At 56.9% G+C, this 114,406-nt stretch carries 104 protein-coding genes, 1 tRNA gene and 4 pseudogenes (2 of these 109 running past the window's edge); 64 read left to right on the top strand and 45 right to left on the bottom strand.

Translation table 11 applies throughout. The features are described 5' to 3' along the window. Window positions 1–1,360, bottom strand: partial view of a molybdopterin guanine dinucleotide-containing S/N-oxide reductase gene (locus BN3796_RS02085; RefSeq protein WP_073885044.1) — the 5' portion only. 962 nt of this gene lie to the left of the window's left edge; only the first 1,360 of its 2,322 coding nucleotides appear in the window; it begins with the start codon at window positions 1,358–1,360; its stop codon lies off the left edge, out of view. Between the two features lie 165 nt (window positions 1,361–1,525). Here BN3796_RS02085 and BN3796_RS02080 point away from each other — a divergent pair, with 165 nt between their 5' ends. From BN3796_RS02080 to ghrB, 6 genes are all read left to right on the top strand, one after another. Next, window positions 1,526–2,188, top strand: coding sequence for an OmpA family lipoprotein (locus BN3796_RS02080; protein WP_061706786.1), 663 nt, complete (start codon window positions 1,526–1,528; stop codon window positions 2,186–2,188). 141 nt (window positions 2,189–2,329) lie between these two features. Further along, window positions 2,330–3,346 (top strand): LacI family DNA-binding transcriptional regulator, encoded by a 1,017-nt coding sequence (locus tag BN3796_RS02075; RefSeq protein ID WP_061706785.1) that lies wholly within the window; start codon window positions 2,330–2,332, stop codon window positions 3,344–3,346. A 99-nt stretch (window positions 3,347–3,445) separates the two neighbouring features. Beyond that, window positions 3,446–4,195 (top strand): sugar phosphate isomerase/epimerase family protein, encoded by a 750-nt coding sequence (locus BN3796_RS02070; protein WP_061706784.1) that lies wholly within the window; start codon window positions 3,446–3,448, stop codon window positions 4,193–4,195. Between the two features lie 3 nt (window positions 4,196–4,198). Beyond that, window positions 4,199–5,137 carry a sugar kinase gene (locus tag BN3796_RS02065; protein WP_061706783.1) on the top strand — a complete coding sequence of 313 codons (939 nt, stop codon included), beginning with the start codon at window positions 4,199–4,201 and terminating at the stop codon, window positions 5,135–5,137. An 83-nt stretch (window positions 5,138–5,220) separates the two neighbouring features. Further along, the gene (locus tag BN3796_RS02060; RefSeq protein WP_061706782.1) at window positions 5,221–6,501 is read left to right on the top strand and encodes an MFS transporter; all 1,281 of its coding nucleotides are present in this window, start codon (window positions 5,221–5,223) and stop codon (window positions 6,499–6,501) included. Between the two features lie 26 nt (window positions 6,502–6,527). Beyond that, window positions 6,528–7,502, top strand: a complete 975-nt coding sequence (gene ghrB, locus BN3796_RS02055) for a glyoxylate/hydroxypyruvate reductase GhrB (protein WP_061706781.1) — start codon at window positions 6,528–6,530, stop codon at window positions 7,500–7,502. A 58-nt stretch (window positions 7,503–7,560) separates the two neighbouring features. Here ghrB and cspE read toward each other — a convergent pair whose 3' ends face one another. Continuing rightward, window positions 7,561–7,773 (bottom strand): transcription antiterminator/RNA stability regulator CspE, encoded by a 213-nt coding sequence (gene cspE, locus BN3796_RS02050; RefSeq protein WP_032615822.1) that lies wholly within the window; start codon window positions 7,771–7,773, stop codon window positions 7,561–7,563. 246 nt (window positions 7,774–8,019) lie between these two features. Beyond that, the gene (locus BN3796_RS02045) at window positions 8,020–8,730 is read right to left on the bottom strand and encodes a DUF3053 domain-containing protein (protein WP_061706780.1); all 711 of its coding nucleotides are present in this window, start codon (window positions 8,728–8,730) and stop codon (window positions 8,020–8,022) included. 329 nt (window positions 8,731–9,059) lie between these two features. On the opposite strand from BN3796_RS02045, the gene BN3796_RS02040 reads away from it, so the two are divergent. After that, window positions 9,060–9,350 (top strand): HTH-type transcriptional regulator, encoded by a 291-nt coding sequence (locus BN3796_RS02040; RefSeq protein ID WP_061706779.1) that lies wholly within the window; start codon window positions 9,060–9,062, stop codon window positions 9,348–9,350. A gap of 118 nt (window positions 9,351–9,468) precedes the next feature. Here the strand turns inward: BN3796_RS02040 and glyS are convergent, their stop codons facing one another. From glyS to BN3796_RS02025, 3 genes are all read right to left on the bottom strand, one after another. Beyond that, a complete protein-coding gene (gene glyS / locus BN3796_RS02035) occupies window positions 9,469–11,538 on the bottom strand; it encodes a glycine--tRNA ligase subunit beta (protein ID WP_061706778.1) in 2,070 nt (689 codons plus the stop codon). A 9-nt stretch (window positions 11,539–11,547) separates the two neighbouring features. Beyond that, window positions 11,548–12,459, bottom strand: a complete 912-nt coding sequence (gene glyQ, locus BN3796_RS02030; RefSeq protein ID WP_061706777.1) for a glycine--tRNA ligase subunit alpha — start codon at window positions 12,457–12,459, stop codon at window positions 11,548–11,550. Between the two features lie 138 nt (window positions 12,460–12,597). Further along, on the bottom strand, window positions 12,598–12,900 hold the full coding sequence (locus BN3796_RS02025; protein ID WP_061706776.1) for a YsaB family lipoprotein: 303 nt from the start codon (window positions 12,898–12,900) through the stop codon (window positions 12,598–12,600). 182 nt (window positions 12,901–13,082) lie between these two features. Between BN3796_RS02025 and BN3796_RS02020 the strand changes: the two genes are divergently transcribed. Next, window positions 13,083–14,078, top strand: coding sequence for an acyltransferase (locus BN3796_RS02020; RefSeq protein ID WP_061706775.1), 996 nt, complete (start codon window positions 13,083–13,085; stop codon window positions 14,076–14,078). A gap of 99 nt (window positions 14,079–14,177) precedes the next feature. On the opposite strand, the gene xylB is transcribed toward BN3796_RS02020, so the two are convergent. Further along, window positions 14,178–15,632: a xylulokinase gene (xylB, locus tag BN3796_RS02015; RefSeq protein WP_061706774.1), complete on the bottom strand. Its 1,455-nt coding sequence runs from the start codon at window positions 15,630–15,632 to the stop codon at window positions 14,178–14,180. 59 nt (window positions 15,633–15,691) lie between these two features. Then, window positions 15,692–17,014, bottom strand: a complete 1,323-nt coding sequence (gene xylA / locus BN3796_RS02010) for a xylose isomerase (RefSeq protein ID WP_148381739.1) — start codon at window positions 17,012–17,014, stop codon at window positions 15,692–15,694. Window positions 17,015–17,386: 372 nt separating this feature from the next. Between xylA and xylF the strand changes: the two genes are divergently transcribed. The 4 genes from xylF to xylR are packed head-to-tail and all read left to right on the top strand — an operon-like array spanning window position 17,387 to window position 22,350. Continuing rightward, on the top strand, window positions 17,387–18,379 hold the full coding sequence (xylF, locus tag BN3796_RS02005; RefSeq protein WP_061706772.1) for a D-xylose ABC transporter substrate-binding protein: 993 nt from the start codon (window positions 17,387–17,389) through the stop codon (window positions 18,377–18,379). Between the two features lie 56 nt (window positions 18,380–18,435). Continuing rightward, window positions 18,436–19,977 carry a xylose ABC transporter ATP-binding protein gene (locus BN3796_RS02000; RefSeq protein WP_061706771.1) on the top strand — a complete coding sequence of 514 codons (1,542 nt, stop codon included), beginning with the start codon at window positions 18,436–18,438 and terminating at the stop codon, window positions 19,975–19,977. After that, window positions 19,955–21,136, top strand: a complete 1,182-nt coding sequence (xylH, locus tag BN3796_RS01995; protein WP_061706770.1) for a xylose ABC transporter permease XylH — start codon at window positions 19,955–19,957, stop codon at window positions 21,134–21,136. Before BN3796_RS02000 ends, xylH begins: the two co-directional genes overlap by 23 nt. A gap of 35 nt (window positions 21,137–21,171) precedes the next feature. Then, the gene (xylR, locus tag BN3796_RS01990; RefSeq protein ID WP_061706769.1) at window positions 21,172–22,350 is read left to right on the top strand and encodes a D-xylose utilization transcriptional activator XylR; all 1,179 of its coding nucleotides are present in this window, start codon (window positions 21,172–21,174) and stop codon (window positions 22,348–22,350) included. 31 nt (window positions 22,351–22,381) lie between these two features. On the opposite strand, the gene BN3796_RS01985 is transcribed toward xylR, so the two are convergent. Further along, window positions 22,382–23,209, bottom strand: a complete 828-nt coding sequence (locus tag BN3796_RS01985) for a protein bax (RefSeq protein ID WP_061706768.1) — start codon at window positions 23,207–23,209, stop codon at window positions 22,382–22,384. 314 nt (window positions 23,210–23,523) lie between these two features. Here BN3796_RS01985 and BN3796_RS01980 point away from each other — a divergent pair, with 314 nt between their 5' ends. From BN3796_RS01980 to avtA, 3 genes are all read left to right on the top strand, one after another. Further along, complete coding sequence (locus BN3796_RS01980; protein ID WP_061706767.1) at window positions 23,524–25,554, top strand: alpha-amylase; 2,031 nt, start codon at window positions 23,524–23,526, stop codon at window positions 25,552–25,554. Window positions 25,555–25,671: 117 nt separating this feature from the next. Further along, complete coding sequence (locus BN3796_RS01975; protein ID WP_061706824.1) at window positions 25,672–26,814, top strand: IS481 family transposase; 1,143 nt, start codon at window positions 25,672–25,674, stop codon at window positions 26,812–26,814. A gap of 428 nt (window positions 26,815–27,242) precedes the next feature. Next, the gene (gene avtA, locus BN3796_RS01970) at window positions 27,243–28,496 is read left to right on the top strand and encodes a valine--pyruvate transaminase (protein ID WP_061706766.1); all 1,254 of its coding nucleotides are present in this window, start codon (window positions 27,243–27,245) and stop codon (window positions 28,494–28,496) included. A 6-nt stretch (window positions 28,497–28,502) separates the two neighbouring features. On the opposite strand, the gene BN3796_RS01965 is transcribed toward avtA, so the two are convergent. Together BN3796_RS01965 and BN3796_RS20925 are read right to left on the bottom strand one after the other, a co-directional pair. Next, window positions 28,503–28,973: a 4Fe-4S binding protein gene (locus BN3796_RS01965; protein ID WP_061706765.1), complete on the bottom strand. Its 471-nt coding sequence runs from the start codon at window positions 28,971–28,973 to the stop codon at window positions 28,503–28,505. A gap of 121 nt (window positions 28,974–29,094) precedes the next feature. Continuing rightward, a pseudogene (locus tag BN3796_RS20925) lies at window positions 29,095–29,238 on the bottom strand (IclR family transcriptional regulator domain-containing protein); the annotation flags it as partial. A 111-nt stretch (window positions 29,239–29,349) separates the two neighbouring features. On the opposite strand from BN3796_RS20925, the gene BN3796_RS01960 reads away from it, so the two are divergent. Further along, entirely contained in the window at window positions 29,350–30,246 is an 897-nt protein-coding gene (locus BN3796_RS01960) for an ROK family protein (protein ID WP_061706764.1), read from the top strand. Here the strand turns inward: BN3796_RS01960 and selB are convergent. The 3 genes from selB to BN3796_RS01945 all read right to left on the bottom strand — a co-directional run bounded on the left by selB (window position 30,243) and on the right by BN3796_RS01945 (window position 34,195). After that, the gene (gene selB / locus BN3796_RS01955; RefSeq protein ID WP_061706763.1) at window positions 30,243–32,099 is read right to left on the bottom strand and encodes a selenocysteine-specific translation elongation factor; all 1,857 of its coding nucleotides are present in this window, start codon (window positions 32,097–32,099) and stop codon (window positions 30,243–30,245) included. The two genes, BN3796_RS01960 and selB, sit on opposite strands and share 4 nt — an antisense overlap. Further along, window positions 32,096–33,481 (bottom strand): L-seryl-tRNA(Sec) selenium transferase, encoded by a 1,386-nt coding sequence (gene selA, locus BN3796_RS01950; RefSeq protein ID WP_061706762.1) that lies wholly within the window; start codon window positions 33,479–33,481, stop codon window positions 32,096–32,098. The genes selB and selA overlap by 4 nt, the downstream gene beginning before the upstream one ends. 105 nt (window positions 33,482–33,586) lie before the next feature. After that, window positions 33,587–34,195 carry a glutathione S-transferase gene (locus BN3796_RS01945; protein WP_061706761.1) on the bottom strand — a complete coding sequence of 203 codons (609 nt, stop codon included), beginning with the start codon at window positions 34,193–34,195 and terminating at the stop codon, window positions 33,587–33,589. A gap of 465 nt (window positions 34,196–34,660) precedes the next feature. Here BN3796_RS01945 and BN3796_RS01940 point away from each other — a divergent pair, with 465 nt between their 5' ends. The 6 genes from BN3796_RS01940 to nudI all read left to right on the top strand — a co-directional run bounded on the left by BN3796_RS01940 (window position 34,661) and on the right by nudI (window position 39,833). After that, window positions 34,661–36,565: a PTS mannitol transporter subunit IICBA gene (locus BN3796_RS01940; protein ID WP_061706760.1), complete on the top strand. Its 1,905-nt coding sequence runs from the start codon at window positions 34,661–34,663 to the stop codon at window positions 36,563–36,565. 108 nt (window positions 36,566–36,673) lie between these two features. After that, window positions 36,674–37,822: a mannitol-1-phosphate 5-dehydrogenase gene (gene mtlD / locus BN3796_RS01935; protein ID WP_061706759.1), complete on the top strand. Its 1,149-nt coding sequence runs from the start codon at window positions 36,674–36,676 to the stop codon at window positions 37,820–37,822. Continuing rightward, window positions 37,819–38,409 carry a mannitol operon repressor MtlR gene (gene mtlR / locus BN3796_RS01930; protein WP_061706758.1) on the top strand — a complete coding sequence of 197 codons (591 nt, stop codon included), beginning with the start codon at window positions 37,819–37,821 and terminating at the stop codon, window positions 38,407–38,409. The genes mtlD and mtlR overlap by 4 nt, the downstream gene beginning before the upstream one ends. A 58-nt stretch (window positions 38,410–38,467) precedes the next feature. Further along, window positions 38,468–38,830, top strand: coding sequence for a YibL family ribosome-associated protein (locus tag BN3796_RS01925; RefSeq protein ID WP_061706757.1), 363 nt, complete (start codon window positions 38,468–38,470; stop codon window positions 38,828–38,830). Window positions 38,831–38,968: 138 nt separating this feature from the next. Further along, window positions 38,969–39,406, top strand: a complete 438-nt coding sequence (locus BN3796_RS01920) for a deoxynucleoside kinase (RefSeq protein ID WP_321572438.1) — start codon at window positions 38,969–38,971, stop codon at window positions 39,404–39,406. A gap of 1 nt (window position 39,407) precedes the next feature. Further along, a complete protein-coding gene (nudI, locus tag BN3796_RS01915) occupies window positions 39,408–39,833 on the top strand; it encodes a nucleoside triphosphatase NudI (RefSeq protein ID WP_061706755.1) in 426 nt (141 codons plus the stop codon). A 38-nt stretch (window positions 39,834–39,871) separates the two neighbouring features. On the opposite strand, the gene BN3796_RS01910 is transcribed toward nudI, so the two are convergent. The 4 genes from BN3796_RS01910 to BN3796_RS01895 are packed head-to-tail and all read right to left on the bottom strand — an operon-like array spanning window position 39,872 to window position 44,758. After that, window positions 39,872–40,966 carry a fimbrial protein gene (locus BN3796_RS01910; protein WP_061706754.1) on the bottom strand — a complete coding sequence of 365 codons (1,095 nt, stop codon included), beginning with the start codon at window positions 40,964–40,966 and terminating at the stop codon, window positions 39,872–39,874. Window positions 40,967–40,975: 9 nt separating this feature from the next. Then, a complete protein-coding gene (locus BN3796_RS01905) occupies window positions 40,976–43,453 on the bottom strand; it encodes a fimbria/pilus outer membrane usher protein (RefSeq protein WP_238379211.1) in 2,478 nt (825 codons plus the stop codon). A 20-nt stretch (window positions 43,454–43,473) separates the two neighbouring features. Next, window positions 43,474–44,145 carry a fimbrial biogenesis chaperone gene (locus BN3796_RS01900; RefSeq protein WP_061706753.1) on the bottom strand — a complete coding sequence of 224 codons (672 nt, stop codon included), beginning with the start codon at window positions 44,143–44,145 and terminating at the stop codon, window positions 43,474–43,476. 31 nt (window positions 44,146–44,176) lie between these two features. After that, window positions 44,177–44,758 (bottom strand): fimbrial protein, encoded by a 582-nt coding sequence (locus BN3796_RS01895; RefSeq protein ID WP_061706752.1) that lies wholly within the window; start codon window positions 44,756–44,758, stop codon window positions 44,177–44,179. A 1,094-nt stretch (window positions 44,759–45,852) separates the two neighbouring features. Here BN3796_RS01895 and lldP point away from each other — a divergent pair. The 4 genes from lldP (at window position 45,853) to trmL (ending at window position 50,410) form a co-directional block, all read left to right on the top strand. Further along, window positions 45,853–47,508 carry an L-lactate permease gene (gene lldP / locus BN3796_RS01890; RefSeq protein WP_061706751.1) on the top strand — a complete coding sequence of 552 codons (1,656 nt, stop codon included), beginning with the start codon at window positions 45,853–45,855 and terminating at the stop codon, window positions 47,506–47,508. Beyond that, on the top strand, window positions 47,505–48,278 hold the full coding sequence (gene lldR / locus BN3796_RS01885; RefSeq protein WP_061706750.1) for a transcriptional regulator LldR: 774 nt from the start codon (window positions 47,505–47,507) through the stop codon (window positions 48,276–48,278). The genes lldP and lldR overlap by 4 nt, the downstream gene beginning before the upstream one ends. Then, complete coding sequence (lldD, locus tag BN3796_RS01880) at window positions 48,275–49,462, top strand: FMN-dependent L-lactate dehydrogenase LldD (protein WP_061706749.1); 1,188 nt, start codon at window positions 48,275–48,277, stop codon at window positions 49,460–49,462. The genes lldR and lldD overlap by 4 nt, the downstream gene beginning before the upstream one ends. A 474-nt stretch (window positions 49,463–49,936) precedes the next feature. Continuing rightward, the gene (gene trmL, locus BN3796_RS01875; protein ID WP_061706748.1) at window positions 49,937–50,410 is read left to right on the top strand and encodes a tRNA (uridine(34)/cytosine(34)/5-carboxymethylaminomethyluridine(34)-2'-O)-methyltransferase TrmL; all 474 of its coding nucleotides are present in this window, start codon (window positions 49,937–49,939) and stop codon (window positions 50,408–50,410) included. A 43-nt stretch (window positions 50,411–50,453) separates the two neighbouring features. Here the strand turns inward: trmL and cysE are convergent, their stop codons facing one another. The 5 genes from cysE to BN3796_RS01850 all read right to left on the bottom strand — a co-directional run bounded on the left by cysE (window position 50,454) and on the right by BN3796_RS01850 (window position 53,564). Next, a complete protein-coding gene (cysE, locus tag BN3796_RS01870; RefSeq protein ID WP_061706747.1) occupies window positions 50,454–51,275 on the bottom strand; it encodes a serine O-acetyltransferase in 822 nt (273 codons plus the stop codon). 73 nt (window positions 51,276–51,348) lie between these two features. Then, the gene (gene gpsA, locus BN3796_RS01865; protein ID WP_061706746.1) at window positions 51,349–52,368 is read right to left on the bottom strand and encodes an NAD(P)H-dependent glycerol-3-phosphate dehydrogenase; all 1,020 of its coding nucleotides are present in this window, start codon (window positions 52,366–52,368) and stop codon (window positions 51,349–51,351) included. Beyond that, entirely contained in the window at window positions 52,368–52,835 is a 468-nt protein-coding gene (secB, locus tag BN3796_RS01860) for a protein-export chaperone SecB (protein WP_061706745.1), read from the bottom strand. Before secB ends, gpsA begins: the two co-directional genes overlap by 1 nt. 32 nt (window positions 52,836–52,867) lie before the next feature. Continuing rightward, window positions 52,868–53,119, bottom strand: coding sequence for a glutaredoxin 3 (gene grxC, locus BN3796_RS01855; RefSeq protein WP_061706744.1), 252 nt, complete (start codon window positions 53,117–53,119; stop codon window positions 52,868–52,870). Window positions 53,120–53,132: 13 nt separating this feature from the next. Beyond that, on the bottom strand, window positions 53,133–53,564 hold the full coding sequence (locus BN3796_RS01850; RefSeq protein ID WP_061706743.1) for a rhodanese-like domain-containing protein: 432 nt from the start codon (window positions 53,562–53,564) through the stop codon (window positions 53,133–53,135). Between the two features lie 247 nt (window positions 53,565–53,811). On the opposite strand from BN3796_RS01850, the gene gpmM reads away from it, so the two are divergent. From gpmM to BN3796_RS01825, 5 genes are read left to right on the top strand one after another with little or no spacing between them, the layout of a single operon-like run. Beyond that, window positions 53,812–55,356: a 2,3-bisphosphoglycerate-independent phosphoglycerate mutase gene (gene gpmM, locus BN3796_RS01845; protein WP_061706742.1), complete on the top strand. Its 1,545-nt coding sequence runs from the start codon at window positions 53,812–53,814 to the stop codon at window positions 55,354–55,356. A 33-nt stretch (window positions 55,357–55,389) separates the two neighbouring features. Next, window positions 55,390–56,649: a murein hydrolase activator EnvC gene (envC, locus tag BN3796_RS01840; protein ID WP_238379214.1), complete on the top strand. Its 1,260-nt coding sequence runs from the start codon at window positions 55,390–55,392 to the stop codon at window positions 56,647–56,649. A gap of 3 nt (window positions 56,650–56,652) precedes the next feature. After that, window positions 56,653–57,585: a divergent polysaccharide deacetylase family protein gene (locus tag BN3796_RS01835; RefSeq protein ID WP_061706740.1), complete on the top strand. Its 933-nt coding sequence runs from the start codon at window positions 56,653–56,655 to the stop codon at window positions 57,583–57,585. 46 nt (window positions 57,586–57,631) lie between these two features. After that, complete coding sequence (locus BN3796_RS01830; protein ID WP_061706739.1) at window positions 57,632–58,840, top strand: glycosyltransferase; 1,209 nt, start codon at window positions 57,632–57,634, stop codon at window positions 58,838–58,840. A gap of 13 nt (window positions 58,841–58,853) precedes the next feature. Continuing rightward, entirely contained in the window at window positions 58,854–59,771 is a 918-nt protein-coding gene (locus BN3796_RS01825) for a hypothetical protein (RefSeq protein ID WP_061706738.1), read from the top strand. A 26-nt stretch (window positions 59,772–59,797) separates the two neighbouring features. Here the strand turns inward: BN3796_RS01825 and tdh are convergent, their stop codons facing one another. Both tdh and kbl read right to left on the bottom strand, forming a co-directional pair. Beyond that, on the bottom strand, window positions 59,798–60,826 hold the full coding sequence (gene tdh, locus BN3796_RS01820; RefSeq protein WP_061706737.1) for an L-threonine 3-dehydrogenase: 1,029 nt from the start codon (window positions 60,824–60,826) through the stop codon (window positions 59,798–59,800). Between the two features lie 9 nt (window positions 60,827–60,835). Continuing rightward, window positions 60,836–62,032, bottom strand: a complete 1,197-nt coding sequence (gene kbl, locus BN3796_RS01815; protein ID WP_061706736.1) for a glycine C-acetyltransferase — start codon at window positions 62,030–62,032, stop codon at window positions 60,836–60,838. Between the two features lie 329 nt (window positions 62,033–62,361). Here kbl and rfaD point away from each other — a divergent pair, with 329 nt between their 5' ends. Genes rfaD through BN3796_RS01785 form a run of 6 tightly spaced genes read left to right on the top strand, consistent with a single transcriptional unit; the run spans window position 62,362 to window position 68,495 of the window. After that, on the top strand, window positions 62,362–63,294 hold the full coding sequence (rfaD, locus tag BN3796_RS01810; RefSeq protein WP_061706735.1) for an ADP-glyceromanno-heptose 6-epimerase: 933 nt from the start codon (window positions 62,362–62,364) through the stop codon (window positions 63,292–63,294). Between the two features lie 12 nt (window positions 63,295–63,306). Next, window positions 63,307–64,353 carry an ADP-heptose--LPS heptosyltransferase RfaF gene (gene rfaF / locus BN3796_RS01805; RefSeq protein WP_061706734.1) on the top strand — a complete coding sequence of 349 codons (1,047 nt, stop codon included), beginning with the start codon at window positions 63,307–63,309 and terminating at the stop codon, window positions 64,351–64,353. A gap of 3 nt (window positions 64,354–64,356) precedes the next feature. Beyond that, window positions 64,357–65,340 carry a lipopolysaccharide heptosyltransferase RfaC gene (gene rfaC / locus BN3796_RS01800; protein ID WP_061706733.1) on the top strand — a complete coding sequence of 328 codons (984 nt, stop codon included), beginning with the start codon at window positions 64,357–64,359 and terminating at the stop codon, window positions 65,338–65,340. Between the two features lie 3 nt (window positions 65,341–65,343). Next, window positions 65,344–66,438 carry a glycosyltransferase family 9 protein gene (locus BN3796_RS01795; protein ID WP_061706732.1) on the top strand — a complete coding sequence of 365 codons (1,095 nt, stop codon included), beginning with the start codon at window positions 65,344–65,346 and terminating at the stop codon, window positions 66,436–66,438. A 1-nt stretch (window position 66,439) separates the two neighbouring features. Beyond that, complete coding sequence (locus BN3796_RS01790; RefSeq protein WP_061706731.1) at window positions 66,440–67,345, top strand: hypothetical protein; 906 nt, start codon at window positions 66,440–66,442, stop codon at window positions 67,343–67,345. Further along, window positions 67,332–68,495 carry an O-antigen ligase family protein gene (locus tag BN3796_RS01785; protein ID WP_061706730.1) on the top strand — a complete coding sequence of 388 codons (1,164 nt, stop codon included), beginning with the start codon at window positions 67,332–67,334 and terminating at the stop codon, window positions 68,493–68,495. Before BN3796_RS01790 ends, BN3796_RS01785 begins: the two co-directional genes overlap by 14 nt. Window positions 68,496–68,509: 14 nt before the next feature. Here the strand turns inward: BN3796_RS01785 and BN3796_RS01780 are convergent, their stop codons facing one another. Further along, on the bottom strand, window positions 68,510–69,472 hold the full coding sequence (locus BN3796_RS01780; protein WP_061706729.1) for a polysaccharide deacetylase family protein: 963 nt from the start codon (window positions 69,470–69,472) through the stop codon (window positions 68,510–68,512). Between the two features lie 150 nt (window positions 69,473–69,622). Between BN3796_RS01780 and rfaQ the strand changes: the two genes are divergently transcribed. From rfaQ to coaD, 7 genes are all read left to right on the top strand, one after another. Next, window positions 69,623–70,690: a putative lipopolysaccharide heptosyltransferase III gene (gene rfaQ / locus BN3796_RS01775; protein ID WP_073885043.1), complete on the top strand. Its 1,068-nt coding sequence runs from the start codon at window positions 69,623–69,625 to the stop codon at window positions 70,688–70,690. Further along, on the top strand, window positions 70,687–71,817 hold the full coding sequence (locus BN3796_RS01770; RefSeq protein WP_061706728.1) for a glycosyltransferase family 4 protein: 1,131 nt from the start codon (window positions 70,687–70,689) through the stop codon (window positions 71,815–71,817). Before rfaQ ends, BN3796_RS01770 begins: the two co-directional genes overlap by 4 nt. Window positions 71,818–71,819: 2 nt before the next feature. Beyond that, window positions 71,820–72,920 (top strand): glycosyltransferase, encoded by a 1,101-nt coding sequence (locus BN3796_RS01765; RefSeq protein WP_061706727.1) that lies wholly within the window; start codon window positions 71,820–71,822, stop codon window positions 72,918–72,920. Between the two features lie 11 nt (window positions 72,921–72,931). After that, on the top strand, window positions 72,932–73,930 hold the full coding sequence (locus BN3796_RS01760) for a glycosyltransferase (RefSeq protein WP_061706726.1): 999 nt from the start codon (window positions 72,932–72,934) through the stop codon (window positions 73,928–73,930). Window positions 73,931–73,996: 66 nt separating this feature from the next. Beyond that, complete coding sequence (gene waaA / locus BN3796_RS01755) at window positions 73,997–75,271, top strand: lipid IV(A) 3-deoxy-D-manno-octulosonic acid transferase (protein WP_061706725.1); 1,275 nt, start codon at window positions 73,997–73,999, stop codon at window positions 75,269–75,271. Beyond that, window positions 75,271–76,041, top strand: a complete 771-nt coding sequence (locus BN3796_RS01750; RefSeq protein ID WP_061706724.1) for a glycosyltransferase family 2 protein — start codon at window positions 75,271–75,273, stop codon at window positions 76,039–76,041. The genes waaA and BN3796_RS01750 overlap by 1 nt, the downstream gene beginning before the upstream one ends. A gap of 3 nt (window positions 76,042–76,044) precedes the next feature. After that, the gene (gene coaD, locus BN3796_RS01745; RefSeq protein ID WP_061706723.1) at window positions 76,045–76,524 is read left to right on the top strand and encodes a pantetheine-phosphate adenylyltransferase; all 480 of its coding nucleotides are present in this window, start codon (window positions 76,045–76,047) and stop codon (window positions 76,522–76,524) included. A 1-nt stretch (window position 76,525) separates the two neighbouring features. Here the strand turns inward: coaD and mutM are convergent, their stop codons facing one another. The 4 genes from mutM to radC form a co-directional block, all read right to left on the bottom strand. Then, a complete protein-coding gene (mutM, locus tag BN3796_RS01740) occupies window positions 76,526–77,335 on the bottom strand; it encodes a bifunctional DNA-formamidopyrimidine glycosylase/DNA-(apurinic or apyrimidinic site) lyase (protein WP_061706722.1) in 810 nt (269 codons plus the stop codon). Window positions 77,336–77,404: 69 nt separating this feature from the next. Then, window positions 77,405–77,572 (bottom strand): 50S ribosomal protein L33, encoded by a 168-nt coding sequence (rpmG, locus tag BN3796_RS01735; RefSeq protein ID WP_003024094.1) that lies wholly within the window; start codon window positions 77,570–77,572, stop codon window positions 77,405–77,407. Between the two features lie 22 nt (window positions 77,573–77,594). Then, window positions 77,595–77,831, bottom strand: a complete 237-nt coding sequence (gene rpmB, locus BN3796_RS01730; protein ID WP_002436699.1) for a 50S ribosomal protein L28 — start codon at window positions 77,829–77,831, stop codon at window positions 77,595–77,597. Window positions 77,832–78,097: 266 nt separating this feature from the next. Continuing rightward, window positions 78,098–78,763, bottom strand: coding sequence for a RadC family protein (gene radC, locus BN3796_RS01725; protein ID WP_061706721.1), 666 nt, complete (start codon window positions 78,761–78,763; stop codon window positions 78,098–78,100). A gap of 170 nt (window positions 78,764–78,933) precedes the next feature. Here radC and coaBC point away from each other — a divergent pair, with 170 nt between their 5' ends. The 3 genes from coaBC to slmA all read left to right on the top strand — a co-directional run bounded on the left by coaBC (window position 78,934) and on the right by slmA (window position 81,296). After that, window positions 78,934–80,145, top strand: a complete 1,212-nt coding sequence (coaBC, locus tag BN3796_RS01720) for a bifunctional phosphopantothenoylcysteine decarboxylase/phosphopantothenate--cysteine ligase CoaBC (protein WP_148381745.1) — start codon at window positions 78,934–78,936, stop codon at window positions 80,143–80,145. Then, window positions 80,123–80,581: a dUTP diphosphatase gene (dut, locus tag BN3796_RS01715; RefSeq protein ID WP_061706719.1), complete on the top strand. Its 459-nt coding sequence runs from the start codon at window positions 80,123–80,125 to the stop codon at window positions 80,579–80,581. The genes coaBC and dut overlap by 23 nt, the downstream gene beginning before the upstream one ends. A gap of 118 nt (window positions 80,582–80,699) precedes the next feature. After that, window positions 80,700–81,296, top strand: coding sequence for a nucleoid occlusion factor SlmA (gene slmA, locus BN3796_RS01710; RefSeq protein WP_061706718.1), 597 nt, complete (start codon window positions 80,700–80,702; stop codon window positions 81,294–81,296). Window positions 81,297–81,378: 82 nt separating this feature from the next. Here slmA and pyrE read toward each other — a convergent pair whose 3' ends face one another. Further along, window positions 81,379–82,020, bottom strand: a complete 642-nt coding sequence (gene pyrE, locus BN3796_RS01705; protein WP_061706717.1) for an orotate phosphoribosyltransferase — start codon at window positions 82,018–82,020, stop codon at window positions 81,379–81,381. 65 nt (window positions 82,021–82,085) lie between these two features. After that, the gene (gene rph, locus BN3796_RS01700; RefSeq protein ID WP_061706716.1) at window positions 82,086–82,802 is read right to left on the bottom strand and encodes a ribonuclease PH; all 717 of its coding nucleotides are present in this window, start codon (window positions 82,800–82,802) and stop codon (window positions 82,086–82,088) included. 124 nt (window positions 82,803–82,926) lie between these two features. Here rph and BN3796_RS01695 point away from each other — a divergent pair, with 124 nt between their 5' ends. After that, window positions 82,927–83,790: a YicC/YloC family endoribonuclease gene (locus tag BN3796_RS01695; RefSeq protein WP_061706715.1), complete on the top strand. Its 864-nt coding sequence runs from the start codon at window positions 82,927–82,929 to the stop codon at window positions 83,788–83,790. Window positions 83,791–83,998: 208 nt separating this feature from the next. Then, entirely contained in the window at window positions 83,999–84,616 is a 618-nt protein-coding gene (locus tag BN3796_RS01690; RefSeq protein WP_061706714.1) for a trimeric intracellular cation channel family protein, read from the top strand. Between the two features lie 2 nt (window positions 84,617–84,618). Here the strand turns inward: BN3796_RS01690 and ligB are convergent, their stop codons facing one another. Then, window positions 84,619–86,289 carry an NAD-dependent DNA ligase LigB gene (gene ligB / locus BN3796_RS01685; protein WP_061706821.1) on the bottom strand — a complete coding sequence of 557 codons (1,671 nt, stop codon included), beginning with the start codon at window positions 86,287–86,289 and terminating at the stop codon, window positions 84,619–84,621. 250 nt (window positions 86,290–86,539) lie between these two features. On the opposite strand from ligB, the gene gmk reads away from it, so the two are divergent. The 5 genes from gmk (at window position 86,540) to recG (ending at window position 92,495) form a co-directional block, all read left to right on the top strand. Continuing rightward, window positions 86,540–87,163 carry a guanylate kinase gene (gene gmk, locus BN3796_RS01680; RefSeq protein WP_061706713.1) on the top strand — a complete coding sequence of 208 codons (624 nt, stop codon included), beginning with the start codon at window positions 86,540–86,542 and terminating at the stop codon, window positions 87,161–87,163. A 53-nt stretch (window positions 87,164–87,216) separates the two neighbouring features. Then, complete coding sequence (rpoZ, locus tag BN3796_RS01675; RefSeq protein WP_000135058.1) at window positions 87,217–87,492, top strand: DNA-directed RNA polymerase subunit omega; 276 nt, start codon at window positions 87,217–87,219, stop codon at window positions 87,490–87,492. Between the two features lie 18 nt (window positions 87,493–87,510). Beyond that, window positions 87,511–89,619, top strand: a complete 2,109-nt coding sequence (gene spoT, locus BN3796_RS01670; protein ID WP_061706712.1) for a bifunctional GTP diphosphokinase/guanosine-3',5'-bis pyrophosphate 3'-pyrophosphohydrolase — start codon at window positions 87,511–87,513, stop codon at window positions 89,617–89,619. Window positions 89,620–89,720: 101 nt separating this feature from the next. Continuing rightward, complete coding sequence (gene trmH, locus BN3796_RS01665; protein ID WP_061706711.1) at window positions 89,721–90,410, top strand: tRNA (guanosine(18)-2'-O)-methyltransferase TrmH; 690 nt, start codon at window positions 89,721–89,723, stop codon at window positions 90,408–90,410. A gap of 3 nt (window positions 90,411–90,413) precedes the next feature. Then, on the top strand, window positions 90,414–92,495 hold the full coding sequence (gene recG / locus BN3796_RS01660) for an ATP-dependent DNA helicase RecG (RefSeq protein ID WP_061706710.1): 2,082 nt from the start codon (window positions 90,414–90,416) through the stop codon (window positions 92,493–92,495). Window positions 92,496–92,498: 3 nt separating this feature from the next. Here the strand turns inward: recG and gltS are convergent, their stop codons facing one another. Further along, the gene (gene gltS, locus BN3796_RS01655) at window positions 92,499–93,701 is read right to left on the bottom strand and encodes a sodium/glutamate symporter (protein WP_061706709.1); all 1,203 of its coding nucleotides are present in this window, start codon (window positions 93,699–93,701) and stop codon (window positions 92,499–92,501) included. Between the two features lie 222 nt (window positions 93,702–93,923). Between gltS and BN3796_RS01650 the strand changes: the two genes are divergently transcribed. After that, a complete protein-coding gene (locus BN3796_RS01650; RefSeq protein ID WP_061706708.1) occupies window positions 93,924–95,315 on the top strand; it encodes a nucleobase:cation symporter-2 family protein in 1,392 nt (463 codons plus the stop codon). Between the two features lie 119 nt (window positions 95,316–95,434). After that, window positions 95,435–97,126, top strand: a complete 1,692-nt coding sequence (locus BN3796_RS01645) for an AsmA family protein (protein ID WP_061706707.1) — start codon at window positions 95,435–95,437, stop codon at window positions 97,124–97,126. Between the two features lie 637 nt (window positions 97,127–97,763). On the opposite strand, the gene yicI is transcribed toward BN3796_RS01645, so the two are convergent. After that, complete coding sequence (gene yicI / locus BN3796_RS01640; RefSeq protein ID WP_061706706.1) at window positions 97,764–100,082, bottom strand: alpha-xylosidase; 2,319 nt, start codon at window positions 100,080–100,082, stop codon at window positions 97,764–97,766. Between the two features lie 12 nt (window positions 100,083–100,094). After that, window positions 100,095–101,486, bottom strand: a complete 1,392-nt coding sequence (locus tag BN3796_RS01635; RefSeq protein ID WP_061706705.1) for a glycoside-pentoside-hexuronide family transporter — start codon at window positions 101,484–101,486, stop codon at window positions 100,095–100,097. A gap of 288 nt (window positions 101,487–101,774) precedes the next feature. Between BN3796_RS01635 and BN3796_RS01630 the strand changes: the two genes are divergently transcribed. Together BN3796_RS01630 and BN3796_RS19825 are read left to right on the top strand one after the other, a co-directional pair. Beyond that, window positions 101,775–101,869, top strand: a tRNA-Sec gene (locus BN3796_RS01630). Between the two features lie 79 nt (window positions 101,870–101,948). Next, window positions 101,949–103,685 (top strand): DUF262 domain-containing protein, encoded by a 1,737-nt coding sequence (locus tag BN3796_RS19825; protein WP_073885042.1) that lies wholly within the window; start codon window positions 101,949–101,951, stop codon window positions 103,683–103,685. A 42-nt stretch (window positions 103,686–103,727) separates the two neighbouring features. Here the strand turns inward: BN3796_RS19825 and BN3796_RS19820 are convergent, their stop codons facing one another. Next, complete coding sequence (locus tag BN3796_RS19820; RefSeq protein WP_073885041.1) at window positions 103,728–103,889, bottom strand: YlcI/YnfO family protein; 162 nt, start codon at window positions 103,887–103,889, stop codon at window positions 103,728–103,730. A 128-nt stretch (window positions 103,890–104,017) separates the two neighbouring features. On the opposite strand from BN3796_RS19820, the gene BN3796_RS01625 reads away from it, so the two are divergent. Together BN3796_RS01625 and BN3796_RS01620 are read left to right on the top strand one after the other, a co-directional pair. Continuing rightward, window positions 104,018–104,359 carry a SymE family type I addiction module toxin gene (locus BN3796_RS01625; protein WP_061706704.1) on the top strand — a complete coding sequence of 114 codons (342 nt, stop codon included), beginning with the start codon at window positions 104,018–104,020 and terminating at the stop codon, window positions 104,357–104,359. A gap of 57 nt (window positions 104,360–104,416) precedes the next feature. Beyond that, window positions 104,417–104,593 (top strand): annotated as a pseudogene (locus tag BN3796_RS01620) (transcriptional regulator); the annotation flags it as partial. 62 nt (window positions 104,594–104,655) lie between these two features. On the opposite strand, the gene BN3796_RS21105 reads toward BN3796_RS01620, so the two are convergent. The 3 genes and pseudogenes from BN3796_RS21105 to BN3796_RS01610 form a co-directional block, all read right to left on the bottom strand. Further along, entirely contained in the window at window positions 104,656–105,021 is a 366-nt protein-coding gene (locus BN3796_RS21105) for a DUF1932 domain-containing protein (RefSeq protein ID WP_321572437.1), read from the bottom strand. Window positions 105,022–105,240: 219 nt separating this feature from the next. Continuing rightward, window positions 105,241–105,693 (bottom strand): annotated as a pseudogene (locus tag BN3796_RS19815) (MFS transporter); the annotation flags it as partial. Window positions 105,694–105,912: 219 nt separating this feature from the next. Beyond that, the gene (locus BN3796_RS01610; protein WP_061706703.1) at window positions 105,913–106,440 is read right to left on the bottom strand and encodes a lipocalin family protein; all 528 of its coding nucleotides are present in this window, start codon (window positions 106,438–106,440) and stop codon (window positions 105,913–105,915) included. 114 nt (window positions 106,441–106,554) lie between these two features. On the opposite strand from BN3796_RS01610, the gene BN3796_RS01605 reads away from it, so the two are divergent. The 3 genes from BN3796_RS01605 (at window position 106,555) to BN3796_RS01595 (ending at window position 108,826) form a co-directional block, all read left to right on the top strand. Further along, a complete protein-coding gene (locus tag BN3796_RS01605) occupies window positions 106,555–107,283 on the top strand; it encodes a MerR family transcriptional regulator (protein WP_061706702.1) in 729 nt (242 codons plus the stop codon). 91 nt (window positions 107,284–107,374) lie between these two features. Then, the gene (gene uraH / locus BN3796_RS01600) at window positions 107,375–107,785 is read left to right on the top strand and encodes a hydroxyisourate hydrolase (protein WP_061706701.1); all 411 of its coding nucleotides are present in this window, start codon (window positions 107,375–107,377) and stop codon (window positions 107,783–107,785) included. Between the two features lie 81 nt (window positions 107,786–107,866). Then, window positions 107,867–108,826: a YbgA family protein gene (locus tag BN3796_RS01595; RefSeq protein ID WP_061706700.1), complete on the top strand. Its 960-nt coding sequence runs from the start codon at window positions 107,867–107,869 to the stop codon at window positions 108,824–108,826. An 80-nt stretch (window positions 108,827–108,906) separates the two neighbouring features. Here the strand turns inward: BN3796_RS01595 and BN3796_RS01590 are convergent, their stop codons facing one another. The 3 genes from BN3796_RS01590 to BN3796_RS01580 all read right to left on the bottom strand — a co-directional run bounded on the left by BN3796_RS01590 (window position 108,907) and on the right by BN3796_RS01580 (window position 111,649). After that, entirely contained in the window at window positions 108,907–109,860 is a 954-nt protein-coding gene (locus tag BN3796_RS01590) for a GlxA family transcriptional regulator (RefSeq protein ID WP_061706699.1), read from the bottom strand. Between the two features lie 23 nt (window positions 109,861–109,883). Continuing rightward, a complete protein-coding gene (locus tag BN3796_RS01585) occupies window positions 109,884–110,663 on the bottom strand; it encodes an MBL fold metallo-hydrolase (protein ID WP_061706698.1) in 780 nt (259 codons plus the stop codon). Window positions 110,664–110,764: 101 nt separating this feature from the next. Beyond that, complete coding sequence (locus tag BN3796_RS01580) at window positions 110,765–111,649, bottom strand: LysR family transcriptional regulator (RefSeq protein ID WP_061706697.1); 885 nt, start codon at window positions 111,647–111,649, stop codon at window positions 110,765–110,767. A 225-nt stretch (window positions 111,650–111,874) separates the two neighbouring features. Here BN3796_RS01580 and BN3796_RS01575 point away from each other — a divergent pair. Beyond that, a pseudogene (locus tag BN3796_RS01575) lies at window positions 111,875–112,924 on the top strand (NAD(P)-dependent alcohol dehydrogenase). Window positions 112,925–112,959: 35 nt separating this feature from the next. Here BN3796_RS01575 and nlpA read toward each other — a convergent pair. Further along, entirely contained in the window at window positions 112,960–113,760 is an 801-nt protein-coding gene (gene nlpA, locus BN3796_RS01570; protein ID WP_061706696.1) for a lipoprotein NlpA, read from the bottom strand. A gap of 72 nt (window positions 113,761–113,832) precedes the next feature. Then, window positions 113,833–114,406, bottom strand: partial view of a bifunctional transcriptional activator/DNA repair enzyme AdaA gene (locus tag BN3796_RS01565; RefSeq protein ID WP_061706695.1) — the 3' portion only. The gene runs 500 nt beyond the window's last position; 574 of the gene's 1,074 nt are visible here — the last part of the coding sequence; the start codon falls outside the window, past its right edge — the gene reads right to left on this strand; its stop codon occupies window positions 113,833–113,835.

Here is a 114,406-nt window from a genome sequence, read left to right as displayed (position 1 = left end):
ATTCGGAGATCACCACCAGCTCCGGCTTTTGCCAGGCGCGAATCAGGCGGTTGGTATCCTGATGGTGGGTAAAATTAGCCCCGCCCGCCCACCAGACAAAGCGGATATCGGGGAAGTGGCGATCCATCCCGTTATGCTGATAAAAGCCGCCCGGGTTCTCCAGCGCCTCCACGATGCGGGCGACCGGGATCTTGTCCACCGCGTCGTGGCCCCCTTTGACCGTCCCCTGCATCGAGGCGAGCACCGCCGCGCGGCGCGTGGGGTTACCGCCGTTGGCGAAATGGTAGGAGAGACCAAATCCGCCGCCCGGCGTGCCAATCTGCCCCAGCATGGCGGCCAGCGTCACCAGCATCCAGTGTTTTTGCTCGCCATACTGCTGGCGCTGCATCCCCCAGCCCGACATCAGCATGGTGGTATGTTGATGAAACAGCTGCGCCAGCTCGCGGATAGTCGTTGCGCTGACGCCGCAGATCGCCTCCGCCCACTCCGCCGTTTTTGCCACGCCGTCGCTTTCGCCGGTGAGATAGCGCGCAAACTGGTCATAACCGGTAGTGCAGCGCGCCAGAAACGCCTCATCCTGCCAGCCGTTTTCCACCAGCGTATGGGCGATGCCGAGCATCATCGCCACGTCGGTGCCCATATGCGGGGCAATCCACTCCATTTTGTCGCCGAAGAAATCCACCGTTTCCGAGCGCATCGGATCGATGCAGATCAGGCGCTTGCCGCTCTTACGCAGCGCCTCGAAATAGGACATCCCCTGCTCATCGGAGGCGTTCCAGGCGATTTTCAGCGTATTCAGCGGGTTGGCGCTCCAGAGCACAACCACCTCCGTATGCTCCAGCACCAGCGGCCAGCTGGTCTGCTGCTGGTAGACCTCGTTGCCGCCCACCACGTAGGGCATGATCGCCTGCGCCGCGCCGGTCGAGTAGTCGCCAAGATGGCCGGTATAGCCTCCCGCCAGGCTCATATAGCGCTGGAGTAGCGTCGCCGCCTTGTGCAGTACGCCGTTGGATCGCCAGCCGTAGGAGCCGGCAAAAATGGAGGCGGGTCCGTAGTTTTCCCGAATACGCTTGTGCTGCGCGTGGATCAGATCCAGCGCCTCCTCCCAGCTCACGCGAACAAACTCATCCTGCCCGCGCACTCCCTGCGGCTTCTCCGGCGAGGCAAGAAAACCTTTTCGCACCATCGGCCAGCGCACCCGCGCTTTGCTGTGCACCTGATCGCGCACCGCGGTTTGTAGCGAATTGGGGTGAGCCGTGGGCAGTGCTCCGCGCGATGAGAGGACGTTATCGCCGTCGGTCTCAACCAGCATGGGGCCCCAGTGGGCGGCGGTCAGAATGGTTTTTGTAGCAGTGGTCACGCGTGCGCTCCTGAAATGCCTGTTGCAGGTACAGCCCTCTTCGGGGCCATTTATGGTTTGACACAAAATTTCAGAGTTATCCCCGAAATTTTCACCCTGTCGGGGCGTCATAATCAACCGCCACGCGCGTCGTGGCAAAGAATAAAAAAGGATTAAGGAAATAAGATGAAAAAACGCGTATTCGTTATTGCCGCTATTGTCAGTGGCGCACTGGCTGTTTCAGGCTGCACAACCAACCCCTATACCGGCGAGCGCGAAGCGGGTAAATCAGGTATCGGAGCGGGCATCGGCTCGCTGGTCGGCGCGGGCGTAGGCGTGCTCTCCTCCTCCAAAAAAGATCGCGGCAAAGGCGCCCTGATTGGCGCCGCGGCAGGCGCAGCGCTGGGCGGCGGCCTCGGCTACTATATGGACGTGCAGGAAGCCAAACTGCGTGAAAAAATGCAGGGCACCGGCGTCAGCGTCACCCGCAGCGGCGACAACATCATCCTTAACATGCCCAATAACGTCACCTTCGACAGCAGCAGCGCGACGCTGAAACCTGCCGGGGCCAATACCCTTACCGGCGTGGCGATGGTGCTGAAGGAGTATCCGAAAACCGCCGTGAACGTGATTGGCTACACCGACAGTACCGGCAGCCAGTCGCTCAATATGCGTCTCTCTCAGGAGCGCGCCGACGCGGTCGCCAGCTCGCTCATTACCCAGGGCGTGGCCGCTGGCCGCATCCGCACCAGCGGCATGGGCCCGGCCAACCCTATCGCCAGCAACAGCACGGCGGAAGGCAAAGCGCAGAACCGCCGCGTCGAGATCACCCTCAGCCCACTGCAGTAACCGTTGTGCCGGGCGGCGCTGCGCTTACCCGGCCTATACTCCAAACGCAGGCCGGGTAAGGCGAAGCCGCCACCCGGCAAATTGCTTGATTCGTCAGATTTTCCCGCTAAGGTATTCTCACTAAATTCAGGGAAATCAGCGATGCGCAAATCCACACGGCCCACTATCAGCGACGTAGCGAAAGCCGCCAGAACCGGCAAAACAAGCATTTCACGCTATCTCAACGGTGAAAAACATCTGCTGTCCGACGCGCTGCTGGCCCGTATTGAGCAGGCGATCGCCGATCTCGATTATCGCCCGAGCCTGATGGCCCGCGGCCTGAAGCGTGGCCGCACCCGGCTCATTGGCCTGATCATCGCCGATATCACCAATCCCTACTCTGTGAACGTGCTCAGCGGCATCGAGGCCGCCTGCCGGGAAAAAGGTTTTACGCCGCTGGTCTGTAACACCAATAACGAAGTGGATAAAGAGCTACACTATCTCGATCTCCTGCGCAGCTACCAGGTGGAGGGCATCGTGGTGAATGCGGTGGGAATGCGGGAAGAGGGGCTAAACCGCCTGCAGCAGTCATCGCTGCCGATGGTGCTTATCGACCGTAAAATCCCCGATTTCGCCTGCGACGTGGTGGGGCTGGATAACGCCCAGGCCGCGACCACCGCCACGGAACATCTGGTTGAACAAGGATTCGAAGCGATCCTCTTTCTCAGCGAGCCGCTGGGTACGGTCAACACCCGCCGCGAACGGCTAAACGCCTTTCGCGCCACGCTGGCACGCTACCCGGGAACCCTTGCCGGGCAGGCGGAGACGCCGCTTCACGAGTCGGATCGGCTCGATAATATCCTGCGTCAGTTTCACACCCAGCACCGCGGCCTGCGCAAAGCTGTTATCTCCGCCAACGGGGCGCTCACACTGCAGGTCGCCCGCTCGCTCAAGCGCATCGGCCTGCACTGGGGGAGCGACATCGGGCTGCTGGGCTTTGACGAGCTGGAGTGGGCAGAGCTGGCAGGCGTCGGCATTACCACGCTTAAACAACCTACCTGGCAGATTGGCTATGCCGCCGTTGAGCAGGTGGTGCGGCGTATCAACGGTGCCGATGAAGCGGTGCGCGAGCAGCACTTTTCCGGTGAACTGATCGTGCGCGGCTCTACCACACGTTAACCTTCCTTCGTGATGACGATCAAAAATTCAACATCCTGACCTTTCCTTTGGAACCGGTTCCACCTAGCGTAATAGTATTCATGACGCTGGAGTCAGGCTATGAGCAGAAAAATTATGGTGGTTACGGCCGCGTATGGCGCGGATCAGGTTCGTCAGGCGGGCGGGCAGCGGGCGATACTCCCTGTCATCGCCGCCGCAGGCGCCGACGGGGTGGAAATCCGCCGGGAATTGTTCAGTGATGCAGAACTAAAGTCACTGCCAACGCTTGCCCAGTCCATTGAGCTGCTGGGACTGCTGGCCTGCTATTCGGCCCCCGCCCCGCTGTTTATGCCCGACGGCGCGCTCAACCCCGATCTGCCCCGCTATCTGGCGGAGGCCAGCACCCTTAACGCCCTGTGGCTGAAGATGTCGCTCGGCCATTTCCAGAGCAAAACACCGCTGGACGACCTGCGCGGACAGCTGAATGAAAGCGGCATGGCGCTGGTGGTGGAAAACGATCAGACCCGCTGCGGACAGCTGGCACCGATGCGGCGCTTCCAGGCCGCCTGCCGGGTGATGGCGCTGCCCGTTACGCTCACTTTTGATACCGGCAACTGGCTGTGGGTGGGAGAGTCGCCGGAAGAGGCGGCGCGCCACCTCGCCCCGTCGGTGAGCTATATCCACGTCAAAGCGGCGGTAGAACACAAGGCGCAGTTTCGCGCTATCGCGCCGGATAACGGCGATATGCGCTGGCTTGAGCTGCTGGCGCAACTGCCGCCTGACGCGCCGCGCGGCATTGAGTTTCCACTGGAGGGGCCGGACCTTACCGCCGTCACCCGCCATTATGTCAATCTGCTACGGGAGGCGTAAGGCATGTCTGAATCCTCAGATGTCATCACCATCGGCGAAGCGATGGCCATGTTTGTCGCGACAGAGCCCGGCGAACTCAGCCGCGTGGAGAGTTTTATCAGACGCATTGCAGGCGCAGAGCTGAATGTGGCGACTGGTCTGGCGCGTCTCGGCCTTGCGGTCAGCTGGGTGAGTCGCGTGGGCAACGATAGTCTCGGCGAGTTCGTGCTCGCCTCGCTGAAAAAAGAGGGAATCAACGCCTCTGGCGTCACGGTTGACGGGCGTTTCCCCACCGGCTTTCAGCTGAAATCAAAGGTCCTAGATGGAACCGATCCCATCGTGGAGTATTTCCGTAAAGGCTCTGCGGCAAGCCATCTTTCAACTGACGATTATCACGCTGCGCTGTTCGCTTCGGCGCGCCACCTGCATCTGAGCGGCGTGGCGGCGGCGCTGTCGGCCAGCTCTTATGCGCTGCTCGATCATGCGGCGGCAAAAATGAAAGCCGCAGGTAAAACGATCTCTTTCGATCCCAACCTGCGCCCGGTGCTCTGGCAGAGCGAAGCGGAGATGGTGGAAAAGCTCAATCACCTCGCGTTTCAGGCTGACTGGGTGCTGCCCGGCGTGAAGGAAGGGATGATCCTCACCGGCGAAAAAACGCCGGAAGGCATCGCCGACTTCTATCTGGAGAGAGGCGTGAAGGCGGTGATCCTGAAGACCGGCGCGGACGGCGCCTGGTTCAAAACCGCCGAAGGCGAAAAAGGGGCGGTCGCGGCGATCAGGGTTGAGAACGTCGTGGATACCGTCGGTGCCGGGGACGGCTTCGCCGTGGGCGTGATTAGCGCCCTGCTCGAAGGCAAGACGCTGCCTCAGGCGGTGATGCGCGGCAATAAAATCGGCTCGCTGGCCATCCAGGTACAGGGCGACAGCGAAGGACTGCCGACCAGAGCGCAGCTGGGCGAATAGCTCTCTTACAGTAATAACGACATTCAGCCACCGTGTACCCTACAGACACCGGCGGCACACACCTCAACCACAGAGGCAAGCCTATGAACAGTTCAACGAATGCAGTCAAACGCTGGTGGTACATTATGCCTGTCGTTTTTATCACGTACAGCCTGGCGTACCTGGACCGCGCTAACTTCAGTTTCGCCTCCGCGGCGGGAATCAATGAAGATCTGGGGATCACGAAGGGGGTCTCCTCCCTGCTGGGCGCCCTCTTCTTTCTGGGCTACTTCTTTTTCCAGATCCCCGGCGCCGTCTACGCGGAACGCCGCAGCGTGCGAAAGCTGATTTTTGTCTGCCTGATCCTCTGGGGCGGTTGCGCCTCGCTGACGGGTGTTGTGAATAACATTCCGGCGCTGGCCGCCATCCGCTTTATCCTCGGCGTGGTGGAAGCGGCGGTGATGCCCGCCATGCTGATCTATATCAGCAACTGGTTCACTAAATCGGAACGTTCACGCGCCAATACTTTCCTGATCCTCGGTAACCCGGTGACGGTATTGTGGATGTCCGTGGTCTCCGGCTATCTGATCCAATCCTTCGGCTGGCGGGAAATGTTTATTATTGAGGGGGTGCCGGCGGTGATCTGGGCCTTCTGCTGGTGGGTGCTGGTCAAGGATAAGCCCGCGCAGGCGAGCTGGCTCTCCACAGAGGAAAAAGCGGCTTTGCAGGCGCAGCTGGATAAAGAACAGCAGGGGCTGAAGGTGGTACGCAACTACGGGGAAGCCTTCCGTTCGCGCAACGTGATCCTGCTCTGCATGCAATATTTCGCCTGGAGTATCGGCGTCTATGGCTTTGTGCTGTGGCTGCCGTCAATCATCCACAGCGGTGGAGATAATCTGGGCATGGTGGAGGTGGGCTGGCTCTCTTCCGTCCCCTACCTGGCGGCAACCATTGCGATGATTATCGCTTCCTGGGCCTCGGATAAACTGCAAAACCGTAAGCTGTTCGTCTGGCCGCTGCTGCTGATTGCCGCCTTTGCCTTTATCGGCTCCTGGGCGGTGGGGGCCAACCATTTCTGGATCTCCTATACCCTGCTGGTTATTGCCGGTGCGGCGATGTACGCCCCGTATGGCCCGTTCTTCGCCATCATCCCGGAGATGCTGCCGCGCAACGTGGCGGGCGGCGCGATGGCGCTGATCAACAGCATGGGGGCGCTGGGCTCGTTCTGTGGCTCGTGGTTTGTGGGCTATCTCAATGGCGCAACCGGCAGCCCCTCCGCCTCATATATTTTTATGGGAGTAGCGCTTTTCGCCTCGGTATGGCTAACTCTTATCGTTAAGCCTGCTAATAATCAACAAATCCCGGCTGGCGCACGCCACGCCTAAATCTTTTATCTTTCACGGAGATTAGCATGAAGCCGTCCGTCATTTTATATAAGGCACTGCCTGAGACTCTGCAAAAACGCCTTGAGGAGCACTTCACCGTCACGCAGGTGAGAAATCTCCATCCTGATACCGTCGCGCAGCATGCGGATGCGTTTGCCCGCGCCGAAGGGTTGTTAGGCTCAAGCGAAAAAGTGGATGCCGCGCTGCTGGATAAAATGCCGAAGCTGCGTGCAACCTCCACCGTCTCCGTGGGATATGACAACTTCGACGTGGAGGCGCTAAACGATCGTAAGATCCTGCTGATGCATACTCCGCACGCGCTGACCGAAACGGTGGCCGATACGCTGATGGCGCTGGTGCTGACCACCGCCCGCCGCGTGGTGGAGGTGGCGGAACGCGTCAAAGCAGGTGAATGGACCAAAAGCATTGGCCCCGACTGGTTTGGCGTAGACGTTCACGGCAAAACGATGGGCATTGTCGGCATGGGACGCATCGGTCTTGCACTGGCCCGGCGCGCCCATTTCGGCTTCAGCATGCCGATTCTTTATAACGCGCGTCGCCATCACAGCGAAGCGGAAGAGCAGTTCAATGCCCGCTACTGCGATCTGGATACGCTGCTGCGGGAGGCGGATTATGTCTGCCTGATCCTGCCGCTGACCGATGAAACGCGCCATCTGATGGGTAAAGCGGAGTTTGAGAAGATGAAAAAATCGGCGATTTTCATCAACGCAGGGCGCGGCCCGGTGGTGGATGAAAAGGCGCTGATTGCGGCGCTGCAAAACGGCGAGATCCACGCGGCGGGGCTGGATGTATTTGAACAGGAGCCGCTGCCGGTTGACTCGCCGCTGCTGGCGATGCCCAACGTGGTCGCCCTGCCCCATATTGGCTCCGCGACGCATGAGACGCGTTATAACATGGCGGCGACGGCGGTGGATAACCTGATTGCGGCGCTCAGCGGCAGGGTTGAGCAAAACTGCGTGAATCCGCAGGTGCAACGCTAAAACGAAAAAACCCGCCAGAAGGCGGGTTTTTAAATTCTTGTGCTGCTGGGTTGGAAGCTTACAGGCTTACAACGTTACCAGCTGCCGGGCCTTTAGCGCCGCTTTCGATGGTGAAGGAAACTTTCTGACCTTCATCCAGAGATTTGTAGCCATCGTTCTGGATAGCAGAGAAGTGTACGAACACATCTTTAGAGCCATCGTCAGGAGTGATGAAGCCGAAACCTTTATCAGCGTTGAACCATTTTACCAGACCAGTCATTTTACCAGACATAGAATTACCTTATTTAAATATACGTTGTGCCTTCCGGCGCGATGGGTTGCGTTACAGATTTTTAAGCGATGAAGGAAGGGTCACAACGAAGGGTATCTTTGGATAACTCATCTGGACTGCTTAACTAAACTGCTTTAGGTCTGTGTAACAAACCGACGAGGTGTATTAACACATATTTGGTATGCGAAAGACAAGCACTATTTTCAACATTCATAAAAAACCCCGCCTGCCGCGGGGTTTTTAAGATTACTCTGTAGCGGCGACCGCGGCGCTCCAGGCCTGTGAAAAAGCCTGATGCTGCGAGGCCAGCGGCCCAACGAGCGTATTATACTGGCTGGCCTGCTGGGAGGTCGGGAACTGGATGCCGTTCGCGACAAAGCTCACCTGCGTCCCCTGCTGCGCGATATAGTCGCCCACCTGCACCAGCTGCTGGGTCAGCATCTGCGCGGCCGGGATCAGCGGCTGCAGCGCCTGCGCAGGTTTAGTAACTACCTTCTCATAAGCCTGATCGAAGACCGGCTTCAGATCGTCAGCCTGCTTCAGCGCAGAACGTGTGGCATCCGCCTGCATTTTCGCATTTTCCAGCTGCTGGCTCAGTACGCCAAGCGCACCGTTAGACTGGCGCAGCGGTTCGCGCTGGGTCATATAATCCTGCGGTACGCGAATCGCGTTCACGCTGTCCACCATCGGGCGTAAACCCGAGTCCATCGCCTGGTTTACCTGCTGTGAATAGCCATAAATAATGGCGTAATCGGAAACAAACGGGCCAAACTGCTTCTTCTGATCTGCGGTCAGCGTCGGCAAATGTTCGCCGCTACGCATTACCGTGTTCTGCAGAAAGTCGATAAACGCTTTGCGCTGATCGCCCTCTTTATCGAAACACCCACTCAGGCTAACAACCAACAATAACGCCGCAACAGGCGCAAACCAGCGAGAGCAGGACTTTCCTGTCGCCATTTTCTTACTCCTTTCACCCAAAAAAGCGCACACCGGCACGAGCGTGCCTGACGCACACAAGAATAGTCCAGGTCACGCGCGCAATAAACTCTTTTCATGCAAAACGGCTTTTGCAGTTTCGTCCTTTCCATTTACAAAAAAATACGCGCACATACTGGAACATGATTAATCAGTTAATTAGCAATATGCTCCAGTTAGCTGAAACGTCAAAGCAACATTTATCGCACAAATAGTTACATACGTGACGATCCAGCCCCTTTTTTACCGACTATTCTTAATGTGCTCTCTGATGTTCACGATCCCGCAGTGTGATTTAAGAGGAGTTCTCAATGGAATATAAAGATCCGATGTCGGAGCTGCTGAGCAGCCTTGAACAAATTGTTTTTAAAGATGTTACTCAGACAATGAGTAAGTCACAGAAGTCTAATCCCTTTACCGAATTTGAGCGTTTGCGTAAAGGGACCGGCCTTAAAACCGATGATTTTGCCCGAGCTATGGGTGTCAGCGTAGCGATGGTGCATGAATGGGAATCCAAGCGAGTAAAACCCTCCATGACCGAGCTAAAGCTGATGAGCCTGATTCAGGCTAACCCTGCACTCAGCAAGCAGTTAATAGATTAAGATTTGAGAGCACCCCCGCATCTGCGGGGGTTTGTGTTTTAAGGCCTGAGAAAACCTCCTCGTACTGCCCGAAACAAAAAACCCGCCGAAGCGGGTTTTTTTGGCTGGCTTACGGCAGTTATTGCAGCAGAGAAATATCCGCCACCTGCAGGAACAGCTCGCGAAGCTTAGAGAGCAGCGTCAGACGGTTGATACGCACCTCTTTATCCTCGTCGTTTACCATCACGTTCTCAAAGAACTCGTCCACCGGCTCGCGCAGGGCCGCCAGCTCGATCAGCGCCTCCTGGTAACGGCCTTGTGCAAAGTAAGGCTGTAACTTGTCGCGCAGCACCACCAGGTTACCGGCAAGCTTAATCTCCGCCGCCTCTTTCAGCACCGAAGCGTGAACGATATCGTTCAGCGGTTCAGTCGCTTTCGCGAGGATATTGGAGACGCGCTTGTTCGCCGCCGCCAGCGCGGAGGCCGCTTCCAGGGTGCGGAAATGGGACACCGCCTTCATGCGCGCATCAAAATCCGCCGGGCGGGTCGGACGACGCGCCAGTACAGCCTGAATGGTGTCGACGCTGTAGCCTTCGTCCTGATACCAGGCGCGGAAACGGCCCAGCATAAAGTCGATCACCTCATCGACCACGTTGGCATTAGTCAGCTTGTCGCCATACAGACGCACCGCCTCTTCGGTCAGGGTCTGCAGATCGAGGTTCAGGTTCTTCTCAACGATAATGCGCAGCACGCCGAGCGCGGCGCGACGCAGCGCAAACGGATCTTTATCACCTTTCGGATGCTGGCCAATGCCGAAGATCCCCGCCAGGGTATCCATCTTGTCGGCAATCGCCACCGCGCAGGAGACCAGGCTGGAGGGGAGCTCGTCGCCGGCAAAACGCGGCTGGTACTGCTCGTTCAGCGCTACGGCCACATCTTCAGCTTCGCCGTCGTGACGCGCGTAGTGCATCCCCATCACGCCCTGGGTGTCGGTAAATTCAAACACCATGTTGGTCATCAGGTCGCACTTGGAGAGCAGGCCTGCGCGGGTCGCGTGGTTCACATCCGCGCCGATTTCACGGGCGATCCAGCCGGAAAGCGCCTCGATACGGTCGGTTTTGTCGCGCAGCGTACCCAGCTGCTGCTGGAACAGTACGGTTTGCAGACGCGGCAGATTATCTTCCAGACGTTTTTTACGGTCGGTATTAAAGAAGAACTCGGCATCCGCCAGGCGCGGGCGCACCACCTTCTCGTTACCGGCGATAATCTGCGCCGGATCTTTGGACTCAATGTTCGCCACAAAGATAAAGTTCGGCAGCAGCTTGCCGTCGTTGGCGTAGACCGGGAAGTATTTCTGGTCACCCTTCATGGTGTACACCAGCGCTTCAGCCGGAACCGCCAGGAATTTCTCTTCGAACTTCGCGGTCAGCACAACTGGCCATTCGACCAGAGAAGTCACCTCTTCCAGCAGGCTGTCGCTCAGATCGGCGTTACCGCCAATCTTGCGCGCCGCCTCTTCTGCGTCCGCTTTAATTTTGGCTTTACGCTGTTCGTAATCGGCATTGACCTTACCGCGCTCCAGCAGGATTTGCGGATACTGATCGGCGTTGTCGATGGTGAACTCCGGCTCACCCATAAAGCGGTGGCCGCGGATCACGCGATCGGACTGAACGCCCAGAATGGTCGCCGGGATTACTTTATCGCCCAGCAGCAAAATCACGGTATGTACCGGACGCACGAAGTGTACGTCGCTTGCGCCCCAGCGCATCAGTTTCGGGATCGGCAGTTTAGCCAGCGAAGTGGCAATCATATTCGGCAGCAGCGCTTCAGCGCTCTCGCCTTTAACATGGGCGCGATAGAGCAGCCATTCGCCTTTATCGGTGGTCAGACGCTCGGCCTGATCGACGGTGATCCCGCAGCCGCGCGCCCAGCCTTCGGCCGCTTTGCTCGGTTTGCCTTCGGCGTCAAACGCCTGGGCAATCGCCGGGCCGCGTTTTTCCACTTCGCGATCCGGCTGGGATGCAGCAAGGTTTTCCACTTTTAGCGCCAGGCGGCGCGGCGCGGCAAACCATTCGATTTTGCCGTGGGCGAGGCCGGCATTATCCAGCTCCGCGGTCACGTTCGCAGCGAAGGACTCCGCCAGGCTGCGCAGGGCTTTTGGTGGCAACTCTTCGGTGCCGATTTCTACCAGGAAAGTATTCTCAGACATGACCGCCTCTTATTTATTTCGGTTGCACATCGGGAAGCCAAGGGCTTCACGGGACGCATAGTAAGCCTCTGCAACGGCTTTGGTCAGCGTGCGAATACGCAGAATATAGCGCTGACGTTCAGTCACGGAGATGGCTTTGCGGGCGTCCAGCAGGTTGAAGCTGTGGGCGGCCTTCAGAATACGCTCGTAGGCAGGCAGCGGCAGCGGGTTTTCCAGCGCCAGCAGCTGCTGGGCCTCTTTCTCATACTGCTCGAAGCAGGTGAAGAGGAAATCCACATCCGCATATTCGAAGTTATAGGTGGATTGCTCCACTTCGTTCTGATGGAAGACGTCGCCGTAGGTGGTTTTCCCCAGCGGGCCGTCGCTCCAGACCAGGTCATAGACGCTGTCTACGCCCTGAATATACATCGCCAGACGTTCCAGACCGTAGGTGATCTCGCCGGTAATCGGCTTACACTCCAGGCCGCCTACCTGCTGGAAGTAAGTAAACTGAGTCACTTCCATGCCGTTCAGCCACACTTCCCAGCCCAGGCCCCATGCGCCCAGCGTCGGGTTTTCCCAGTTATCTTCCACAAAACGAATATCATGGATAGTCGGGTCCATACCCAGCTCTTTCAGCGACCCGAGATACAGCTCCTGAATATTCTCCGGGGAGGGCTTAATCACCACCTGGAACTGATAATAGTGCTGTAAACGGTTCGGGTTTTCGCCATAGCGGCCATCGGTCGGGCGGCGGGAAGGCTGGACGTAGGCGGTCGCCATCGGCTCAGGCCCCAGCGCGCGCAGGCTGGTCATCGGGTGTGAAGTGCCGGCGCCGACTTCCATGTCCAGAGGTTGGACGATGGTGCAGCCCTGACGAGCCCAGTAATCCTGTAACGTCAGGATCAGGCCCTGGAAGGTCTTGGTATCAAACTTTTGCATAGTATTTCGTGCTGGATACGTGTGGTTTTAAATGGAAGGGATCAGTATACCCGCTGCCTGCAAGATATACAGTACGAAACGGGGATGTTTAGGGAAAATTGGGAAATAAGCATCTCAGCCGGGGCACAGCAGGGGCCGTCAGCGCATGGAGAGGTGCAAAAAATGGCCTTCCGGGTCAAAACTGCAGACAAAGCTCTCATTCAGAGCAGTATAGCCCCGTACCTCATAGCTTCCCTGAAACTGTTCAAAGCCGGTAACGTCGATCTTTTGCGTGCCGGTATTGTACCGATGGGCCGCCCTGTCCTTGCAAAGCTGCTCCATATCCAGCGAGCGCTCCGGGCTGACTTTGGTTTTTTGCGCCTTCTGCGCAGGGGCTTCTGGCGTTGCGCTGCATCCTGCGAGGATCGTCAGCAGAATGAGCGACGCGGCACGCTTCATCATTTTTTTCACCGCCTTTTTGCCGGGCTGTTATTTTTAATATCAATGCTTTTATAGATTATGCAGAGCCATTCTGCGAATCTCTCCGGCGCCTCACAAGTCCCGTTAAAAACTATCAGAATTTTCCAGGGAGAGAGGAGACGTAATGAAAGTCAGACTGTTTTTACAAAAATACTGAGGAACTGATGCCGTCAAAAATTAGCTGGATTGATAATTTGCGAGGGATTGCCTGCTTAATGGTCGTGATGATTCATACCACCACCTGGTATATCACCAATGCGCAGAGCGTCACCCTTCTGAACTGGGATATGGCGAATATCCTTAACTCCGCGTCCCGCGTCAGCGTTCCGCTGTTCTTTATGATTTCGGGCTATCTCTTTTTTGGCGAGCGCAGCGCCCGGCCGCGCCATTTTCTGCGGATCGCCCTGTGCCTGCTCTTTTACAGCACCGTTGCGCTGCTCTATATCGTGCTTTTTACCTCTATCAATGGCGAACTGGCGTTAAAGAACCTCCTGCAAAAGCCGGTCTTTTACCACCTGTGGTTCTTCTTCGCCATTATCGTTATCTATCTGGTTTCGCCGCTGATTCAGGTTAAACAGGTCAGCGGTAAAATGCTGCTGGCGCTAATGATCGTGGCTGGTTTAATCGCCAACCCCAACACCGTGACGCTGAAAACAGGGGGCATGGAGTGGCTGCCCGTTAACCTCTATATCAATGGCGATACCTTTTATTATCTTCTCTACGGTATGCTCGGGCGCGCTATCGGCATGATGGATACGCAAAAGCGGTGGCTGACGGGGCTGTGCGCGGCACTGTTTATCGCCGCTGTGTTCATCATTTCCCGCGGGACGCTGCACGAGCTGCGCTGGCGCGGCAATTTCGCCGATACCTGGTATCTCTACTGCGGCCCGATGGTCTTTATTTGCGCCGTCTCGTTGCTGACGCTGGTCAAAAACACGCTCAATACCCGCCCGCTGCCGGTGCTGGGGCTGATCTCCCGCCATTCGCTCGGCATCTATGGCTTTCACGCGCTGGTGATCCACGCCCTGCGCACGCATGGCGTGGAGATTAAACGCTGGCCGCTGCTGGATATTGTCTGGATCTTTACCGCCACGCTGGTGGTCAGCCTGCTGCTGTCGATGCTGTTGCAAAAAATCGATACCCGCAGATTTGTCAGTTAGCCGGTGGGTTTTGCACAGCAGTTCTCGTAGGCCGGGTAAGCGTCAGCCCTACCCGGCAGTTCCGTAGGCCGGGTAAGCGCAGCGCCACCCGGCGAATTTTCACGACATCAGAGGCAAAAGCTGCTGATAAATCTTGCGGAACACTTGGCGTCGTTCGGCATAACGGGCATGTTTATCTGCGTCAGGAAGATGTTGCTGCTCCAGCGAAAGCTGTGGCAGAAGCTCTTTCAGCGGCCTGTCAGGGTTCACTGCAATCTGCGCCAGCCGCGCCGCGCCAAGCGCAGGCCCGACATCTCCCCCCGTGCGGTAATCCAGCGTGAGCCCGCTGATATCCGCCAGCATTTGCCGCCAGTAACTGCTGCGCGCGCCGCCGCCAATGAGCGTGACGCTTGCGGGCGCAAGCCCGCACTCATGCACCGCATCCATCCCATCCGCCAGCGCATATCCCACCCCTTCCAGCACCGCGCGGGCCAGTTCCGCCGGGCCATGTTGATGAGTTAAGCCAAAAAACACCCCTTTCGCTTCCGGGTTGTTATGCGGCGTACGCTCGCCGGAAAGATAGGGTAAAAACCAGATCGCACCGGCGTTTTCATCCGCCTGCTGCGCCGCGGCGATAAGGGCTGGAACATCATTCATTCCGGTGAGCTTCGCCGCCCAGTCGAGACAAGAGGCTGCGCTCAGCATCACCGACATCAGATGCCATTTGCCCGGCAGCGCGTGGCAAAAGCTATGCACGGCGTTTTCAGGATTGCTGCGATAGCCGTCGCTGACCGCAAAATAGACGCCTGAGGTCCCGAGGGAGAGCATCGCCTGGCCAGCCTCGATCATTCCTACCCCGACGGCGCCAGCGGCGTTATCCCCGCCTCCGGCCACCACCGGCACGGCGGGCATTTTCCAGCGTTCAGCCACCTCTGGCAGCAGCGCGCCGGTGATTTCGCTCCCCTCAAACAGCGCGGGCATATGCTTCCGGGTAAGCTGGCAGGCGTCGAGCATCGTCTCACTCCAGTCGCGTTTCGCCACGTCGAGCCACATCGTGCCCGCCGCATCCGACATGTCGCTGGCAAATTCGCCGGTCATGCGAAAGCGCAGATAATCTTTTGGCAGCAGCACCTTCGCCACCTGGCGAAAAATCGCCGGCTCATGGCGCTGCACCCAGAGTAGCTTCGGCGCGGTAAAGCCGGGCATCATCAGATTACCGGTGATCTCCCGGGATGTGGGCACACGCTCTTCAAGAAGCGCGCACTCTTCTGCACAGCGGCCGTCGTTCCAGAGAATAGCCGGGCGCAGAACGCGATGCTGACTATCCAGCAACGTTGCACCATGCATCTGGCCGGCAATACCCAGCGCTTTCACGTCGCGCAGGCTGTGCTGCTCGCCTAAGGCTGTAATCGCGCGGTCCGTCGCCTGCCACCAATGATCCGGATCTTGTTCCGACCATAGCGGATGCGGGCGTGAAACCTGCAGCTTTTCAGTCTGCGTGGCTAAGACGTCGCCCTGCTCGCTTAACAGGATGGCTTTCACACCCGACGTGCCAAGATCGATCCCGATATACATTGTGGTGGCTCCTTTGAAAGAAATGCCCGGTGGCGCTTCCGCTTACCGGGCCTACGTTTTTACTTGTCGAACAAATAGTGATTGACCAGATTTTCCAGCAGCTCCTGATGACCGCTCTGGTGCTGCGGCGCCAGCTGGTGTTGCTCAGCGTACTTCGCGATATCCGCAAGCGATAACTGGCCTTTCAAAATTTGCTGGCCCAGCTCACTGTTCCAGCCGCTGTAACGCTTCGCCACGCGTTTATCCAGCTCGCCATCTTCAATCATGCGCGCCGCTACCTTCAGCGCCAGCGCCATGGTATCCATCGCGCCGATATGGCCGTAGAAGAGATCGTATTTGTCAGTGCTCTGACGGCGCACCTTGGCGTCAAAGTTCAGGCCGCCGGTGGTGAACCCGCCCGCCTTAATGATTTCATACATGACCAGCGCATTCTCTTCCACGCTGATTGGGAACTGGTCGGTATCCCAGCCAAGCTGTGCGTCGCCGCGGTTGGCGTCAACGGAGCCGAAGATGCCCAGCGCGATGGCGGAGGCGATTTCATGATGGAAAGAGTGGCCTGCCAGCGTGGCGTGGTTCGCCTCAATATTGACCTTAATCTCTTTCTCCAGGCCAAACTGCTTGAGGAAGCCGTAGACGGTCGCCACGTCGTAATCATACTGGTGCTTGGTGGGCTCCTGCGGTTTTGGCTCGATTAACAGAGTGCCGCGGAAGCCGATTTTATGCTTGTGATCCACCACCATCTGCATGAAACGGCCAATTTGCTCGCGCTCCTGGCGCAGATCGGTATTGAGCAGCGTTTCGTAACCTTCCCGTCCGCCCCACAGCACGTAGTTTTCGCCGCCCAGCTTATGGGTCGCGTTCATTGCCGTCACGACCTGGGTTGCCGCCCAGCTGAACACTTCCGGGTCCGGGTTGGTGGCAGCGCCTGCGCCGTAGCGCGGGTTAGTGAAGCAGTTAGCCGTTCCCCACAGCAGCTTCACGCCGCTTTGCTGCTGTTTTTCCGCCAGCACGTCGACCATCTGCGCAAAATTGTTCAGATACTCCTTCAGGGAGGCCCCTTCTGGCGAAACGTCCACATCGTGGAAGCAGTAGTAAGGCACGTTCAGCTTGTGAAAAAACTCAAACGCGACATCCGCTTTACGCTTTGCCAGCTCCAGCGCTTCACCCGGCTGCTGCCAGGGCCTGTCGAATGCGCCCACGCCAAACATATCTGAGCCGTTCCAGCAGAAGGTATGCCAGTAGCAGGCGGCAAAACGCAGGTGATCCTCCATGCGCTTACCCAGCACCAGCTCGTCTGGATTGTAGTGGCGAAAGGCTAATGGGTTGGTCGTTTTCGGGCCTTCGTAGCGGACGCGATCGAGTTGGTCGAAATAAGCTTGCATATTGAGCTCCATAATCAAGAGGTGCGGCGATAACCGATACTGGAGTAATAGTGAATATACATTCCGGCTTGCTCAATTACGTTATTTCACACTGCTATTGAGAGAATGCGCAAACGTGCGCTGGCTCGCAAAACAGGTCATCAAAAAAGATTTGATGGCATACATTCCAGGGTTCTCATGTAATTAATACTTACCCTTTCATAAAATCCGATCGCGGTCATAAATTCACAAATAAACCAAATATCATAACGCCAGGATAAAAATCTGTAATTGCGGGGACGCCATTCCCCGTTAAGAATTTGCTGCGTCTTTAGCAGTAAATGTTTCTTTTATCTCAGCATGACAATCCTACAAAAAAAAGGTAATACAATTATGAAGATAAAGAACCTGTGCCTTACTTTCTGCGCCTCGCTTTTACTCGCAAGCGTTGCCGGGCATGCAAAAGAGGTCAAAATCGGAATGGCTATTGACGATCTTCGCCTGGAGCGCTGGCAAAAAGATCGCGATATTTTTGTGAAAAAAGCGGAATCTCTTGGCGCGCAAGTCTTCGTTCAGTCGGCCAACGGCAACGAAGAGACGCAAATGTCGCAAATTGAGAATATGATTAACCGCGGCGTAGATGTACTGGTTATTATTCCCTATAACGGTCAGGTATTAAGTAACGTCGTAAAAGAAGCAAAACAGGAAGGCATTAAAGTATTAGCTTACGATCGCATGATTAATAATGCCGATATCGATTTTTATATCTCCTTCGACAATGAAAAAGTTGGCGAACTGCAGGCAAAAAGCCTGGTTGAGAAGGTGCCACAAGGGAACTATTTCCTGATGGGCGGTTCGCCGGTGGATAACAACGCCAAGCTGTTCCGTGAAGGGCAGATGAAAGTGCTGAAGCCATATATTGATGAGGGCAAAATTAAAGTAGTAGGCGATCAGTGGGTTGACGGCTGGCTGCCCGAAAACGCGCTGAAAATTATGGAAAACGCCCTTACTGCCAATAATAACAAAGTTGACGCGGTGGTCGCCTCTAACGACGCTACGGCAGGTGGCGCGATCCAGGCGCTGAGCGCGCAGGGTCTGGCGGGCAAAGTGGCGATTTCCGGACAGGATGCGGACCTCGCCGGTGTGAAGCGTATTATCGCCGGTACGCAGACCATGACCGTGTATAAACCCATTACAGAACTTGCTAACACCGCAGCGGAAATCGCCGTTGAGCTGGGCAATGGCCAGCAGCCGAAGGCGGACTCCTCGTTAAATAATGGCCTGAAGGATGTCCCTGCACGCCTGCTGACGCCAATCGAAGTCAATAAAGAGAACATCGACGCCACTGTCATCAAAGATGGCTTCCATAAAAAGAGCGAACTGTAATCCAACGCGCCCCGGCTGACGGGGCGCCTCCCCTATTACTTTCGGGACATGCGGTTATGCCTTATTTACTGGAAATGAAAAACATCACCAAAGCGTTTGGTGCGGTGAAAGCGGTTGATAACGTCAGCCTGCGGCTCAACGCCGGGGAAGTACTCTCGCTGTGCGGGGAGAATGGCTCAGGTAAATCGACGTTAATGAAAGTGCTGTGCGGTATCTACCCGTACGGCAGCTATGAGGGTGACATTCTCTTTGGGGGCGAAACCATCCAGGCGACGCACATCCGTGATACGGAGCGCAAAGGCATTGCCATCATTCACCAGGAGCTGGCGCTGGTGAAGCACCTGACGGTGCTGGAAAATATCTTTCTGGGCGCGGAAATCGTGCGTCACGGCGTGCTCGACTATGACACCATGACCCTGCGCTGTGAAAAGCTGCTGGCGCAGGTGAGCCTTGCGATTTCGCCCGACACGCGGGTGGGCGATCTGGGTCTTGGCCAGCAGCAGCTGGTGGAGATCGCCAAAGCGCTTAACAAGCAGGTGCGGCTGTTGATCCTTGATGAACCCACGGCCTCGCTGACCGAGCAGGAGACCGCCATCCTGTTGAATATTATCCGCGATCTCCAGCACCACGGTATCGCCTGTATTTATATCTCGCACAAGCTCAACGAGGTCAAAGCCATATCTGACACCATCTGCGTGATCCGCGATGGTCAGCACATCGGCACGCGGGACGCCGCAGGCATGAGCGAAGATGACATTATCACCATGATGGTGGGCCGCGAACTGACGGCGCTCTATCCCAACGAACCGCATACGGCAGGGGAGGAGATTCTCCGCGTCGAGAATCTCACCGCCTGGCATCCGGTTAACCGCCACATCAGGCGCGTTAACAACGTCTCCTTTTCCCTTAAGCGCGGCGAGATCCTCGGTATCGCCGGGCTGGTCGGCGCAGGCAGAACCGAAGCCGTACAGTGTCTGTTTGGCGTCTGGCCAGGGCGCTGGGAGGGGAAAATTTTTATCGACGGCCAGCCTGTGCAGATCAACTCCTGTCAGCAGGCGATTGCCCACGGCATCGCTATGGTGCCGGAAGATCGTAAAAAAGATGGCATCGTGCCGGTCATGGCGGTGGGTAAAAACATCACCCTAGCAGCGCTCGATCGCTTTGCCGGCACGCTAAGCAGCCTTGACGATGCCGCCGAGCAGCAGTGCATTCTTCAGTCTCTGGCGCGCCTGAAGGTCAAAACCTCGTCGCCGGAGCTGGCCATTGGCCGTCTGAGCGGCGGCAATCAGCAGAAGGCGATTCTGGCGCGCTGTCTGCTGCTCAATCCGCGCATCCTGATCCTTGATGAACCGACACGCGGCATCGACATCGGCGCGAAGTATGAGATCTACAAGCTGATTAACCAGCTGGTGCAACAGGGGATCGCCGTCATTGTGATCTCGTCTGAGCTACCGGAGGTGCTCGGTCTGAGCGACCGTGTACTGGTCATGCATGAAGGCAAACTGAAAGCCAACCTGATTAACCAGAACCTGACTCAGGAGCAGGTAATGGAAGCCGCATTGAGGAGCGAACGTCATGTCGAAAAGCAATCCGTCTGAACTTAACGTCACCGTACCTGCGCCGGGGCCGTTCTCTGGACTTAAGGCCCTAAATCTGCAGGTTTTCGTCATGATCGCGGCGATAATTGTCATTATGCTCTTTTTCACCTGGATGACCGATGGCTCCTATCTGAGCGCCCGCAACGTCTCTAACCTGCTTCGTCAGACCGCGATCACCGGCATTCTGGCGGTGGGCATGGTATTTGTGATTATCTCCGCGGAGATCGACCTCTCGGTCGGCTCAATGATGGGGCTGCTCGGCGGCGTCGCGGCGATTTTTGACGTCTGGCTGGGCTGGCCGCTCCCCCTGACGGTAGCGGTAACCCTGCTGCTCGGCCTGGTGCTTGGCGCCTGGAACGGCTGGTGGGTGGCCTATCGTAAAGTCCCCTCTTTTATCGTCACGCTGGCGGGCATGCTCGCCTTTCGCGGCATCTTAATCGGCATCACCAACGGCACCACCGTCTCGCCGACCAGCGCATCCATGTCGCAGATTGGTCAGAGCTACCTCTCTGACGGCATCGGTTTTACCCTCGGCGCCATCGGGCTGATGGCCTTTATCGCCTGGCAGTGGCGGGGACGCATGCGCCGTCAGGCACTGGGACTCGCCACCGCGCCGTCAACCGGCGTGGTCGGGCGGCAGGCGCTGACGGCTATTATCGTGCTCGGGGCAATCTGGCTGCTGAACGACTATCGCGGCGTGCCGACGCCGGTGCTGATCCTGACGCTCCTGCTGCTGGCCGGCATGTTTATGGCGACACGTACCGCCTTTGGCCGACGCATCTACGCGATTGGCGGCAACCTTGAAGCCGCGCGCTTGTCGGGCATTAACGTCGAGCGCACCAAGCTGGCGGTCTTTGCCATTAACGGCCTGATGGTAGCGATTGCCGGGCTGATCCTGAGCTCGCGCCTGGGAGCGGGTTCCCCCTCTGCCGGGAACATTGCCGAGCTGGATGCGATCGCGGCCTGCGTCATCGGCGGCACCAGTCTCGCGGGCGGCATCGGCAGCGTGGCGGGCGCGGTGATGGGGGCATTTATTATGGCTTCGCTGGATAATGGAATGAGTATGATGGACGTGCCAACGTTCTGGCAGTATATCGTTAAGGGCGCCATCCTGTTGCTTGCGGTCTGGATGGACTCCGCAACCAAGCGACGGGCCTGAGAGGAGCGTCGATACTCACGAGGACAAAGTAAGCCATGTTTGAAAAGCGTCACCGCATTACGTTGTTATTCAATGCCAACAAAGCCTACGACCGGCAGGTGGTCGAGGGGGTGGGTGAATATTTGCAGGCGTCGCAATCGGAGTGGGATATCTTCATTGAGGAAGATTTTCGCGCCCGTATTGAAAACATCAAAGACTGGCTGGGAGATGGCGTGATCGCCGATTTTGACGACCCGGTGATCGAGCGCATGCTCGCCGACGTCGACGTCCCGATTGTGGGCGTCGGCGGCTCCTACCACATCCCCGAAAATTACCCGCCGGTACACTACATCGCCACCGATAACCACGCGCTGGTGGAGAGCGCTTTTTTGCATCTGAAGGAGAAAGGGGTCCACCGCTTTGCCTTTTACGGCCTGCCCGCCTCCAGCGGCAAACGCTGGGCGACAGAGCGTGAATACGCCTTTTGCCAGCTGGTGGCGCAAGAGAAATATCGCGGAGTGGTCTATCAGGGGCTGGAGACCGCGCCGGAAAACTGGCAGCACGCTCAGAACCGCCTGGCGGACTGGCTGCAAACCCTGCCGCCACAAACCGGCATAATTGCCGTCACCGACGCCCGCGCGCGCCATGTGCTGCAGGTATGTGAGCATCTGCATATTCCGGTGCCCGAAAAGCTCTGCGTGATCGGTATTGATAACGAAGAGCTGACGCGCTATCTGTCGCGCGTGGCGCTCTCATCCGTGGCGCAGGGTACCCGGCAGATGGGCTACCAGGCGGCAAAACTGCTTCACCGCCTGCTCGACAATGAAACGCTGCCGCTTCAGCGCCTGCTGGTGCCGCCGGTGCGTGTGGTGGAGCGCCGCTCAACGGACTACCGTTCGTTAAACGATCCCGCGGTGATTCAGGCGATGCATTACATTCGCAATCACGCCTGCAAAGGCATCAAAGTCGATCAGGTGCTGGATGCGGTGGGTATTTCACGCTCTAACCTTGAGAAGCGCTTTAAGGAAGAGGTGGGGGAGACAATTCATGCGGTGATCCATGCGGAAAAGCTGGAGAAAGCTCGCAGCCTTCTGGTCTCCACGTCGCTCTCCATCAACGAAATCTCACAGATGTGCGGCTACCCGTCCCTGCAATATTTCTATTCGGTCTTTAAAAAAGAGTATGACACCACGCCAAAAGAGTACCGGGAGCGCCACAGCGAAGTAATGATATGAAAACGCCTTCCGGAGGAAGGCGTTTCAGGTATTACATATGGGCGGCGATCAGACGCTGGTTATCCTGATACATGGCGAACAGATAGTTGTTATAACTCTGTCCCTTGGTGGAATAACCTTTCAGCTTATGGATCATGGCGGTCGCCGTCACCTCCTGATCCGCTTTACGCAGCTGCGCGCGGGATTTACGGAAAGATTTGTAAGCCGGATGGGTATTGAGATTCACCACATAGGCATTCACAGAATCTTTCACCGATTCGAATTGCGAATAGCCTTTTACCTTGCCGGGCGCGTTGGTGCAGCGGCCTTTGCCGCACTTCATGCCGAAGAGGTTATTATTGCTGCGGGCCAGCTTAGAGGTACCCCAGCCGCTTTCAGCTGCCGCCATGGTAGCAACCATGCTGCCTGGAATGATATCCACACGTTCCAGCAGCGTGTTCCACGGCACACGTCGGGTGTTACCGTTCCAGCGCACCTTGTAGCGTTTGGCGATATCCTTCAGGCGCGAGCGCTCGCTCGGCGACCACCGGCTATCGTACTGCTTAGAGATCAACCAGTTACGCTCAGCAATAATCGCAGCGTTTTGACTTTTAATATAAGGCATTACCGTCCGGAGAAACGCTTTCTTTCGTGGTGTTCCGGAAGGGTATTTTCGCAAATCAGGTAGTGAACTGCTCATAACACTATTGCGAGAATACTCTTGTTTACTGCTTACCTTACTTTTACTCGTCGTCTTTATAACGTGGGCTTTATGACTCTGTGTATCCGTGTGCGTCTTCGCAAGCACCTCACCTGAAAACGCTACGGTGAGCAACATGAGTATCGTAGCCCCAAATCGTCGAATGGGAGTCGATATCATTAGGTCTCCTGGTCGGATATGAACATTCCAACACCTTATTTTTTTCAAAAAGTTGAGAGCGGAATCTCAAATTGTATCAAAAATATTCTTCCAGAGCAGCAAAAGGAATAGTCCATTTCCTAAAAGCTGTCACTAAGAATCTGCTTATAAAAGCATCATTCCTGCAAAACTGTGTGCGATCTCGCAGATAACTCCCTAATTTTGCGCGAGATCACTCATCCTTTCGCATCCTCCTGCGAGAAAGCGCGGGGGGAGGAGTCCCTTAAGCGCACCTGATGCCACACTGATTAAAAACGATGCAACAGGAAAATGGAATGAAACGCTCTGCTTTAGCCCTTCTGCTGCTCCCTGCCATGGCCTGCGCCGACTGGTCATCGCCCGGTTTTCCCGCCTTCCATGAGCAGGCTACCGGCGTGTTTACCAGCGAGGCGCAGCTTAAAAAAGGTACGCGTCCATTGACGCTACGTTTTGACCAGGCGTGCTGGCAGCCCTCAGGCGCGATAAAACTCAATGAGATGCTCTCGCTTAAACCGTGTGAAGGGGAGCCTGCACAGTGGCGTCTGTTCCGGGAAGGGAACTATCAGATGCGTATTGATACGCGCTCCGGCACACCCACGCTGATGCTCTCGGTACAACGCGAAGCGGAGAAGCCAGTTGCAAACGTTTTGCGCCAGTGTCCGAAATGGGACGGCAAGCCGCTCACGCTCGACGTTAGCGCCCTCTTCCCGGAAGGCTCCGTGGTGCGCGACTTCTACGGCAAACAGACCGCCACGGTGCAGCAGGGAAAAATTACCCTGCAACCCGCCGCCGGTAGTGGCGGTCTGCTGCTCCTTGAGCGTGCGGAGACGGACAAGGCCGCGCCGTTCAGCTGGCAGAACGCCACCGTCTATTTTGTCCTGACGGATCGCTATGTGAATGGCGATCCCACCAATGACAGCAGCTACGGTCGTCATAAAGATGGCATGGAGGAGATCGGTACGTTTCACGGCGGCGATCTGAAGGGACTCGCCAGTAAGCTGGATTATCTGCAAAAGCTGGGGGTGAATGCGCTGTGGATTAGCTCGCCGCTGGAGCAGATCCACGGCTGGGTAGGCGGCGGCACCAAAGGTGATTTTCCCCACTACGCCTACCACGGTTATTACACCCAGGACTGGACGAAACTGGACGCCAACATGGGCGGGGAGGACGATCTCCGCCATCTGGTCGACGAGGCCCATAAGCGCGGCATTCGCATTCTCTTTGACGTGGTGATGAACCACGTTGGTTACGCGACGCTGGCGGATATGCAGGAATATCAGTTCGGCGCGCTCTATTTAAAGGGAGACGAGCTGAAAAAAACGCTCGGTGAACGCTGGACCGACTGGAAGCCCGCCGCCGGGCAAAGCTGGCACAGTTTTAACGACTACATCAACTTCAGCGATAAAGCCGCCTGGGAGAAGTGGTGGGGCAAGGCGTGGATCCGAACCGACATTGGCGATTATGACAACCCCGGCTTTGACGATCTCACTATGTCGCTGGCCTTTTTACCCGACCTGAAAACGGAGTCCACCACCGCGTCGGGGCTGCCGCTCTTTTATCAGCACAAGCCTGATACTCATGCCAAAGCGATCGCCGGTTATACGCCCCGTGACTATCTGACCCACTGGTTAAGCCAGTGGGTGCGCGACTATGGCATCGATGGTTTTCGCGTCGACACGGCGAAACATGTCGAGCTGGCCGCCTGGCAACAGTTAAAAACGCAGGCAACCGAGGCGCTAAAAGCATGGAAAGAGGCCAACCCGGATAAAAAACCTGACGATGCCCCCTTCTGGATGACCGGTGAGTCCTGGGGACACGGGGTGATGCAGAGCGATTACTATCGTCACGGCTTTGATGCGATGATCAACTTTGACTACCAGGAGCAGGCGGCAAAGGCGGTCGATTGCCTGGCCAGTATCGATCTCACTTGGCAGCAGATGGCTGAAAAAATGCAGGGCTTTAACGTCCTGAGCTACCTCTCGTCGCACGATACGCGTCTTTTCCGCGAAGGCGGCCCGCGCGCGGCCGAGCTTCTGCTGCTCGCCCCCGGCACGGTGCAAATTTTTTACGGCGACGAATCGGAGCGCCCGTTCGGCCCGACCGGATCTGACCCGCTACAGGGCACGCGTTCGGATATGAACTGGCAGGATGTCACCGGTAAAGAGGCGCAAACGGTCGCCCATTGGCAAACGCTGGGACAGTTCCGCGCCCGCCACCCGGCCATTGGCGAAGGGAGGCAAAAAACGCTGTCGCTGCCGCAAGGGTATGGCTTTATACGTGAGCATCAGGGCGATAAGGTGATGGTAGTGTGGGCGGGTAACCGGTAACGCCTCCCCTCACCCCTCCCTCTCCCCATGTACAGTCCGGGGACATAGTGAACACTTGTTCGGAGACATGGTAGACACTTACAACTGAGGCATAAGAACCCGTTTATGGAGCCGCTTATGCCCTGGGATGCGAGAGATACCATGTCATTACGTACTGAGTTTGTTTTGTTCGCCTCGCAGGACGGGGCGAACATCCGTTCACTCTGCCGCCACTACGGCATTTCACCGGCCACCGGCTACAAGTGGCTTCGCCGCTGGGCTGAAGACGGCGCAGCCGGGCTTCAGGACCGGCCGCGCACGCCGCATCACTCCCCGAACCGTTCACCGGACGGCATCACTGACCTGCTGCGTATGGCCCATGCCCGCCATGAACGCTGGGGCGCGCGCAAGATTAAGCGCTGGCTGGAGGACCGCGGGCATCCCATGCCCGCCTTCAGCACCGTTCACAGCCTGATGGCCCGTCACGGCCTGCTGCCCGGTATGCCTCCCGGCATACCGGCTACCGGCCGCTTCGAACACTCCGCCCCGAACCGGCTCTGGCAGATGGATTTCAAGGGCCATTTTCCCTTTGGCGGCGGCCGCTGCCATCCGCTCACCCTGCTGGACGACCACTCCCGGTTCTCCCTGTGTCTGGCGCACTGCGGGGATGAACGGCGTGAGACCGTACAGCGGCAGCTCGTCAGGGTCTTTGAACACTACGGTCTGCCGGACCGGATGACCATGGACAACGGCGCGCCGTGGGGCGACACCACCGGCAGCTGGACGGGGCCGGAGCTGTGGCTGATGCGTCTGGGTATCCGTGTCGGTCACTCCCGGCCTTATCATCCACAGACCCAGGGCAAGCTGGAGCGTTTTCACCGCAGCCTGAAGGCGGAACTCCTGCAGGGAAGATGGTTCGCCGACAGCAGCGGGCTGCAGCGGGCGTTCGACCAGTGGCGGGCTGTCTATAACCTTGAGCGTCCGCACGAGGCGCTGGGTATGGCGGTGCCGGCCTCGCGCTATCAGCCGTCCGCCCGTCAGTACAGCGCCACCGTCATGCCGCCGGAATATGACGAAGGGGTGATGGTGAGGAAGGTGGATATCAGCGGGAAGCTGAGCATAAAGGGTCTCAGTCTGAACGCAGGCAAGGCCTTCAGGGGAGAGCGTGTGGGGCTGAAGGAAACGCAGGAGGACGGCTGTTATGAAGTCTGGTGGTACAGCACGAAAGTGGGGGTGATCGACCTGAAGAAAAAGTCGATCACCATGGGTAAGGGATGTTAAAAAGTGTTCACCATGTCCCCGAACATCTGTCTACCATGTCCCCGGACTGTACACCCAGAGGGGAGAGGGTGAAAAGCAAGCCCCACGCCGGGCAACTCCCTCTCCCCTCCGGGGAGGGTGAAAAGCGAACCCCACGCCGGGCACCCCCCTCTCCCCTTTGGAGAGGGTGAGAAGCGAACCCCACGCCGGACAACTCCCTCTCCCCTCCGGGGAGAGGGTTGGGGTGAGGGGCAACACCACGCCGGACAACTCCCTCTCCCCTCCGGGAGAGGGCTGGGGTGAGGGGCAACACCACCAGCATAATCCTCTGCATATTCCCTTCCCCACAATACAAAGAAACAAACCCGACCACACTCCCTGATTTGCACCTGCACGAAGCCAGGGTTATGGTTATCCCCTTTAACCATAAGCTCGACAGAACACCTGCTATGACCTTTTCACTTTTCGGCGACAAATTCACCCGCCATTCAGGCATCACCCGCCTGATGGAGGATCTCAACGACGGGCTGCGTACCCCGGGCGCCATCATGCTTGGCGGCGGTAACCCGGCGCAAATCCCGGCCATGAACGATTACTTTAACGCCCTGCTGGCCGATATGCTGCAAAGCGGCAAAGCGGCGGAGGCGCTCTGTAATTACGATGGTCCGCAGGGTAAAACCGAGCTACTTTCTCTGCTCGCCGACATGTTACGTAACGAACTGGGCTGGGATATTGAACCGCAGAATATTGCACTAACAAACGGCAGCCAGAGCGCCTTTTTCTACTTGTTCAATCTCTTCGCCGGCCGCCGCGCCGACGGTTCCAGCAAAAAAGTTCTCTTCCCGCTGGCGCCGGAGTATATCGGCTATGCCGACGCGGGGCTGGAAGAGGAGATGTTCGTCTCCGCGCGCCCGAATATCGAGCTGCTGCCGGAAGGTCAGTTTAAATATCATGTGGATTTCGAGCACCTGCATATCGGCGAAGAGACCGGGATGATCTGCGTCTCGCGTCCCACCAACCCGACCGGCAACGTCATCACCGACGAAGAGCTGATCAAGCTGGACGCTCTCGCCCACCAGCACAATATCCCGCTGGTGATTGATAACGCCTACGGCGTGCCGTTCCCGGGCATTATCTTCAGCGAGGCGCGTCCCCTGTGGAACCCCAACATTGTGCTGTGCATGAGCCTCTCCAAGCTCGGCCTGCCAGGGAGCCGCTGCGGCATTATTATCGCCAGTGAAAAGATCATCAGCGCCATCACCAATATGAACGGCATTATCAGCCTTTCACCCGGCGGCATGGGACCGGCGATGATGTGCGAGATGATCAAGCGCAACGACCTGCTGCGCCTGTCAAATGAGGTGATCAAGCCGTTCTACTACCAGCGCGTCCAGGAGACGATCGCCATCCTTCGCCGCTACCTGCCGGCAGAGCGTTGCCTGATCCATAAGCCGGAAGGGGCTATTTTCCTCTGGCTGTGGTTTAAGGATTTACCTGTCTCCACCGAGCTGCTTTATCAGCGCCTGAAAAAACGCGGCGTGCTGATGGTGCCGGGCGATTATTTCTTCCCGGGACTGGATAAACCCTGGCCCCACACCCACCAGTGCATGCGGATGAACTACGTGCCGGAGCCAGAGAAAATCGAGGCGGGAGTGAAGATCCTCGCCGAAGAGATCGAACGCGCCTGGAGCGAGGAAAGTTAAGTTCGCTCAGGCCAGCCAGCGCAGCCGTTCGGCGCGCAGGCTGGCCGGTTCAACGCAGCGTAACGCCCCGGTCGGGCAAGCCTGCACGCAGGCGGGCCCTTCCTCGCGATGGCGACAGAGATCGCACTTCAGGGCCTGAGCCTGTCCCTCCACACGTATCACCTCTATCGCGCCAAACGGGCAGGACACCATACAGCTTTTACAGCCGATGCAGCGGGACTGCTCCACCCACCAGACGCCCGTCTGCTCGCGAATGGCCTGGGTCGGGCAGACGTTAGCGCACGGCGCATCTTCGCACTGGTGGCAGGCGACCGCCGTTGAAAAGGTATCCCCCTTCACCACCCGCACGCGCGCGGCGAACGCCGCGCCGGAGAGCGCCGTGCAGTCCTGATTCTCCTGATGAGAGACCACGCAGGCCACCTCACAGGTGCGACACCCGATGCACTTCGCCGCATCGGCCATGATAAAACGCTTCATCCTGCCCCCCAGGCAGACGCGGAAAAGGCCAGCTTGCCAGAGAGCGACGGAAAAGCGCTTTGATCCAACACAGAATTGCGGCCAGATTTGTGGGATCTGCCATGCGTTATGGCTGTTTGCCCTACGCCTGCTCGCGCACGTTAAAGCCCAGCTCGCGGGAGATCGCCTCTGCGGTCTCGCGCAATGGCTTCAGCAGATTCTTCTCACCGACCTGCTTCATCCGCGAGGTGGAGAGCGATATTGAGATGGCGTAAGGCACGCGTCCGGGGCCTATTACGGGCAGTAAAAGCGACAGGCGTAACGGATTACCATACTTTACGTTTCCTTTCCGCCGCTGAGCCATACTCAGACAAATGGTATGTCGAGGAGTAGCGCAATGCAGCTTTTTATCGGATTTGATGTCGGCGGAACGCATATTAAACACGGGGTCATTGACGAGAACGGCAATGAGCTGGCATCGGGGGAGTACGACACGCCTGAAGATGAACAGAGCTTCAAGCAGCAATGGCAGGCGGTGGTGAAGGAGCATCAGCAGAAGCATGATATCGCCGCCATTGGGGTGAGTTTTCCGGGCCATATTAATCCTCACACCGGCCAGGCAGCGAAAGCGGGGTCGCTGGCATACCTTGATAACGTGAACCTTCACGATCTTTTCGGGGAGCTTACCGACCTGCCTGTCACTGCGGAAAACGACGCCAACTGCGCTGCGCTGGGTGAGCGCTGGCGAGGCGCCGGGCAGGACTACGACAGCTTTGTCTGCATCACCATCGGTACCGCCATCGGCGGCGGGATCGTCGTGGAAGGCGATCTCTATCGCGGCTCACACTACCGGGCGGGTGAGTTTGGCGTCATCCCTGTCGGCCCTGAAGGTGAAGGTATGCACGAGGTGGCCTCGACCAGCGCGCTAATGAAGGCGTGCCGCCGGGCACTGGCGCTGCCGGAAGAGGAGATGCCCGACGGAGAGGCCTTGTTCGAACGAATGGAGAGCGATGTGCACCTTCGCGAAGCTATCGAAAAGTGGGCGCACATGCTTTCGCGTGGCGTTTACAGCGTGATATCGATGTTCGATCCGCAGGCGGTGCTGATCGGCGGCGGTATCAGCGAGCAAAAGAAGATTTACACGCTGATGGATAAATATCTGCAACGCTTCGAGGAGTGGGAAGCGCTGAAGGTGCCTATTTTACCCTGCAAGCTGGGCAACCAGGCGGGCAGGCTCGGCGCGGTATGGCTGGCGAAGCAAGCGCTTAAGCATGGCCACCGCGCCCCCTGTTAACTCTCTCGCCTATCTTGCGGAAAGAGCTGCGCGTCGCGCAGGAGATGATCGTTGCCGCGACGGCGGGTAAAGCCGATGCGGTTAAAATACTCCAGGATCTGGATAGCCAGCTTGCGCCCCACGTTTAGCCGGTCGCGGAAATCGGCGGCGCAGGTTGATCCGCGCTCATCATCCAGCTCGCGGATCAGGCTGGCGAAGGTGACAATGCGATCGTTACGGTAGTAGCGATCTTTTACGATCGCGGTAATCAGCCCCTGCTGTGCCGCATGACGCAGCACCTGCCGCATCACCTGTTCCTCGGTGCCGGTTTCCCGCGCCAGATCGCGCACCCACCAGGGATCGTCGCTAAAGAGCGCCGCCGCTTTCTGCCAGATCGCCTCCTGGTCAGCGGTAAAGCCCGCCTTATGGTCCGGCAGATGTAGCCAGCCGTGGTGGCTGTGAATCTCGCCGCTTTCGCGCATCCGCTCCATCAGAAGCAGCACCAGCGCCTCATCCTGCATCGGCAGCGCCATGCGCCGCAGTCTTTCCCGTCCCGGCCCCGGCTCGTCCTGATGCTGCTGGTGATAGGTCGCCAGCGTATCGAGCACCTTACGCTGCCAGCGGGCGGCCACGGGCGCGTTCAGCACATTCTCGCCCGCCTGGATAAAACCGGGCTGGGAAGCGAGCTGACGCAGCCCCTGAGGGCTAAGCTGGCGCGCCCAGCCAAAGTCGCGAAGATTAACCGCCCCACGATCCAGATGCAGATCGAGCGCGGTGCGATCCTCCTGCGCGCGCGCCAGCGCGGTCAGCCACTGGAGATACTCCGGCTTACGTTTGCCGCGACGCGGCGGATTAAGCGTCACCACCCGCGCCCCGGCGAGCGTTACGCGGGCGGAGATATCGCGCAGAACCAGCCGATCGTTATCGGCCAGCCACAGCGGGGTATCCAGCACCAGTTCGGCGAGATCGTTCTCCAGCAACGAGACGCGCCCGGTAACGTGGCTGGCGGCATGATGAATATGCAGCGGCTGCCACTGGGCCAGCGCCGTATGGGTGTGAAGGGCGACAATCACCCGCTGGAAAGGGGCCGGCGGCGCCTCTGCCAGCAGCCAGTCGCCGCGGCTAATCTGCTCTTTCCCGGCATCCCCGACGATATTCAGAGCGATACGCTCCCCGGCGTGGGCCGCTTCTGTCGGCTGGTTTTGAGCATGCAGGCCGCGCACGCGCATCGGCCTGTTCGCCCCGGTCAGCCAGAGGCTATCCCCTACTTTCACGTCGCCACTCAGCGCCGTACCGGTCACCACCAGCCCCGCCCCCTTGACGGTAAAGGCGCGGTCGATGGCCAGACGAAAACGACTCTCCGCCGGACGTTTACGCGTGGTGAGCTGCTGTAAGTGGTGGCGTAAATCGTCGATCCCGTGCCCTTCTGTCGCCACCGTGACAAAAATTGATGCTGTAGAGAAACCGTAATCGCGCAGTACCGCCTGCACCTCTTCGCGAACCGCGTCAACGCGGCTCTCGTCCACGCGATCCGCCTTGGTCAGCGCCACGGTGAGCTGCGGGTTGCCGGTGAGTTGCAGGATCGCCAGGTGCTCGCGGGTCTGCGCCATCACACCATCGTCGCACGCCACCACCAGCAGGGCGTGATCGAGACCGCCCATCCCCGCCAGCATGTTGGAGAGAAATTTTTCGTGCCCGGGCACGTCGATAAAGCCCAGCACGCGGCCATCGGGCTGCGGCCAGTAGGCGTAGCCGAGGTCGATCGTCATGCCGCGCTGTTTTTCTTCCGGCAGGCGGTCGGCATTGACGCCGGTGATCGCCTGCAGCAGCGTCGTTTTGCCATGGTCGACATGACCGGCGGTAGCAATAATCATTTCAGCAACATCTCCAGAAACCGCTTTTCATCTTCGAGGCAGCGCAGATCCAGCCAGAGGCGCCCGTCATAGCTCCGCCCGATAACCGGCACCGGGAGCGCGCGCCAGCGTGTCGAGAGCGCCTCCAGTCGGCTGCCGCGTCCGTCGCGCGGGGTAAAGGTCAGCGCTGCGCCGGGCAGCCTGTCCACCGGCAGCGAACCGCTGCCGATTTGCGACTGGCATGGCTCCACGCGCAGTTCAAATTCAGGATAGTGGGGCGCTATCTGTGTCAGCAGTCTTTCGCCCTGGGCCTGGACAGAGGCGGCGTCCCGCGTCAGCAGGCGCAGCGTCGGCAGCCGTTCCGCCAGTTTTTCCGGGTGCAGATAGAGCCGAAGCGTCGCCTCCAGCGCCGCCAGCGTCATTTTATCGGCACGTAGCGCGCGTTTCAGCGGATGCTGCTGCAGTTTTGCGATCAGCGCCCGTTTGCCGACAATGATCCCCGCCTGCGGGCCGCCCAGCAGCTTGTCGCCGGAAAAGCTGACCAGGCTGACGCCCGCGGCGATCATCTCCTGCACCATCGGCTCTTTCGGCAGGCCATACTGACTGAGATCCACCAGCGAACCGCTGCCCAGATCGGCCACCACCGGCACGTCCAGTTCACGACCCATCTCGGCCAGCTCCGCCTCCTCCACCGCTTTGGTGAAGCCCTCGATGTGGTAGTTGCTGGTGTGCACCTTCATCAACAGGGCAGTCTGTTCATTCACCGCCGCGCGATAATCTCTGGCGTGGGTACGGTTGGTGGTGCCCACCTCATGGAGCGTACAGCCTGCCTGGCGCATCACGTCGGGAATACGAAACGCGCCGCCAATCTCTACCAGCTCCCCGCGAGAGACCACCACTTCCCGTCCCGCCGCCGTCGCCGCCAGCATCAGCAGTACCGCCGCCGCGTTGTTATTGACGATGCAGGCATCTTCCGCGCCGGTAATCTGACAGAGAATAGTCGCCAGGGCGCGATCGCGATGGCCGCGCCCCGCGCCGTCCAGGTCATACTCCAGGGTGACGGGAGAGCGCATCGCCTGCGCTACCGCCTCTATCGCCTCTTCCGCCTGCTGCGCGCGCCCCAGATTGGTGTGCAGCACCGTCCCGGTCAGGTTAAAAACCGGGCGCAGGGCGCTCTGCGTCTGCTGGCAAAGCCGGCTCGTCGCTTCGTTTGCCCAGTCAGCGCACCATGGCGGCAGCGCGTCGTGCGCCTGGATATGCTGGCGCGCCTCATCCTGCATCAAACGCAGCATCTCCACCGTACGGGTATGGCCGAACTGGCTCAACACGTGGGTAAAGAGCGGATCGCGAAGCAGACGGTCGGTCGCGGGAATGTGGCTATATAGAGAACGAAGAGTCGTCATGAAAAAGGCCTGCCGGTTGGGTATTTTCCCCCCTCCCGCCGGGAGAGGGAGTCAATGTGAGGTGGGATTGTACAGCGTCCGACAGGGGAAGTGTTATAACCCGCATCAAGCCTTTGGCGGTTCGGTGCGGGCAAAGCTTTCGCGCGAAAAGTGCGCTTCGGCCAGTTTGACCAGCAGCGGCCGCTCCACGCACCAGCCCGGCGCCACGCGGCGAAAATTAAGGTAGCCAATCGCGCAGGCGATGGCGATTGTGCCGAGGTCAAACGCATCGGGTGCGATTTTACCGTCGCGAATCAGCGCCTCACAGTAGTCCAGACTACGGTTGATTTTCTCCCGCTGGCGCAGCAGTTCGCTTTCAGACTGTTGCGCCGCCGGGCGCGCCTGCTCGCGTACCGAGGTGAGCGCCGCGTCCATAATCCCGTCCGCCAGCGCTTCGATCTGTTTGACCGCCAGCGCCGCTTCAGGCTCGCGCGGGATCATGGCGGGGGCAATCCCGAGCTGTTCGATATATTCGGCAAGAATGGGAGAGTCGAACCAGCAGTCGCCATCGTCAGTGACCAGCGCCGGCACTTTCCCGAGCGGATTGTACTGCGCCGCGCTGCTCTCTGCGCTGTAGGGCTGGTCGTTAACGAACTCAAAGGTGATCCCCTTCTCCAGCAGGAGAATGGAAATTTTACGCACAAATGGACTGGTATAACTGCCGATAAGTTTCATAGCCTGCTCCTGAATGCCCCGTAAAAGAGAAGTATGGCTCAGCGCGGTAAAAAAATGAGCCAGCATATAAACATAACGGGGTTAAAAAAGGCAGAACCAGAAGGTGCGGAAGATCACATCTGGAGAAATCCGCATCGAAATTTATTGTGAAACAGATCACGAATACTCAACAAAAACGCAAAGAAAAAATGTGATATTTATCACATAAACACCCTGTTTCTGATTATTTTATCGCCATCACGATGAAAGAGAGGGTTAATTATGTGATCGAAATCACGACAATAAACCGCCCACCCCCTGCCTTTAAGTGACTTAGATCACACAATTTTTCGCTGTCTGGACAGTTGAACGATTCAGTGCCAAATTTCACAACATCTGAACAGGGCCCGGCTACCTCTATCGCCGTACATTAACAAAAAACCTCGGGCCACAAGCCTAAGCGTAAACAAAAAGAAGGGGTGTTTTATGTCATCCGATATCAAGATCAAAGTGCAAAGCTTTGGTCGATTCCTCAGCAATATGGTGATGCCCAATATCGGCGCGTTTATCGCGTGGGGGATTATCACCGCCTTATTTATTCCGACAGGGTGGTTGCCGAACGAAACGCTGGCGAAGCTTGTTGGCCCGATGATTACTTACCTGCTGCCGCTGCTTATCGGTTATACCGGTGGCCGTCTGGTGGGCGGGGATCGCGGCGGCGTGGTGGGCGCGATTACTACCATGGGTGTTATCGTCGGTGCGGATATGCCGATGTTCCTCGGCGCGATGATTGCCGGTCCGCTGGGCGGCTGGGCGATCAAGCGATTCGACGTCTGGGTGGATGGCAAAATCAAATCCGGCTTCGAAATGCTGGTAAACAACTTCTCCGCGGGCATCATCGGGATGATCCTCGCGATTCTGGCCTTCCTTGGCATTGGCCCGGCGGTGGAAGTGCTCTCCAAACTGCTGGCGGCTGGCGTGAACTTTATGGTGGCGCATGAGATGCTGCCGCTGGCCTCTATCTTTGTTGAACCGGCGAAAATCCTGTTCCTTAACAACGCCATTAACCACGGCATCTTCTCGCCGCTGGGTATTCAGCAGTCCCACGATCTCGGCAAGTCTATCTTCTTCCTGATTGAAGCGAACCCGGGTCCGGGTATGGGCGTGCTGCTGGCGTATATGTTCTTCGGTCGCGGCAGCGCGAAGCAGTCTGCGGGCGGTGCGGCAATTATCCACTTCCTCGGCGGTATCCACGAAATCTATTTCCCGTACGTGCTGATGAACCCGCGCCTGATTCTGGCGGTTATCCTCGGCGGTATGACCGGCGTCTTTACCCTGAACGTGCTGAACGGCGGCCTGGTCTCTCCGGCTTCTCCGGGCTCTATCCTGGCGGTGCTGGCGATGACCCCGAAAGGCGCCTACTTTGCTAACATCGCGGCGATTCTGGCAGCGCTTGTCGTCTCCTTCGTGGTCTCCGCTATCCTGCTGAAAACCAGCAAAGTAAAAGAAGATGACGATATCGAAGCGGCTACCCGCCGTATGCAGGACATGAAGGCGGAGTCTAAAGGCTCTCCACTGGCAGCAGGCGATGTCTCTAACGACCTGAGCCACGTGCGTAAAATCATCGTTGCCTGCGACGCCGGTATGGGTTCCAGCGCCATGGGCGCAGGGGTGCTGCGTAAAAAGGTGCAGGATGCGGGTCTCTCCCACATCTCCGTGACCAACAGCGCTATCAACAGCCTGCCGCCGGATGTGGACCTTGTGATCACCCACCGCGATCTGACCGAACGCGCCATGCGCCAGGTTCCGCAGGCGCAGCATATTTCGCTGACCAACTTCCTTGACAGCGGCCTCTATACCAGCCTGACGGAACGTCTGGTGGCGGCGCAGCGTCATAACGAGAACGAAGTGAAGGTACGCACCAGCCTGCAGGACAGCTTTGACGAGAGCAACAGCCACCTCTTTAAGCTGGGCGCGGAGAATATCTTCCTGGGCCGTACCGCAACCACCAAAGAAGAGGCGATCCGTTTCGCCGGGGAGCAGCTGGTGGCGGGCGGTTACGTTCAGCCAGAATATGTTGACGCCATGCTGGAGCGCGAAAAACTGACGCCGACCTACCTGGGCGAATCGATCGCGGTGCCGCACGGCACGGTGGAAGCGAAAGACCGGGTGCTGAAAACGGGCGTGGTCTTCTGCCAGTATCCTGACGGCGTGCGCTTCGGCGAAGAAGAGGATGATATCGCCCGTCTGGTTATCGGCATCGCTGCCCGTAACAACGAGCACATCCAGGTGATCACCAGCCTGACCAACGCGCTGGATGATGAGACGGTAATCGAACGTCTGGCCAATACCAACAGCGTTGAAGAAGTACTGGCGCTGCTGAACAAGTAACGGCTTTTCCTCCCTCTCCCCACCGGGGAGAGGGCTAGGGTGAGGGGAAATTCACGCGGTTCCTCACCCCAGCCCTCTCGGGTAAAAACATTGATAAAGGTTGAATCTATGAAAGCATTACATTTTGGCGCAGGTAATATCGGTCGTGGCTTTATCGGCAAACTGCTGGCAGACGCGGGGATCACGCTGACATTCGCCGATGTGAATCAGGTGGTGCTTGACGCCCTGAATGCCCGTCATAGCTATCAGGTTCACGTAGTGGGCGAAAAAGAGCAGGTGGATACCGTCTCCGGGGTTAACGCCGTCAGCAGCATTGGTGACGAGGTCATCGACCTCATCGCCCAGGTTGACCTGATTACCACCGCCGTCGGCCCGGTAGTGCTGGAGCGTATCGCCCCGGCCATCGCCAAAGGGCTGGCGAAGCGTAAAGCGCAGGGCGTGGAGACGCCGCTGAACATCATCGCCTGCGAGAATATGGTGCGCGGCACCACCCAGCTGAAAGGCCACGTGCTGGCCGCCGTGGCGGATGCGGATAAAGCCTGGGTGGAAGAACATGTCGGGTTTGTCGACTCCGCCGTGGACCGCATCGTGCCGCCGTCTGAGTCCGCCGCCAGCGATCCGCTGGAGGTAACCGTGGAGACCTTCAGCGAGTGGATCGTCGATAAAACCCAGTTTAAAGGCGCGCTGCCGACCATTCCCGGCATGGAGCTGACCGATAACCTGATGGCGTTTGTTGAACGTAAACTCTTCACGCTGAACACCGGTCATGCTATAACCGCCTACCTCGGACAGCAGGCTGGTCATCAGACAATCCGTGATGCGATTCTCGATGAATCCATTCGCGCCGTGGTAAAAGGGGCGATGGAAGAGAGCGGCGCGGTGCTGATCAAACGCTACGGTTTTGATGCCGATAAACATGCGGCATATATTCAGAAAATCCTCGGACGTTTTGAAAACCCGTATCTGAAAGATGACGTTGAGCGCGTGGGCCGTCAGCCGCTGCGTAAGCTGAGCGCGGGCGATCGCCTGATCAAGCCGCTGCTTGGCACGCTGGAGTATGGCCTGCCGCACGCTAACCTGGTGAAAGGGATCGCCGCCGCTATGCACTATCGCAGCGAGCAGGATTCGCAGGCGCAGGAGCTGGCGCAGCTGATTAACGAGAAAGGCCCGCAGGCCGCGCTGGCGCAGGTTTCCGGTCTTGATATGAACAGCGACGTGGTGGCGGAGGCGGTCAACGCATACCTCGCGGCCAAATGATGCAGGATATGGCGCAGGTTATCCTGCGCCCGAACAACAGATTGTCAGATATGCAGGCAATAATGGAACAAACCCAGGCCTTTGAAAATCGTGTGCTTGAGCGTCTGAATGCTGGCAAAACCGTAAGAAGCTTTCTTATTGCCGCCGTCGAGTTGCTGACCGAGGCGGTCAATATTCTGGTGCTTCAGGTGTTTCGCAAAGACGACTACGCGGTGAAATATGCGGTTGAGCCGTTGCTGGACGGTGACGGACCGCTGGGCGATCTCTCGGTGCGCCTGAAGCTCATTTACGGGCTCGGCGTGCTGAACCGGCCTGAGTATGAGGATGCGGAGCTGCTGATGGCCCTCCGGGAGGAGCTTAATCACGACGGTGACGACTATACCTTCACCGATGATGAGATCCTGGGCCCTTTTGGCGAGCTGCACTGCGTAAACGCCCTGCCGCCACCGCCGACCTTTGACACCAGCGATCCTGAACTTTATGCGATGCAGAAGCTTCGCTATCAGCAGGCCGTTCGCTCAACCATGGTCCTCTCCCTGACTGAGCTGATTTCCCGGATCAGCTTAAAAAAAGCGTTTCAGAAGTAACCCCGCGCGCATTGGTGTATCCTTTCCCTAATTTCCCCCTGTTTTAGAGTTATCTGTTATGAAAGAAGTCGAAAAGAACGAAATTAAACGCCTCAGCGACCGTCTGGATGCGATTCGTCATCAGCAAGCCGATCTCTCCCTGGTCGACGCCGCCGAGAAGTATGCCGAGCTGGAAAAAGAGAAAGCGAAGCTGGAAGCGGAAATCGAGCGGTTGCGCGAAGTGCACAGCCAGAAGCTGAGCAAAGAGGCGCAGAAGCTGATGAAAATGCCGTTTCGCCGCGCCATAACCAAAAAAGAGCAGGCGGATATGGGCAAGCTGAAGAAAAGCGTGCGCGGCCTGGTGGTCGTCCACCCGATGACCGCGCTGGGTCGCGAGATGGATCTGAAAGAGATGACAGGTTTTAGTAAGACGGCGTTCTAAGAAGTTCAAAGTATATCTTTAACGCCCCAATGCATTCATATAAAGAATGCATTGGGTTTTCATACTCTACAAATTCCCTTCCGCCCTCAATTAGAGATGATGCCTAATATCCATGTCTTTCCATAAAAAAGTGCAGTTATTCCAGGCATCACAACCCTGGTTCACAAGGGTTGTAATTTAATAATGGAGCGCTCTCACCTTGAAGATTATATCTTCATAAATTTCATGTTCAAGGCTGGGTACATTAACAAGACTCAGTATGACTCTTACATTCTTCTCTGGAAAGAAATTAGTAACTTATTAGAAGAGCCCGACATTATTGCTTTCATTGATTATCCCGTTGAACATTCGCTTGCGCATCTTAAAAATGATGAAATGCACGGGATACGGCCAGAAGAATTTCCAAATGAAGAGATGAAATATAAATGGATAACAGGCTGGCATGCAGAATACAAGAATTATAGAGATAACCTTCCAGAACATCTTCGCCAGCGAGTGCTGGTTTGTAATCATCCTGATGATATCGAGACCTTTTCTGATATGATAATTCAGAAAGCTATCTTTATAAGGAGATAAAATGCGCCAGAGAATAATTGTTTGCCCTGTTATCCAAAATAATGGTGAGTTTCTACTTTGTAAAATGGCATCGGACCGTGGTGTTTTTCCTGGGCAGTGGGCTTTGCCTGGCGGTGGTATGGAGCCGGGTGAGACGATAGAAACTGCGCTAAAACGAGAAATCATGGAGGAGTTAGGTGAAGAGCTTAATATCACTGACATTCGACCGTGGGCATTTCGTGACGATACCCGAACTAAAACCTATCAGGATGGAACTACCGAAGAAATTTACATGATTTATCTTATCTTTGATTGCGTGAGTACTAACCGGAATATTACCTTTAATGAAGAATTTCAGGAAATTATCTGGGTACCCCCTGAAAAGCTTAAAAAGATGGACTTAAACGAGGCTACCCGCATCACTTTTTCCCAAAAAGGATTCCTTTAACGGTGTAAGCCGCCTCCCTGCCCACAGGCAGGGAGCGCTTAGTTATAAATGAGGTTAAAGGTCGCCATTGCATCCGCTTTCCCCGCCGCGATCTTTTCCTCCGTCTGGATATAGCTCGCTTCGAAGGAGTAGGTCTGGCTCTGCCCGCCCTCGCTTTGTCCCAGCTCCGGCACCTGCTGCGTATTAAACTCTATTACCTGCCCCTGCACCGCATGGGTATTGTCGCCATAGCGAAGCTGGATACCGACGCCGCTGGCGCTCTCCGGCTGATGCGTCAGCGCCAGCACATGGTTGTCCGTCCCCGCCGTATCGCCAAAGAAGCCGATCTTCACGGAGGTGTTTTGTGCGCAGGTCACCGGGATCGCGAACCGGGCGTTACCGGCGGTCGAACCGACGCCGCTAAACGCGTTTTTGTTTACCGTTCCCATATTGACGTTAATGCTGCGGGTTCCCACCAGGCAGCTGGTGCGCCGCACGCTGAAGCTCGCCAGACGTAGTTGTACCGGGCTGACCGCACTGGTGGCGCTGCTCTGGCTGTCGCCGGTCTGTAGCACCAGGCTACCCGCGTTCTGCTCCTGGGTATTGGCGTTATCCCCCTGCATCGGATTGGTGGCGGGTATTTTGTAGAACACCACGTAAAACTGCAGCGTATAGCCGGGCGCGCTGGCCACGGCGCTGTTTTGCGCCGAGTCGCAGATGCGGCGGGAATCTTTACCGCTGAAGGTGGCGGAGCCGTCGATGTAGCGCACGCCCCCATCCGCGCAGTACTGCGGCTCACGCATCCCTATCGCATAGCCAATTCCGTCGATTTGCGTTTTATAGACGTAGCGCTTTGATCCATCTTCGCCCGTCACCGTACCGACAGCGCTGTCCGCCCCGATAAACCCCAGGCTACGATAGCCATCCGGCCCGCCGCTACAGCTAAAAAATTCGGCGCCGGTAGAGGGGATCGGCGCAGAGAGCGGGCTCCAGTCAGCCACACCGGGGGCGTAGCCAATGGTGAAAGGCACCTGAACGACCCACTGGTCGCGGGTGGTGCGGCAGGTAGAGCTGGCGGCGTGAGCGTGAAAGCTCAGGGCGCCAAATAACGCCAGCAGGCCGAAATAGATGGCCAATTTCAAAAACGTGCGCATGACAAACCTCTATTGGCAGTTAAGTGAAAGCGTGGCAATACCGGGCGCTTTATGGACGGCGGCGAGGGTAAAGGGGGCGCGGCAGACGACCTCTTTCCCCTCTTTATTCCAGCGCACCCGCAGCGTGCCCTGTTCCGGTACCCCGCTCAGGTAAGCCAGGCCACGGTCGGCGACCATCCCCTGACTCCCCTCTTGATCCAGCACCTCGACCGCGGCGCCGAAGGGCAGCGGCACGCCACGGTGGCGCAGCGAGAAAAGAACGCGATAGCCGATGTGAGTCTGGTAGTCCGCCAGCACCACCGCGCCGCTGGTGGGGATGACAATCTTTCCGCTCTGCCCGACATCCACGTTTTCGCCCAGGGTTTCGGTATTGAGGTTGAGCGTATTTTTGCGATAAGGCGAAACAGACGGGATAACGGCGTAGCCGCGGCTGTCGGTGTGGATCGTGCTATACCCTTCCGGCGCCACGTTTTCCGCCCCCGGCGCGCGGATCAGGGCCAGGGTATCGCTGAGCGGCTGGCTGAGGGTTACGCCATACCGGGTCGCCACAATACCGCCGGAGAGTCCCAGACTCAGGTTGCGGCTGTCGCCGCTCTGGTCATAGCCCACGCTGGCGTTTCCGTAGCCGCCGCTGTACTGCATGCCCAGGCTGGTGCTCTGCGACTGCCCGCCGCTGACATAGCTCTGCTGCAGGTTGTAGTTCAGGTTGCGGTTCTCCAGCGCCGTGCCGCTGAGCGAAACCTGCTGCGTGGCCACCCCCTGACTGTTATGGCTGGTAAAGTAGTTGACCGAGCTTCCCGGCAACCATTTATTCAGCGGCACGCTGATGTTGAAGGAGAGGATCCGGTCCGGATTTCTCTCCTGTGCGGAGTCGGTATAGTCATAGCTCAGCCCGGCATTCACCCCGTTCCAGCTGGTGTACCAGCCAAGATGGATGGTCTTGTCCTGCCCGTGGGTATGCCAGTAATCCTGCTGCCAGGCGGAGAGGCTAAGGCTGCCCAGCTTGCCCATGGACTGCGTGACGGTCAGCTGCGAGCGGCTGCGCCGGTTATTGAGCCAGAGCTGATGAGTGTCCGACTGGTTAAGCTGGCTAAACTCATAAAAATTCCCCGTGGCGTAGCGGTAGCTCGCGAGACTAAAGGCGGTGCCGGTGGAGATGAAATCTTTTTGATACTGAATGCGCCAGGATTGCCCTGACGCCCGCTCGCCATCGGGCAGCTCGCTTCTGGCGACGATATTATCCACACTTAACGATCCCAGCTCGCCGAATCCGTGTCCTACCCCCAGCGCAAACGCCTGATAGTTTTCCGCCATGCGGAGCCCGCCGTAGAGCGTCGTCGCGGCAGGCAGCCCGTAAAAAAAGGTCGATTCGACAAAATCGGGACGACGTTCATCAGGATCGCCGCTATGAAAACGGCCGACGTTAACGCTGTATTTAAACCGCCCCTGGCGCAGCATAAAGGGAGTGGCGGACCAGGGCTGGGTAAAGGTTCGTCTGGAGCCGTCGCTCTCGGTGATGGTCACCAGCAGATCGCCGCTCTGGGCGCCGGGAAAGAGGTCGTTTATCACAAACGGCCCGGCGGCCACCCAGGTTTCGTAAATCACGTAACCATGCTGAGAGATGGAAACGTTCGCGAAGCTGTGCGCCACGCCGCGGACCGTAGGCGCATAGCCCCGCTCGCTGTCGGGCAGCATATTATCGTCAGAGGCTACCTGCAGGCCGCGAAACGACACGCTGTCGAAGATCTCGCCGGATGTCCAGGCGTCGCCGACGCGCAGCTGGCTCTTTAGCGCGCGCAGATCCCGGGACAGCCAGCTGCTTTGCGACTGCCAGCGATCGCCCCCGCTGTCGCTGTGACTCCAGGAGGCGATGTTACGCAGCCGCCACGCGCCCAGGTTAAACCCGCTGCGCAAGTTAAGATAGCTGGAGCGGGAGTTCCCCTCCGTTCTGTGGCTGGAAGCGCTGTTCAGGCTATAGTCGACAAATCCTGCCGTTATGCCGTCATCCCACTGCGAAGGTGGCACATAGCCGCGGCTGCGGGTTTTCATCGCCGCCTGAGGAATACTCAGCGACAGGCGCTGCTGAGAGAAATCATATCTGGCGCTGGCGGCAGGGATAAAATCACCGATCCGGGTAAAGGTTTCACCTTCATGCAGCCGGGAAAAGGCCGGAACAGCCCCGACATTTACCCCGAGCTTCGCCAGAAAATCGACCGATAATACCGGCTGTAGTTCGCCCTCTTCCACAATGAAAGTGACGGTTTCCCGCTGCGCATCGTGATTGTTTAGCGCCACCATCACCGGCCAGGTGCCCGGCATCTGGCCCCCCTGACGCGAAAAATAGCTCAGGTCGGCCCGCTCCTGCTCCGATGAAGAGAGTTCAAGCGCGGCGGGATCGAAATAATCTTCCGTGAGCCCTGCCTGGCTATGGCACAGGATCAGCAGTATGCCGAGCGGGACTTTGCGAGCGAATCGAAAAGCCATCATGCGAGCCCGGGCAAAAGGCGTTAGAAGTGTTGCGAGGCGGGAGGCGTAATGGCGCCAAAGTCATTAATCGCCGTCCAGACCGCTTCCCCCGTGGTCGGGCCGGGCAGCTGGCGTTGTTCTCCTGGCCCAATCATCCCCGGCTCAGGGATCTCTTTTCCTGCCACGCGTAGACTGCTTAAAGAGATAAAGTACGGCGTGGGGTTAATCATGGTGACGCCGGTGGCGGTGCGGGAAAAGGTAATTTTCTTCCAGGCCGTCTCCGCGCCGCTGGTCAGATTTGCGGGGCGAAAGAAAATTTTGAATTTCGATTTAATATTTATCTGTAATTGGTTATTGCTCCCTTTTGGCTTCGGCGAAATGGTCTTTACGTTCAGCCAGAAAACGGATTCACGATCTTCCGGCAGCGGCGCGCCGGTATATTGTATACGCAGAGAGTTAGTCTGTTCCGGGTCGAGTCTGAACAGCGGCGGCGTAGCAATAAACGGCGGTTCGGATGAATTATTCCGATCGCTGTTTTCTACCCATGACTGAATAAGATAGGGAGTATCACTCTCCTTATTTGTCACCGAAAAAGCCACCTCCTTACTTTCCTGCGGATAAACAACGCGGGTCCCGCCCATAACTACGCCGGCGAGCGCCGCAGGAGAGGCGATCAGCAAAAATGAGAGCATCAGACTCGTTAAGCGTTTCATTGAATTAGTCCTGAAGGTGGCAGATAAAAAATCAGTTATAAACCATCAAGAAATTAGAGACGGCGTTCGCAGCGCCTGCTTCAACAGCTTGCCCGTCGGTAGCGTAATTCGCGTAGAACACCAGTTCGGCGGTCCCATCGGCTTTTGGCTCTACCGCCTTCGAAACCGTACCGGGTTTAATTTGGGTGGTACCATCCTCTTGCATCAGCTTTACGCCTACGCCAGTTGCTGAATCCGCGCCGGGCGTCACCTGGAAAAGCGTGCTATTGTTCGCATCCTTCGGGCCATCAAACAGGACGGCGACGCTTGTTACAGAATCCGGACACTCCTCGACGTTAATCTTAAATTCGCGGCGGGTTGTCTCATCATGTTCATTGAAATAGCTTTTTGCCCAGGCACCCAGTTCAACCTGTTTGTTCTTCGAGTCGGGAGTAACATCACAGGACATTTCGGTAATTTTGCCGGTAAAGTTCACCACCCCACCTGCACCCTGAGTGCCCTGATCGTTATTCAGCGCCGTATCAACACCCGACCCTGCGGCATTCGCAGCCAAAGGTGCTGCAAGCAGTATGCCCGCTGTAAATAATACCTGGGTCAGCTTATTTGCTTTCATTCAAAATTCTCCCTCTGTCGAGATATAACAGAAAACGCATCCTGTAACGCCATACAGAAATAACCATAAAGTAGCGAAACACAGCCAGAAGAAGATATTCAGGGCAGGAGACGCAACCTCATTAAATAAAAAATGGGTTCCATCCCAATAATGGCAATCCCTGGTCCTTGCAGTTAAGCAAGAGAAAAACAGAGATAACGCGTTGCAGCTTTGACAGATAAAATTCACTGCTACAAATTCTTCTACAACTTATTTATGGCTCCCTCAAATCCGTCAATAAATAAATGGTAGATCAATTTAAAATTGAGATCTATGTCTGCCAGGGGGCATAACAGGCGGGGAAATTAACAACGAGTATACAAAATTAACATTTTTTGCTTAACAAAGCTGATAATGACGCAGCTCGCAATTTCCTTCCTGAACTAAAAGGAGTCAAACTGATCAATGTTTGATCAACTTTTTTTCTCAATGCAAAAGAATAAATCATTGTTAATCACGATTGGACTTGAATTTTATGCTACCAAACATAAGTATTGCAGAAGAAATACTTATTGATCAGCAATTGATCGTTTGTGATATTCTGTTAAAAGCCGTGGGCAATATTTAACTTAATCTAAATTTAATGCTAAACAGTCGATTCCGCACAATTCAGCAAAAAAATTTTTTTAATATGAAAAACGCAGGATTCCCACCCTTTTTAATAACCTGAAATATACACTTAAAAAACATAAAATAAACATAACGTCAAATTTTATGCTGTGTATAAAACTATCTCCTAAAACTACTCACCCTTCATTTCTGATACAGCAACGCTTCCTGCGGTACATTTTTTGTGCGATTCGCGACGCGCTTCGCTTAACCAGCGCTTATCGTTTTCCGGGAACTTTGGTCCTACCAATGCTGAGCAAAATCTGCCTCCTGTTCACAGTTTGATCGTTATACCTCACAAAGCCATTGCCTTAATGCAACATTTGCTTAACCATTCATTGTCATTAACCCTACATATTGGCAGGACCACCTTTACGATACTGGCCTTGTGAAGCGGAGCAGAGACTCGGCACGAAACGGTAGAGGTGATCCTCAGGAGACCTGCAATGAGCCTCTGGCAACAAAACTATGACCCGGCTGGCAATATCTGGCTGTCGAGTCTTATCGCATCGCTACCCATTCTCTTTTTCTTCTTTGCGCTGATTAAGCTCAAGCTGAAGGGCTATCTCGCTGCGACCTATACCGTTGTCATCGCGCTGCTGGTGGCGCTCTTCTTCTACAAAATGCCGGTCGACCGCGCGCTGTCGTCGGTGGTGTATGGCTTCTTCTACGGTCTGTGGCCCATCGCCTGGATTATCATCGCCGCCGTCTTTGTCTATAAGATCTCGGTCAAAACCGGCCAGTTCGACATCATCCGCTCGTCGATTCTCTCCATTACGCCGGACCAGCGCCTACAGATGCTGATTGTCGGTTTCTCCTTCGGGGCATTCCTGGAAGGGGCGGCGGGCTTTGGCGCACCGGTGGCGATTACCGCCGCGCTGCTGGTGGGGCTGGGCTTTAACCCGCTCTATGCCGCTGGCCTGTGCCTGATCGTCAATACGGCCCCGGTCGCCTTTGGCGCGATGGGTATTCCCATCCTGGTGGCCGGACAGGTGACCGGGCTGGACAGCTTCCAGATTGGCCAGATGGTGGGTCGTCAGCTGCCTTTCCTGACTATCATCGTGCTCTTCTGGATCATGGCGATTATGGATGGCTGGCGCGGCATTAAGGAGACCTGGCCCGCGGTAATGGTGGCAGGCGGCTCTTTTGCCATCGCGCAGTATCTCAGCTCAAACTTTATCGGCCCGGAGCTGCCGGACATCATCTCGTCGCTGGTGTCGCTGGTCTGCCTGACGCTGTTCCTCAAGCGCTGGCAGCCGGTGCGCATCTTCCGTTTCGGCGATATGGGCGCCTCCCAGGTTGATCAGACGCTGGCCCGCACCCGCTATACCCCGGGCCAGGTGATCCGCGCCTGGTCGCCCTTCCTGTTCCTCACCGCGACCGTGACCCTGTGGAGCGTGCCGCCGTTTAAAGCGCTCTTCGCCCCCGGCGGCGCGCTGTATGACATGGTGATCAATATTGCCGTGCCGTTCCTGGATAAAACCGTCGCCCGTATGCCGCCGGTGGTTCACGACGCCACCCCTTATGCAGCGGTCTTTAAGTTTGACTGGCTTTCTGCGACCGGTACGGCAATCTTCGTGGCGGCGCTGCTCTCCATCATCTGGCTGCGCATGAAGCCTGCCGCCGCGGTGCAAACTTTCGCCAGCACGCTCCGGGAGCTGGCGCTGCCGATCTACTCCATCGGTATGGTGCTGGCCTTTGCGTTTATCTCCAATTACTCCGGCCTCTCCTCCACGCTGGCTCTGGCGCTGGCGCATACCGGCCATGCGTTTACCTTCTTCTCGCCGTTCCTCGGCTGGCTGGGGGTCTTCCTTACCGGTTCGGATACCTCGTCTAACGCGCTGTTTGCCGCGCTGCAGGCCACCGCCGCGCAGCAGATTGGCGTCTCGGACGTGCTGCTGGTGGCGGCCAACACCACCGGCGGCGTGACCGGCAAGATGATCTCGCCGCAGTCTATCGCCATTGCCTGTGCCGCGGTGGGTCTGGTGGGTAAAGAGTCGGATCTGTTCCGTTTCACCGTCAAACACAGCCTGATTTTCACCTGCATGGTGGGCGTCATCACCACGCTGCAGGCCTACGTCTTAACCTGGATGATTCCATGATAGTGATGCCCAGACGCCTGTCCGACGAGATTGCCGCTCGCGTACGGGCGCTGATTGAAGAACAACAGCTGGAGGCGGGCATGAAATTGCCCGCTGAACGACAGCTTGCGGCGCAGCTTGGCGTCTCGCGCAATTCACTGCGCGAAGCGCTGGCGACGCTCATCAGCGACGGGGTGCTGCTCAGTCGTCGCGGCGGCGGCACCTTTGTGCGCTGGCAGCATGACGACTGGTCGGAGCAAAACATCGTCCAGCCGCTCAAGACGCTGATGGAAAACGACCCGGACTACAGCTTCGACATCCTCGAAGCGCGGCATGCCATCGAGGCCAGCACCGCCTGGCATGCGGCGATGCGCGCCACGGCGGGAGATAAAGAGAAGCTAAAGGCCTGCTTTGAAGCGACCCAGAGCAGCGACCCGGATATCGCCTCGCAGGCGGATGTACGCTTTCATCTGGCCATTGCCGAAGCATCACACAACATTGTGCTGCTGCAGACCATGCGCGGCTTCTTCGACCTGTTGCAATCCTCCGTGAAGCAGAGCCGTCAGCGTATGTATTTAGTGCCCCCGGTCTTTGCACAGCTTACCGAACAGCACGAAGCGGTGCTTAACGCCATCCTCGCGGGGGATGCCGACGCCGCCCGCAAGGCGATGATGGCGCATCTCGGCTTCGTCCATACCACCATTAAACGATTCGATGAAGATCAGGCCCGGCAGGCGCGTATTACCCGTCTGCCCGATGACCACGACCTTCCCAGGGAGAACAAAGCATGATTATTTCCGCAGCCAGTGACTACCGCGCCGCGGCGCAGCGCATCCTGCCGCCGTTTCTGTTCCACTATATTGATGGCGGCGCGTATGCCGAATATACCCTGCGCCGCAACGTGGAAGATCTCTCTGAGGTGGCCCTGCGTCAGCGCGTACTGAAGAATATGTCCGATCTGAGCCTCGAGACGAAGCTATTTAACGAAACGCTCTCCATGCCGGTGGCGCTCGCCCCGGTGGGCCTGTGCGGTATGTATGCCCGTCGCGGAGAGGTGCAGGCGGCAGCGGCGGCGGATGCCAAAGGCATCCCCTTTACGCTCTCTACCGTCTCCGTCTGCCCTATTGAGGAGGTGGCGCCGACCATCAAGCGCCCGATGTGGTTTCAGCTCTATGTGCTACGCGATCGCGGCTTTATGCGCAACGCGCTGGAGCGTGCCAAAGCGGCGGGCTGCTCGACGCTGGTCTTTACCGTCGATATGCCGACGCCGGGCGCCCGCTACCGTGACGCTCACTCCGGCATGAGCGGTCCGAACGCGGCGATGCGCCGCTACTGGCAGGCGGTGACCCATCCGCAGTGGGCCTGGGACGTGGGGCTGAACGGTCGTCCGCACGACCTGGGAAATATCTCCACCTATCTCGGTAAACCGACCGGCCTGGAGGATTATATCGGCTGGCTGGCGAATAACTTTGATCCCTCTATCTCATGGAAAGATCTGGAGTGGATCCGGGAGTTCTGGGACGGCCCGATGGTGATCAAGGGGATTCTTGATCCTGAGGACGCGCGCGACGCGGTGCGCTTTGGCGCCGACGGGATTGTGGTCTCTAACCACGGCGGCCGCCAGCTTGACGGGGTGCTCTCCTCCGCCCGCGCGCTGCCCGCCATCGCCGACGCGGTGAAAGGCGATATCGCTATTCTGGCCGACAGCGGCATTCGCAACGGGCTGGATGTGGTGCGTATGATCGCGCTGGGCGCCGACAGCGTACTGCTGGGCCGCGCCTGGCTGTATGCGCTGGCGACCCACGGCCAGGCCGGGGTGGCGAATCTGCTGAATTTGATCGAGAAAGAGATGAAGGTGGCGATGACCCTGACCGGGGCGAAATCTATTAGCGAAATCAGCAAGGAGTCGCTGGTGCAGGAGCTGAGCAAGCTACCCGCCGCGCTGGCGCCGCTGTCGCAGGAGAGTGCGGCGTAGGCCCCTCACCCTAACCCTCTCCCCATAGGGGAGAGGGAACCGTTCAGTGCAGTTTTCTGCCCCTCACCCTAACCCTCTCCCCATAGGGGAGAGGGAACCGTTCAGTGTCGTTTTCTGTCCCTCACCCTGGCCCTCTCTCCATAGGGGAGAAGAAACCGTTCAGTGCAGTTTTCTGCCCCTCACCCTGACCCTCTCCCCATAGGGGAGAGGGAACTGTCTGGCACCGTTTTCTGCCCCTCACCCTGGCCCTCTCCCCATAGAGGAGAGGGAACCGTTTAGTGTCGCTTTCTGTCCCTCGCTCTGGCCCTCTCCCCGTTGGAGAGGGCAACGTCTGGCGCAAGGTTTAGAGACGCGCTCGATCCGCTTTTCCCCCTCTCCCCTATGGGGAGAGGGCCGGGGTGAGGGGAACCGCTCCGCACGATCTGGCATCCTTTCCCCGTTATGCTATTCTGCCCGCGCAATTAAGGGGGCAGAATGCTTAACATCGTTTTATTCGAACCAGAAATCCCGCCTAACACCGGCAATATCATTCGGCTTTGCGCGAATACCGGTTTTCGCCTGCATATCATTGAGCCGATGGGCTTCACCTGGGACGACAAGCGCCTGCGCCGCGCAGGGCTGGATTACCATGAATTTACCGCCGTCATTCGCCATCACGATTACGCCGCTTTCGCACAAGCCGAAAACCCGCAGCGCCTCTTCGCCCTGACCACCAAAGGTACCCCTGCCCACAGCGCGGTGAGCTACCAGGAGGGCGACTATCTGATGTTTGGCCCGGAGACGCGCGGCCTGCCGGCTTCCATTCTCGATGCTCTGCCCGCTGAGCAGAAAATCCGTATTCCGATGATGCCGGACAGCCGCAGCATGAATCTCTCTAACGCGGTGTCGGTAGTGGTCTATGAGGCGTGGCGGCAGCTGGGCTACCCGGGAGCGGTGTTGCGCTCGTGATAGAACGCCATGCCCGGTAAACGCAGCGCCACCGGGCGGGTTATCAGATGCCGTCGCCGTACTCGAACGTATGGTGGATCCCGTTAAAATGCTGATCCATGTCCATCGACGGCTTATCGCTGTCCGGCTTGCCGACAATGCGCGCCGGCACGCCCGCGGCGGTGGTATGCGGCGGAACGGGCTGTAACACCACGGAGCCTGCGCCAATCTTCGCGCCGCGCCCCACTTCGATATTGCCGAGGATCTTGGCGCCTGCACCAATCATCACCCCTTCGCGGATCTTCGGATGGCGGTCACCGCTGGTTTTACCCGTCCCGCCGAGAGTGACCGATTGCAGAATCGAGACGTCATCCTCAATCACCGCCGTTTCACCCACCACAATGCCGGTGGCATGGTCGAGCATAATGCCGCGCCCTATCGCCGCCGCCGGGTGAATATCCACCTGGAAGGTCACGGAGACTTGATTTTGCAGGAAAATAGCGAGTGCGCGACGCCCCTCTTTCCATAGCCAGTGGCCGATGCGGTAGGCCTGTAACGCATGAAACCCTTTCAGGTAGAGGAGCGGCGTGGAGTATTTATCCACCGCCGGATCGCGGGTGCGCACCGCCTGGATATCACAGGCGGCGGAGGCGATCATCTCCGGGTCGGCGGCGTAGGCCTCTTCCACCACCTCACGAATGGCGATAGCGGGCATAATGGGCGAGGCAAGTTTATTGGCAAGAATGTAGCTTAGCGCGCTACCGAGATTTTCATGTTTTAGCAGCGTCGCATGATAGAAACTGGCAAGCATGGGCTCACAGTCGGCCAACGCCCGGCCTTCTGCTTTGATATTTTTCCAGACGATTTCCAGCTCTTCACACGGCATTGCTTACTCCAGACGTAACAGAACGATCGGCCAGTCTCTGCTGGCCGTATCGTGGGATGGCTAACCTTCCCGATTAATGACTGCTGCGCTCGTCCTTGCGCGCGCGACCTAATAAGGTTAATGCTGCCTCGCGCGCGTTTTTTCCGCAATACAATACCTGATAAATTTCCTCGGTTATTGGCATTTCGACGCCAAAACGGTGCGCCAGTTCGCGAACCTCTTTGGTGTTACGATAGCCTTCCACCACCTGGCCAATCTTCTCCTGCGCGCTGTTAACATCCATGCCCTGGCCGAGCATCATGCCAAAGCGGCGGTTACGCGACTGGTTATCGGTACAGGTCAACACCAGATCGCCTAAGCCCGCCATGCCCATAAAGGTGGACGGATCGGCACCCAGCGCCGCGCCAAGACGCGACATCTCGGTCAGGCCGCGGGTGATGAGCGCGGTACGGGCGTTGGCGCCAAAGCCAATACCGTCCGACATGCCCGCGCCGATGGCGATGACGTTTTTGACCGCGCCGCCCAGCTGGACGCCAATAAAATCGGGATTGCTGTAGACGCGAAAGCTTTTCCCGCAGTGCAGCAGCTGCTGCAGATCCTCGGCGAACGCCTGGTCGGTTGAGGCGAGCGAGATGGCGGTCGGCAGCCCTGCGGCCAGCTCTTTCGCAAAGGTGGGACCGGAGATCACCGCCAGCGGAATTTCATCCCCCAGCGCTTCGCGGGCCACATCCTGCAGCAGGCGGCCCGTCTCGGCCTCCAGCCCTTTCGTCGCCCAGACCACGCGCGCATCTTTGCGCATCAGCGGCTTAATCTGGCGCAGCACCTCGCCAAAGACGTGGCTTGGCACCACCACCAGAATATTGCGGCTGGCGGCCAGCGCGGTGGCGAGATCGCTTTCAAGGTGCAGTGAGTCGGGGAACGGAACGTCAGGAAGAAACGCCACATTGCAGCGGTCGGCTTGCAGCGTCGCGATATGTTTAGGATCGTGGCCCCATAGCACCACGTCGTGACCATTTCTCGCCAGGGTGATGGCGAGAGCGGTGCCGTAAGAGCCGGCACCGATCACTGTCATAGAGGCATTAACAGTACTCATCAGGCATCCTGATGTTGTTGAGCACCTTCGCCAGCTTGCTGCTGCAGATAGTTCATGAACAGCGCATCAAAGTTAACCGGCGCAAGGTTCAGTTGCGGGAATGTACCGCGGGAGACCAGGCTGGTGATGCATTCGCGGGCATACGGGAACAGGATGTTCGGGCAGTATGCGCCCAGGCAATGCGCCATCTGGTTGCCATCGATGCCGCCGATGGAGAAGATGCCGCCCTGCTGTACTTCGCACAGGAATGCGGTCTCTTCTCCCAGGGAGGCGGTAACGGTCACGCGCAGTACGACTTCATACACATCTTCTGCCAGCTGGGTAGAAGCGGTATCCAGATCAAGTTTAACCTCTGGCTGCCAGTCTTTCTGAAAAACATGCGGCGCATTCGGCGCTTCGAAAGAGACATCTTTGGTATAGATGCGCTGGATCTGGAAAGTCATCTCGGTGCTATTTTGTTCTGACATGAAAATACCCTTTTTAATTGTCCTAATGTCTCTTAGCGCAGCAGCGGATCGAGCCCGCCGCGCGCGTCGAGCGCATACAAGTCGTCACAGCCGCCAATGTGCTGCGCATCGATAAAAATCTGTGGAACCGTGGTACGGCCGCTACGCTTGATCATCTCTTCACGTTTTGCCGCATCGCCATCAATCGGCAGCTCCTGGAAGCTGACGCCTTTGCTGCTCAACAGCGCTTTAGCGCGATGGCAAAATGGGCAGGTCGCTTTGGTATAGATTTCAATATTGGCCATAACTACATTCCTCTTATTTGCCGCGAACTAAAGGCAGGTTCTCGCCGCTCCAGCCGGAGATGCCCTCTTTCAGTACAAAGACGTTGGCAAAGCCCGCTTTGTTAAGCGCAGCTGCCGGCTCTTGCGCCTGCATGCCGGTACCGTCCACGACGATGATCGGCTTGTCTTTGTGCTTCTCCAGTTCGCCAACGTTGTTAGCTTTGATTTCGGTCGGCAGCAGGTTAATCGAACCCGCAATGTGACCTTTACGGAAGTCATCACGCTGACGCAGATCCACGACCACCGCGTCCTCTTTGTTGATAAGACGCGTCGCTTCACCGCGGGTGATTACCTTAACTTTAGACGTCAGGCTCTTAAATGTGGTGAAAAGCACGGCTGCCAGTAGACCAATCCACGCGATACTCAATACCGGATGGCGACTAACAAATTGCATAATTTCTTGCATGGGGGGTAACAACTCCCGACTGAGTAATTAAAAAACCAGGACAGGAGTATACCTGCGCGTTGTGGCAAATACAGCCAGCGACATGAAGCTAATCTATTTTCTGCGGCATGCCACGAAAAAAAAGCGTAAAAATCACCTCGCGCTCCGCCAGCCGCAGCGCTTTCTTTGATCTTCTGCGGCTATTTGATCGATTCAGCTGTAGTAAAATTACGCAAATTTTTTGACTCTTGAGCATGAGGTTGTCGCAATGTCGGTTTCTAAAAAACCTATGGTACTGGTGATTCTGGATGGCTATGGCTACCGGGAAGAACATCAGGATAACGCTATTTACAGTGCTAAAACCCCGGTCATGGATGCGCTGTGGGCTAAACGTCCGCACACCCTGATCGATGCTTCCGGTCTGGAAGTGGGCCTGCCGGATCGCCAGATGGGCAACTCCGAAGTAGGACATGTGAACCTCGGCGCAGGCCGCATCGTTTATCAGGACCTCACTCGCCTGGACGTAGAGATCAAAGAACGTACTTTCTTCGCCAATCCGGTCCTGACCGGCGCCGTGGATAACGCGGTCGCGGCGGGCAAAGCGGTGCATATCATGGGCCTGCTCTCTGCGGGCGGCGTACACAGCCACGAAGATCACATCATGGCGATGGTCGAACTGGCGGCGGAACGCGGCGCAGAAAAAATCTACCTGCACGCTTTCCTCGACGGTCGCGATACCCCGCCGCGCAGCGCGAAATCCTCCCTGCAGACCTTTGAAGATAAGTTTGCCGCGCTGGGTAAAGGCCGCGTTGCCTCTATCATTGGCCGTTACTATGCCATGGACCGCGACAACCGCTGGGATCGCGTTGAACAGGCCTATGACCTGATGACCCTGGCCAAAGGCGATTTCCAGTTCGCGACGGCGGTGGAAGGTCTGGAAGCCGCCTATGCGCGCGATGAGAACGACGAGTTCGTTAAAGCGACCGTAATTCGTGCGGAAGGTCAGGCCGATGCGGCGATGGAAGATGGCGATGCGCTGATCTTCATGAACTTCCGTGCCGACCGCGCCCGCGAAATCACCCGCGCGTTTGTTAACGCCGACTTCGGCGGCTTTGCCCGTAAGAAAAGCGTGAAGCTCAATTTCGTGATGCTGACCGAATATGCCGCAGACATTAAAGTCGCATGCGCCTACCCGCCGGCTTCCCTGGCGAACACCTTTGGCGAGTGGATGGCGAAGCATGACAAAACCCAGTTGCGCATCTCCGAGACTGAAAAATATGCGCACGTTACCTTCTTCTTCAACGGCGGTGTAGAAGAGCCGTTTAAAGGCGAAGATCGCATTCTGATCAACTCCCCGAAAGTGGCGACCTACGATCTGCAGCCGGAGATGAGCTCCGCCGAGCTGACCGAAAAACTGGTTGCCGCTATCGAAAGCGGCAAGTACGACACCATCATCTGTAACTACCCGAACGGTGACATGGTCGGCCATACCGGGGTGATGGAAGCGGCAGTGAAAGCGGTTGAAGCGCTTGACCATTGCGTGGAGCAGGTGGCGAAAGCCGTTGAATCCGTTGGTGGCCAGCTGCTGATCACCGCTGACCACGGCAACGCCGAGCAGATGCGCGATCCCTCCACCGGCCAGGCGCACACGGCGCACACCAACCTGCCGGTGCCGCTGATCTACGTGGGCGATAAAACGCTGAAAGCGGTGGAAGGCGGTAAGCTTTCCGACATCGCGCCGACCATGCTCTCGCTGATGGGCATGGAAATCCCGCAAGAGATGACTGGCAAGCCGCTGTTCATCGTGGAATAATCCCTCCCCATGAGGGGAAAGGCGATTTTTTCAATCACATGGGTCGTGAAGCCGCTACGGTTTTCAGTCAGGCCTCTGTTGTACGCCAGCGCGCTCAGCGCTGGCGTATTGCTGTGCGCGCCATTCGCCCACGCGGACGACCGCGATCAGCTTAAATCTATTCAGGCCGATATCGCCGCCAAAGAGCGCGCGGTACGCCAGCAGCAGCAACAACGTTCCGCGCTCCTGGCCCAGCTCAGGAAGCAGGAAGAGGCGATTTCCGCCGCCACGCGTAAGCTGCGGGAAACGCAAAACACCCTCACCCAGCTCAACAAGCAGATCGACGAGATGAACGCCTCGATCGCGAAGCTGGAGCGTCAGAAAGCGATTCAGGAACGTAATCTCGCCGCCCAGCTCGACGCCGCCTTTCGCCAGGGTGAACATACCGGTATCCAGCTCATCCTGAGCGGCGAGGAGAGCCAGCGCGGCCAGCGTCTGCAGGCCTATTTCGGCTATCTCAACCAGGCCCGTCAGGAGACCATCGCTCAGCTTAAGCAGACGCGTGACGAGGTGGACAGCCAAAAAGCCGAGCTGGAGACAAAGCAGAGCCAGCAGCAGACGCTGCTCTACGAACAGCAGGCGCAGCAGGCCAAACTTGAGCAGGCGCGTAACGAGCGTAAGAAAACCCTCGCCGGGCTGGAGTCCTCCATCCAGGCGGGCCAGGCGCAGCTAAGCGAACTGCGCGCTAACGAATCCCGCCTGCGCAACAGCATTGCCCGGGCGGAAGCCGCCGCCAGAGCACGCGCCGAAAAAGAGGCGCGCGAGGCGCAGGTGGTGCGTAATAAGCAGCAGGAAGCCTCCCGCAAAGGCACTACCTACAAACCAACCGAAAGCGAACGCTCCCTGATGTCGCGTACCGGTGGCCTCGGCTCGCCGCGCGGCCAGGCCTACTGGCCGGTTCGCGGTACTCTGCTGCATCGCTATGGCGAACAGCTGCAGGGTGAGCTACGTTGGAAGGGGATTGTCATCGCCGCGTCAGAAGGCAGCGAGGTCAGAGCCATTGCCGATGGCCGCGTGATCCTCGCCGACTGGCTACAGGGCTATGGCCTGGTGGTGGTGGTTGAACACGGTAAAGGCGACATGAGTCTTTACGGTTACAACCAGAGCGCGCTGGTCAGCGTCGGCACCCAGGTTCGCGCCGGACAACCTATCGCCCTTGTGGGCAGCAGTGGCGGTCAGGGCCGCCCGTCACTTTATTTCGAAATTCGTCGCCAGGGTCAGGCGGTCAATCCACAGCCGTGGTTGGGAAGATAAGTTTTGCTTCAATTTCGTCACATCGTTTTTTCCGTCGTCAGCGCGCTGGCGCTGGCTGCCCCGGTTTACGCCGGTAAACTGGCGATCGTTATCGACGACTTTGGCTATCGGCCACATAACGAAAACCAGATCCTGGCGATGCCGCAGGCCATCTCCGTCGCCGTCCTGCCCAACGCGCCGCACGCGCGCGAAATGGCCACCAAAGCCCATAACAGTGGGCATGAGGTTTTAATCCATCTGCCGATGGCACCCATCAGCAAGCAGCCGCTGGAAAAAGATACCCTGCGCCCGCAGATGAGCAGCGATGAGATTGAGCGTATCATTCGCGAGGCCTACCAGAAGGTTCCCTACGCGGTCGGGCTGAATAACCATATGGGTAGCGCCATGACCTCCAGCCTGTTCGGGATGCAGAAGGTGATGCAGGCGCTGGAGCGGTATAATCTCTACTTTCTTGACAGCATGACCATCGGTAACAGCCAGGCGATGCGCGCCGCCCAGGGAACCGGGGTGAAGGTGATTAAGCGTAAAGTGTTCCTGGATGATACGCAGAACGAGGCGGATATCCGCGCCCAGTTCAACCGCGCGGTGCAGCTGGCACGCCGTAACGGGTCTGCCATTGCGATCGGGCATCCACACCCCTCCACGGTTCGCGTGCTGCAGCAGATGCTCCCCACGCTGCCGTCCGATATCACTCTGGTGCGGCCCAGCAGCCTGCTGAATGAGCCGCAAGTGGATACCTCCCGTCCGGTCAGCGAGCCGTCGCCGCAAACGACGCCGCGCAACCCCTTTAGCGGCGTGAAGCTCTGCGCGCCGAAGCAGAAGCCGGAGCCGGTCTATGCGACGCGTTTCTTCACCGTGCTGGGGGAAAGCATCCGTCAGAGCACGCTGGTGCACTATATTCAGCTGCAGTGGCAGGGATGGGGTAAAAAGGCGTAGATTCGCCGTGTAAGCGTCAGTATGTGACGCGCTAAAAGGTACAGAGATGCCGCAACAACAAAAAATTCTTCTGCTGGATACCGGAAACGAGTGGGGCGGAGGCACCAACAGCATGCTCGAGCTTCTCAAGCGCATCGATCGCGAGAAGTTTGCGGTGACCTGCTGTTTTTATCGCGACTATAGCCGCGCAGAGGGGCAGACCATCGGCCAGGTGCTGAACGCCATCGGTATTCCGTTGCTGGTGATCCCCCAGCGTAAACAGCCCGTCTGGGCGAAAATGATAAAAGAGCTGGGCCGCAGCCTGCTCTTCTTCTCGCGTGACGCCCGCAAAGCCTTTACCCGCCGCATCGATCGTCTCTGGCGCATTCAGCCGAACGTCAACGCGCTGGAAAAAATCCTGCGGGACGGCGGTTTTGATACGCTCTATATGAATAATCAGCCTGGCTCCAACGAAGAGGGTTACCTCGCTGCGGCGCGTGTGCCCGTTCGCGTGATCCAGCACTGCCGCATCGAGCCGGTGCTCACCCCCTCGCTCGTGAAGCTGGTGAACGCGCGCGCTGATAAGGTGATTGCCGTCTCCCACGGGGTGGAGCGTGTACTGCGCGAGCACGGCGTACAGGCGGGGCTCTGCGTTACGGTGAATAACGCGATAGATATCCACCAGCCGCTGCCGGATCGCGCGGCGATGCGCCAGCAGTTAGGGCTGGACGATGAGACCTTTGTATTTGGCAGCATCGGCTCGCTTATCCCACGAAAAGCGAATCATCACACCCTCAGCGCACTCGCCCGCTTTGCGAAGCGTCATCCGCAGGCGAAGTGGAAGATGATCCTGGTGGGTGCCGGACCGGAGCACGATGCGCTGGTCAGCCAGGCGGCCGGGCTGGGGATAGCGGAGCGGGTGCTGTTTACCGGTTTCCAGAATACCCCCTTTAATTATCTTTCTACCTTTGACGCCTTTATTCTGGCATCCAGTAGCGAAGGGCTGCCCAGGGTGGTGCTGGAAGCGATGCTGCTGAAGATCCCGGTGATTGGTTCCGCGGTGACCGGTACTGCCGAGCTGGTGGAACATGACGCGACGGGGCTGCTCTTCCCGTGGAGCGATACCGAACAGCTCTCCTCACATCTGGAGCAGGTGTGGGCAGACGACGCGCTGCGCGCGCGGCTGGTGAACGGCGCCCGGGAAAAGGTGTGCCGACACTATGCTATTGAAAATTATGTGGCTGGCGTTGAAGCCGTGCTAGACAATCCTTCCTGAAAACGAGACCGTTATGTTTAAATTTCTTAACGCCAGATACCGCCATATTACCGGTCGCCACAATATTCCTTACGCCTCGCTGCCGGCAGCGGATAAACGTATCGCCGTCGATTCGGTAGTGATCCCCTGCACCGGCGCAGACTTCGTGGAAGAAGCGCTCTTATCCGCCACCTTTGCGGAGCGTTATGCCACCGACGTGAGCGAAATCGTCATCGTGACCGATCAGCCGGAGTCGGCCTTTGGCGAGCTGCCCGCCAAAACGCGCGTGGTCACACTGGATCTGCCGCAGCGCGAAGCGAGCTATCGCTACAAGCAGATCTACCTCAGCCGCCTGGTGAAGCTGAACGCCCCGCTTCAGGCGCGTGGCGAAGGGGTGCTGATGATCGACTCCGACCTGAATCTGCTGCAAATGCCTGAAATTAAAATGACGGAGATGCATATCTATTCGAGCTTCCGTCAGGGCAAAATGATCGCCAAGCTCGACGGCGCGGCGCCTGAAAAAGTCCCCGCCTACTACAAAGAGACGGTACGCCCTTATCTGGTGGATCATGTGAACGGCGCCTTTCTGGCTGCGACGAAGAAAACCTGGCGGCGCATCTGCCCGCTGTGGCTGACGCTGTTCCAGGATACCTGGGAGCTGATGGATGATACCCAGCCGCCGACCGATCAGCTGCCGCTGGCGGCCCTGCTTGATATGCTCGATTTAAAAACCGTGAACCTCGGCGACTGGATGAACTGGCCGGTGTCGAAAAAAATCGGCGGCCAGGAGGCGGTGGTACCGAAAGAGGTGATCGGCGCACACGGCGGCTTCCCGCTTTCCGAGTGGCGAAAATACCTTGAATCAGCGGATAACAAGCTGCTGTTTAAAGGTCAGGACTACACCCGCAAGGTGCGCTATCTGACCGACGAAGAGAAGAAGAATCAGCAATGATTAAGGGGCCAGCGGCCCCTTTTTTCTTACTTATCCCAGCTCAAAATAACCTTCCCGGACTGGCCCGAACGCATGGCGTCGAAACCCTTCTGGAAATCGTCAATGCCGAAGCGGTGGGTAATGATCGGGGAGAGATCCAGGCCGGACTGGATCAGTGCCGCCATCTTGTACCAGGTTTCGAACATTTCGCGGCCATAGATGCCCTTGATGAACAGCCCCTTGAAGATCACCTTGTTCCAGTCGATGGACATATCCGACGGCGGAATACCCAGCATCGCGATACGCCCGCCGTGGTTCATGGTGTCGAGCATGGTGCGGAACGCCGGCGGCGCGCCGGACATCTCCAGACCGACATCAAAACCTTCGGTCATACCCAGCTCAGCCATCACGTCGGTGAGACTCTCTTTAGAAACGTCTACGGCGCGGGTGACGCCCATTTTGCGCGCCAGCTCCAGACGGTACTCGTTAACGTCGGTGATCACCACGTTACGCGCGCCGACATGTTTCGCCACTGCCGCCGCCATAATGCCAATTGGGCCTGCACCGGAGACCAGCACATCTTCTCCAACCAGATCGAACGACAGCGCGGTATGCACCGCATTGCCGAACGGATCGAAGATGGAAGCGAGTTCGTCGGGGATATTGTCCGGGATTTTGAAGGCGTTGAAGGCCGGGATCACCAGATACTCCGCAAAGCTGCCCGGGCGGTTTACGCCCACGCCGACGGTGTTGCGGCACAGGTGGGTGCGCCCGCCGCGGCAGTTACGGCAGTAGCCGCAGGTGATATGGCCTTCGCCGGAGACGCGATCGCCAATCTTAAAGCCTTTCACCTCCTGACCGATGCCCACCACTTCGCCCACATACTCGTGACCTACTACCATCGGCACCGGAATGGTTTTTTGCGACCACTGGTCCCAGTTGTAGATGTGCACATCCGTTCCGCAGATGGCGGTTTTACGGATTTTAATCAGCAGATCGTTATGACCGACTTCCGGCTCCGGCACGTCGGTCATCCAAATCCCTTCTTCCGCTTTCAGTTTGGATAACGCTTTCATTACACGTCCTCAGGCGATGACGCCCAGCTGTTTACCGATGCGGGTGAAAGCTTCCACCGCACGTTCAATTTGTTCAGGCGAGTGCGCCGCGGACATCTGGGTGCGGATACGCGCCTGACCTTTCGGCACCACCGGATAGAAGAACCCGGTGACGTAAATCCCCTCTTTTTGCAGTTCGCGGGCAAACTCCTGCGCAACGACCGCGTCGCCCAGCATTACCGGGATAATGGCGTGATCGGCGCCCGCCAGGGTAAAGCCGGCGGCAGTCATCTTCTCGCGGAACAGACGGGCGTTGGCCCACAGGCGATCGCGCAGATCGCTGCCTTTCTCAACCATCTCCAGCACTTTGATGGAAGCCGCGACAATCGCCGGGGCCAGGGAGTTGGAGAAGAGATAGGGGCGGGAGCGCTGGCGCAGCCACTCCACCACCTCTTTGCGCGCCGCGGTGTAGCCGCCGGAGGCGCCGCCGAGCGCTTTACCCAGCGTGCCGGTGATGATGTCCACGCGGCCCATTACGTCGCAGTATTCGTGGGAGCCCCGGCCGTTTTCGCCGACAAAGCCCACCGCGTGGGAGTCATCGACCATCACCAGCGCGTCATATTTATCTGCAAGATCGCAGACGCCCTTCAGGTTGGCGATCACGCCATCCATAGAGAAGACACCGTCGGTGGCGATCAGTACATGGCGGGCGCCCGCCTCGCGCGCCTCTTTCAGCCGTTCTTCCAGTTCCGCCATATCGTTGTTGGCGTAGCGGAAGCGCTTCGCTTTGCACAGGCGCACGCCGTCGATGATAGAGGCGTGGTTCAGGGCATCGGAAATAATCGCATCTTCCGGGCCGAGCAGGGTCTCAAACAGGCCGCCGTTAGCGTCAAAACAGGAGGAGTAGAGAATGGCATCTTCCATGCCGAGGAAGTCGGCCAGTTTCTTCTCAAGCAGCTTATGGCTGTCCTGGGTGCCGCAGATAAAGCGCACCGAAGCCATCCCGAAACCGTGGCTATCCATACCCTGCTTAGCAGCGGCGATCAGATCCGGATGGTTCGCCAGCCCCAGATAGTTGTTGGCGCAAAAGTTGATCACATGGCTGCCGTCCGCGACGGTGATATCCGCCTGCTGCGCGGATGTGATAATACGTTCTTCTTTGAACAACCCTTCCGCCCGGGCGGTTTCAAGGTCGCTGTTTAACTGTTTGTAAAAATCACCACGCATTGCAATTCTCCAGACTCGGCAAATTTCGGCACATATTACCCAAAGCTATACATTGATACGAGATGACGCATCATCTGTTCTCGTTTTTGCAGCATAAATCACGTGTAACATTTATTACACATACATAAAACGATTCTGAATACCTCAAAGCGGCAAACGAAGCGATCCCCGGGCGCACAGATAACCCAGTGGCTGGCAGCCAACGCCGAGGTAGCCTGAAGGATAAAGTGTATGTCGGTGAATGGCTGAAGGGCCGCCAGAGTAATGATATGATATGGCTATTAGCGTTCGGGATTCTCCCTGGGCTTTCTACTTCAAAGGTTACAGTTATGATCATCGTTACCGGCGGCGCGGGCTTTATCGGCAGCAATATTATTAAAGCCCTCAATGACAAAGGCATCACCGATATCCTGGTAGTGGACAACCTGAAAGATGGCACCAAGTTTGTTAACCTGGTGGATCTGAACATTGCCGACTACATGGATAAAGAAGATTTCTTAATCCAGATTATGGCGGGCGAAGAGTTCGGCGATGTCGAGGCCATCTTCCATGAAGGCGCCTGCTCCTCCACCACCGAGTGGGACGGTAAGTACATGATGGATAATAACTATCAGTACTCCAAGGAGCTGCTGCACTACTGCCTGGAACGTGAAATCCCGTTCCTGTACGCCTCCTCTGCCGCCACCTACGGCGGGCGCACCTCCGACTTTATCGAATCCCGCGAGTATGAGCAGCCGCTGAACGTTTACGGCTACTCAAAGTTCCTGTTCGATGAGTATGTGCGCAAAATTCTGCCGGAAGCGAACTCCCAGATTGTGGGCTTCCGCTACTTTAACGTCTACGGACCGCGTGAAGGTCATAAAGGCAGCATGGCAAGCGTGGCGTTCCACCTGAATACCCAGTTGAACAACGGCGAAAGCCCGAAACTGTTCGAAGGCAGCGACGGCTTTAAGCGCGATTTCGTCTACGTAGGCGACGTGGCCGCCGTAAACCTGTGGTTCCTGGAAAACGGCGTGTCCGGCATCTTTAACCTGGGAACCGGTCGCGCGGAATCTTTCCAGGCGGTGGCCGACGCGACGCTGGCCTACCACAAAAAAGGCAGTATCGAATACATCCCGTTCCCGGATAAGCTGAAAGGCCGTTACCAGGCGTTCACCCAGGCCGATCTGACCAGGCTGCGCGCGGCTGGCTACGACAAGCCGTTCAAGACCGTTGCCGAAGGGGTGACGGAATATATGGCCTGGCTGAACCGCAACGCGTAAGGCAGATAACCGATGAGAATACTGGTGGTGGGTCCGTCATGGGTGGGCGACATGATGATGTCGCAAAGTCTCTATCGCACGCTCAAGGCGCGCTATCCCCAGGCGATTATCGACGTGATGGCACCCGCGTGGTGCCGTCCGCTGTTATCGCGCATGCCGGAAGTCAACGAGGCGATCCCGATGCCGCTCGGCCACGGGGCGCTGGAGATAGGCGAGCGGCGTCGGCTCGGCCACAGCCTGCGTGAGAAACGTTACGATCGCGCTTATGTGCTGCCGAACTCGTTTAAGTCGGCGCTGGTCCCCTTCTTTGCCGGTATTCCTCACCGCACCGGCTGGCGCGGCGAGATGCGCTACGGGCTGCTTAACGATGCGCGGGTGCTGGATAAAACGGCATGGCCGCTGATGGTCGAACGCTACGTCGCCCTCGCCTACGATAAAGGGGTGATGCAAAGCGCCAAAGATCTGCCGCAGCCGCTGCTCTGGCCGCAGCTGCAGGTTAACGACGGCGAAAAATCGCAAACCTGCAACGCGTTCGGGCTCTCCTCTGAGCGCCCTATGATCGGCTTCTGCCCCGGGGCGGAGTTTGGTCCGGCGAAACGGTGGCCGCACTATCACTATGCGGAACTGGCGAAACAGCTGATTGACGAAGGTTACCAGGTGGTACTGTTCGGCTCGGCGAAAGATCACCAGGCGGGCAATGAAATCCTCGCCGCGCTCAGCATCGAGCAGCAGGCCTGGTGCCGTAACCTGGCGGGAGAGACCCAGCTCGAGCAGGCGGTGATCCTGATTGCCGCCTGTAAAGCGGTGGTGACCAACGACTCAGGGCTGATGCATGTCGCGGCCGCCCTGAACCGCCCGCTGGTGGCGCTCTATGGCCCCAGCAGCCCGGACTTTACCCCACCGCTCTCGGATAAAGCGCGCGTGATCCGCCTGATCACCGGTTATCACAAAGTACGTAAAGGCGACGCGGCGGAAGGCTACCACCAGAGCCTGATCGATATCACGCCGCAGCGCGTGCTCACTGAGCTGAATGAACTGCTGTTACAGGATGAAGGGTAACGGATGCGAGTCCTGATCGTTAAAACCTCGTCCATGGGCGATGTACTCCATACTCTCCCGGCGTTAACCGACGCGGCACGCGCCATTCCCGGCATTCGTTTTGACTGGGTTGTGGAAGAGGGCTTCGCCCAAATTCCGACCTGGCATAAGGCGGTAGATCGCGCGATTCCTGTGGCTATCCGTCGCTGGCGCAAGGCCTGGTTTTCCGCGCCGGTGCGAGCGGAGCGCAAGGCGTTTCGTGAAGCGGTTCGCGCGCAGCGCTACGACGCCATCATCGACGCGCAGGGGCTGATTAAAAGCGCCGCGCTGGTGACCCGTCAGGCTCGCGGCGTAAAGCATGGTCTGGACTGGCACTCCGTCCGCGAGCCGCTGGCGAGCCTGTTCTATAACCGTCGTCATCATATCGCTAAAGAGCAGCATGCCGTCGAGCGAATCCGCGAGCTGTTCGCAAAAAGCCTTGGCTATCAAAAACCCGATGCGGCGGGCGATTACGCTATCGCACAACATTTCCTGCACGATGCGGCCTCTCCTGTAGAGCCTTATCTGGTGTTCCTGCATGCGACGACCCGCGACGAGAAGCACTGGCCGGAATCAGACTGGCGTAAATTGATTGAACTAATGCAGCCAACCGGTATCCATATTAAACTCCCCTGGGGTGCGCAGCATGAGCACCAGCGTGCCGTACGCCTGGCGGCGGGCTTTTCCCACGTCGAGGTCTTGCCAAAACTGACGCTGGCAGAGGTGGCGGCGCAGCTGGCGGGCGCACAGGCGGTTGTCTCCGTCGATACCGGATTGAGTCACCTGACTGCGGCGCTGGATCGCCCCAACATCACCCTTTTTGGCCCGACCGATCCCGGACTGATTGGCGGCTACGGTAAAAACCAGCATCAGATGGTGAGTCCTACAAAGCGGATGGGAGACATTACCGCGGATGAGATTTTTACATTTTTGCAGGACAACCAGCTGCTCTCCAACAGGGATATTTAACCCATGAGTTATGTATTTCTGCTGATTTTACTATTGCCGGTAAAGCTTATCGGCAAGCTGTTCCGAAAAGATACCGGTAAAAATCTGGTGATTCAGACGGCAAAAATTGGCGACTTTATCAATGCCACACCGCTTCTCGCTTATCTGCAAAAAAGCGATGTGCTGATTAGCCGCAGCGTGAGCGCGCTGGCAAAGCATGACGACACCATCGAAACCGCTTTTTTTATCGAACAGCATAAGCGCGGGTGGTGGCGTAAGCTGCGTTTCGCCTGCCGCATTATGAACCGCTACGATAATGTCTATTTGCTGCAACCCAACAGCGTTAATCTCTTTTTCGCCGCGGTCTGTAACGCCAAAAATAAGCAATTTTTAAGCACTTACACCCGCAGGTGGTATCACGCTATTTTCTATGCCACGGCGGATGGCACCGTTAATCACGGCAAGCGAACGCTGTCGGTGACGAACTATCTCCAGCTGGCAAACCGCAATCTGAGCTGGCAGGACTCACCAAAACATGCCACCAGACCGCTGTTTAAGCCTGCCGTCTATCCGGAGATTCTGGATAAGCCCGATGTTATCCGCATCGGCATCAGTATCTCCGCAGGTAACAAAGCCAAAACCGTGCCGCCGGCGATCTGGAAGCGTATCGTTGACCATCTGGCCGATTTGCCATGCCAGTTTTATGTCTTCGGCGCGCCAAACGAACAGCCGTGGCTGGATGACATTACCCGCGCCTATGGAGAAATTCCCAATTTTATCAATATGATTGGCAAGATTTCCCTGGAGGAGCTGCCGTGGGCAATATCGAAAATGGACTGCTATATCGCCTCTGACTCGGGAAATATCTACATCGCCGACGCGGTGGGCGTGCCGGTGGTGTTACTGTTTGGGCCATGCTGCCATTATGAACAGCGGCCTCTAGGCAACGTGCTTTTAATTGGCGATGACAAGAATATTAACTCCTACGTTTTTGAAACCCGCTATTACTTCAGCCAGCCTAAGGAAGAGCTGTTTGAGGTAAACGATCGGGACCTGAACAGGATCAGCGACCTGCTAAAAGCAGTTGTAGAGAATAAAAACGAATCCGCTAAGGCTTAAGATGGGAACGCTTACCAAGCAGCTGTATCGTTACACTCATAAAAGAAATATGCGCCACAATGAAAATCTTTGGCCTTTTGTTAAGATTAAGCGCAATGAACAGGGAGAAATCACGGCGCTCAGCTATAAAGGTCAGCCGGTAGCGCTCACCTCCCTCTCCTCGCTGAAAGAGAAATATAGCGGAGAGATACTGCTCGCCGCGACCGGCCCCTCGATCAAAAAAATCGATTTTAGCGCGCTGCCCCCCTCCGTCACGCGGGCAGGGGTGAACGGGGCATGGCATCTGCACGGCGTGCTCAATTTTAGCCTCTATTTCGTGGTCGATATGACCTTCATCGACCGGCAAACGGCCCTGCTTAAGCGGATTATCAGCAATAAAAAGCTTATTTTTTTCACGACCGTGATGGGTGTAGTGAAGCTGATAAACCGTTTTTCGTATGAAAATATCCGCTGCCGGCTCGTGATTATTGAAGATATCTGCTACGAAACGTATAAACCTTCTCTGCAGCGCCACGAGCTTCGCCAGGTTTTTAAAGACAATCCGCAGATTGTTTTTTCAAAAACCGATCCAAATACCGCCTTTAGCCTGGACGTACGCCGCGGCGTGGTGGATGCAGGTACGGTGGTGTACTGGGCGTTGCAGGTATTATATTTTTTGGGGTTTTCGAAAATTTATATCGCCGGTTTAGATATGACCCATTTTTCTCAGCCGCGATTTTATGAGAACAGCGCAACGATGCTGCCTTCGTTTCTTGAAGATAAAGTACAGGATATCGTGCTGCCTGCCCTGACTCTGGCAAGCGAGCTTTTCTCTTCTGCACAAATCGAGGTAGTGAATCTCTCCACCGAGAGTGCGATACCATCTACTGTGTTTACCAGAAAGGATTTTACGGATGTATTCAAGTAAATTACAGCGTGCCACTTTTTACCCGTTTGCGGCTTTCATGTTTTTGAGCATGGTATTTTGCGGCGTTTCCCGGGTTAATCTCTTTTTTCACCTTGCGCTGATACTGTTTCTTATCACCATGGCGGTTGCAAAAGATGTCCGGGAGCGTTTTCTTAACGATAAGGAATTTTTACCCGCACTGGGGTTACTGGTCGCCTTTTTACTCTACTTTTCTCTCTCTAATCTTTGGGCCGAAACGTCACATTTAAGCTCAGCACTCAGCCACTCTTTTTACATTTTCATTTTTTTCTGCTTATACCGGCAGTGCGAGCTGGAAAATAAAAAGCGATATATTATCGGTGCCGCTTATTTCGGTATTATTGCGCTTACGCTTCTGACTTTAATTTATATCGATAAAACTCGCTTGCTTTTTAACCGCTTAAACGGAGCATTCCCTTATGCCCCTGATAATGTTATCGACCTTGGCGGCTATATGGCGTTGGGCATCATACTAAGCGCAATTCTGGTGCGTGAAACACGTAACTTCTGGTTTTATCTGCCGGCACCGTTGTTGCTGGTCGGTTTACTGTTAACGCAGAGTCGTGGTCCGCTTTTAGCGTTACTGGTATCAGTTGGTTTAGTATGCTGTGTTAAACCGAAATGGAACAGTAAATTGGCCTTTATGTCACTGGCACTAGTGCTGATTATTGGGATCGGCCTGTACTATAGCGGCTTTTTTGAAATGATATTAAGACGAGCCGAAGATTCTACGCGAGCAGGCTCCGTACGCTTGGGTATCTGGCAGCACGCCTTTGAAGTTGCTAAAGAGCGACTCTTTTTCGGCTGGGGCTTTAATAAAGAGCTTTCGTTTGTTAACGGCTTTAAACAGCATGTCACCACCACCCACAGCCTCTATTTTGGTGTGTTCCTGAAGGGTGGATTGATTGGGCTGGCGCTCTTTTTAGCAATGATCGTTTATGCCTTCAGGCAGTGCCTGCGCCACCTCGCGGCAGATCATAAGGCCGAAGTTGCGGTACTGGTTTTCGCGCTGGTCTTTTACTCGACGCAGGGGATGTTCGTTATCAGCAATCCGCGGGAATACTGGGTACTCTTCTGGATCCCGCTGGCGATTGTCTTCAGCACGCCGGTAAAAAACGTGCTGCAAAAATAGCTGACAGGCGCCGGTTATGCGGCGCCTTTTTTATACTGGTAGAACTCCGCCAGCGTCATTCCCTGCGTTTTATCGGCCAGCCAGCTAAAGAGTTGTTCCAGATCCTGATATAACCCGTCGATAGCCGCCTCATCTTTAAAGGTCGGGCTGCCGCCGGGCATAAATTCCGAGGAGTGCAGCATAAACTCCACATAATCGTTGCCCCGGGCCAGGCATTGCTGCGCCACACCGATCATCTGCTGCGCGTTGCCGCCGGACGGGCGCAGCCAGTTAACGGAGGGAGAACGGTATTTACCGCGCAGGCGATCGTATCCCTGCTTCACCGCATTCAGCCATGCGGGATGTTTATACTGAATGCTCATCGGCACTTCCAGCAGCGGGCTGTTGCCCGGCTTCGAAATCTCATCCACATCCATAAAATAGGCACGGTCAGGGAAATGCTGATAGTCAGTACCGCCGTTGCCCTGCGGGGCCCCCTTCGCATTGCGCCAGTTCACGCGCGGCGTGACGGAACAATCCACCTGATAACCCAGCTCAATCAGCAGTCTGGCGTAACGGCTGTCGAACGCCCAGCGTCCGGCGCGATGGCTCACCATTTTGGTCTGGAACGTCTCTTCCAGCAGGCGCGTCATATAGAACACCTTTTCGCGCATCACCTCGTCTGAATACTCAATCAGATAGGGCTGCCAGCGCCAGTCATCGCCGGTCAGATCGTGCTCCGGCGGGCTGTTCCAGGCGTGCAGGTGCATGCCCACCTCCCCCTGCCTGCGGGCAATCACGTCCTTCGCAAATTCAATAAATACCGGCTCGGTCGCCATTTCATAGTTAGTCAGCCAGACGGGTTTGAAACCAAATCGCTCGCACAGGGACTGGAAACGGCTGAGGTAGCGCGCATTTTCCGTTTTGATTTCACGATGGTTTTGCCAGAGATTATCGCCTTCTGTATCAATCGTGATGATAAACGCCGGTTTGGTCATAGTTTACCCGCCAGACATAAAAGTTAGCGCTATGTTACGCACTCTCCTGACGGGGAGTAAACCCTTACAGATAAATTCCAAACATTATGGAGAAAGAGTGCAAGTCGCTGGCAGGTCTATTAGAATCATCAATAGATTGCAGCCGATAAGATGATGATGAATAACCACCTTAATACGCCACATTTACGCATTTTACTTATCAAACTTCGTCATCATGGCGACATGTTGCTGACTACGCCGGTCATTAACTCGTTACGCCAGCGGTGGCCCGATGCGCAGATTGATATGCTGCTGTATGAAGAGACGCGCGACATGCTGGCCGCCCACCCGGCGATCGGCAAAATCTACGGCATCGACCGCAAGTGGAAACAGCTTGGCACACGCAAACATCTGCAAAAAGAGTGGCAGCTTCTGAAGACGCTGCGTGCGCAGCACTACCATCTGGTGATTAACCTCGCCGACCAATGGCGCAGCGCTTTCGTGACCCGCTTCACTGGCGCCCCCGTTCGTCTCGGCTTCGCCTTTAACAAACGCGACAGCGCATTCTGGCGCTTCTGCCACACGCAGCTCGTCCCGGTGACCAACCACAAAACGTTGCACACCGTCGAACAGAACCTCTCTATCCTTGCACCATTGCCGGTCCCCCCTTTGCCTGTTGTCACCATGAGCTACAGCGCGCAGGACTGGCAAACGGCCCGGGAAAAACTCTCTGCCAGAGGGGTGGACGATCATTACGTCGTAATTCAACCCACGTCACGCTGGTTCTTCAAGTGCTGGGATGAGGAGAAAATGGCGCAGACCATCGCCGCGCTCCGTCAGGATGGTCACACCGTGGTTCTCACCGCCGGGCCGGATAAAAAAGAGCTGGCGATGATTGATCGTATTCTTGCCGCCTCGCCGCATGACGGCGTTGTCTCGCTGGCAGGTGAACTGACGCTGCGCCAGCTCGCCGCGCTGATTGACCATGCCCGGCTCTTTATTGGCGTCGATTCCGTGCCCATGCATATGGCGGCGGCGCTGCAAACCCCCTGCGTGGCGCTCTTCGGCCCATCGAAGCTCACATTCTGGTCCCCGTGGCAGGTGAACGGCGAAGTGATCTGGGCGGGCGATTACGGCCCGCTTCCCGATCCTGACGCCGTCGATACCCATACCAAAGAGCGCTATCTCGATGCGATCCCGGTGGACGCCGTGGTGGCAGCCGCAAGGAGATACCTGTGACCCGGTGCCATCGTCTGGCCATCGTGCGCCAAAAGTATCGTCCGGACGGCGGAGCCGAACGTTTTGTCTCCCGGGCGCTCACCGCGCTGAGCAATCAGAACCTTGAGCTGAACGTCATCACCCGTGAATGGCAGGGGGAAAAACAGAACGACTGGCATATTCATATCTGCGACCCACGAAAATGGGGGCGCATCAGCCGCGAACGCGGCTTTGCCCGCGCCGCCCGCGGCCTCTGGCAGGCGCAGCAGTTTGATATTGTGCAGAGCCACGAGCGCATTCCGGGCTGCGATATCTACCGCGCCGGCGACGGCGTGCATCGCCGCTGGCTGTTGCAGCGCACGCGCATTCTGCCAGGCTGGCGCGCGCAGATGCTGATGCATGACCGCTATCACCGCTACGTGATGAGCGCCGAGCGGGAAATGTATCAGGCGCCGGAGCTTAAGGCGGTGATTTGTAATGCCGAAATGATCAAAAGAGAGATCGTTGAAGACTTCGCCGTCGACGCAAAAAAGATACATGTGATTTATAATTCAATTGATTCCAGCCGCTTCGTTCCGGCAACCGGCGCTCAGCGAGCCATGCTTCGCCAGTCGTTAAGCCTGCCGGCGGAGGGGGTAGTGCTCTGTTTTGTAGGCTCCGGCTTCGAGCGTAAAGGGCTTGCCGGCGCGATTCAGGCGATCGCGGGCACCCCGGCTCACCTGATCGTTGTAGGTCAGGATAAAGCGGAAAAGCGCTATCGCGAGCTGGCCCGCACCCTCGGATGTGACGGACAAATCCGATTTCTGGGGATGCAGAAAGAGACGCTGCCGTTTTACCAGCTATCTGATGGCCTGCTGCTGCCCACGCTGTACGATCCGTTTCCAAACGTAATTCTGGAAGCGATGGCCTGCGGTCTGCCGATCGTCACCTCCGATAGTTGCGGCGGCGCGGAATTTATCGAACAGGGACGCAACGGCTTTTTCTGTGATGCGCTTGATATCAGCAGGCTAAGGGAGGCGGTGATGGCAATACCGTTACTGGAAAAAAATAACGATATGGGGATGGCGGCCCGTGACAGAGTCCGGGACGCAACGCCTGAAAAGCTGTCGAACCAGCTTATTTCGCTTTATCAAAAATTCCTGGATTAATGATGCGCATCCTAATGATTATTGATGGTTTACCCGGTGGCGGAGCGGAAAAAACCGTTCTTACGCTCTCCGCCGGATTGATGGAAATGGGTCATCAGGTCTCCCTCTTCTCCCTGAGGAGAGTGTGCGACTACGCCATTCCAGAAGGCATTGATTTTCAGGTCATCCAGGACAAGTGCAAAAAACCGTGGCGAAAGCTCACCGAAATCCCGCGCCGGGCGCAGCTTCTGGATCGCGCCATTCAGCAGGCAGAACGCAGCGGCAAGTTCGATATTGTTTTCTCCCATTTACATAAAACCGACCGTATCGTGGCCCACAGCCGCGTGCTGGACCGGGATAAAGTCTGGTTCTGCGTGCACGGGATGTTTTCGTTTGCCTATCTGCGCCACCGCCGCGGGATTTCCCGCTGGTTTAAGCACCGTAAAATTCGCCGTACCTATGAAAACCGCAACGTGGTGGCCGTCTCCGGCGCCGTATTGAGCGATCTGGCCAGGACGCTGAATATCCCGTTGCGAAACCAGGCGGTGATCCATAACCCGTTTGATATCCCTGCGATCCAGCGTCAGGCCGAAGAACCGTTTGAGCTCCAGCATGAAAATTACCTCATCCACGTGGGCCGTTTTCATGAGCATAAACGGCACGACCGCCTGCTGCGCGCCTACGCCATGAGCAAGATTGATGCGAAGCTGGTGATGATGGGCAACGGCTCCGATGGCCGGATCCGGCAGCTGAAGCAGCTGGCCGCCTCGTTAGGTATTGAACAAAACGTTATTTTTCGCCCCTTTGACGCCAACCCCTACCCGTGGATCAAGGGCGCACGCCTGTTAGTGCTCAGTTCAGACTGTGAAGGGTTTGGCAATGTGCTGGTGGAGGCGATCATCTGCCGCACACCGCCGGTGAGCACCAACTGCCCCGGCGGCCCGGCGGAAATCCTGACCGGCCCGCTGGCTCGCGGCCTTTCCGACGTCAATGACGAGGCGCTGGCGAAAACGCTGGCTGACATCTATCACAATCCCCCCGTCGTCGACAGTGATACTATCGCCTCATACGGTATCAACGCGATTTGCCAGCAGTATGTTGCGCTGGCTGACAACCAAAAGTAATCAGGTTTCTTATGCAAACGTTGCACAACAGAGCGCCATTATTAAGCGTGGTGGTCGCCGTTTATAACGGTGAAAAATTTCTCGACCCATTTTTTACCTGCCTCGCCAGCCAGAATATCGACAGTATGGAGATCATCATCGTTAACGATGGCTCCTCCGATAACTCCATGCAGATCGTGGAAAAATGGCGTGAAAAACTGCCGCAGATGCAGGTGATTGAACAAGAGAACCAGGGCGTGTCGGTTGCCCGCAATACCGGTCTGGCGGTCGCTACCGGTCAGTATCTCTCTTTCCCCGATATTGATGATGAATTTAAACCAGGCATGTACCAGCGTCTGCTGGATATGGCGCTGGCGGGCAATCTGGATGTCGCCACCTGCAACGGCAACTACGTCTGGGAAAATAACAAGAAGCCGTCGCGCCCGATTTTCCCTGAGGATAAGCTGCAGTCAACCGACGTTCTGCCGGGGCCGGTCTGGCTGAAAAAAGCGCTCGATTCACGCAAGTTCCTGCATGTCACCTGGCTCAACATCTACCGTCACGACTTTATTCGTCAGCACGGCTTCCGTTTTGAGCCAGGCCTGCGCCATCAGGATATCCCCTGGACCACCGAGGTGCTGCTTGCCGCCGAACGCGTGCAGTACACCAGTGAGCGTTTTTACGACTATTACATCCATTCGGCATCGGTTTCCCATATGCCGGACAATGACGACACGCTGATCCGCTCGGCGCGTCACTATATGAAGATTTTGCAGATGCTGGAGGCGATCAACCAGCGTTACCCGGATAAAGTAAAAAATATCCCCGCCTGCCACTGGCAGATCGCCAAAGAGGGGCTGGGCATCATCCATACTTTCGACAATATGAAGGATGACGCGAAGAAAGCCTCTATTATTCGTGAGTTTTTCGAAAAAGGGATCTGGAAACTCATCTGGAAGAACGCGAAAAGTCCGCGCCTGCGCTGGCGACTGGGCCGCCGCTACTTCCGCCTTAAAAGGTATCTGCCATAAGGGATAGCTTTACGCAGGCTAAATGCTTAGAATTTGCCCGCCAAAACAGAAAAACGGACAGAACCCTTGGAATTGCTTTATACCACACTGCTCTACCTTATCCAGCCGCTGGTCTGGCTGCGTTTATTGCTCCGCAGCCGCAAAGCGCCTGCCTACCGTAAACGCTGGGCTGAACGCTATGGCTATTGCCAGAACAAGGTAGCGCCTGACGGTATATTGCTGCATTCCGTCTCCGTCGGCGAAACGCTGGCGGCGATCCCGCTGGTACGCGCCCTGCGCCACCGCTACCCTTCGCTGCCGATTACCGTCACCACCATGACGCCGACCGGCTCCGAGCGGGTCATGTCCGCGTTTGGCAAAGATGTCCATCACGTCTATCTGCCTTACGACCTGCCCTGCGCCATGAGCCGTTTCCTGGAGACTGTGCGCCCGAAACTGGTGATCGTCATGGAAACGGAGCTGTGGCCGAATATGATTTCCGCCCTGCACGCCCGCAAGATCCCGCTGGTGATCGCCAATGCGCGCCTGTCGGAGCGCTCGGCGAAGGGCTACGGCAAGCTTGGCAAGTTTATGCGCCGTCTGCTCAGTAAAATTACCCTGATCGCGGCCCAGAATGAAGAGGACGCTGCGCGCTTTATCGCCCTCGGCCTGAAACGTAATCAGCTCGCCGTCACCGGCAGCCTGAAGTTTGATATCTCCGTAACTCCGGAGCTGGCCGCCCGTGCGGTCACGCTGCGTCGCCAGTGGGCCCCGCGCCGACAGGTGTGGATAGCCACCAGCACCCACGACGGCGAAGAGAAGATTATTTTACAGGCGCACCGCCAGCTGCTTGAGAAATTTCCCGATTTACTGCTGATTCTGGTGCCGCGTCATCCGGAGCGTTTCAGGGACGCACGTGAAATGGTTCAGAAGGCGGGCTTCAGCTATACCCTGCGCAGCACCGGTGAGATCCCGTCCGGCAGCACGCAGGTGGTCATTGGCGATACCATGGGTGAGCTGATGCTGCTGTACGGCATCGCCGATCTCGCCTTCGTCGGCGGCAGCCTGGTAGAGCGCGGCGGCCATAACCCGCTGGAGCCCGCGGCTCACGCCATCCCGGTGCTGATGGGTCCGCACACCTTTAACTTCAAGGATATCTGCGCGAGGCTGCAGGAGGCCGATGGCCTGATTACCGTAACCGATGCCGATTCGGTGGTAAAAGAGGTGTCGACCCTGCTTACCGATGAAGATTACCGCCTCTGGTATGGTCGTCACGCCGTCGAGGTCCTGCACCAGAATCAGGGCGCCCTGACCCGCCTGCTGACGCTTCTGCAACCTTATCTGCCGCAGCGGAGTCATTAATGCCTAAACGCCTGTCGGTCGTCCTGATCGCCCTAAACAGCGCCGATCTGCTTGCGCAGGCGCTCGCTTCCGTCGCCTGGGCAGACGAAATTATTCTTCTCGACTCCGGCAGCGAAGACAACACCATTGATATCGCTCGCGCGGCAGGGGCAAAAGTCTATATCGACACCGACTGGCAGGGTTACGGCATCCAGCGCCAGCGGGCGCAATCCTTCGCCACCGGTGACTATATTCTGATGCTGGATACCGACGAGCGCGTCACGCCGGAGCTTCAGCAGGCGATTCAGGCGGTGCTGCAGGCGCCGCAACCTGGCGTGGTTTACAGCATCGCCCGCCGTAACTATTTTCTCGGGCGTTTTATGCGCCACAGCGGCTGGTATCCCGACCGCGTGCTGCGCCTGTATGAGCGCGAGCGCTACCAGTACAACGCCAACCGGGTACATGAATCGCTGGCCTGTGAAAATGCGAAAGTCGTGGCGCTGAAGGGTGACCTGCGCCACCTCACCTGCCGGGATTTCGCCAGCTTCCAGCGTAAACAGCTCAACTACGCCACCGCCTGGGCGCAGGAGCGTCATCATCGCGGCAAGAAGGTGTCGCTTACAGGCATCTTCACCCACACGCTGGGGGCCTTTATGAAAACATTGCTGCTGCGCGGCGGCGTACTTGACGGAAAACAGGGCTGGCTGCTGGCGGTAGTGAATGCCCAGTATACTTTTAATAAATATACCGAGCTGTGGGCGCTGAACCGCGGCTACTCAGAAAAAGCGTGAGCCATGAGCACAAAAGCGATCTATCCCGGAACGTTCGACCCCATTACTAACGGTCACGTAGATATCATCACCCGCGCGGCGGGAATGTTTGATAAGGTGATTCTGGCGATTGCCGCCAGCCCCAGTAAAAAGCCGATGTTTGACCTGAACGAGCGCGTTGCGCTTGCCTCCACGGCGATTGCCCATCTGCCCAACGTTGAGGTGGTGGGTTTTAGCGATCTGATGGCCAACTTCGCCCGGGCGCAGCAGGCCAACATCCTGATCCGCGGCCTGCGCGCGGTGGCGGATTTCGAATATGAGATGCAGCTGGCGCATATGAATCGCCACCTGATGCCGGAGCTGGAGAGCGTCTTCCTGATGCCCTCCAAAGAGTGGTCTTTTATCTCTTCCACGCTGGTGAAAGAGGTGGCGCGCCACGCCGGAGATGTGACCCACTTCCTGCCTGCGAACGTTCACCAGGCGCTGATGGATAAACTGAAGTAACTTACTTCTGGCACTGCCGGCAGTAGAAGGTCGCACGCTGGGCATGTTTTGCCGCCACGATCGGCGTGCCGCATACCCGGCAGGGTTCGCCTTTACGTCCGTAAACCTGCAACTGCTGGGCAAAATAGCCTGGCTTACCGTCACTCTGCAGAAAATCCTTCAGCGTGGTGCCGCCCTGCTCAATGGAGCGTTGCAGTACGACCTTAATGGCTTCCACCAGTAGCTCGCACTCCTCCATCGACAACGATGACGCCAGCCGATCGGGGTGGATCCCGGCGGCAAAGAGCGATTCGCTGGCGTAGATATTGCCAACCCCCACCACCAGCCTGTTATCCATCAGCCAGGGCTTAATCGCCGTTTTCTTCTTCGCGCAGCGTTCTTTCAGGTAGGCTGCGCTAAAGGCGTCGGAAAGCGGCTCCGGCCCCAGATGCGCCAGTACGTTATGCCCCTCCAGCGCTTTGGTCCACAGCCAGGCGCCAAAGCGGCGCGGATCGGTATAGCGCAGCACCTTGCCGTTGCTCATCACCAGATCCACATGGTCATGCTTTTCGGGCGGCAGCTCTTCGGGCAGGATGCGCAGGCTGCCGGACATGCCAAGATGGATGATTATCCAGCCGTCCGGCAGCTCCAGCAGAAGATATTTGGCGCGACGCTGCACGCTAAGGACGGGCTTGTCGCTCAGCGCATGGATCTCATCGGAGACCGGCCAGCGCAGACGGCCGTTACGCACGATAGCGTGAAGAATGGTGTGACCCACCAGATGCGGCTCAATCCCGCGGCGGCTGGTCTCAACCTCTGGTAATTCTGGCATAGCGCATTCTCCTGGGCCTGAAAACGCAAAAACCCCGCCGAAGCGAGGTTTTCGTACAATCCACTAAAATTATTTGATTTTAGCTTCTTTGTATAAAACGTGCTGACGGACAACTGGATCGAACTTTTTCAGTTCCAGTTTTTCCGGCTTAGTACGTTTGTTCTTCGTGGTGGTGTAGAAGTGACCTGTACCAGCAGAAGAAACCAGCTTGATCTTCTCACGAATACCTTTAGCCATGATTTATTTCCTCTTTAAGTACTTAGTACTTTTCGCCACGGGCACGCAGTTCAGACAGAACTGTATCGATGCCTTTCTTATCAATTACACGCATACCTTTAGCAGATACGCGCAGGGTGACAAAACGCTTCTCGCTCTCAACCCAGAAACGGTGAGAGTGCAGGTTCGGCAGGAAACGGCGTTTAGTCGCGTTCAGTGCGTGGGAACGGTTGTTACCGGTCACCGGACGCTTGCCAGTAACTTGGCAGACTCGGGACATGTCTATTCTCCAAAAATCAAATTAGCTCGAGCTTCGTATGGGGTATTGGCGCCTCGTCAGGCTTTACAGCCCGGTCATCGCAGTTCTACACCTCATCTTTCAAACCGCCTTAACGCAGCATGAAGGATTTCGTGTCTAAGTGAACTCTCGATTGCCAGGCCCAAATGCCAAACCCGAGATTCTCAAAGGTGGCGTAGTATACGCTGACTGAGCGATGTGCTCAAGTCCCGAACAGACAAAGATCCCGAAGGATCGCCTGAATTGTTCTAAATCCACCCATGTTCTGCAAAAGAAACATACTCACCGCGGCCAATTATCAGATGGTCCAGCACACGAATATCCATGACCTGACAGCATTTGATGATGCGCTCGGTAATGTCTCTGTCGGCTTTACTCGGTTCGGCGCAGCCAGAGGGGTGATTATGCGCGAGGATCACGGCGGCTGCATTCACTTTTATCGCTTCGCGCACAATTTCCCGCGGGTGAACCTCCACGTGGCTTAAGGTGCCGGAAAAGAGGCGACTGTGTTTGAGCACCCGATTTTTGTTGTCGAGAAAGATCGCCATAAAGATCTCGCGTTCCATGTCGGTCAGCTGGCTTTGTAAAAACTCCCGCGTCATTTGCGGACTGAGCAACGCGCTCTCCTCCTCCAGGCGGACGTTATAAAAACGACGCGCCAGCTCGGCAATTGCTTTGAGCTGCGCATATTTCGCCAGCCCAATACCCTCCACGTGCCGGAACGCCGGCAGTTCGGCCGTCAGCAGGCCGTAAAGCGAACCAAAATGACGCAACAGCTCCTGCGACAGCGTAAAGACGCTTTTGCCCGGCGTGCCAGTGCGTAAAAAGATCGCCAGCAGCTCGCTGTCGGTGAGTGAATGAACGCCATACTGAAGCAATTTTTCCCGCGGCAGTGCGGGCTCCACCTGTTCCATCGCCTTCTCCTCCCTTCTGGTCTCCATGCTGCCACAGCCATCGGCGCGCTTCGACCGTCACATCTTTTTCCTGCGTAGCGCTTCGCAAAGTCGCGCACGCACATCATGCCGCCGTTTTGGGTAATGTGATAAAATGGCCGTCCTGGTGAAACCAACTGGAAAGAATCATGATGAGCCTGGCTGGTAAAAAAATCGTTCTGGGCGTGAGCGGCGGTATCGCAGCCTATAAAGCGCCGGAGCTGGTCCGCCGACTGCGCGATCGCGGGGCCGAGGTGCGTGTGGCGATAACCGAAGGCGGTAAAGCTTTTATCACTCCGCTGAGTCTGCAGGCCGTATCCGGATATCCGGTATCCGACAGCCTGCTCGATCCCGCAGCCGAGGCGGCAATGGGCCATATTGAGCTGGGGAAATGGGCCGATCTGGTCATTCTCGCTCCGGCTACCGCGGATTTGATCGCTCGCGTCGCGGCGGGCATGGCTAACGACCTGGTTTCCACTATTTGCCTGGCCACGCCAGCGCCGGTGGCGGTGGTGCCGGCCATGAACCAGCAGATGTACCGCAATGCGGCGACCCGGCATAATCTGGAGACGCTGGCCGCGCGCGGTCTGCTGATCTGGGGGCCGGACAGTGGCAGCCAGGCCTGCGGCGATATCGGCCCAGGCCGAATGCTCGACCCGCTTGCGATTGTCGATCTGGCAGCCTCCCATTTCGCCCCTGTCAACGATCTGCAACATCTGAACATCATGATTACCGCCGGACCGACGCGCGAACCGCTGGATCCTGTGCGCTACATAACGAACCACAGCTCCGGCAAAATGGGCTTTGCTCTTGCCGCCGCCGCGGCAAAACGGGGCGCTAACGTCACGCTGGTCAGCGGCCCGGTATCGCTGCCGACGCCTCCGTCCGTTCAGCGGATCGACGTCACCACCGCGCTGGAGATGGAGGCCGCCGTACAGGCTCACGCGCAGACGCAGCATATTTTTGTAGGCTGCGCCGCCGTCGCGGACTACCGCGCGCACACCATCGCCGGGTCCAAAATTAAAAAGCAAGGCGATGAATTAACAATAAAAATGGTCAAAAACCCCGATATCGTCGCGGGGGTGGCCGCGTTAAAAACGAATCGCCCTTATGTCGTGGGGTTTGCCGCAGAAACGAATAATGTGGAAGAATATGCGCGGCAAAAACGTACCCGCAAAAACCTCGATTTAATTTGCGCGAACGACGTATCGCTGGCAACGCAAGGATTTAACAGCGACAGCAATGCGCTGCACCTTTTCTGGCAGGATGGAGATAAAGTCTTACCGCTTGAGCGCAAAGAACTCCTGGGCCAACAATTACTGGACGAGATCGTTACCCGTTATGATGAAAAAAATCGACGTTAAGATTCTGGACCCGCGCGTAGGCACGCAATTTCCGCTGCCTACCTATGCCACCTCCGGCTCTGCCGGACTTGACCTGCGCGCCTGCCTCGATGACGCCGTAGATCTGGCACCGGGCGAAACGACGCTGCTGCCGACCGGCCTGGCTATCCACATCGCCGACCCGTCTCTGGCGGCGGTGATCCTGCCGCGCTCCGGGCTGGGTCATAAGCATGGTATCGTACTGGGTAACCTGGTAGGGCTTATTGACTCTGACTATCAGGGTCAGCTGATGGTCTCCGTCTGGAACCGTGGGCAGACTGCTTTTACCATTGAGCCTGGCGAGCGTATCGCGCAGATGGTATTTGTCCCTGTCGTACAGGCTGAATTTAATCTGGTGGAAGCGTTCGACGCCACCGATCGTGGTGAAGGCGGCTTTGGCCATTCCGGGCGTCGCTAAGCCCGATTCAACGCATCCCAGCGCGCAATAATGCAATAACATCACCGCAAACCTCTGTTTGCGGTCGCGCTGTGGATGCCAGCCTGACAAATGCTTATTTTCAGGGGTATTTTGCAACATGGCAGAAAAACAAACCGCGAAACGGAACCGTCGCGAAGAAATACTTCAATCTCTGGCTCTGATGCTTGAATCCAGCGACGGCAGTCAACGTATCACTACGGCGAAACTGGCTGCCTCAGTTGGCGTTTCGGAAGCGGCGCTCTACCGCCATTTTCCGAGCAAAACCAAAATGTTCGATAGCCTGATCGAGTTTATTGAAGATAGCCTGATCACGCGCATTAACCTGATTCTGAAAGATGAAAAGGATACCACTACGCGCCTTCGCCTGATTGTTCAGCTGATTCTGGGGTTTGGCGAACGCAATCCGGGGCTGACCCGCATCCTGACTGGTCATGCGCTGATGTTTGAGCAAGACCGGCTGCAGGGGCGGATTAACCAGCTTTTTGAGCGCATTGAGGCGCAGCTGCGTCAGGTGTTGCGCGAAAAGAGAATGCGGGAAGGCGAAGGCTATAATACCGACGAAACGCTGCTGGCGAGCCAGATTCTGGCTTTCTGCGAAGGGGTGCTCTCCCGCTTTGTACGCAGCGAGTTTAAGTATCGCCCCACGGACGATTTCGACGCCCGCTGGCCTTTAGTGGCGGCACAGCTGCAGTAACGATATTGCCGGATGGCGGCTCCGCCTTATCCGGCCTACAGGACCGTAGGCCCGGATCGCTGCGCGCCACCGGGCTTTTACATTAAACGCCGAACGCTTCCCGATAAGAGCGCAACGAGGCCAGATGGTCCGCCATTTCCGGCTTCTCTTCCAGATAAGCAATCAGATCTTTCAGGGTGATAATAGAAATCACTTTGCAGCCGTAGTCCTGCTCAACTTCCTGAATGGCGGAGATCTCGCCGCGTCCGCGCTCCTGGCGGTCAAGCGAGATCAGCACGCCCGCAAGGGTAGCGCCGTTCGCCTGGATAATCTCCATTGATTCGCGGATCGCGGTACCGGCAGTAATCACATCGTCCACCAGCATCACCCGGCCTTCAAGCGCGCTGCCGACCAGGTTGCCGCCCTCGCCGTGGTCTTTCGCCTCTTTACGGTTAAAGCAGTAGGGCACATCGCGTTCATGGTGCTCCGCCAGCGCCACCGCGGTGGTGGTGGCGATCGGGATGCCCTTATAGGCCGGGCCAAACAGCAGGTCAAACTCGATCCCTGAATCCACCAGCGCTTCGGCATAGAAACGGCCTAACAACGCCAGATCGCGCCCGGTATTAAACAGCCCGGCATTGAAGAAATAGGGGCTTTTACGCCCGGATTTCAGCGTAAATTCGCCAAACTTCAGTACCTGCTTGTTAAGCGCAAATTCAATAAACTGGCGCTGATACGGTTTCATGGGTTTGCTCCTTTCTTTTGTCTCTTTAAGGCAAAAAAAAGGCGACTTCTCAGTCGCCTTAAAAACTAGTTTTCTAACGCCGCTTTCTGCGTCGCTACAATAGATTCGATTCCCCCTCGGGCCAACGCCAGCAAGGTGAGCAATTCTTCGTGAGTGAACGGCTCGCCTTCTGCCGTGCCCTGCACCTCAATGATGCGACCGTCTTCAGTCATCACCACGTTCATGTCAGTTTCTGCCGCAGAATCTTCGACATATTCCAGATCGCAGAGCGCTTCGCCATTCACGATACCGACGGAGACCGCCGCGACCATCCCTTTCATCGGGTTGGTTTTCAGTTTGCCGGCCGCTACCAGTTTATTCAGCGCATCCGCCAGCGCCACGCAGGCACCGCTAATCGAGGCGGTTCGGGTGCCGCCGTCCGCCTGGATCACGTCGCAGTCGAGGGTGATGGTAAATTCTCCCAGCGCTTTCAGATCCACCGCAGCGCGCAGCGCACGCGCGATCAGGCGCTGAATTTCCATGGTGCGCCCGCCCTGCTTGCCTTTCGCCGCTTCACGCGCGTTACGGGTATGGGTAGCGCGCGGCAGCATGCCATATTCTGCGGTGATCCAGCCCTGGCCCTGCCCCTTCAGAAAGCGCGGAACGCCCTCTTCAATGGAGGCGGTGCAGAGCACTTTGGTATCGCCAAATTCCACCAGCACGGAGCCTTCAGCGTGTTTGGTATAGTTACGGGTCAGGGTAACGGGACGCACCTGATTGGCGCTACGACCTGCTGGACGCATGATATTCTCCGGCTTTGAAACGAATGTGGCTGCGCATTATACGGATAAAGGGCGCTTATTCCTATCCTGAGAAGCCTGCGAAAGCTATAATCCCCCCATCTCTCCTTTAAAAACGGGAACACCTATGATCCGCAGTATGACCGCCTACGCCCGGCGTGAAATCAAGGGTAGCTGGGGCAGCGCAACCTGGGAAATGCGCTCGGTAAACCAGCGTTATCTGGAAACCTATTTCCGTATGCCGGAGCAGTTCCGTAGTCTGGAGCCAGTGGTCCGCGAGCGTATCCGTGCCCGTCTGACGCGGGGGAAGATCGAATGCAACCTGCGTTTTGAACCCGACGCAAGCGCGCAAGGGGAGCTGATCCTTAATGAGAAACTGGCGAAGCAGCTGGTTAACGCCGCGAACTGGGTCAAAATGCAGAGCGATGAAGGCGAGATCAATCCGCTGGATATTCTGCGCTGGCCCGGCGTGATGGCCGCAGGCGAGCAGGACCTGGATGCGATTGCCGCAGAAATCCTTACCGCCCTCGACGGAACGCTGGACGATTTTATCGTCGCCCGCGAAACCGAAGGCCAGGCACTGAAAGCGATGATTGAACAGCGCCTTGAAGGCGTGAGCGCCGAAGTCGCTAAAGTTCGTACCCATATGCCAGAAGTGCTGCAGTGGCAGCGTGAGCGTCTTGTCGCCAAACTGGAAGAGGCGGAAGTCCAGCTGGAAAACACCCGTCTGGAACAAGAGCTGGTGCTGATGGCGCAGCGTATCGACGTGGCTGAAGAGCTCGACCGTCTGGAAGCGCACGTTAAAGAAACCTACAACATCCTCAAGAAGAAAGAAGCGGTAGGCCGCCGTCTCGACTTTATGATGCAGGAGTTTAACCGCGAGTCGAACACCCTGGCGTCGAAGTCAATCAACGCGGAAGTGACCAATTCGGCGATTGAACTGAAGGTGTTAATCGAGCAGATGCGCGAGCAGATCCAGAATATTGAGTAACCCCTTTCTGGGTGGTGCTGCCTTGCACACCACCCATTACTTTTTCTAATCTGCTCAGAATGAGTTTTTCATTTCACCCCGCCATATATCAACCCTATTCCTAATAAATTGATAAATATTTATAGGGCAAACCACATCGCCTTAGAAAATCTCAATCGTGATCTTCCGCACAAATCGCTAACCTCCCTCTCTTCACTCCGGAGGTCTTATGCTGCTTCACATTCTCTATCTCATTGGCATTACGGCAGAAGCCATGACCGGCGCGCTTGCAGCCGGACGTCGTCGTATGGATACCTTCGGCGTAATCATAATTGCCACAGCCACCGCGCTCGGTGGCGGGTCCGTGCGCGATATCCTGCTCGGGCATTACCCGCTCGGCTGGGTCAAAAACCCTGAGTACGTGGTTATCGTGGCGACGGCTGCCGTGTTAACTACCATTATGGCTCCGGTGATGCCTCACCTGCGTCGTCTGTTTCTGGTGCTTGATGCGCTTGGGCTTATCGTCTTTTCCATCATTGGTGCACAAATCGCTCTTGATATGGGCGAAGGCCCAATTATCGCCACCATTGCGGCCGTGATCACGGGCGTGTTTGGCGGCGTGCTGCGTGATATGTTTTGCAAACGCATTCCGCTGGTTTTCCAGAAGGAACTGTATGCCGGCATCTCCTTTGCCGCTGCGGTGCTTTATGTGGCCCTACAGCACTATGTCACCAATCACGAAGTGGTGGTCATCTCCACGCTGTTGTTTGGTTTTACCGCGCGTATGCTCGCATTGCGCCTGAAGCTAGGGCTGCCCGTTTTTCACTACAAGCATAATGCGCATTAACGTCAAAACCCGTTGATGCGCTGCTCAGCCAGCCACTTTGCCAGCCCATCAACGGGAGGCGCATGCAGCCAATTAACGATCTGCTGTGCCTTTTTTTCACCTGTACCCGGCAAGGCCTGCCAATCAGCAATACTTCGCCGATTCAGCGCTCGCCACGACATCGCAACGCCCGTATTCATCGTGGCTTTTGTCAGAGGTATTCCCATCGCCGCGATCCAGCGAATAAAAGGCTGTTTTCGTGCCAGGTTAAACTGGTGCCATAACGCAGCGCCATGCGTTGCCGATATCCCCGGCGTCGCGTTAAGCTGCGCTTGTGTGAGCTGCAGCCAGGAGAAGATGTGCTCAAACCGGTGCGCCTGATAAAGGGTTCGCCACCCCGACTCGCCCATCCCTTCGATATCCAGCCCCTGCCGGGAGCTTAGCCACGTCAGGCGGGCAAAGAATTGCTCCATGCACTCCGGGGAGGCGTAAAAACAGGTTAAGCCGTTATAGTGCGTTGAGGGCGGCTGCGGTTTGCGGCGATCCACGCTGCGCCATACGACCTTATCCAGCCGCGGAATGCCTTGTCCCGCCAGGCTTATCAGCACCTGATCGCCGGGAGCGATATCCAGCCTCCGCCAGCGGTTGACCGAACCCAGATTCACGCGCTGTACCCGTTTATCATCGAGCTTAAGCGGCTCAAGCTGCGCGATCGTGGTGACGCGTCCGGTGCGCCCGACGGTAAAGTGAATGGCTTTCACCTCGGTAACCTGGGCCGCCGGAAGGTACTTCCATGCCACCACCCATCGCCCTTCTCCCGGCAGCCACTGCGCGCCAGGCGGCTCTGCAGACGCGCGGATAACGATGCCATCCGTAGCGAAAGGCAGTGCAGTACGAAACCAGGCCGTCCGCTGCGCGTCGACATCAGCCACGCTTTTAACCGGCAGGGTATAGCGCGCCGTCAGGGTAAATCCCGCCTCTGCCAGGGCAGCAAGGCGGGATTTCATCGTCCCGGGACCGTCCGGCCAGGCCCAGATAAAAATGCCGGTCTGCTTCAGCGCAGCGCGATCGTTCGCGCGCATCATCGCCCCTGCGACCTTCGCACGCGCATTCATCCCGCCCATCTGCTGCTGGATATGGCCGTCACGCAGCAGAAAAAGCTCCCCCTGCAGCACGCTGTTGGCAAGCGGCCCGCTCAGCGTCTGCGGAATAGCGGGGATCGCCCGCGCCTGGGCCGTCCACTCTTCGCCCTTTAAGCCATCGCCCCGGCTAATCGCCTGCGCCAGCCTGCCGTTTTTATAGACCAGCGTTACCGCGACGCCATCCACCTTTGGCTGCACCCAGAGATCCTTTTGAGTCGCCATCCAGCGGCCAAGCTCCTGCTGGTTTTCTACTTTATGTACCCCGGTATGGGCGAAAGGATGTTTTACCGTCCCGCTGAGGGCGGAAAGGGCATCCTGCTGCGTCTCTTCGTGAAAACAGCGCTGCCACTGCTTTAAGCGGGCGCTAAGCCTGTCGTAAACGTCATCGCTCACCTCGCTGCTGCCCTGCTTCCAGTAGTCGTCATTCCAGCGGGCCAGCTGCGCCTTTAACGCCGCCATCTCCTGCCCGGCTTTCGCCGGAGACCAGACCGGGCAAATGGCCATCGCCCCGCCGCTGAAGCACAACAGCAGCATGCTTATCCATCTCACCATCATTCCCCCTCCCTGTTTTGCGAAGGGTATACCCTGCCTCACGGCCACAAACCAGCCGCAAAAGTGCGTTTTACGAGCACGCTTCAGCGCTTTGTTTTTGTTGCAACAAAAAGGAGATAAAACCGGAAAACGGCACGCAAAATTCAAGGAACACCAGGAAAAAGTGTGACAAAGGCTACGTCACACAGCGGCGACGTGTATAATAAGCCCGTATGTAGGACTTTAACGCTAACACATACAAAAGACTCTCATGGCTCAAGGCACGCTTTATATTGTTTCTGCCCCCAGTGGCGCGGGTAAATCCAGCCTGATTCAGGCGCTGTTAAAAACCCAACCGTTGTACGATACGCAGGTTTCTGTTTCTCACACCACGCGCGCGCCGCGTCCGGGTGAGGTACACGGTGAACACTATTTCTTTGTTAATCATGAAGAGTTCAAAGCGATGATTGGCAGAGAGGCGTTCCTTGAACATGCGGAAGTTTTCGGTAACTACTACGGTACCTCCCGCGAAACCATTGAGCAGGTGCTCGCCACTGGCGTGAACGTCTTTCTGGATATCGACTGGCAAGGAGCGCAGCAAATCCGCGCGAAAATGCCGCAGGCGCGCAGCATCTTTATTCTGCCGCCGTCGAAAGAGGAACTGGATCGCCGCCTGCGTGGGCGCGGCCAGGACAGCGAAGAGGTGATCGCGAAACGTATGGCGCAGGCCGTGGCAGAAATGAGCCACTACGCCGAGTATGATTACCTGATTGTGAATGATGATTTTGATGCCGCGCTCAGCGATCTCAAAACCATCCTTCGCGCCGAACGTCTGCGTATGAGCCGCCAGAAGCAGCGACATGACGCATTAATCACCAAACTATTGGCAGACTGAACCCACTTTCAGTATCATGCCCAGTCCATCAACATCTGTGGAGCATTTCAAGTATGGCACGCGTAACTGTTCAGGACGCTGTAGAGAAAATTGGTAACCGTTTTGACCTGGTACTGGTCGCCGCGCGTCGCGCTCGTCAGATGCAGGTAGGCGGAAAGGATCCGCTGGTTCCGGAAGAGAACGATAAAACCACCGTTATCGCGCTGCGCGAAATTGAAGAAGGTCTGATCAACAACCAGATCCTCGACGTGCGTGAGCGCCAGGAACAGCAAGAGCAGGAAGCCGCTGAATTACAAGCCGTTACCGCTATTGCTGAAGGTCGTCGTTAATCACAAAGCGGGTCGCCCTTGTATCTGTTTGAAAGCCTGAATCAGCTGATTCAAACCTACCTGCCTGAAGACCAGATCAAACGTCTCAGGCAGGCTTATCTCGTTGCACGTGACGCTCACGAGGGCCAGGCACGTTCAAGCGGTGAACCCTACATCACGCACCCGGTGGCGGTAGCCTGCATTCTGGCCGAGATGAAACTCGACTACGAAACGCTGATGGCCGCGCTGCTGCATGATGTGATTGAAGATACCCCCGCCACCTACCAGGATATGGAACAGCTGTTTGGCAAAAGCGTTGCCGAGCTGGTGGAAGGGGTCTCTAAGCTTGATAAGCTGAAATTCCGCGACAAGAAAGAGGCGCAGGCCGAAAACTTTCGCAAGATGATTATGGCGATGGTGCAGGATATCCGCGTCATTCTCATCAAACTTGCCGACCGCACCCACAATATGCGCACGCTGGGCTCGCTACGCCCGGATAAACGCCGCCGTATTGCCCGCGAAACCCTGGAAATCTATAGCCCTCTGGCGCACCGTTTAGGTATTCATCACATTAAAACCGAGCTGGAAGAGCTGGGTTTTGAAGCGCTTTACCCGAATCGCTATCGGGTGATTAAAGAGGTGGTGAAAGCGGCGCGCGGCAACCGTAAAGAGATGATCCAGAAAATCCTCTCTGAAATCGAAGGGCGTTTACAGGAAGCGGGGATCCCCTGCCGCGTAAGCGGTCGCGAAAAGCATCTGTACTCTATTTACTGCAAAATGGTGCTCAAAGAGCAGCGTTTTCACTCGATCATGGATATCTACGCGTTTCGCGTGATTGTTCATGACGCCGACACCTGCTACCGCGTGCTGGGCCAGATGCACAGTCTCTATAAGCCACGTCCGGGGCGGATGAAAGACTACATCGCCATTCCGAAAGCGAACGGCTATCAGTCACTGCATACCTCCATGATTGGGCCGCACGGCGTGCCGGTTGAGGTTCAGATCCGTACGGAAGATATGGATCAGATGGCAGAGATGGGTGTCGCGGCGCACTGGGCTTATAAAGAACATGGCGAGACCAGCACTACCGCGCAGATCCGCGCCCAGCGCTGGATGCAAAGCCTGCTGGAACTGCAGCAGAGCGCCGGTAGCTCGTTTGAATTTATTGAAAGCGTTAAATCCGATCTCTTCCCGGATGAGATTTACGTTTTCACGCCAGAGGGGCGCATCGTCGAACTGCCCGCTGGCGCCACGCCGGTTGACTTCGCCTATGCGGTGCATACCGATATCGGTCACGCCTGCGTGGGCGCTCGCGTCGACAGGCAGCCTTACCCGCTCTCGCAGCCGCTGGCCAGCGGCCAGACGGTGGAGATTATTACCGCGCCGGGCGCCCGTCCGAACGCGGCGTGGCTGAACTTTGTCGTCAGCTCCAAGGCGCGCGCCAAAATCCGTCAGCTGCTGAAAAACCTCAAGCGCGACGACTCCGTAAGCCTTGGGCGCCGTCTGCTTAACCATGCGCTGGGCGGTAGCCGCAAGCTGACGGAGATCCCGCCAGAAAACATTCAGCAAGAGCTGGAGCGCATGAAGCTCGCCTCGCTTGACGATCTGCTGGCCGAAATTGGTCTGGGCAATGCCATGAGCGTGGTGGTGGCGAAAAACCTCCAGCAGGGTGAAGGCACTGCGGCGCAACCGACCTCGAGCCATGGTCATTTGCCGATCAAAGGGGCGGACGGCGTACTGATTACCTTCGCCAAATGCTGCCGTCCTATCCCGGGCGACCCGATTATCGCCCACGTCAGCCCTGGTAAAGGTCTGGTTATCCACCACGAATCCTGTCGTAACATCCGCGGCTACCAGAAAGAGCCAGAGAAGTTTATGGCCGTTGAGTGGGATAAAGAGACTGCGCAGGAATTTATCACCGAAATCAAGGTGGATATGTTCAACCATCAGGGCGCGCTGGCGAACCTGACGGCGGCGATTAACACGGCGACCTCCAACATTCAAAGCCTGAATACGGAAGAGAAAGATGGCCGCGTTTACAGCGCCTTTATCCGTCTGACGGCCCGCGATCGCGTACATCTGGCAAATATTATGCGTAAAATCCGCGTGATGCCGGACGTGATTAAAGTCACCCGTAACCGTAACTAGCCGCAGACAAAAACGCATCCGCACGGTTCACGAGGGGCGAGGCTTACCGCCAGGCCGAGCCCCCGGAACAACGTCGGGGCCACTTGAAGGGTAAAGTATTTATGAATCCACAGCGTTATGCGCGTATATGCGAGATGCTCGCCAGACGTCAGCCCGATCTGACGGTCTGCATGGAGCAGGTCCATAAACCTCATAACGTCTCGGCTATCGTCCGTACCGCAGACGCGGTAGGCGTGCACGAAGTCCACGCCGTCTGGCCCGGTAACCGTATGCGTACCATGGCGTCCACCGCCGCAGGCAGTAATAGCTGGGTCACTGTAAAGACGCACAAAACCATTCATGAAGCGGTCTCGCATCTCAAAGGACGCGGTATGCAGGTACTGGCGACCCATCTCTCCGACAAGGCCGTTGATTTTCGCGAAATTGACTATACCCGCCCGACCTGCATTCTGATGGGTCAGGAGAAAACCGGGATCACCCAGGAAGCGCTGGATCTGGCGGATCGCGACATAATCATCCCGATGATCGGCATGGTGCAGTCGCTGAATGTCTCCGTCGCCTCCGCGCTGATCCTTTACGAAGCGCAGCGCCAGCGGCAGAACGCCGGGATGTACGAGCGCAGCAACAGCATGCTGCCGGAAGAGGAGCAGCAGCGCCTGCTGTTTGAAGGCGGCTATCCCGTGCTGGCCCGCGTGGCGAAGCAGAAAAAATTACCCTACCCCCACGTCAACGCGCAGGGCGAAATCGAAGCCGATGCACAGTGGTGGGCCACCATGCAGTACGCAGGTTAACCCATGAAAGGCCGTCTGCTGGATGCCATTCCGCTAAATTCGCTGACGGGCGTCGGTGCGGCGCAAAGCAGCAAGCTCGCTAAAATCGGCCTGCACACCGTGCAGGATCTCCTGCTGCATCTCCCCTTACGCTATGAAGATCGCACCCATCTTTACCAGATTGGCGATCTGCTGCCGGGCGTCTACGCCACCGTTGAAGGCGAAGTGCTGAACTGCAACGTCACTTTCGGCGGACGACGGATGATGACCTGCCAGATCAGCGACGGCTCGGGCATCCTCACTCTGCGCTTTTTCAACTTCAGCGCGGCGATGAAAAATAGCCTTGCCACCGGACGGCGCGTTCTGGCCTACGGTGAAGCCAAACGTGGTAAATATGGCGCGGAGATGATCCACCCGGAATACCGCGTACAGGGCGATCTCAGCACGCCGGAGATGCAGGAGACGCTTACGCCGGTCTACCCCACCACAGAAGGGGTGAAGCAGGCAACGCTACGCAAACTAACCGATCAGGCGTTGGATCTGCTGGATACCTGTGCCATTGCCGAGCTGCTGCCGCCCGAGCTGGCGCAGGGGATGATGAGCCTGCCGGAGGCGCTGCGCACTCTGCACCGCCCGCCTCCTTCGTTACAGCTTACGGAGCTGGAGAGCGGCCAGCATCCGGCCCAGCGGCGGCTCATCCTTGAGGAGCTACTGGCGCATAACCTGAGCATGCTGGCGCTTCGTGCCGGCGCGCAGCGCTTCCACGCGCAGCCGCTTACCGTAAAAGACGATTTAAAAGATAAGCTGTTAGCCTCCCTGCCCTTTAAACCCACCGGCGCGCAGGCGCGGGTGGTGGCCGAGATTGAGCGCGACATGGCGCTGGACGTACCGATGATGCGGCTGGTACAGGGCGATGTAGGCTCCGGCAAAACGCTGGTGGCGGCGCTGGCCGCGCTGCGCGCCATCGCGCACGGCAGACAGGTGGCGCTGATGGCCCCGACGGAGCTACTGGCCGAACAGCACGCCGTTAACTTCCGCAACTGGTTTGCCACGTTAGGCATTGAGGTGGGCTGGCTTGCCGGTAAACAGAAAGGCAAGGCGCGGCTTGCGCAACAGGAAGCGATCGCCAGCGGGCAGGTGCAGATGATTGTCGGCACCCATGCTATCTTCCAGGAGCAGGTGCAGTTTCACGGCCTTGCGCTGGTGATCATCGACGAACAACACCGCTTCGGCGTACACCAGCGTCTGGCGCTGTGGGAGAAGGGGCTGCAGCAGGGCTTTCACCCGCATCAGCTGATCATGACCGCAACCCCCATTCCCCGCACGCTGGCGATGACCGCCTACGCGGATCTCGATACTTCCACCATCGACGAGCTGCCGCCGGGCCGCACGCCGGTGACCACCGTCGCTATTCCCGATACCCGCCGCGGCGAAATTATCGATCGCGTACGCCACGCCAGCACGCAGGAGAACCGCCAGGCCTACTGGGTCTGCACCCTTATTGAAGAGTCCGATCTGCTGGAAGCGCAGGCGGCGGAAGCGACGTGGGAAGAGCTGAAGCTGGCGCTGCCTGAGCTGAAGGTGGGCCTGGTGCACGGGCGCATGAAACCGGCTGAAAAACAGGCGGTGATGCAGAGCTTTAAGCAGGGCGAGCTGCACCTGCTGGTCGCCACCACGGTGATTGAAGTGGGGGTGGACGTACCCAACGCCAGCCTGATGATTATCGAAAACCCGGAACGTCTGGGTCTGGCCCAGCTCCACCAGCTGCGGGGTCGCGTCGGACGCGGCGCGGTGGCCTCCCACTGCGTATTGCTTTACAAATCGCCTCTCTCTAAAACCGCGCAAAAAAGGCTGCAGGTGCTGCGCGACAGCAGCGACGGGTTTGTCATTGCGCAAAAAGATCTGGAAATCCGTGGCCCCGGCGAGCTGCTGGGTACGCGCCAGACCGGTAACGCGGAATTTAAAGTGGCTGACTTACTGCGCGACCAGGCGATGATCCCCGACGTTCAGCGCCTGGCGCGTCATATTCATGAACGCTACCCCGAACAGGCGGCAGCGTTAATTGAGCGCTGGATGCCCGAAACCGAGCGTTATTCCAACGTCTGACGGTCAGCCGAAGATCGGCAGCATCAGATAGAGCTTAATGACCAGCGCGTTCACGATATCGATAAAAAACGCGCCCACCATCGGTACCACCAGAAAAGCCATATGCGACGGACCAAACCGGTCGGTGATCGCCTGCATGTTGGCGATAGCGGTCGGCGTCGCCCCCAGGCCAAAGCCGCAGTGACCCGCCGCCAGCACCGCCGCATCGTAGTTTTTCCCCATCATCCGCCAGGTGACAAAGATCGCATAGAGCGCCATCACCACCGCCTGCACCGCCAGGATGGCGACCATCGGCAGCGCCAGCGAAGCCAGCTCCCAGAGCTTGAGGCTCATTAACGCCATCGCCAGGAAGAGCGACAAACTGACGTTGCCCAGCACCGATACCGCACGATCAAAGACGCGATAGAAACCCAGTATCGCCATGCCATTGCTTAATAAGACCCCCACAAACAGCACGCAGACAAAGGTGGGCAGTTCGAAGGCGGTGCCCGCCAGCCATTGCGCAACGATTTTGCCCACCGTCAGACAGATGGCAATCATCGCAATCGTCTCAATCAGCACCAGCGAGGTGATCACGCGGCCCACTTCCGGCTTTTCAAAGGCGGTAGGCACCAGCTCGTCATCCGGCCGGCCATCCGGCGTCGCGGAGTGTTTAACCAGATAGCGCGCCACCGGCCCGCCAATCAGCCCCCCCAGCACCAGCCCGAAGGTGGCGCAGGCCATCGCCACTTCAGTCGCGTTCTGAAAGCCGTAGCGCTCAATAAAGACCTTACTCCAGGCCGCGCCCGTACCGTGGCCGCCAGACAGGGTGATCGACCCGGCGAGTAAACCCATCAGCGGATCCAGCCCCAGCATGGAAGCCATGCCGATTCCAATGGCGTTCTGCACCAGCAGCAACCCCACCACCACAATCAGAAATGTCCCCAGCACCTTGCCGCCAAAGCGCAGGCTCGCCAGGTTGGCGTTCAGACCAATCGTGGCGAAGAAAGCCAGCATAAGGGGATCTTTCAGGGACATATCAAAATCGATCTCCCAGCCCATGCTTTTTTTCAGCACCAGCAGCGCCAGCGCTGCCAGCAGCCCGCCCGCAACGGGCTCCGGGATAGTATATTTTTTAAGAAGGGGAACGGTTTGAACCAGCTTTCGGCCCAGCAGTAACACAAGCGTTGCCGCAACAAGCGTCGATAACGTATCAAGATGAATCATAGGTGGCTCCTTATAGCGCGAGCTTCATGCGTCGCGTCGTTTTCCTGGCCGGTTTGCGCTCTTCATGAACAACCGGCCCAAAATTGTAATGAACTTTGACGTTTGCTTATAGAAAAACCCTTTACTGAATGGGCTGATTACCCCTTTTTTTACACTGCAATCGTTTGCTTTTACCAACTGGTCAGCTAAAATGCCCGCTTTTCACCCCTGGAATTGTCGCAAATGTCCGTAAATGCCGTAGAGCAACCCGATGCGCAACCGATTGCGCAGCCACATAATAGTGAACTTATCTACCGACTTGAGGACCGACCGCCGCTCGCGCAGACGCTTTTCGCCGCCTGTCAGCACCTTCTGGCGATGTTCGTTGCCGTGATTACACCTGCGCTGCTGATCTGTCAGGCGCTCGGTTTACCCGCCCAGGATACACAGCACATTATCAGCATGTCGCTCTTCGCCTCAGGTGTTGCCTCGATTATTCAGATTAAAGCCTGGGGGCCGGTGGGGTCGGGTTTGCTGTCGATTCAGGGCACCAGCTTCAACTTTGTCGCCCCGCTGATCATGGGCGGGACGGCGCTGAAAACTGGCGGCGCGGATGTGCCGACTATGATGGCGGCGCTGTTTGGCACGCTGATGCTCGCCAGCTGTACTGAAATGGTGATCTCCCGTGTGCTGCATCTGGCGCGGCGCATTATTACCCCGCTGGTCTCCGGCGTCGTGGTAATGATTATCGGGCTGTCGCTGATCCAGGTTGGCCTGACCTCTATCGGCGGCGGGTATGCGGCCATGAACGATCATACGTTCGGCGCGCCAAAAAACCTGCTGCTGGCGGGCGTGGTACTGGCGATCATCATCCTGCTTAACCGACAGCGTAACCCCTATCTGCGCGTCGCCTCGCTGGTGATCGCTATGGCGGCGGGATACCTGCTGGCATGGGCGCTGGACATGCTGCCGGAAAACAGTGCGCCTGCCAGCACTGCGCTGATCATGGTGCCGTCGCCGCTCTATTACGGCCTGGGCATCGACTGGAGTTTGCTGCTGCCGCTGATGCTGGTCTTTATGATCACCTCGCTGGAGACAATCGGGGATATTACCGCCACCTCTGATGTCTCTGAGCAGCCGGTTTCCGGCTCGCTCTATATGAAACGTCTGAAGGGGGGCGTGCTGGCGAACGGTCTGAACTCCTTTGTCTCGGCGCTGTTTAACACCTTCCCCAACTCCTGCTTCGGGCAGAACAACGGGGTGATTCAGCTGACGGGCGTTGCCAGCCGCTATGTGGGCTTTGTGGTAGCGCTGATGCTGATCCTGCTGGGCCTGTTCCCGGCGGTCAGCGGCTTTGTGCAGCACATTCCTGAGCCGGTACTTGGCGGCGCCACGCTGGTGATGTTCGGCACCATCGCCGCCTCTGGCGTGCGTATCGTCTCCCGCGAGCCGCTGAACCGCCGCGCGATTATGATTATCGCCCTGTCGCTGGCGGTGGGTCTCGGCGTTTCTCAGCAGCCGCTGATCCTGCAGTTTGCGCCGGACTGGGTGAAAAACCTGCTCTCTTCCGGCATCGCCGCAGGCGGTATTACCGCCATTGTGCTCAATCTCATCCTCCCGCCCGAAAAGCGCTAATCGTTATCCCGGCAGGCGGTCAATACCTGCCGGGTAACCTAATTACACTATTCCCGCCTTGAGCATTGCATATAAATCGTGCATAACTCCTCTATCTGCGTTTTACCGGATGGAAGACCATGAAATTTATTGGAAAGCTGATCCTTTTTGTTTTAATAGCGATTCTTATCGCCATTCTGGCTCTCTATTTCCTTATCCAGACGCGCTGGGGCGCGGCGCAGGTCAGCAGCTGGATCACGGTGAATACGGATTACGAACTCAATTTTGATCTGATGGACCACCGTTTCTCTTCCCCATCGCACCTCGTTCTGCAAAACGTTACCTTCGGGCGCGACGGCAAACCCGCCACGCTGGTGGCGAAAACGGTTGATATCGGCCTGAGCAGCCGTCAGGTCACCGATCCGATGCATATGGATACCATTACGCTGGCCGACGGGACGCTGAATCTCTCTTCGCAGACCGCTCCCCTCCCTTTCCGGGCCGACCGGTTACAGCTGAACAATATGGCCTTCAACAGCCCGAACACCGGCTGGGATCTGAGCGCCCAGAAGGTGACCGGTGGCGTCACCCCCTGGCAGCCGGAAGCGGGTAACGTGCTGGGTAAAAAGGCACACATTCAGATGAGCGCCGGATCGTTGACGTTGAACGGCGTTCCCGCCAGCAACGTGCTGATTCAGGGGACGCTGAACGGTAACGAAGTGACGCTGGACACGATCGGCGCGGATATGGCGCGCGGCGCGCTGACCGGCACCGCCCGCCGCAATGCGGACGGTAGCTGGGTTATCGATACCCTGCGCTTAACCGATATCCGTCTGCAAAGCGACAAAACTCTGGCAGAATTTTTCGCCCCTGTCACCACGCTGCCCTCGCTGAAAATTGGCCGCCTGGAGGTGACCGATGCCCGGCTACAGGGTCCTGACTGGGCGGTGACCGATCTCGATTTAAGCCTGCGCGGGCTGACGCTCAGCAAGGACGACTGGCAGAGCGAGGAGGGACGGCTCTCTATGAACGCGAGCGAGTTTATATACGGTTCGCTGCATCTTTTCGATCCCATCATCAACGCTGAGTTCTCCCCCCAGGGCATTGCGCTGCGCCAGTTTACTTCCCGCTGGGAAGGGGGCATGGTGCGGACCTCCGGCAACTGGCTGCGCAACGGCAAAGCGCTGGTACTGGATGACGCCGCCATCGCCGGGCTGGAATATACCCTGCCGGAAAACTGGAAATCCCTCTGGCTGGAGCCGCTGCCGGCCTGGCTGCAGAGCGTGACGCTGAAGAAATTTGGCCTGAGCCGTAACCTGGTGATTGATATCGACCCGGCGTTCCCGTGGCAGATCACCGCCCTTGACGGCTACGGCGGCGGGTTACAGCTGGTGAAGAACCGACAGTGGGGGATCTGGGGCGGCGGCGCCAAACTGAACGGCGCGGCGGCAACCTTTAACCGGGTGGACGTGAGACGTCCGTCGATGACGCTGAACGCTAATGCCTCCACGGTTAACATCACCGAGCTGAGCGCCTTTACCGAGAAGGGCATCCTGGAGGCGACCGCGACCGTGTCGCAACTGCCGCAGCGCCAGACCACGGTGAGCCTGACCGGGCGCGGCGTACCGCTCAACGTGCTCGAGCAATGGGGCTGGCCCGCGCTGCCCGTTAGCGGCGATGGCAATATCCAGCTGACCGCCAGCGGGAGCGTGCAGGCGAAAACGCCGTTAAAACCGACGGTGAATGGCAAGCTGAGCGCGGTGAATATGGACAAGCAGCAGGTCACGCAGATAATGACGGGCGGCGTGGTATCCACCGCTCCGGCGCAGTAAATAAGCCGGGTGGCGGCTGCGCCTTACCCGGCCTACAAAGATAAAAAGCTACCCGCTGGCACAATCTGTCCCCTCTCCTCTTTGGGGAGAGGGTTAGGGGCGGCGTGGTATCCACCGCTCCGGCGCAATAAATAAGCCGGGTGGCGGCTGCGCCTTACCCGGCCTACAAAAATAAAAAGCTACCCGCTGGCACAATCCGTCCCCTCTCCCCTTTGGGGAGAGGGTTAGGGGCGGTGTGGTATCCACCGCTCCGGCGCAGTAAATAAGCCGGGTGGCGGCTGCACCTTACCTGGCCTACAAAGATAAAAAGCTACCCGCTGGCACAATCTGTCCCCTCTCCTCTCTGGGGAGAGGGTTAGGGGCGGTGTGGTATCCACCGCTCCGGCGCAGTAAATAAGCCGGGTGGCGGCTGCGCCTTACTCGGCCTACAAAGATAAAAAGCCACCCGCTGGCACAATCTGTCCCCTCTCCCCTTTGGGGAGAGGGTTAGGGGCGGTGTGGTATCCACCGCTCCGGCGCAGTAAATAAGCCGGGTGGCGGCTGCGCCTTACCTGGCCTACAAAGATAAAAAGTTACCCGCTGGCACAATCCGTCCCCTCTCCCCTTTGGGGAGAGGGTTAGGGTGAGGGGAAGGCCACTACAGCTTAACCACCACCTCGCTGCCCTGCGGACTCACCACCACGCCCCACTCGCTGCCGCTGTGTGAACCGCCCTCAACACCGCTAATCTGCTGTACATTGCGCAAACAGAGCGACCAGTTCCGCGCATCACCTTCACCCTTCACGGTCACGGTGTCGCCCTGACGGGATGCCGTAAGGGTGAAGATCACCGTTCCATCCGCCGTCGGCACTTCACTCACCGCTGTTGCCCCATCCTGCAGATTAAAGAGCTGGAACGCTGTCTGCTCGTTCCACGCGTAGTCCGGCTTCTGGCTGTTATTACCCAGCGCCAGCAGCGTGTTTTCACGCACATAGACCGGCAGGCTCAGGAAATCGTGCTGCTGTTTATGCCAGCGGCAGCCCGCGATCTCATCGTTGCGCCACAGGTGCGTCCAGCGCCCTTCCGGCAGGTAAAACTGCACCTCCCCGGCCTCGGAGAAGACGGGGGCCACCATCACCGCGTCGCCCAGCATGTACTGGCGATCGAGATAGTCGCACGCCGGATCGTCCGGGAACTCCAGCATCATGGCGCGCAGCATCGGCGTGCCGCACTCGCGCGCCAGCGCCGCCTGCCGGTAGAGATAGGGCATCATCCGGCATTTCAGCTCGGTAAAGTGGCGCACCACGTCGCAGGACTCTTCATCGTAAGCCCACGGCACGCGATAGGATTTGCTGCCATGCAGGCGGCTGTGGCTGGAGAGCAGCCCGAACGCGCACCAGCGCTTATAGACGTGCGCCGGGGCGGTATTCTCGAACCCGCCAATATCGTGGCTCCAGAAGCCAAAGCCGGAGAGACCAATCGACAGCCCGCCGCGCAGACTTTCCGCCATCGATTCGTAATTGGCGTAGCAGTCGCCGCCCCAGTGCACCGGGAACTGCTGTGCGCCAACGGAGGCGGAACGGGCAAAGAGCACCGCCTCTTCCTCGCCGACCGTCTCTTTCAGCACGTTCCACACCAGTTCGTTGTAGATGTAGGCATAATGGTTGTGCATTTTCTGCGGATCGGAACCGTCAAACCACTGCACATCGGTCGGGATGCGCTCGCCGAAGTCGGTCTTGAAGCAGTCAACGCCAATATTGACCAGCCCTTTCAGCTTGTCGGCGTACCATTTGCAGGCCTCCGGGTTGGTGAAGTCATAGATTGCCAGCCCCGGCTGCCATTTATCCCACTGCCACAAGGAACCATCCGGACGTTTGAGCAGATAGCCCTTCTCCTTCAGCTCTTTAAAGATCGGCGATTTCTGGCCGATGTAAGGGTTGATCCAGACGCAGACCTTCAGCCCTTTCTCCTTCAGGCGGCGAATCATCCCTTCCGGGTCCGGGAAGGTGACCGGATCCCATTCAAAATCGCACCACTGGAAGGCCTTCATCCAGAAGCAGTCGAAATGAAAGACGTGCAGCGGCAGATTGCGCCCGGCCATACCGTCGATAAAGCTGTTTACCGTCGCTTCGTCGTAGTTAGTGGTGAACGAGGTGGTCAGCCACAGGCCGAAGGACCACGCGGGCGGCAGCGCCGGGCGGCCGGTAAACTGCGTATAGCGGTTCAGCACCGCTTTTGGCGTCGGGCCGTCGATGACAAAATATTCCAGATGCTCCCCTTCAACGCTGAACTGCACCTTAGAGACCTTCTCGGAGCCCACTTCAAAGGAGACGTTTTCCGGGTGATTGACCAGCACGCCGTAGCCGCGGTTGGTGAGATAGAAGGGGATATTTTTATAGGACTGTTCGGTGCTGGTGCCGCCGTCGCGGTTCCAGGTCTCCACCGTCTGGCCGTTACGCACCAGCGCGGTAAAACGCTCTCCGAGGCCGTAGACCGTCTCCCCCACGCCCAGATCCAGACGTTCAAACACATAGTTGCGATCGGTATTGCTGTCCTGCACGTAGCCGTTGTTTTTCAACTGGCTGCCGGTAATACGCTGCCCGTCGCGCAGAAAATCGAGCGACCAGAACTCCCCTTTGGTGACGCGCACGCTGAGATGGCCGCTTTTCAGCTCCGCATACTCCGCCGTGTTTTCAATCTCTACCGGCAGATCCTTAAGAACGTTCAGGGGATAGTGGGGGCCGTTATCCAGCGCGCCCTGAAAGTGTTCCAGGCGAACGCCGATGATCCCCTCCTGCGGGGAGAACAGGCGGACCGTAAAGAGCGGCGTATCCAGCTGCCAGGTACGTTCGCGCACGTCGCGCGGCGCAACATAGACAACCAGCTCATTGTCCTGCTGTTCGACATCGAACACCTGCACCGGATAGACCACGTTAAGACCCGGTTGAATGAGCCAGTTTCCGTCACTGATTTTCATCTTCTCTTCCTCTTAGTTCTGTAACTCTTTACCGACCGGCATCGCGTCAAACTCTTCCTGATTGCGGCGCGCGCCCTGCGCCAGCTCGCCCAGGATTTTGGTCAGGAACGGCGTTTTCAGCGTGTAGTAGCGTTTGGCGATCACGGCGCTCAGCAGATAGCAGATGGCCGGCACGATGGTAAACAGGCTGATGATAATGGTGATGGTGGTGCCATTCTGGGTTTTGGCTGCGGCGTCGTAGCCGCCGCCCGCCAGCATCCAGCCGATAAGCGCGCCGCCGAGCGCCAGGCCGAGTTTGAGGACAAACAGGGTGCCAGCAAAGCTAATACCGGTGAGGCGTTTGCCGTTAGTCCATTCGCCATAATCGACGGTGTCGGACATCATCACCCACTGGATCGGGGTCACCAGCTGGTGTAGGACGCCAATCACGAAGATAAAGCTGAACATCAGCACTGTGGCGTGCATCGGCACGAAGAACATCGCCACGCTCGCCACAGCCAGCAGGGCGTTGGTCCACCAGAAGACGCTGACCTTGCATTTCCAGTCGGTGAGCGGCTTGGCCAGCGCGGAGCCGATAAGGTTGCCCACGCAGTAAGTGGTGAGGAACGCCACGAACATCTCCGGCGACCCCATAATCCAGGTGCAGTAGTACATCATCGCCCCGCCGCGCACGCAGACGGCGAGGATGTTGAGGATGGTGAGCAGACCGACGATGCGCCACTGGTCGTTGCGCCAGATATCGCGCAGATCTTCCCGCATGGAGGTGGTGCTCGGCGGCACCTGGATACGCTCTTTGGTGGTGAAGAAACAGAAAGCGAGCATCATAAAGGCGACCACTGACAGCACGGCGATCCCGCCCTGGAAGCCCAGCGCTTTGTCATCGCCGCCAATCAGGTTGACCAGCGGCATCATCAGCACCGTGGAGAGCATGCCGCCTGCCGTGGCCAGCACGAAGCGCCAGGACTGAAGGGAGATACGCTGCGTCGGATCGTTGGTGATAACACCGCCCAGCGCGCAGTAAGGGATATTCACCACGGTATAGAGCAGGGTCAGCAGGGTGTAGGTGATGGCGGCATAAATCAGTTTGCCATTATGGCTGAGGTCCGGCGTGGTGTAGGCCAGCACGCAGACGATGCCGAACGGGATCGCGCCGAACAAAATCCATGGCCGGAACTTACCCCAGCGGCTGCGGGTGCGGTCGGCGATAAGCCCCATGCAGGGGTCGGAGATGGCATCCAGCGCGCGCGCCAGCAGGAACATCGTGCCGACGAATCCGGCGGGGATGCCAAAGATATCGGTATAGAAAAACATCATATACAACATGACGTTGTCGAAAATGATGTGGCTGGCGGCATCTCCCATGCCATAGCCAATCTTCTCTTTTACAGACAGAACTTCGCTCATATTTTTTATCCTTCACGCTGTAGGGGGCGCTGAGACCGGTTTCTTGTTTTTAAACCATTGTTTCGAAAACGGGTATTCTGATATCTGGTTAGCAGGTTACGTTTCTTCTTTTTTGTGATCGCGATAAAGATCGCGAGGCACGAAATGCTAACCTGAGGATTTTCTTAAGATTTAACCGAAAGGGGGTAATGCAGGTCAAAAGAAGGGCGAAAAAAGTGTGTGTGGGTATGTGGTTACGGAGGGAAAGTGGCTATAATGCGCCCCGCCTCCATGTAGCAATGCAGGCGCGGAAGATCGTCATCTCCGGTGAGGTGGCTGGACTTCAAATCCAGTTGGGGCCGCCAGCGGTCCCGGGCAGGTTCGACTCCTGTGATCTTCCGCCAGTTCTTTATTTCTTTTCATAAATACATTTTGCACATATCACTTACGCTTTTCGATCTGTAGAAAATTGGGGACTAAGGAATGAATTTCCAAGCTGAACCGGTTACTATTAACACACTACTATCTGTTAATAAACAGTATTTCATCCCACGATATCAACGTGGCTTTTCATGGACAAAAGATAATATTGATGAACTCTGGTCAGATTTAATTAATAGCATTGAAAAGGATGATAATGGAAATTTAACATGCGAAGAATATTTCATTGGCACTCTTGTTTTGGCTGGTCGAGATGATAGTTTTGAAGTAGAAGTAGTCGATGGTCAGCAACGATTAACTGTAATAACAATGTTTCTATCATCTATTTGTAGAGCCCTAAAATCAGCAGGTGCTGAACGGCAGTCACGTGCATTATTTGAAACTTTTATAAAAGGTTCAGATAGGCAGGGCAATGAATTTGCCAAACTAGATAAACGCTCCACGACTAATTACTTTAGATTAATGATCCAAGATTTAGAGCAGCATGATACAGAAGTTATATCGGAAGAAGATGTTCTTGTACAAAATGCTTTCAATCAAATAAATAAAATTGTAAGTAAACCCTCTCTTCAAAAATCCTTCAGTATTGAAGGTGATTTCAACGATGCTGCCTATGTAGATACATTAAATATTCTTATTGATCTTATAGCGGATCATTTAAAAATAATAAGAGTAAATGTAATAAACAATGATGATGCGTACACCATTTTTGAGATTCTCAATGCGAGAGGCATAAATTTAAGTCCAGTGGACTTAATTAAAAATAAGATACTACAAGAATGGAGCGGTACTTATCCAATTGATTTTGCAAAACAGAAATGGAATGAGATTGTAACATTATTATCGTCACGAGATACTTCGGCAGGATTAGAAGAATATTCTATTCACCATTGGACAACATCCTTTGCCTATACAAGTAAAAGAAATTTGTATAAGGCTTTCAAAAAACAATGGACTGCAGGTTCTTTTACCGCAGAACAATATTTAAATAGTTTACATTCAGATTGCGATATCTATGTAAAAATTATATCACCGCAATTAACTGATTGGAGACAAGCTGATCAGAGACCAATCTATAATTCATTGGCTGCGCTTAAAACTTTCAACGTAAGTATAATGCGATCTTTTCTATTATCTTTATTTAAAGCAAGAATGAATAGTATTATCTCGCAAAGAAAATTAATTATGACTTTAAATAAAATAGAAAGTTTTCATTTTATGTTTAATGCGATTTGTAGTTTACGCCCATCGGGTATAGAAGGTCTTTATGCCAAATGCGCCAGAAATTTATCAGCGGCATCCAACAGGCAACAAGCTTCAGCGGTTATCAATGAGCTAACAAATACATTGCAACAAAAAAAACCTACGCGTCAGAATTTCATTGATAAATTTAACACCTTACAATTCTCCAACAAAAACACAGCAAATAAAAAACTAATCCAATATATATTTACCAAATATGAAAGATATTTGAGGCAAACGAGCGAATTTGAGCCAGCAGACCTTTCATTAGAACACATAGCACCACAATCAGACAGGATTATTGATCCTTTTATAGTAACTACTATAGGAAACTTGTTGCCTCTTGGACAAGATATTAATGGCAGAGCAAACATTGCTGATTTCTCCGCCAAAAAAGCCATATATGAGCAGTCTGATTACAGGGTAGTAGCAGAATTCTTATCGAGCAATTTACACAATCATCAATGGACACAAGTAGATATAGAAAATCGTACAACAGCTCTTGCACAGCTTTCATACGATACTATTTGGGGTTAAATTATGTTTGCGCACAAAGGTAATTCGTATCTTACCTTTGTGCTATTTTTCCAATAATCTTTTACGACAAGCTTCCTTAACCCACTTACTAAAATTTCCTTTCCCCGCAGCTTTCTCAATCTGCTCCAAAAGCTCATCCTCGAACCGAATGTTCTTCATAGTGCTTTTGGTTCGATCAAAATTTGGTTTCTTTTTCTCTTGCATGGTAGGTACCACTTCGGTTAGTTTATCTACATGTGGTACCTACCACATGGATTCCCAATTCAAGCAACGCCCAGCAGTGTTGGAACACTAAATGGCGTCTAACCTCACCAACTATCAAGGAGTTGATTATGGCTGATTCGCATTCTACCCCAGACACCGACCAATCCGGAACCGAGCATTCGATAATAGTGGGATACCGCCCAAATGTTTTCGACAAATCTACGCCCAAAATCATCCTTTCCGGAAAATGGCTGCGCGCGGCGGGGTTTGATACCGGCAATCAGGTTACGGTAAAGGTAATGAAAGGATGTATCGTTCTGGTGGCGTATAGCGAGAAAGAGCAGCAGTTACTGGACGATTACAAACAGACGAAAGCTCAGCTCGTTCATTTAGAAGAAGCGTTCGCGGCCATTCAGTCTCAGCGCTCTGGAAAGACGCTCGCAAAATCGACCACAAACCATCCGGTTTAATAGCTGTTCAGGCATACTCTGGCCCTGAAAGGGAATAACAAAAATGGAGGCAACAAAATGAAAACTCTAAACGAAATTATTGCTTCCCGCTCGCCAGAAAGCCAGGCAAGGATCAAGGAAATGGCGGATGAGATGATCTTCGAAACCCATTCACAAGTGATACGTGAAGAGTTAAAACTCTCGCAAAAACAGGTGGTGGATAGTTCCGATTATCCACCACCAGCAACGCGGAAATGAGCTAAAAATCGGCCTCTTCAAACATTGGGCTGCAAGAGCCTGAAGAGATAAATTCCTCTTCAGGCTCGCCTTCCCCTACTCCTCACCTTCTGCGCCAGCATCTGCCAGTCAAAGGGTTCAAGCTGCGCATAGGTCACGCCGCACGCCGCCATGCGTTCGGGAAGCTGGCGCTGGGCGGCAGCCGTCGCCTGGCTCATCAGCCCTTCTCCACCCGCGTCGCGCAGGGTCTTGACCACCTCCTCCATCTCCTCGCTGCGGCGAATGCCGTGCTCGGCGACGCGGCTTATCAGGTAGCCGGGGAACGTCGCGTTCCAGCCCAGCGACGGGAAGCTGGCGTGCAGCGAGGCGAGCACCTTCTCTTCCACGCCATATTCCCGGGCGGCAAACAGACATTCTGTGGTCAGCGCTTCCAGACCTTTAATCATCACGCTGCGGCACATTTTGATGGCCGACACGCTGCCGACGCGCTCTGCGCCATAACGTGCATTAAAGCCCAGGGAAGTCAGCAGAGAGGTCACGGCCTGCGCCTGCGGGCCGCCGGTGAGCAGCGGCGTGTTAAGCCCGGCGGGCGGCACCGGGGCCATGACCGCCACATCCACGTAAGCACCGGGCTTAAAATATCCGGCGGCCTGCCGCTTGGTCTGGGTGATCATCAGCCCCTTGCGGCGCTCAGGCATATATTCCGCCACCAGCGTGACGCAGTTGGGCATCACCGCCCCCAGCCCAAGACCGGTAAGAAAGCGCATCAGCGCCAGCTGTGACGGGCTTTGCGCCATCGCCGCCGCCAGGCTAAAAATGGCGAAAAAGGCCACCGACCAGAGCAGGATCTGCTTGCGGCCATAGCGGTCTGACAGCGGTCCGGCTACCAGCGCGCCGATGGCGACGCCAAACATGGCCGCCCCCAGAATGGGACCGAGTTCGGCACGGCTGATACCCCAGTCCTCCAGCAGCGCAGGGGCAATAAAACCCATAACCGCCGCGTCGTAACCATCCAGCATGATGATTACAAAGCAGAGCAGCAGGACATTCCACTGAAAGCGCGAGATCGGTCGGGCATCGATCCACGCTTTCACATCTACAGCGTTCGGGTGATTCATAGGGTCACTTCCTTAAGCAGGCGGTACGAATGTTCTGGTTAGCGTTATGTATTGAACTTTCGTCACCAACTTAAGGCAGATAGGGGGCACTGTCCGGTTCAAAAAACCAGCGGCAGGTATGAGTTCTATTTATATTGTGATGGACGTGGCGAAAAAAAGCGGCGCGGTTCCGCCCCAGGCAGGCGGGATGGTGAGCCTGGGGCGTTAGCGATATCGACATTACTGATGCTTCACCCACACCAGCTGATCCACCCGGAAGCCCAGCCCGCGGGCGATGTTCAGATAATCCTGTTTCACCTTCTCCGGGATGGTCGGCGTGCGGGACAAGATCCACAGGTAGTCGCGGTTCGGCCCGCTCACCAGCGCATATTTATACTCATCATCCAGCGCGATCACGTTATAACCACCGTAGAACGGCCCGAAGAAGGAGACCTTCAGCGCGGCGGTGGTCGGCGCGCCGGTAAAGTAGGCTTTACCTTCGCTCTCGTTCCACTTGTTCTTCTGCGGATCATAGCCGCGGTTGAGGACCGAGATCCCGCCGTCGCTGCGCTTGCCGTAGGTCGCGGTCACCTGCTCCAGACCGCGCTCGAAGCGGTTCTCCAGGCGGGCGACTTCATACCATTTACCAAGGTAGCGGCTGGCGTCAAAGTTGGTGATGGGCTGAACGCCCTTCGGCGGCGTGGGGGACTGACAGGCCACCAGGGTCAGCGCGATTGCGACGCCGGTGACAACAGGCCATAGCTTCATATGAACTCCTTTCGTCTATGCGTTGTGTTTAAGTGTAGTGCAGGCGGCAGGCTCTACCGCAGTCGGGGAAATATTCGTAGAATATTGAGACATTTCTCTCTCTGCGGATCTCCCATGTCATATTCCATCGGCGAATTTGCCCGGCTTTGCGGAATCAACGCCACCACGCTGCGGGCATGGCAGAGCCGCTACGGTCTGCTGAAGCCGCTGCGTACCGAAGGGGGGCATCGTCTCTACAGCGACGCCGACGTGCAGCAGGCGCTGAAGATCCTCGACTGGGTGAAAAAAGGGGTGCCGGTAAGCCAGGTCAAGGCTCTGCTGGAGCGCCCCGAACCGCAGCGCACCAATAACTGGCTCGTCCTGCAGGAGACGCTGCTGGCGCGACTGCAGGAGGGGAAAATCGACTCCCTGCGCCAGCAGATCTACAACGCGGGCCGCGAATATCCACGTCCGGAGCTGGTCACGGAGGTGCTGCGCCCCCTGCGCAGCCGTCTGTCGGGCAATACGGCCGCGATGATGACCCTGCGCGCGGTGCTGGACGGGGTGATTCTCTCTTACACGGCGTTTTGCCTGGAGGGGGATAAAAAAGCGCCGGGGGATAACTGTCTGATCAGCGGCTGGCATTTGAATGATGCGTGTGAAATCTGGCTGGAGGCGCTGAAGCGTACCGGACAGGGGCACCGTATCGACCTGCTCCCCGTTCCGCCCGGGACGCTGGCGCCGGAGCTGTTCCCGGCTCGCCGCTGGCTGCTGGTGACCAGCGGCAAACTCACTGCCGCCCGTCAGAAACAGGCCGAGCGCTGGCGCGAAACGCTCGACTCGCTGGAGATTATCATCCTCTGACCCGCCCTTTTATCACGGAAAATTGAACATTTTCCGCCAAAAGGGCTGCTACATTTCGTCCTGTTCACCATCATTCAAACAGGACAAAACAATGAAAAAACTCACCGGATTTCTGCTGTTATCCGCCTTTGCCGCGCCGTCCGCCTTTAGCGCCGCCCCCGCCGGGACGCTGAGCGTGCACATCCTTAACCAGCAGACTGGCCAGCCTTCCCCGGCGGTTACCGTCACGCTGGAAAAACAGCAGCAGGATAAGTGGACCACGCTCGCCAGCGCTAAAACCGACCAGGATGGCCGTATTAAGTCGCTCTTCCCGCAGGATCAGGATATGCAGCCGGGTGTTTATAAGGTGACCTTTAAGACCCAGGAATATTTCCGCAGCCAAAAGCTGGACTCCTTCTTCCCGGAAATTCCGGTGCTGTTTACCGTCACCCGCACCAACGAAAAACTGCATATTCCCCTGCTGCTCAGCCAGTACGGCTACTCCACCTATAAAGGCAGCTGAGATAAAACTTCCACATAAAAACACATTTGTGTAAGTTTGGGCTATACTGGTTTCATCACCTGAAAACAGAAGAGGCTCATCATGCAGACTCAGCCCATACTCGGAATTAGCGGATGCCTGACCGGCTCGACCGTACGCTTTGACGGCGGGCACAAGCGCATGGGTTTTGTCATGGATGAGCTGGCCCAGTGGGTGACCTTCAGGCCGGTTTGCCCGGAGATGGCGATTGGCCTGCCGGTGCCCCGTCCGGCGCTGCGCCTGATCCAGACCACGGATGGCGAGGTGCAGATGCGGTTCAGCCACGCGCCACACGATGACGTGTCGGCGAAGATGGCGGAATTTGCGGAAAACTATCTCCCGCGCATCGGCGATCTGGCCGGGTTCATTGTCTGCGCCAAATCACCGAGCTGCGGCATGGAGCGCGTCAGGCTCTATGATGAGAAAGGCAACCGTGGCCGCAAGGAGGGCGTAGGGCTGTTCACCGCCGCCCTGCTGGCGCGCTACCCGTGGCTGCCGGTGGAAGAGGATGGTCGTCTGCACGATCCAATACTGCGGGAGAATTTTGTCGAGCGGGTCTTTGCCCTGCATGAGCTAAACACGCTGCACGCCCGCGGCCTGACCCGCCGCGCCCTGCTGGACTTCCACAGCCGCTACAAGCTGCAGCTACTGGCGCACCATCAGGCGGGATATCGCGAAATCGGGCCGTTTGTCGCCGCTATGCACGAGTGGGACGATCTGGAGGCATTTTTTGTCGCCTACCGGGAGAAGCTGATGGCGATCCTGAAACAGCCCGCCTCGCGTAAAAATCACACCAACGTGCTGATGCATATCCAGGGCTATTTTCATAAGCAGCTTAACGTACGCCAGCGCGCCGAGCTGCGGCAGATCATTCTCAACTACCGCGCCGGGCTGCTGCCCATTCTCGCGCCGCTCACCCTGCTGAAGCACTATCTGGCGGAATACCCTGACCGCTACCTGCTGACGCAGAATTACTTCGATCCCTATCCCGACGATTTAGGCTTACGTCTTGCTGTCGCCTGACGTCCTATAAAGCGAAGGCCTCTGGCCCTAAAGGCCCCATAAGCAACACCCTTAGACGACACCCTCACTGTCGTCTTTTTTTATGGATCTCTGAAGGTTTTACGCCACTGTGCCGGACTCACGCCAAATCGCTTTTTAAACTGCTGGCGATAGGTGACGGCAGATAAAAACCCCACCTTCTCCGCAATCCGCTCAATCGACACATTGCCGGCTTCCAGTAAAATCTGGCTACGACGAAGGCGTTCGGCGGTGAGCCAGTCGGCAACGCTCATGCCGGTCGCTTTCATAAAATGGCGGGTCAGCGAGCGGCGGCTCATGGAGACCCTTTCTGCCAGCGCGTCGAGCGTAAGTGGCTCATGAATATGCTGTTGGAGATAGTCGATAAGGCCGTTAATGCGGGCGTCACGGGTGTCACCGGGAACGGGTTGTTCGATATATTGCGCCTGCCCCCCTTCACGATGCGGCGAGACGACCATGCGTCGGGCGATCTGGTTAGCCACCACGCTGCCAAAGCGCTGGCGAATAATATACAAACAGCAGTCCAGCGCGGCGGCAGTGCCTGCCGAAGTAATGATCCGGTCGTCATCCACGTATAACGCATTGATATCCAGCTGCACTTCAGGAAACAGCGCCTGAAACTGGCGTTCAAACTCCCAGTGAGTCACGGCGCGTTTCCCCTTCAGAAGCCCGGCGTGACCCAGCACGAACGATCCCAGGCAGAGTCCGACGATTTCCGCGCCGTTGTCCCGGGCTTTTACCAGTGCGTCGAGCAGCGCCTGCGGCGGAATCTCCGTCGAAGGGGGCCAGTAAGGGACGATAACGATATCCGCCTGCCGGACCGCCGAAAAATCGTGCGTGGCGTTAAGTAACGTAAAGCCATCATGCGCCGTATAAATACCGGGTATTTCGGCGCACAACGTCACGTTAAAGCGTTTTTTCCCCGCCACCATATCGCTGAAGAGAATACAGGGAACGGAGTAGTGAAAAGGAATAAACCCTTCCACAGCGATAATCGCGACATTGATAAGTTTCACGGCTTCTCCTTCCCCGCTCCTGCTTAAAAGGTAAGCGTTTCGCCATCCTGCGGAATAGCGAGCACGTCGCTAAACTGATTCGCCTTGGCGTAATCACGCAGGGCGCTGCGCGTTAACAGGCAGTGATTTATCGCCTCCATATGCGTGGCGACAAGCCGGGCCTGAGGCAGCAGAAAATGGACGTTCAGAACATCTTCCTGGCCCATGATAATCGGCCCGAAGCCGAGCACATGGGCATAGCCCGCATTGAGCACAATCACGTCCGGCTGATGCTTGCGGAGATCGGCTGCCACCTCCGCACGCCAGATGGTATCCCCTGCAAGATATAACGTTTTTTCATCCGGATGGCGAAAGACAACGCCACACGCTTCGCCCAGACGCTCCGCCAGCTCCGGTACAGCATAGGCGCGATCGCTGCCGTGCTGCCCGCCATCCGTTTTGTAAAGCTGAATATCGCCAAACGCGCTTGTTGCGGACAACAGCATCAGCTGCGTGAATCCCTGCGAACGCAGCAGATCCGCATCGTGCTGGTTCTGAACGAAGATCGGCATTGTTTTGGGGATCAGCTCGCTTGCCGCCCGATCCCAGTGATCTTCATGCGTGTGCGTCACAATAACAGCATCCACCTCCAGCAGCGATTCAACGCTGACCGGTAAATCAACCATGGGGTTGCGGATCCCGGCGCGCGCGGTGCCCGGGAAACCAGGAAATGCGTCTTTCGGCGACAGCATGGGATCAATTAAGAAACGCTTCCCGCCGTAGGTAATAAGCTGGGTGGCGTTACGAATCTGGGTAATGTTCATGGGCTCTCCTCTTTATCAGATATAAGGAGAATAGCCGCACGCCGCCCGACATAATGTGGGCGAAAGGGCAATGATCGATGAAATCGGGCCAGGCTGCGCCATCATACCCGCAGCGCCTCGACCACCAGCGAAAAGGCCGGGGAAGGCTGCTTGCGGCTGGGGTAGTAAAGGTAATAGCCTGGAAAAGGCTGGCACCAGGGCTCCAGCACGCGGATCAGCCGCCCCTGGTCAATCAGATCGCCAAACTCCTCTTCCGGCAAAAAGGCGATGCCAAAACCCGCCAGCGCAGCATCGACGATATGTTCGGCGGTGTTAAAGGTTAGCTGCCCGTTTACCCGTACGTTCAGATCGCCCCCCTTCTGGTCGAAATCCCATACGTAGATGCCGCCAGATTTGATCATCCGCAGGTTAATGCACTGATGCTGCGTCAGGTCGTGCGGCGTTTGCGGCAGCGGATGGCGGGCAAAATAGTCCGGCGAGGCGACCGCCGCCATGCGCAGCTGCGGGCCGATGGGAACGGCGATCATATCTTTGTCGATGGTATCGCCGATACGCACGCCCGCGTCGAAGCGATCGGCCACGATATCGCGAAAGCCGTGGCTGGCATCGAACTCAATATGGATATCGGGGTATTCCCGCAAAAGCGGGGTCAATTTTGGCAACAGCGTGCGTGTCAGCACGCCCGGGACACAGGTGATGCGCACCGTGCCGGCAGGCTTGTCGCGCAGCGCGTTGAGCATCTCCAGCTCCGCTTCGATTTCATCGAACCGGTTGCCGATAGCGTTCAGCAGACGCTCCCCCGCGGCCGTCAGCGAAACGCTGCGGGTGGTGCGGGTAAGCAGACGGATCTGCATACGGTTTTCCAGGCCGGTGATCGCCTGGCTGAGGGCGGGCTGCGTGACGCTAAGCTGCGCCGCCGCACGGGTAAAGCTCCCTTCGCGCGCCACGGTGACAAACGCGTAGAGATCGTTCAGATTACGTTTCATCATGCCTCATTAATAAGCCAGACTTATAAGCCCATTAAGTATTCATTAGCTAGTAAGGCTACCGCCTGCGTGCCAGAATAACATCCTGTCCTGAAAAACTTTTCTGTTTGCCTGCGCTGGCGCCGGACTATCGAGTCTGCCTCCCCCGATCGGCGCTCTGTCAGTCATTGCCGCCGCGCTGGCCCTGTTCACTATACGCAACGATCCTCAACACAGGAGCTAGTCATGGAAATCAAAGCCATCGGCGCTTTTTCGGCCTCCCAGCCGCTCGAAGCGATGGATATTCGCCGCCGCGAGCCTGGCCCGCACGACGTGCAGATCGAGATTGCTTACTGCGGCATCTGCCACTGAGATATTCACCAGGTGCGTTCAGAGTGGGCGGGAACGCTCTACCCGTGCGTGCCGGGCCATGAAATCGTTGGCCGCGTCGTCGCGACCGGCGACCACGTAGCACGCTATCAGGTTGGCGATCTGGTGGGCGTCGGCTGCATCGTTGATAGCTGTCAGCACTGCGAGGATTGCGACGACGGGCTGGAAAACTACTGCGACCATATGGTCGGCACCTATAACGGTCCTACCGATGACGCGCCGGGCCACACGCTGGGCGGGTATTCGCAGCAGATCGTCGTCCATGAGCGCTATGTCCTGCGCATCAACCATCCGGACGCGCAGCTTGCCGCCGTCGCGCCGCTGCTCTGCGCAGGGATCACTACCTATTCTCCGCTGCGCCACTGGAACGTGGGGCCGGGTAAAAAAGTGGGCGTGGTTGGTATCGGCGGGCTGGGCCATATGGGTATCAAGCTGGCGCACGCGATGGGCGCGCACGTGGTCGCCTTCACCACCTCAGAATCAAAACGCGAGGCGGCGAAAGCGCTCGGCGCGGATGAAGTAGTGGTCTCCCGTAACGCCGACGAGATGGCGGCGCACACCAAAAGCTTCGACTTTATTTTAAACACCGTGGCCGCGCCGCATAATCTGGACGCGTTTACCGTCCTGCTGAAGCGCGACGGCACCATGACGCTGGTGGGCGCACCCGCCACGCCGCACGACTCCCCGGAAGTGTTTAACCTGATTATGAAGCGCCGTTCGATTGCCGGCTCCATGATTGGCGGCATTCCGGAGACCCAGGAGATGCTCGATTTCTGCGCCGAACACGGGATCGTGGCCGATATCGAGATGATCCGCGCGGATCAGATCAACGAGGCCTATGAACGCATGCTGAAAGGCGACGTTCACTATCGTTTCGTGATGGATATCGCCACGCTGAACGCATAAGAGAAGGCGTATAGCGGCACGCTATACGCCTTTTTTTACCAGCCCGGCACCGCCCCGCCGTTAAAGATGGTCTCTGCCGCTTTCGCCACCTCCGGCGACTGGTAGGACTGGATAAACTCCTTCACGTTTTCCGCCCCCTGGTTCTCTTCACGCGTCACCACGATATTCACGTAGGGCGAATTTTTGTCTTCAATAAAGATACCGTCATGCACCGGCGACAGCCCTGTCTGCTGCAGATAGGTGGTGCTAATGATGGCCACGTCGACCTGCGGATCGTCCAGCACGCGCGGCAGCTGCGCCCCTTCCAGCTCCATAATCTTCAGGTTTTTCGGGTTGGCGGTGATATCCAGCGCGGTGGGCAGCAGCCCTACGTCCGGCTTCAGCGTAATCAGCTTCTCTTTTTGCAACAGCAGCAGCGCCCGGCCGAGGTTGGTGGGATCGTTAGGAATGGCGATGGTCGCCCCCTCTTTCAGTTCGGCAACCGATTTAATTTTGCGTGAATAGCCCGCCATCGGAAAGACAAAGGTATTGGCAACCGCCACCAGCTTATAGCCATGCGCCTTATTATCTTCCGCCAGGAACGGGCGATGCTGGAAGACGTTGGCATCCAGCTCGCCATGCGCGGTAGCGTCGTTCGGCAGCAGCGAGCCGCTGAATCCCACCAGCTCCACGTCGAGGCCATACTTCTCCTTCGCCACCTTTTTGGCGACCTCCGCCACCTCCTGCTCGGCGCCGTTAATCACGCCAACTTTAATCTGTTTGCCATTGCCGCCACTCTGATCGCAGCCCGCCAGCAGCAGGCCCGCAAGAAGTAATGCACCGAATCGACGTTTCACCAGACTGTTCCTTTTTAACTGTTTTCACGACTATAACGGCAACGAAACGGCAGGCTAAAAAACGAAACGCTATCAGCCAGAAGGAAAAGTTATATCGCCCTGGCGGTGTTTTTTTTCATGGCTAATAAGCCACTCCTTGCGCGCAAGCCCGCCGCCGTAACCGGTCATCGACCCGTCCTTGCCGATAATACGGTGGCAGGGAATGACAATCGCCACGCGGTTAGCGCCGTTGGCCGCCGCGACGGCCCGCGTCGCAGCGGGATGGCCAAGGGTGACCGCCAGCGCCTGATAGTGCGTGGTTTCGCCAAACGGTACCGCCCGTAATCCCTCCCATACGGCGCGCTGAAACGCACTGCCGGGCATATCCAGCGCCATATCAAACTGCTGGCGACGCCCGGCAAAATAGTCGCCGATCTCGGTTTCCGCCTGTCGGGTATGGTGGTTTTCACCCGCCACGATCCTGGCTTTGAACCGTTTTTGCAGATCGCTAAATTCCGTTTCCAGCATCCGCCGGTCAACAAATTCCAGCAGGCAAACGCCCCGCTCCGTCGCGCAAACAAACATTGGGCCGAGAGGGGTGGTGAAGCGATGGATTACGATAACCGCTTGCCCTTCGCCTGGCGCATGGCCTGTGAGCTTTTTGCAG

The organism is Pseudenterobacter timonensis, from assembly GCF_900021175.1.
In the GTDB taxonomy this organism is placed as follows: domain Bacteria; phylum Pseudomonadota; class Gammaproteobacteria; order Enterobacterales; family Enterobacteriaceae; genus Enterobacter; species Enterobacter timonensis.
The sequence above is the reverse complement of the archived record's forward strand: the minus strand, read 5'-3'. Positions and strand labels throughout refer to the sequence as shown.

Bases quoted from the DNA above. Each gene is read 5' to 3' on its own strand.
- xylB (WP_061706774.1), bottom strand. From the start codon at position 15,632: ATGTATATCGGGATCGATCTTGGCACGTCGGGTGTGAAAGCCATCCTG.
- BN3796_RS01795 (WP_061706732.1), top strand. From the start codon at position 65,344: ATGAGTTATGTATTTCTGCTGATTTTACTATTGCCGGTAAAGCTTATC.
- rpoZ (WP_000135058.1), top strand. From the start codon at position 87,217: ATGGCACGCGTAACTGTTCAGGACGCTGTAGAGAAAATTGGTAACCGT.
- cspE (WP_032615822.1), bottom strand. From the start codon at position 7,773: ATGTCTGGTAAAATGACTGGTCTGGTAAAATGGTTCAACGCTGATAAA.
- BN3796_RS01695 (WP_061706715.1), top strand. From the start codon at position 82,927: ATGATCCGCAGTATGACCGCCTACGCCCGGCGTGAAATCAAGGGTAGC.
- grxC (WP_061706744.1), bottom strand. From the start codon at position 53,119: ATGGCCAATATTGAAATCTATACCAAAGCGACCTGCCCATTTTGCCAT.
- BN3796_RS02025 (WP_061706776.1), bottom strand. From the start codon at position 12,900: ATGATGAAGCGTGCCGCGTCGCTCATTCTGCTGACGATCCTCGCAGGA.
- gpmM (WP_061706742.1), top strand. From the start codon at position 53,812: ATGTCGGTTTCTAAAAAACCTATGGTACTGGTGATTCTGGATGGCTAT.
- BN3796_RS01580 (WP_061706697.1), bottom strand. From the start codon at position 111,649: ATGAAACGTAATCTGAACGATCTCTACGCGTTTGTCACCGTGGCGCGC.
- BN3796_RS01585 (WP_061706698.1), bottom strand. From the start codon at position 110,663: ATGAACATTACCCAGATTCGTAACGCCACCCAGCTTATTACCTACGGC.
- BN3796_RS01650 (WP_061706708.1), top strand. From the start codon at position 93,924: ATGTCCGTAAATGCCGTAGAGCAACCCGATGCGCAACCGATTGCGCAG.
- BN3796_RS01910 (WP_061706754.1), bottom strand. From the start codon at position 40,966: ATGCGCACGTTTTTGAAATTGGCCATCTATTTCGGCCTGCTGGCGTTA.
- BN3796_RS01940 (WP_061706760.1), top strand. From the start codon at position 34,661: ATGTCATCCGATATCAAGATCAAAGTGCAAAGCTTTGGTCGATTCCTC.
- glyS (WP_061706778.1), bottom strand. From the start codon at position 11,538: ATGTCTGAGAATACTTTCCTGGTAGAAATCGGCACCGAAGAGTTGCCA.
- kbl (WP_061706736.1), bottom strand. From the start codon at position 62,032: ATGCGTGGTGATTTTTACAAACAGTTAAACAGCGACCTTGAAACCGCC.
- BN3796_RS02000 (WP_061706771.1), top strand. From the start codon at position 18,436: ATGCCTTATTTACTGGAAATGAAAAACATCACCAAAGCGTTTGGTGCG.
- slmA (WP_061706718.1), top strand. From the start codon at position 80,700: ATGGCAGAAAAACAAACCGCGAAACGGAACCGTCGCGAAGAAATACTT.
- BN3796_RS01610 (WP_061706703.1), bottom strand. From the start codon at position 106,440: ATGAAGCTATGGCCTGTTGTCACCGGCGTCGCAATCGCGCTGACCCTG.
- BN3796_RS02040 (WP_061706779.1), top strand. From the start codon at position 9,060: ATGGAATATAAAGATCCGATGTCGGAGCTGCTGAGCAGCCTTGAACAA.
- rfaC (WP_061706733.1), top strand. From the start codon at position 64,357: ATGCGAGTCCTGATCGTTAAAACCTCGTCCATGGGCGATGTACTCCAT.
- rfaQ (WP_073885043.1), top strand. From the start codon at position 69,623: ATGATGATGAATAACCACCTTAATACGCCACATTTACGCATTTTACTT.
- BN3796_RS01985 (WP_061706768.1), bottom strand. From the start codon at position 23,209: ATGATATCGACTCCCATTCGACGATTTGGGGCTACGATACTCATGTTG.
- trmL (WP_061706748.1), top strand. From the start codon at position 49,937: ATGCTTAACATCGTTTTATTCGAACCAGAAATCCCGCCTAACACCGGC.
- BN3796_RS02070 (WP_061706784.1), top strand. From the start codon at position 3,446: ATGAGCAGAAAAATTATGGTGGTTACGGCCGCGTATGGCGCGGATCAG.
- BN3796_RS01905 (WP_238379211.1), bottom strand. From the start codon at position 43,453: ATGATGGCTTTTCGATTCGCTCGCAAAGTCCCGCTCGGCATACTGCTG.
- BN3796_RS19820 (WP_073885041.1), bottom strand. From the start codon at position 103,889: ATGCAAGAGAAAAAGAAACCAAATTTTGATCGAACCAAAAGCACTATG.
- BN3796_RS01960 (WP_061706764.1), top strand. From the start codon at position 29,350: ATGCAGCTTTTTATCGGATTTGATGTCGGCGGAACGCATATTAAACAC.
- BN3796_RS01750 (WP_061706724.1), top strand. From the start codon at position 75,271: ATGCCTAAACGCCTGTCGGTCGTCCTGATCGCCCTAAACAGCGCCGAT.
- BN3796_RS19825 (WP_073885042.1), top strand. From the start codon at position 101,949: ATGAATTTCCAAGCTGAACCGGTTACTATTAACACACTACTATCTGTT.
- BN3796_RS01850 (WP_061706743.1), bottom strand. From the start codon at position 53,564: ATGCAAGAAATTATGCAATTTGTTAGTCGCCATCCGGTATTGAGTATC.
- coaD (WP_061706723.1), top strand. From the start codon at position 76,045: ATGAGCACAAAAGCGATCTATCCCGGAACGTTCGACCCCATTACTAAC.
- glyQ (WP_061706777.1), bottom strand. From the start codon at position 12,459: ATGCAAAAGTTTGATACCAAGACCTTCCAGGGCCTGATCCTGACGTTA.
- lldD (WP_061706749.1), top strand. From the start codon at position 48,275: ATGATTATTTCCGCAGCCAGTGACTACCGCGCCGCGGCGCAGCGCATC.
- BN3796_RS02060 (WP_061706782.1), top strand. From the start codon at position 5,221: ATGAACAGTTCAACGAATGCAGTCAAACGCTGGTGGTACATTATGCCT.
- BN3796_RS01785 (WP_061706730.1), top strand. From the start codon at position 67,332: ATGTATTCAAGTAAATTACAGCGTGCCACTTTTTACCCGTTTGCGGCT.
- xylA (WP_148381739.1), bottom strand. From the start codon at position 17,014: ATGCAAGCTTATTTCGACCAACTCGATCGCGTCCGCTACGAAGGCCCG.
- xylR (WP_061706769.1), top strand. From the start codon at position 21,172: ATGTTTGAAAAGCGTCACCGCATTACGTTGTTATTCAATGCCAACAAA.
- selA (WP_061706762.1), bottom strand. From the start codon at position 33,481: ATGACGACTCTTCGTTCTCTATATAGCCACATTCCCGCGACCGACCGT.
- pyrE (WP_061706717.1), bottom strand. From the start codon at position 82,020: ATGAAACCGTATCAGCGCCAGTTTATTGAATTTGCGCTTAACAAGCAG.
- mtlD (WP_061706759.1), top strand. From the start codon at position 36,674: ATGAAAGCATTACATTTTGGCGCAGGTAATATCGGTCGTGGCTTTATC.
- BN3796_RS01690 (WP_061706714.1), top strand. From the start codon at position 83,999: ATGCTGCTTCACATTCTCTATCTCATTGGCATTACGGCAGAAGCCATG.
- ligB (WP_061706821.1), bottom strand. From the start codon at position 86,289: ATGGTGAGATGGATAAGCATGCTGCTGTTGTGCTTCAGCGGCGGGGCG.
- nudI (WP_061706755.1), top strand. From the start codon at position 39,408: ATGCGCCAGAGAATAATTGTTTGCCCTGTTATCCAAAATAATGGTGAG.
- BN3796_RS02065 (WP_061706783.1), top strand. From the start codon at position 4,199: ATGTCTGAATCCTCAGATGTCATCACCATCGGCGAAGCGATGGCCATG.
- BN3796_RS01605 (WP_061706702.1), top strand. From the start codon at position 106,555: ATGTCATATTCCATCGGCGAATTTGCCCGGCTTTGCGGAATCAACGCC.
- BN3796_RS01765 (WP_061706727.1), top strand. From the start codon at position 71,820: ATGCGCATCCTAATGATTATTGATGGTTTACCCGGTGGCGGAGCGGAA.
- BN3796_RS02045 (WP_061706780.1), bottom strand. From the start codon at position 8,730: ATGGCGACAGGAAAGTCCTGCTCTCGCTGGTTTGCGCCTGTTGCGGCG.
- dut (WP_061706719.1), top strand. From the start codon at position 80,123: ATGATGAAAAAAATCGACGTTAAGATTCTGGACCCGCGCGTAGGCACG.
- BN3796_RS01780 (WP_061706729.1), bottom strand. From the start codon at position 69,472: ATGACCAAACCGGCGTTTATCATCACGATTGATACAGAAGGCGATAAT.
- BN3796_RS01965 (WP_061706765.1), bottom strand. From the start codon at position 28,973: ATGAAGCGTTTTATCATGGCCGATGCGGCGAAGTGCATCGGGTGTCGC.
- radC (WP_061706721.1), bottom strand. From the start codon at position 78,763: ATGGAACAGGTGGAGCCCGCACTGCCGCGGGAAAAATTGCTTCAGTAT.
- BN3796_RS01625 (WP_061706704.1), top strand. From the start codon at position 104,018: ATGGCTGATTCGCATTCTACCCCAGACACCGACCAATCCGGAACCGAG.
- BN3796_RS01975 (WP_061706824.1), top strand. From the start codon at position 25,672: ATGCCCTGGGATGCGAGAGATACCATGTCATTACGTACTGAGTTTGTT.
- BN3796_RS01595 (WP_061706700.1), top strand. From the start codon at position 107,867: ATGCAGACTCAGCCCATACTCGGAATTAGCGGATGCCTGACCGGCTCG.
- gltS (WP_061706709.1), bottom strand. From the start codon at position 93,701: ATGATTCATCTTGATACGTTATCGACGCTTGTTGCGGCAACGCTTGTG.
- BN3796_RS02080 (WP_061706786.1), top strand. From the start codon at position 1,526: ATGAAAAAACGCGTATTCGTTATTGCCGCTATTGTCAGTGGCGCACTG.
- BN3796_RS01830 (WP_061706739.1), top strand. From the start codon at position 57,632: ATGCCGCAACAACAAAAAATTCTTCTGCTGGATACCGGAAACGAGTGG.
- rfaD (WP_061706735.1), top strand. From the start codon at position 62,362: ATGATCATCGTTACCGGCGGCGCGGGCTTTATCGGCAGCAATATTATT.
- rph (WP_061706716.1), bottom strand. From the start codon at position 82,802: ATGCGTCCAGCAGGTCGTAGCGCCAATCAGGTGCGTCCCGTTACCCTG.
- BN3796_RS01900 (WP_061706753.1), bottom strand. From the start codon at position 44,145: ATGAAACGCTTAACGAGTCTGATGCTCTCATTTTTGCTGATCGCCTCT.
- ghrB (WP_061706781.1), top strand. From the start codon at position 6,528: ATGAAGCCGTCCGTCATTTTATATAAGGCACTGCCTGAGACTCTGCAA.
- yicI (WP_061706706.1), bottom strand. From the start codon at position 100,082: ATGAAAATCAGTGACGGAAACTGGCTCATTCAACCGGGTCTTAACGTG.
- BN3796_RS02075 (WP_061706785.1), top strand. From the start codon at position 2,330: ATGCGCAAATCCACACGGCCCACTATCAGCGACGTAGCGAAAGCCGCC.
- trmH (WP_061706711.1), top strand. From the start codon at position 89,721: ATGAATCCACAGCGTTATGCGCGTATATGCGAGATGCTCGCCAGACGT.
- rfaF (WP_061706734.1), top strand. From the start codon at position 63,307: ATGAGAATACTGGTGGTGGGTCCGTCATGGGTGGGCGACATGATGATG.
- BN3796_RS01635 (WP_061706705.1), bottom strand. From the start codon at position 101,486: ATGAGCGAAGTTCTGTCTGTAAAAGAGAAGATTGGCTATGGCATGGGA.
- selB (WP_061706763.1), bottom strand. From the start codon at position 32,099: ATGATTATTGCTACCGCCGGTCATGTCGACCATGGCAAAACGACGCTG.
- coaBC (WP_148381745.1), top strand. From the start codon at position 78,934: ATGAGCCTGGCTGGTAAAAAAATCGTTCTGGGCGTGAGCGGCGGTATC.
- uraH (WP_061706701.1), top strand. From the start codon at position 107,375: ATGAAAAAACTCACCGGATTTCTGCTGTTATCCGCCTTTGCCGCGCCG.
- rpmB (WP_002436699.1), bottom strand. From the start codon at position 77,831: ATGTCCCGAGTCTGCCAAGTTACTGGCAAGCGTCCGGTGACCGGTAAC.
- recG (WP_061706710.1), top strand. From the start codon at position 90,414: ATGAAAGGCCGTCTGCTGGATGCCATTCCGCTAAATTCGCTGACGGGC.
- rpmG (WP_003024094.1), bottom strand. From the start codon at position 77,572: ATGGCTAAAGGTATTCGTGAGAAGATCAAGCTGGTTTCTTCTGCTGGT.
- mutM (WP_061706722.1), bottom strand. From the start codon at position 77,335: ATGCCAGAATTACCAGAGGTTGAGACCAGCCGCCGCGGGATTGAGCCG.
- gmk (WP_061706713.1), top strand. From the start codon at position 86,540: ATGGCTCAAGGCACGCTTTATATTGTTTCTGCCCCCAGTGGCGCGGGT.
- BN3796_RS01895 (WP_061706752.1), bottom strand. From the start codon at position 44,758: ATGAAAGCAAATAAGCTGACCCAGGTATTATTTACAGCGGGCATACTG.
- secB (WP_061706745.1), bottom strand. From the start codon at position 52,835: ATGTCAGAACAAAATAGCACCGAGATGACTTTCCAGATCCAGCGCATC.
- tdh (WP_061706737.1), bottom strand. From the start codon at position 60,826: ATGAAAGCGTTATCCAAACTGAAAGCGGAAGAAGGGATTTGGATGACC.
- mtlR (WP_061706758.1), top strand. From the start codon at position 37,819: ATGATGCAGGATATGGCGCAGGTTATCCTGCGCCCGAACAACAGATTG.
- lldR (WP_061706750.1), top strand. From the start codon at position 47,505: ATGATAGTGATGCCCAGACGCCTGTCCGACGAGATTGCCGCTCGCGTA.
- BN3796_RS01925 (WP_061706757.1), top strand. From the start codon at position 38,468: ATGAAAGAAGTCGAAAAGAACGAAATTAAACGCCTCAGCGACCGTCTG.
- BN3796_RS01645 (WP_061706707.1), top strand. From the start codon at position 95,435: ATGAAATTTATTGGAAAGCTGATCCTTTTTGTTTTAATAGCGATTCTT.
- BN3796_RS01760 (WP_061706726.1), top strand. From the start codon at position 72,932: ATGCAAACGTTGCACAACAGAGCGCCATTATTAAGCGTGGTGGTCGCC.
- avtA (WP_061706766.1), top strand. From the start codon at position 27,243: ATGACCTTTTCACTTTTCGGCGACAAATTCACCCGCCATTCAGGCATC.
- gpsA (WP_061706746.1), bottom strand. From the start codon at position 52,368: ATGAGTACTGTTAATGCCTCTATGACAGTGATCGGTGCCGGCTCTTAC.
- BN3796_RS01945 (WP_061706761.1), bottom strand. From the start codon at position 34,195: ATGAAACTTATCGGCAGTTATACCAGTCCATTTGTGCGTAAAATTTCC.
- BN3796_RS21105 (WP_321572437.1), bottom strand. From the start codon at position 105,021: ATGATTAAAGGTCTGGAAGCGCTGACCACAGAATGTCTGTTTGCCGCC.
- BN3796_RS01825 (WP_061706738.1), top strand. From the start codon at position 58,854: ATGTTTAAATTTCTTAACGCCAGATACCGCCATATTACCGGTCGCCAC.
- xylH (WP_061706770.1), top strand. From the start codon at position 19,955: ATGTCGAAAAGCAATCCGTCTGAACTTAACGTCACCGTACCTGCGCCG.
- xylF (WP_061706772.1), top strand. From the start codon at position 17,387: ATGAAGATAAAGAACCTGTGCCTTACTTTCTGCGCCTCGCTTTTACTC.
- BN3796_RS01980 (WP_061706767.1), top strand. From the start codon at position 23,524: ATGAAACGCTCTGCTTTAGCCCTTCTGCTGCTCCCTGCCATGGCCTGC.
- BN3796_RS02020 (WP_061706775.1), top strand. From the start codon at position 13,083: ATGCCGTCAAAAATTAGCTGGATTGATAATTTGCGAGGGATTGCCTGC.
- lldP (WP_061706751.1), top strand. From the start codon at position 45,853: ATGAGCCTCTGGCAACAAAACTATGACCCGGCTGGCAATATCTGGCTG.
- BN3796_RS01790 (WP_061706731.1), top strand. From the start codon at position 66,440: ATGGGAACGCTTACCAAGCAGCTGTATCGTTACACTCATAAAAGAAAT.
- cysE (WP_061706747.1), bottom strand. From the start codon at position 51,275: ATGCCGTGTGAAGAGCTGGAAATCGTCTGGAAAAATATCAAAGCAGAA.